The organism is Streptomyces sp. NPDC048514 (assembly GCF_043199955.1).
Taxonomy (GTDB): domain Bacteria; phylum Actinomycetota; class Actinomycetes; order Streptomycetales; family Streptomycetaceae; genus Streptomyces.
On sequence record NZ_JBICWT010000012.1, the window covers coordinates 171661 to 287003 of the forward strand.

The 115343-nt window shown below is 70.6% G+C and carries 92 protein-coding genes and 2 pseudogenes (1 of these 94 running past the window's edge); 56 read left to right on the plus strand and 38 right to left on the minus strand.

The annotated features are described in order from the left end of the window. The 5 genes in view from ACGFT2_RS26625 to ACGFT2_RS26645 are tightly spaced (at most 39 nt apart) and all read right to left on the minus strand, a layout consistent with a single transcriptional unit that may run on beyond the window. A protein-coding gene (locus tag ACGFT2_RS26625) for an FAD-dependent oxidoreductase (RefSeq protein ID WP_393282554.1) crosses the window boundary here: on the minus strand, positions 1-1138 show its 5' portion. 227 nt of this gene lie to the left of the window's left edge; the window shows 1138 of its 1365 coding nt (coding positions 1-1138); its start codon is at positions 1136-1138; the stop codon falls past the left edge of the window. Next, the gene (locus ACGFT2_RS26630) at positions 1135-2826 is read right to left on the minus strand and encodes a prenyltransferase/squalene oxidase repeat-containing protein (RefSeq protein WP_393282557.1); all 1692 of its coding nucleotides are present in this window, start codon (positions 2824-2826) and stop codon (positions 1135-1137) included. Before ACGFT2_RS26630 ends, ACGFT2_RS26625 begins: the two co-directional genes overlap by 4 nt. A gap of 39 nt (positions 2827-2865) precedes the next feature. Continuing rightward, the gene (locus ACGFT2_RS26635; protein ID WP_393282560.1) at positions 2866-3882 is read right to left on the minus strand and encodes a UbiA family prenyltransferase; all 1017 of its coding nucleotides are present in this window, start codon (positions 3880-3882) and stop codon (positions 2866-2868) included. 1 nt (position 3883) lies between these two features. Further along, entirely contained in the window at positions 3884-4768 is an 885-nt protein-coding gene (locus ACGFT2_RS26640; protein ID WP_393282563.1) for a fumarylacetoacetate hydrolase family protein, read from the minus strand. A 30-nt stretch (positions 4769-4798) separates the two neighbouring features. After that, positions 4799-5992 (minus strand): cytochrome P450, encoded by a 1194-nt coding sequence (locus ACGFT2_RS26645; RefSeq protein ID WP_393282566.1) that lies wholly within the window; start codon positions 5990-5992, stop codon positions 4799-4801. A gap of 305 nt (positions 5993-6297) precedes the next feature. Between ACGFT2_RS26645 and ACGFT2_RS26650 the strand changes: the two genes are divergently transcribed. The 11 genes from ACGFT2_RS26650 (at position 6298) to ACGFT2_RS26700 (ending at position 19337) form a co-directional block, all read left to right on the plus strand. Further along, positions 6298-7059: a class I SAM-dependent methyltransferase gene (locus ACGFT2_RS26650; protein WP_393282568.1), complete on the plus strand. Its 762-nt coding sequence runs from the start codon at positions 6298-6300 to the stop codon at positions 7057-7059. A 23-nt stretch (positions 7060-7082) separates the two neighbouring features. After that, positions 7083-8288, plus strand: coding sequence for a cytochrome P450 (locus tag ACGFT2_RS26655; protein ID WP_393282571.1), 1206 nt, complete (start codon positions 7083-7085; stop codon positions 8286-8288). A 145-nt stretch (positions 8289-8433) separates the two neighbouring features. Then, entirely contained in the window at positions 8434-8718 is a 285-nt protein-coding gene (locus ACGFT2_RS26660) for a phosphopantetheine-binding protein (protein WP_393282865.1), read from the plus strand. A gap of 29 nt (positions 8719-8747) precedes the next feature. Then, positions 8748-9815, plus strand: coding sequence for a ketoacyl-ACP synthase III family protein (locus tag ACGFT2_RS26665; RefSeq protein WP_393282574.1), 1068 nt, complete (start codon positions 8748-8750; stop codon positions 9813-9815). Further along, positions 9805-10938: an acyl-CoA dehydrogenase family protein gene (locus ACGFT2_RS26670; RefSeq protein ID WP_393282575.1), complete on the plus strand. Its 1134-nt coding sequence runs from the start codon at positions 9805-9807 to the stop codon at positions 10936-10938. The genes ACGFT2_RS26665 and ACGFT2_RS26670 overlap by 11 nt, the downstream gene beginning before the upstream one ends. Then, positions 10935-12719 (plus strand): amino acid adenylation domain-containing protein, encoded by a 1785-nt coding sequence (locus tag ACGFT2_RS26675; RefSeq protein ID WP_393282578.1) that lies wholly within the window; start codon positions 10935-10937, stop codon positions 12717-12719. The genes ACGFT2_RS26670 and ACGFT2_RS26675 overlap by 4 nt, the downstream gene beginning before the upstream one ends. After that, positions 12712-14439 (plus strand): cobalamin-dependent protein, encoded by a 1728-nt coding sequence (locus ACGFT2_RS26680; protein WP_393282581.1) that lies wholly within the window; start codon positions 12712-12714, stop codon positions 14437-14439. The genes ACGFT2_RS26675 and ACGFT2_RS26680 overlap by 8 nt, the downstream gene beginning before the upstream one ends. A gap of 159 nt (positions 14440-14598) precedes the next feature. Further along, entirely contained in the window at positions 14599-15579 is a 981-nt protein-coding gene (locus ACGFT2_RS26685) for a polyprenyl synthetase family protein (RefSeq protein ID WP_393282867.1), read from the plus strand. 40 nt (positions 15580-15619) lie between these two features. Next, entirely contained in the window at positions 15620-16768 is a 1149-nt protein-coding gene (gene ispG, locus ACGFT2_RS26690) for a flavodoxin-dependent (E)-4-hydroxy-3-methylbut-2-enyl-diphosphate synthase (RefSeq protein ID WP_393282584.1), read from the plus strand. Next, entirely contained in the window at positions 16765-18546 is a 1782-nt protein-coding gene (locus ACGFT2_RS26695; RefSeq protein WP_393282587.1) for a 1-deoxy-D-xylulose-5-phosphate synthase, read from the plus strand. Before ispG ends, ACGFT2_RS26695 begins: the two co-directional genes overlap by 4 nt. Beyond that, positions 18543-19337, plus strand: coding sequence for an SDR family NAD(P)-dependent oxidoreductase (locus ACGFT2_RS26700; RefSeq protein WP_393282590.1), 795 nt, complete (start codon positions 18543-18545; stop codon positions 19335-19337). Before ACGFT2_RS26695 ends, ACGFT2_RS26700 begins: the two co-directional genes overlap by 4 nt. Before the next feature lie 69 nt (positions 19338-19406). Here ACGFT2_RS26700 and ACGFT2_RS26705 read toward each other — a convergent pair whose 3' ends face one another. Together ACGFT2_RS26705 and ACGFT2_RS26710 are read right to left on the minus strand one after the other, a co-directional pair. Continuing rightward, a complete protein-coding gene (locus ACGFT2_RS26705) occupies positions 19407-20861 on the minus strand; it encodes a serine hydrolase domain-containing protein (RefSeq protein ID WP_393282593.1) in 1455 nt (484 codons plus the stop codon). A 47-nt stretch (positions 20862-20908) separates the two neighbouring features. Beyond that, the gene (locus tag ACGFT2_RS26710; RefSeq protein ID WP_393282596.1) at positions 20909-22084 is read right to left on the minus strand and encodes a cytochrome P450; all 1176 of its coding nucleotides are present in this window, start codon (positions 22082-22084) and stop codon (positions 20909-20911) included. Between the two features lie 117 nt (positions 22085-22201). Here ACGFT2_RS26710 and ACGFT2_RS26715 point away from each other — a divergent pair, with 117 nt between their 5' ends. Beyond that, a complete protein-coding gene (locus ACGFT2_RS26715) occupies positions 22202-23221 on the plus strand; it encodes a Gfo/Idh/MocA family protein (protein ID WP_393282599.1) in 1020 nt (339 codons plus the stop codon). Positions 23222-23297: 76 nt separating this feature from the next. Here ACGFT2_RS26715 and ACGFT2_RS26720 read toward each other — a convergent pair whose 3' ends face one another. Further along, the gene (locus tag ACGFT2_RS26720; RefSeq protein WP_393282601.1) at positions 23298-24299 is read right to left on the minus strand and encodes an alpha/beta hydrolase; all 1002 of its coding nucleotides are present in this window, start codon (positions 24297-24299) and stop codon (positions 23298-23300) included. A 354-nt stretch (positions 24300-24653) separates the two neighbouring features. On the opposite strand from ACGFT2_RS26720, the gene ACGFT2_RS26725 reads away from it, so the two are divergent. After that, a complete protein-coding gene (locus tag ACGFT2_RS26725) occupies positions 24654-25796 on the plus strand; it encodes a nucleotide disphospho-sugar-binding domain-containing protein (protein WP_393282604.1) in 1143 nt (380 codons plus the stop codon). Between the two features lie 38 nt (positions 25797-25834). Here the strand turns inward: ACGFT2_RS26725 and ACGFT2_RS26730 are convergent, their stop codons facing one another. Next, complete coding sequence (locus ACGFT2_RS26730) at positions 25835-26770, minus strand: NAD-dependent epimerase/dehydratase family protein (protein WP_393282607.1); 936 nt, start codon at positions 26768-26770, stop codon at positions 25835-25837. Between the two features lie 19 nt (positions 26771-26789). Next, a complete protein-coding gene (locus tag ACGFT2_RS26735) occupies positions 26790-27365 on the minus strand; it encodes a dTDP-4-dehydrorhamnose 3,5-epimerase family protein (RefSeq protein WP_393282610.1) in 576 nt (191 codons plus the stop codon). Positions 27366-27799: 434 nt separating this feature from the next. Between ACGFT2_RS26735 and ACGFT2_RS26740 the strand changes: the two genes are divergently transcribed. Further along, positions 27800-28894 carry a cytochrome P450 gene (locus tag ACGFT2_RS26740; RefSeq protein ID WP_393282613.1) on the plus strand — a complete coding sequence of 365 codons (1095 nt, stop codon included), beginning with the start codon at positions 27800-27802 and terminating at the stop codon, positions 28892-28894. Between the two features lie 77 nt (positions 28895-28971). Continuing rightward, positions 28972-29784, plus strand: a complete 813-nt coding sequence (locus tag ACGFT2_RS26745; RefSeq protein WP_393282616.1) for a class I SAM-dependent methyltransferase — start codon at positions 28972-28974, stop codon at positions 29782-29784. A 199-nt stretch (positions 29785-29983) separates the two neighbouring features. On the opposite strand, the gene ACGFT2_RS26750 is transcribed toward ACGFT2_RS26745, so the two are convergent. Next, positions 29984-30709, minus strand: coding sequence for a spermidine synthase (locus tag ACGFT2_RS26750; protein WP_393282619.1), 726 nt, complete (start codon positions 30707-30709; stop codon positions 29984-29986). Between the two features lie 198 nt (positions 30710-30907). Here ACGFT2_RS26750 and ACGFT2_RS26755 point away from each other — a divergent pair, with 198 nt between their 5' ends. From ACGFT2_RS26755 to ACGFT2_RS26770, 4 genes are all read left to right on the plus strand, one after another. Next, positions 30908-31375 carry a hypothetical protein gene (locus ACGFT2_RS26755; protein WP_393282621.1) on the plus strand — a complete coding sequence of 156 codons (468 nt, stop codon included), beginning with the start codon at positions 30908-30910 and terminating at the stop codon, positions 31373-31375. A gap of 83 nt (positions 31376-31458) precedes the next feature. Then, entirely contained in the window at positions 31459-31878 is a 420-nt protein-coding gene (locus tag ACGFT2_RS26760) for a hypothetical protein (RefSeq protein ID WP_393282624.1), read from the plus strand. A 114-nt stretch (positions 31879-31992) separates the two neighbouring features. Next, complete coding sequence (locus ACGFT2_RS26765; RefSeq protein ID WP_393282626.1) at positions 31993-32529, plus strand: YcxB family protein; 537 nt, start codon at positions 31993-31995, stop codon at positions 32527-32529. A gap of 87 nt (positions 32530-32616) precedes the next feature. Beyond that, complete coding sequence (locus ACGFT2_RS26770) at positions 32617-32976, plus strand: GNAT family N-acetyltransferase (protein WP_393282869.1); 360 nt, start codon at positions 32617-32619, stop codon at positions 32974-32976. Between the two features lie 274 nt (positions 32977-33250). On the opposite strand, the gene ACGFT2_RS26775 is transcribed toward ACGFT2_RS26770, so the two are convergent. From ACGFT2_RS26775 to ACGFT2_RS26795, 5 genes are read right to left on the minus strand one after another with little or no spacing between them, the layout of a single operon-like run. Then, entirely contained in the window at positions 33251-33604 is a 354-nt protein-coding gene (locus tag ACGFT2_RS26775; RefSeq protein WP_393282629.1) for a DoxX family protein, read from the minus strand. Further along, positions 33601-35634, minus strand: coding sequence for an acetoacetate--CoA ligase (locus tag ACGFT2_RS26780; RefSeq protein ID WP_393282632.1), 2034 nt, complete (start codon positions 35632-35634; stop codon positions 33601-33603). Before ACGFT2_RS26780 ends, ACGFT2_RS26775 begins: the two co-directional genes overlap by 4 nt. Next, entirely contained in the window at positions 35631-37271 is a 1641-nt protein-coding gene (locus tag ACGFT2_RS26785; RefSeq protein ID WP_393282634.1) for a bifunctional 3-(3-hydroxy-phenyl)propionate/3-hydroxycinnamic acid hydroxylase, read from the minus strand. Before ACGFT2_RS26785 ends, ACGFT2_RS26780 begins: the two co-directional genes overlap by 4 nt. Continuing rightward, positions 37268-38206, minus strand: a complete 939-nt coding sequence (locus tag ACGFT2_RS26790; RefSeq protein ID WP_393282637.1) for a fumarylacetoacetate hydrolase family protein — start codon at positions 38204-38206, stop codon at positions 37268-37270. Before ACGFT2_RS26790 ends, ACGFT2_RS26785 begins: the two co-directional genes overlap by 4 nt. Continuing rightward, a complete protein-coding gene (locus ACGFT2_RS26795) occupies positions 38203-39348 on the minus strand; it encodes a VOC family protein (protein ID WP_393282640.1) in 1146 nt (381 codons plus the stop codon). Before ACGFT2_RS26795 ends, ACGFT2_RS26790 begins: the two co-directional genes overlap by 4 nt. A gap of 138 nt (positions 39349-39486) precedes the next feature. Between ACGFT2_RS26795 and ACGFT2_RS26800 the strand changes: the two genes are divergently transcribed. Beyond that, positions 39487-40122 (plus strand): TetR/AcrR family transcriptional regulator, encoded by a 636-nt coding sequence (locus ACGFT2_RS26800; protein WP_393282643.1) that lies wholly within the window; start codon positions 39487-39489, stop codon positions 40120-40122. A gap of 357 nt (positions 40123-40479) precedes the next feature. Here ACGFT2_RS26800 and ACGFT2_RS26805 read toward each other — a convergent pair. Further along, positions 40480-41043 (minus strand): annotated as a pseudogene (locus ACGFT2_RS26805) (zinc-binding dehydrogenase); the annotation flags it as partial. A gap of 191 nt (positions 41044-41234) precedes the next feature. Here ACGFT2_RS26805 and ACGFT2_RS26810 point away from each other — a divergent pair. After that, positions 41235-41405, plus strand: a complete 171-nt coding sequence (locus tag ACGFT2_RS26810) for a hypothetical protein (RefSeq protein WP_393282645.1) — start codon at positions 41235-41237, stop codon at positions 41403-41405. A 144-nt stretch (positions 41406-41549) separates the two neighbouring features. Then, entirely contained in the window at positions 41550-43655 is a 2106-nt protein-coding gene (locus tag ACGFT2_RS26815) for an MMPL family transporter (protein ID WP_393282647.1), read from the plus strand. 609 nt (positions 43656-44264) lie between these two features. Here the strand turns inward: ACGFT2_RS26815 and ACGFT2_RS26820 are convergent. Together ACGFT2_RS26820 and ACGFT2_RS26825 are read right to left on the minus strand one after the other, a co-directional pair. Then, positions 44265-45422: a fatty acid desaturase family protein gene (locus ACGFT2_RS26820; RefSeq protein WP_393282650.1), complete on the minus strand. Its 1158-nt coding sequence runs from the start codon at positions 45420-45422 to the stop codon at positions 44265-44267. Further along, a complete protein-coding gene (locus ACGFT2_RS26825; protein WP_393282652.1) occupies positions 45419-46549 on the minus strand; it encodes a ferredoxin reductase in 1131 nt (376 codons plus the stop codon). The genes ACGFT2_RS26820 and ACGFT2_RS26825 overlap by 4 nt, the downstream gene beginning before the upstream one ends. Before the next feature lie 247 nt (positions 46550-46796). Here ACGFT2_RS26825 and ACGFT2_RS26830 point away from each other — a divergent pair, with 247 nt between their 5' ends. The 4 genes from ACGFT2_RS26830 (at position 46797) to ACGFT2_RS26845 (ending at position 57132) form a co-directional block, all read left to right on the plus strand. Beyond that, positions 46797-47936 carry an SDR family oxidoreductase gene (locus ACGFT2_RS26830; protein ID WP_393282654.1) on the plus strand — a complete coding sequence of 380 codons (1140 nt, stop codon included), beginning with the start codon at positions 46797-46799 and terminating at the stop codon, positions 47934-47936. Between the two features lie 60 nt (positions 47937-47996). After that, positions 47997-55427, plus strand: coding sequence for an SDR family NAD(P)-dependent oxidoreductase (locus ACGFT2_RS26835; RefSeq protein WP_393282657.1), 7431 nt, complete (start codon positions 47997-47999; stop codon positions 55425-55427). A gap of 128 nt (positions 55428-55555) precedes the next feature. After that, positions 55556-56383: a hypothetical protein gene (locus ACGFT2_RS26840; RefSeq protein ID WP_393282660.1), complete on the plus strand. Its 828-nt coding sequence runs from the start codon at positions 55556-55558 to the stop codon at positions 56381-56383. 149 nt (positions 56384-56532) lie between these two features. Continuing rightward, positions 56533-57132 (plus strand): DUF6058 family natural product biosynthesis protein, encoded by a 600-nt coding sequence (locus ACGFT2_RS26845; RefSeq protein ID WP_393282663.1) that lies wholly within the window; start codon positions 56533-56535, stop codon positions 57130-57132. A 108-nt stretch (positions 57133-57240) separates the two neighbouring features. Here the strand turns inward: ACGFT2_RS26845 and ACGFT2_RS26850 are convergent, their stop codons facing one another. Further along, on the minus strand, positions 57241-58272 hold the full coding sequence (locus ACGFT2_RS26850) for an aldehyde dehydrogenase family protein (RefSeq protein WP_393282666.1): 1032 nt from the start codon (positions 58270-58272) through the stop codon (positions 57241-57243). Positions 58273-58771: 499 nt separating this feature from the next. On the opposite strand from ACGFT2_RS26850, the gene ACGFT2_RS26855 reads away from it, so the two are divergent. Both ACGFT2_RS26855 and ACGFT2_RS26860 read left to right on the plus strand, forming a co-directional pair. Next, positions 58772-59644, plus strand: a complete 873-nt coding sequence (locus tag ACGFT2_RS26855) for an SDR family NAD(P)-dependent oxidoreductase (RefSeq protein WP_393282669.1) — start codon at positions 58772-58774, stop codon at positions 59642-59644. A 32-nt stretch (positions 59645-59676) separates the two neighbouring features. Beyond that, positions 59677-59805 (plus strand): annotated as a pseudogene (locus ACGFT2_RS26860) (DUF2236 domain-containing protein); the annotation flags it as partial. 7 nt (positions 59806-59812) lie between these two features. On the opposite strand, the gene ACGFT2_RS26865 reads toward ACGFT2_RS26860, so the two are convergent. After that, positions 59813-61423: a SpoIIE family protein phosphatase gene (locus ACGFT2_RS26865; RefSeq protein WP_393282672.1), complete on the minus strand. Its 1611-nt coding sequence runs from the start codon at positions 61421-61423 to the stop codon at positions 59813-59815. After that, entirely contained in the window at positions 61420-61950 is a 531-nt protein-coding gene (locus ACGFT2_RS26870; protein WP_393282674.1) for a methanogen output domain 1-containing protein, read from the minus strand. Before ACGFT2_RS26870 ends, ACGFT2_RS26865 begins: the two co-directional genes overlap by 4 nt. A 277-nt stretch (positions 61951-62227) precedes the next feature. Here ACGFT2_RS26870 and ACGFT2_RS26875 point away from each other — a divergent pair, with 277 nt between their 5' ends. Together ACGFT2_RS26875 and ACGFT2_RS26880 are read left to right on the plus strand one after the other, a co-directional pair. Further along, the gene (locus ACGFT2_RS26875; protein ID WP_393282677.1) at positions 62228-62584 is read left to right on the plus strand and encodes an STAS domain-containing protein; all 357 of its coding nucleotides are present in this window, start codon (positions 62228-62230) and stop codon (positions 62582-62584) included. Beyond that, a complete protein-coding gene (locus ACGFT2_RS26880) occupies positions 62584-63516 on the plus strand; it encodes an anti-sigma factor RsbA family regulatory protein (RefSeq protein WP_393282679.1) in 933 nt (310 codons plus the stop codon). The genes ACGFT2_RS26875 and ACGFT2_RS26880 overlap by 1 nt, the downstream gene beginning before the upstream one ends. 159 nt (positions 63517-63675) lie before the next feature. On the opposite strand, the gene ACGFT2_RS26885 is transcribed toward ACGFT2_RS26880, so the two are convergent. Then, entirely contained in the window at positions 63676-65412 is a 1737-nt protein-coding gene (locus ACGFT2_RS26885) for a SpoIIE family protein phosphatase (protein ID WP_393282682.1), read from the minus strand. Positions 65413-65861: 449 nt separating this feature from the next. Between ACGFT2_RS26885 and ACGFT2_RS26890 the strand changes: the two genes are divergently transcribed. Beyond that, positions 65862-67445, plus strand: a complete 1584-nt coding sequence (locus ACGFT2_RS26890) for an FMN-binding glutamate synthase family protein (protein WP_393282685.1) — start codon at positions 65862-65864, stop codon at positions 67443-67445. 14 nt (positions 67446-67459) lie between these two features. Continuing rightward, positions 67460-69223, plus strand: coding sequence for a thiamine pyrophosphate-dependent enzyme (locus ACGFT2_RS26895; RefSeq protein WP_393282688.1), 1764 nt, complete (start codon positions 67460-67462; stop codon positions 69221-69223). Between the two features lie 197 nt (positions 69224-69420). Here ACGFT2_RS26895 and ACGFT2_RS26900 read toward each other — a convergent pair whose 3' ends face one another. Next, positions 69421-70308, minus strand: coding sequence for a YihY/virulence factor BrkB family protein (locus tag ACGFT2_RS26900; protein ID WP_393282691.1), 888 nt, complete (start codon positions 70306-70308; stop codon positions 69421-69423). A 545-nt stretch (positions 70309-70853) separates the two neighbouring features. On the opposite strand from ACGFT2_RS26900, the gene ACGFT2_RS26905 reads away from it, so the two are divergent. Next, entirely contained in the window at positions 70854-71024 is a 171-nt protein-coding gene (locus ACGFT2_RS26905; protein WP_324942219.1) for a hydrophobic protein, read from the plus strand. Between the two features lie 164 nt (positions 71025-71188). Here ACGFT2_RS26905 and ACGFT2_RS26910 read toward each other — a convergent pair whose 3' ends face one another. Beyond that, positions 71189-72397 (minus strand): phosphatidylserine/phosphatidylglycerophosphate/cardiolipin synthase family protein, encoded by a 1209-nt coding sequence (locus tag ACGFT2_RS26910; RefSeq protein WP_393282694.1) that lies wholly within the window; start codon positions 72395-72397, stop codon positions 71189-71191. Between the two features lie 226 nt (positions 72398-72623). Between ACGFT2_RS26910 and ACGFT2_RS26915 the strand changes: the two genes are divergently transcribed. Both ACGFT2_RS26915 and ACGFT2_RS26920 read left to right on the plus strand, forming a co-directional pair. Then, positions 72624-73325 (plus strand): HEAT repeat domain-containing protein, encoded by a 702-nt coding sequence (locus ACGFT2_RS26915; RefSeq protein WP_393282697.1) that lies wholly within the window; start codon positions 72624-72626, stop codon positions 73323-73325. Further along, positions 73319-74338: a MerR family transcriptional regulator gene (locus tag ACGFT2_RS26920; protein WP_393282701.1), complete on the plus strand. Its 1020-nt coding sequence runs from the start codon at positions 73319-73321 to the stop codon at positions 74336-74338. The genes ACGFT2_RS26915 and ACGFT2_RS26920 overlap by 7 nt, the downstream gene beginning before the upstream one ends. Positions 74339-74469: 131 nt before the next feature. On the opposite strand, the gene ACGFT2_RS26925 is transcribed toward ACGFT2_RS26920, so the two are convergent. Together ACGFT2_RS26925 and ACGFT2_RS26930 are read right to left on the minus strand one after the other, a co-directional pair. Further along, positions 74470-75744 carry a glutamate synthase-related protein gene (locus tag ACGFT2_RS26925; protein ID WP_393282704.1) on the minus strand — a complete coding sequence of 425 codons (1275 nt, stop codon included), beginning with the start codon at positions 75742-75744 and terminating at the stop codon, positions 74470-74472. Further along, positions 75741-76736: an asparagine synthetase A gene (locus tag ACGFT2_RS26930; protein WP_393282707.1), complete on the minus strand. Its 996-nt coding sequence runs from the start codon at positions 76734-76736 to the stop codon at positions 75741-75743. The genes ACGFT2_RS26925 and ACGFT2_RS26930 overlap by 4 nt, the downstream gene beginning before the upstream one ends. 510 nt (positions 76737-77246) lie before the next feature. On the opposite strand from ACGFT2_RS26930, the gene ACGFT2_RS26935 reads away from it, so the two are divergent. The 8 genes from ACGFT2_RS26935 to ACGFT2_RS26970 all read left to right on the plus strand — a co-directional run bounded on the left by ACGFT2_RS26935 (position 77247) and on the right by ACGFT2_RS26970 (position 85972). Continuing rightward, positions 77247-78341 (plus strand): LLM class flavin-dependent oxidoreductase, encoded by a 1095-nt coding sequence (locus tag ACGFT2_RS26935; RefSeq protein ID WP_393282709.1) that lies wholly within the window; start codon positions 77247-77249, stop codon positions 78339-78341. 3 nt (positions 78342-78344) lie between these two features. Beyond that, a complete protein-coding gene (locus tag ACGFT2_RS26940; RefSeq protein WP_393282712.1) occupies positions 78345-79589 on the plus strand; it encodes an MFS transporter in 1245 nt (414 codons plus the stop codon). After that, complete coding sequence (locus tag ACGFT2_RS26945) at positions 79586-80074, plus strand: cobalamin B12-binding domain-containing protein (RefSeq protein WP_393282715.1); 489 nt, start codon at positions 79586-79588, stop codon at positions 80072-80074. Before ACGFT2_RS26940 ends, ACGFT2_RS26945 begins: the two co-directional genes overlap by 4 nt. Further along, entirely contained in the window at positions 80074-81312 is a 1239-nt protein-coding gene (locus ACGFT2_RS26950; RefSeq protein WP_393282718.1) for an acetyl-CoA carboxylase biotin carboxylase subunit family protein, read from the plus strand. Before ACGFT2_RS26945 ends, ACGFT2_RS26950 begins: the two co-directional genes overlap by 1 nt. Then, positions 81309-82811, plus strand: coding sequence for a PqqD family protein (locus tag ACGFT2_RS26955; RefSeq protein WP_393282721.1), 1503 nt, complete (start codon positions 81309-81311; stop codon positions 82809-82811). Before ACGFT2_RS26950 ends, ACGFT2_RS26955 begins: the two co-directional genes overlap by 4 nt. A gap of 1 nt (position 82812) precedes the next feature. Further along, positions 82813-84069, plus strand: a complete 1257-nt coding sequence (locus ACGFT2_RS26960) for a methylaspartate mutase (protein ID WP_393282724.1) — start codon at positions 82813-82815, stop codon at positions 84067-84069. 5 nt (positions 84070-84074) lie between these two features. Then, positions 84075-85328 (plus strand): ATP-grasp domain-containing protein, encoded by a 1254-nt coding sequence (locus ACGFT2_RS26965; RefSeq protein ID WP_393282727.1) that lies wholly within the window; start codon positions 84075-84077, stop codon positions 85326-85328. Between the two features lie 140 nt (positions 85329-85468). Beyond that, positions 85469-85972: a flavin reductase family protein gene (locus ACGFT2_RS26970; protein WP_393282730.1), complete on the plus strand. Its 504-nt coding sequence runs from the start codon at positions 85469-85471 to the stop codon at positions 85970-85972. 117 nt (positions 85973-86089) lie between these two features. On the opposite strand, the gene ACGFT2_RS26975 is transcribed toward ACGFT2_RS26970, so the two are convergent. From ACGFT2_RS26975 to ACGFT2_RS26990, 4 genes are read right to left on the minus strand one after another with little or no spacing between them, the layout of a single operon-like run. Continuing rightward, positions 86090-86683, minus strand: coding sequence for a 2OG-Fe(II) oxygenase (locus tag ACGFT2_RS26975; RefSeq protein ID WP_393282732.1), 594 nt, complete (start codon positions 86681-86683; stop codon positions 86090-86092). 1 nt (position 86684) lies between these two features. Next, the gene (locus tag ACGFT2_RS26980; RefSeq protein ID WP_393282735.1) at positions 86685-88175 is read right to left on the minus strand and encodes a class I adenylate-forming enzyme family protein; all 1491 of its coding nucleotides are present in this window, start codon (positions 88173-88175) and stop codon (positions 86685-86687) included. After that, positions 88172-89044 (minus strand): type III pantothenate kinase, encoded by an 873-nt coding sequence (locus ACGFT2_RS26985; RefSeq protein WP_393282737.1) that lies wholly within the window; start codon positions 89042-89044, stop codon positions 88172-88174. The genes ACGFT2_RS26980 and ACGFT2_RS26985 overlap by 4 nt, the downstream gene beginning before the upstream one ends. After that, positions 88981-89568, minus strand: coding sequence for a GNAT family N-acetyltransferase (locus ACGFT2_RS26990; RefSeq protein WP_393282872.1), 588 nt, complete (start codon positions 89566-89568; stop codon positions 88981-88983). Before ACGFT2_RS26990 ends, ACGFT2_RS26985 begins: the two co-directional genes overlap by 64 nt. A 249-nt stretch (positions 89569-89817) precedes the next feature. On the opposite strand from ACGFT2_RS26990, the gene ACGFT2_RS26995 reads away from it, so the two are divergent. Continuing rightward, the gene (locus ACGFT2_RS26995; RefSeq protein WP_393282740.1) at positions 89818-90624 is read left to right on the plus strand and encodes an enoyl-CoA hydratase/isomerase family protein; all 807 of its coding nucleotides are present in this window, start codon (positions 89818-89820) and stop codon (positions 90622-90624) included. Here the strand turns inward: ACGFT2_RS26995 and ACGFT2_RS27000 are convergent. The 3 genes from ACGFT2_RS27000 to ACGFT2_RS27010 form a co-directional block, all read right to left on the minus strand. After that, positions 90601-91794: an HPr kinase/phosphorylase gene (locus ACGFT2_RS27000; protein WP_393282743.1), complete on the minus strand. Its 1194-nt coding sequence runs from the start codon at positions 91792-91794 to the stop codon at positions 90601-90603. The two genes, ACGFT2_RS26995 and ACGFT2_RS27000, sit on opposite strands and share 24 nt — an antisense overlap. Beyond that, positions 91791-92360: a hypothetical protein gene (locus tag ACGFT2_RS27005; protein WP_393282746.1), complete on the minus strand. Its 570-nt coding sequence runs from the start codon at positions 92358-92360 to the stop codon at positions 91791-91793. Before ACGFT2_RS27005 ends, ACGFT2_RS27000 begins: the two co-directional genes overlap by 4 nt. A gap of 124 nt (positions 92361-92484) precedes the next feature. Next, positions 92485-93666, minus strand: coding sequence for a nucleotidyltransferase family protein (locus ACGFT2_RS27010; RefSeq protein WP_393282749.1), 1182 nt, complete (start codon positions 93664-93666; stop codon positions 92485-92487). A gap of 181 nt (positions 93667-93847) precedes the next feature. On the opposite strand from ACGFT2_RS27010, the gene ACGFT2_RS27015 reads away from it, so the two are divergent. From ACGFT2_RS27015 to ACGFT2_RS27040, 6 genes are all read left to right on the plus strand, one after another. Further along, positions 93848-95353 (plus strand): class I adenylate-forming enzyme family protein, encoded by a 1506-nt coding sequence (locus ACGFT2_RS27015; RefSeq protein WP_393282874.1) that lies wholly within the window; start codon positions 93848-93850, stop codon positions 95351-95353. Further along, positions 95350-96678 (plus strand): type III PLP-dependent enzyme, encoded by a 1329-nt coding sequence (locus tag ACGFT2_RS27020; RefSeq protein WP_393282752.1) that lies wholly within the window; start codon positions 95350-95352, stop codon positions 96676-96678. Before ACGFT2_RS27015 ends, ACGFT2_RS27020 begins: the two co-directional genes overlap by 4 nt. After that, entirely contained in the window at positions 96675-97850 is a 1176-nt protein-coding gene (locus tag ACGFT2_RS27025; protein WP_393282755.1) for an acyl-CoA dehydrogenase family protein, read from the plus strand. Before ACGFT2_RS27020 ends, ACGFT2_RS27025 begins: the two co-directional genes overlap by 4 nt. Before the next feature lie 72 nt (positions 97851-97922). Next, positions 97923-98186 (plus strand): phosphopantetheine-binding protein, encoded by a 264-nt coding sequence (locus ACGFT2_RS27030; RefSeq protein ID WP_393282757.1) that lies wholly within the window; start codon positions 97923-97925, stop codon positions 98184-98186. A gap of 49 nt (positions 98187-98235) precedes the next feature. Continuing rightward, entirely contained in the window at positions 98236-100122 is a 1887-nt protein-coding gene (locus ACGFT2_RS27035; protein WP_393282760.1) for an ABC transporter ATP-binding protein, read from the plus strand. 44 nt (positions 100123-100166) lie between these two features. Next, positions 100167-101948 (plus strand): ABC transporter ATP-binding protein, encoded by a 1782-nt coding sequence (locus tag ACGFT2_RS27040; RefSeq protein ID WP_393282763.1) that lies wholly within the window; start codon positions 100167-100169, stop codon positions 101946-101948. 49 nt (positions 101949-101997) lie between these two features. On the opposite strand, the gene ACGFT2_RS27045 is transcribed toward ACGFT2_RS27040, so the two are convergent. From ACGFT2_RS27045 to ACGFT2_RS27055, 3 genes are all read right to left on the minus strand, one after another. After that, on the minus strand, positions 101998-103344 hold the full coding sequence (locus ACGFT2_RS27045) for a condensation domain-containing protein (protein ID WP_393282766.1): 1347 nt from the start codon (positions 103342-103344) through the stop codon (positions 101998-102000). 179 nt (positions 103345-103523) lie between these two features. Next, complete coding sequence (locus tag ACGFT2_RS27050) at positions 103524-103748, minus strand: tautomerase family protein (protein ID WP_393282769.1); 225 nt, start codon at positions 103746-103748, stop codon at positions 103524-103526. Then, positions 103736-107686 (minus strand): amino acid adenylation domain-containing protein, encoded by a 3951-nt coding sequence (locus ACGFT2_RS27055; protein ID WP_393282772.1) that lies wholly within the window; start codon positions 107684-107686, stop codon positions 103736-103738. The genes ACGFT2_RS27050 and ACGFT2_RS27055 overlap by 13 nt, the downstream gene beginning before the upstream one ends. A 232-nt stretch (positions 107687-107918) precedes the next feature. Here ACGFT2_RS27055 and ACGFT2_RS27060 point away from each other — a divergent pair, with 232 nt between their 5' ends. The 6 genes from ACGFT2_RS27060 to ACGFT2_RS27085 are packed head-to-tail and all read left to right on the plus strand — an operon-like array spanning position 107919 to position 114136. Beyond that, entirely contained in the window at positions 107919-108905 is a 987-nt protein-coding gene (locus ACGFT2_RS27060; protein ID WP_393282775.1) for a PLP-dependent cysteine synthase family protein, read from the plus strand. Beyond that, the gene (locus ACGFT2_RS27065) at positions 108902-109549 is read left to right on the plus strand and encodes a serine O-acetyltransferase (RefSeq protein WP_393282778.1); all 648 of its coding nucleotides are present in this window, start codon (positions 108902-108904) and stop codon (positions 109547-109549) included. The genes ACGFT2_RS27060 and ACGFT2_RS27065 overlap by 4 nt, the downstream gene beginning before the upstream one ends. Then, entirely contained in the window at positions 109539-110840 is a 1302-nt protein-coding gene (locus ACGFT2_RS27070) for an ATP-grasp domain-containing protein (RefSeq protein ID WP_393282781.1), read from the plus strand. The genes ACGFT2_RS27065 and ACGFT2_RS27070 overlap by 11 nt, the downstream gene beginning before the upstream one ends. Then, entirely contained in the window at positions 110837-112192 is a 1356-nt protein-coding gene (locus ACGFT2_RS27075; RefSeq protein ID WP_393282784.1) for an acetyl-CoA carboxylase biotin carboxylase subunit family protein, read from the plus strand. Before ACGFT2_RS27070 ends, ACGFT2_RS27075 begins: the two co-directional genes overlap by 4 nt. Then, positions 112189-113454 (plus strand): MFS transporter, encoded by a 1266-nt coding sequence (locus ACGFT2_RS27080; protein WP_393282786.1) that lies wholly within the window; start codon positions 112189-112191, stop codon positions 113452-113454. The genes ACGFT2_RS27075 and ACGFT2_RS27080 overlap by 4 nt, the downstream gene beginning before the upstream one ends. 4 nt (positions 113455-113458) lie before the next feature. Beyond that, positions 113459-114136, plus strand: coding sequence for a TRM11 family SAM-dependent methyltransferase (locus tag ACGFT2_RS27085; RefSeq protein ID WP_393282789.1), 678 nt, complete (start codon positions 113459-113461; stop codon positions 114134-114136). Between the two features lie 124 nt (positions 114137-114260). Here ACGFT2_RS27085 and ACGFT2_RS27090 read toward each other — a convergent pair whose 3' ends face one another. After that, positions 114261-115208: a LuxR family transcriptional regulator gene (locus ACGFT2_RS27090; protein ID WP_393282792.1), complete on the minus strand. Its 948-nt coding sequence runs from the start codon at positions 115206-115208 to the stop codon at positions 114261-114263. Positions 115209-115343: the final 135 nt, after the last annotated feature.

A 115343-nucleotide genomic window follows, 5' to 3' on the forward strand; every position in this document is an offset into this window, starting at 1 on the left:
TGATCCGGCCGCCGCGGGAGGTGCTGGTCATCATGCGCGCCGCGTTGTGACTCATGGCGTGCACGGCCTCGATCCTGCTCATCCGGTCGTCCTCGTAGCCGCGCAGCGCCCGGTCGACGGCGGTTCCGTCGGCGAGGTCGACGTCCGCGAGCCGGGCCGCCAGCCCCTCCGCCTCGTCGATCGAGGTGTTCATCCCCTGAGCCGCCAGGGGATGGACGACGTGCGCCGCCTCCCCGAGCAGGACGATGCCGGGCCGGACGAGCGCCGGGGCCCGGTAGTGCCAGACCGGCATCAACTGGCGGTGTTCCAGGTGCTCTTCGAGCAGCCCCGCGATCGGGCGCAGCGCGGGCACCTGATCAACGAGCCCCGCACACCAGCGCCGCAGCTCGGCCGGTCCGGCCCCGCGGAGCTCGTCCGCCCCCACCTGGACGTAGACCCGGATCCGCGCGTCCGGCAGCGGATAGAGCATGACCAGGCCGCGGTCCGTGACGTGGGCCGACACCTCGTCGTCCACCGGCAGCGTGCCGGGCAGCTCGAAGGAGAGCAACCGGTGGTCGTACGCGACGGGTTCCGCGTCGATCCCCGCGAGCCCCCGCAGGCGCGAGGACATGCCGTCGGCCGCCACGACCAGGCGAGCCCGGATGTCGACGGCCGCGCCGTCCACCATGGCGCGCACCCCCGAGACACGGCCCCCGCCGTCCGTGGCGAGCTCCTTGACCAGGACACCGCGGCGCAGGCGTACGGTCGGGCCGAGCGAGGCGGCCATGCACTCCAGAATCGTCGAGTAGCCGTGGGCGAGCATCCAGGGCCGCTCGCCGCCGAGCGTCGCGAAGTCCATGGCCATCAGCTCCTCCCCGTCGGCCGTGCGGGCGACGAGGCGGCTCAGCCGGACCGCTCTCCTGGCTTCGAGGTGCCCGAGCGAGCCCCACGTGTGCAGGGAGTCCAGGGACCCGGGCTGGAGCACCTCGCCCTTCCAGAGCGAGGGCTGGGTCTGCCGCTTGTCCACCAGGGTGACCCGCAGACCCAGTTCACCGAGGGCGCAGGCCGCCGCCGTCCCGGCGACCCCGGAACCGCAGATCAGCACGTCGGTGTCGAAGGCGGTGCCCGGCGGGCGGCCGGTGCCGTGTCCGGTCGTCACGACGCCTCCCGCTGCGCCACCGGGCCGGCGGCGAGAGCGCTGCGGTAGGCGCCCAATGCCCGCAGTGCAAGCCCGTTCCCGATCAGGCCGTCCGCGTAGTAGGCCAGACGCCGGATGTGCAGACAGACCGGGTTCGCGTCCCAGAGGCCGTCGTCGCCCTGCGCCGAGACGATCCATTCCGCCGCCCGCCGCAGCCGGTCGTCCTGGGCGGGCAGACCGGCGGCGAGCAGGCCGCGCAGGGCCCAGGCGGTCTCCTCGACGGTGCCCCGCGACGGATCGTCGCCGGGCGTGCCGGTATCGCCCGGACCCCAGGAACCATCGGCCAACTGCGCCGCCAGGAGGGCCTCGCGGGCGCGCCGCGCCGCGGGGCGGCCGCCCACTCCGCCGCGGGCGAAGGCCACGAGCGCCGTGGCCGTCGCCGCGGTGAGGCCCCTGTACCACAGGCCCTCGTAGGTGCCGTCGGGCCGTTGGGCGGCGAGCAGCCAGTCCAGGGCCTTGGCGATCCTGGGGTCGCCGCGGGACAGACCGCCGTCGAGCAGGGACTCGACGCACTGGGCCGTCGTATAGGGGCAGGGGCCGTCGTTGGCGAGTGTCGTGTCCGGGACGAAGGTCCCCCACGAGCCCCGGCCGTCCTGCCGCGAGACGAGCCAGTCGAGACCGGTCCGCAGGTGTTCCGCGGGCTCCTCGCCGCCGGCGGGGGTGAGCGCGGCCAGCACATTGGCGCTGTCCAGGAAGTTCGGCCACCCGTGGGGGCCTTCCCAGCCCCAGCCGCCCGGCGGCGCGTCGTAGAGGGGGAACGCCTGCTGCTGCTGGCACCCGCGCAGCCACTGCCGGGCCCGGGCCAGCCGCGGATCGTCCCGGTAACCGGCGTCCGCCAGGCCGCGGGCGACGTAGGACCCGCCGATCAGGTCGAGCCCTTGCATGATGTGCCAGGAGCCGTCGGGCCGTACGTTCGACCGCAGGTAGTCGACGGTGGCGGCGATCATGTGCGCGGGGGCCCCGGTACGGCACAGGCCGATACAGACCACGGCGGCGAGCCAGTTGTCCCCGCCGTATCCTCCGCGGTCGTTCTCCCCGCGCTCCACCTCCTGCAGCAGGCGCAGCGCGGTCGGCCGGGCCAGCCGATGCAGCAGCCCCCCGACGCCCTTCGGGGCGGCGTCGTGTGCCTGGATGAACGCCATGGCCACGAAGGGCGCGGCCCGGAAGGAGAGCCGGGGCCGCCAGAGCCGCCGGGGCAGCAGCAGCAACTCCAGAGGGATGCGCCGCGATCCGCGCAGGCTCCGCAGCCCGGCCAGGGCGAGGAACGTCGTGGCCATGTGGACCATCCCGGGGTCGGCGAGCGACTCCACACCGCCGAGCGACCTGATCAGGTCCAGCGCACGCCGCGCAGGCTCCCCGGCCGTCCGCGGCGCCGTCAGCGTGAGGGCCGACGCCGTCACCACGGTGGGCACCGACTGCGAGGCCGCGCCGGGCACTCCGCCCCAGCCGCCGTCCGCGTTCTGGGCGGCCACCAGCCACTGTGCCCCCCGCTCGATCAGATCGCGTGAGCGCTCCGGGTCGGCGAGGTGCAGGGCGACCACGGCGCCGGCGGTCCCCAGGACCGCGGTGGGGCGGCGGTTCGGCCAGGAACCCTCGGGGCGCTGGATCGCGAACAGCGCCTGCGCGGCGCGCGCGACCGAGCTCTCCACCCGGCTGTCCACGTCTGAGCACAAAACGAACCGTCCTCCTCAGGAAAAGCGGGCCGGTGCCGCCGCCGCGTCCCCGTCGGGGCGGGCGGGAGCGCCGTTCGGGAACTCGTGCCGGGCACGCATGGCCTGCTGGGTGCTGAGCGTGACGGCGAGCATCGGAGCGAGAATCCCGATCGCGACGAGACCGCCGAGGCCCGGCACCAGGAACACGGCCGCCAGCACCATCCGTTCGACGACCAGGACCTCGTGCGACCGCAGGGCGAGATGGGCCGCGGGCTCGGGTCCGGACGCGTACAGCAAGCCGAAGGCACCGCCGCCGAGTCCCGCCGCGACCAGGAGCGTCACGAGGCCGCCCTCCCGGCCGCCCGCCATGGTGAGCAGGCCGGTCGCGGCCACGGAGACGGCCAGCGCGTAGAGCCCCGCCGCCGTGCGGACAGCCGTCCGGGGCCCGCGGCGGACCGGGAAGGTGGCGTATCCGCCCGCGCGGTCACCGGCGACGTCGCGCAGCGTGCCGACGAGATTGGACGCGGCGTCGTGTGCCCAGAACACCGGGACGAACAGGAGGATCCGCACCGGAGGGAGGTCCGAGGCCGTCATCGCCCCGAAGACGAGCGCCCCGCCGGTCAGCGATCCGCGCACCAGATTGCCCAGCAGCCCCCGGGCCTTGAAGAAGCCGCTGTAGGCCAGCGCCCCGCCGATACCGGCCGCGGTCACGATGAGGGTGCGGTAGTTGATGGCGGCCGCCGTGACGACGGCGGCCGCGGCCAGGACAGTGCCGCAGCAGACCGCCGTGCGGGGGCGGATCAGGCCCGAGGGAATGGGCCGTTGCGGTTTGCTGACCGCGTCGAGCTCGCGGTCGAGGTAGTCGCCGAGATAGTGCGCCGCGACCCAGATCAAGGTGGGTACGGCCCAGGCCGCCACCATCCGCGCGCCGTCGTGCCGGTCGCTGGTGATGGCGTGTCCGGCAAGGCCGACCAGGCCCACGTACCAGAGCGTGTACGGCCGCCAGGTGCGCACATGAGCCATGAGGGTGGCGCCGAGCCCGTGCCCGCCCACCTCAGGCGCTCCTCGTGGCAGGACGGTCCGTGACGCTGCCGGCCGGCACGCCGTCGTTCACTGTCGGTTCGGGCGCCCACGGCCGGTCGGACGCCGCGCCGACGGTGTGGCACAGGGTGCCGATCCCCGCCAGGGACACCTCGACCCGGTCGCCCACCGACAGGGGGCCCGAGCCGGTCGGGGTCCCGGTGAGGATCACGTCGCCGGGAAGCAGCGACATGTGCCGGCTGACCACCGCGACGATCTCGTGCACCGGGGTGAGCAGGCCGCGGGTGCCGCCGTCCTGGCGGACCTCGCCGTTGACCCGGCAGGTGATCGGTACGTCCGCCGGGTCGAGATCGGTGGCCAGCCAGGGCCCCAGCGGCGTGAAGGTGTCGAAGTGCTTCGCCCAGACCGGCGGGTGCCCGTTCGGCTCCTCCGGGGCCCTGCGCACGTACGCGGTGAGGTCGTCGGCGCAGGTGTATCCGGCCACGACCTCCGCCGCGCGCTCCGCGGGGACACCCTTGCAGGCCGTCCCGATCACCACCGCCAACTCGGCCTCGTGCCGCAGCTCCCAGGGCTCTCCGGGGTGGCCGACCACGGCTCCGTGCCCGGCCAGCGTCGACGGCGGCTTCAGTACGACGGCGCAGGACGCGGGGTCCGCAGGGCGTCCGGGGCCGGCCGGCGACCCCTGCGGCGCGTAGTTGAGCGCGACACAGGCGATCTTGCTCGGCTCGGCGGGCGGCAGCAGCGTGACCTCGCTGAGCGGACGTGCCGGACCGATGCCCTCGACCCAGCGCCGGGCCCGGCCGTCGTACCGTACGGGCGTGAGGAGATCACCGTTCTCCTCGTGTACGACGCGCCCGTACCCGCGCCGGCCGTGGTCGGCGTATCTGCAGATCAACACCTGTGGCTCCCTGTTCACCAGCGGTGGGTCTTACCAGGCGACCGGCAGCTCCTCGAGGCCCAGCGTCACGTGCCCGCCCCGCCAGCCGAGGCTCTCCAGCGGCACGGTCGGCCGCAGGTCCGGCAAACGCCGCAGAAGCGTCGAGAAGGCCGTCTTGAGTTCGAGCCGTGCCAGGGCCGCCCCCAGGCAGTGGTGCGCGCCGTAGCCGAACGCGAGATGCGGGTTCGGCCAGCGCGTGACGTCACAGCGTTCGCTGTCGGGGAAGACCGTCTCGTCGCGGTTGGCCGCGTTGACCGACACCTGGACCAGATCCCCCGCGCGGATCTCCTGCCCGCCCAGCCGCACCGTACGGGTGGCCACCTGGACGCGGTTGACGTCGATGACGGGCTGGTAGCGCAGGAGTTCCTCGACGGCGGGGACGACGAGGTCCGGGTCGGCGCGCACCTTGTCCAGCTGGTCCGGGTTGCGGAACAGCCCCACCATCCCGGCGCCGATCGCGGTCTGGGTCGTCTCCAGGCCGCCCGCGAGGACGACGACGGTCAGCGACAGCAGCTCCTCCATGGACAGCGCGTCCTCGCTGTCGTGGGCGTGGACCAGCCTGGTCAGGATGGACGCCTCCGGTGCGAGCCCGCCGCGCAGCGCCGCGCGTTCGACCGGCACCCGGCGAGCGATGTAGGCACTCAGTTCCTGCCACGCCCGCTGGTCGGGGCCGCCCTCGCCGAGCCTGGTGATGCGCTCGCACCAGCCGCTCAGCACCTGGCGGTCCTCGACGGGGAAACCGAGCAGCTCGCAGATGGCGAGGGCGGGCAGCGGAACGGCCAGACGCGCCACCAGGTCCGCCGGCGGCCCCGTCTCCTCCATGGCGTCGATCAGTTCGTCGGTCCACGCCTGGATGCGGGGCGTCATGGCCTCGACCCGCCGTACGGTGAAAGCCTTGGACACCAGGGCGCGCAGTTCGTTGTGGGGGCGGCCGTCCATGTTCACCGACCGTGCGCCGCCCGGTGTCTCGCCGGCCTGCCGGGCGCGCTCACCCATGACGTCCCGGGTGAAGCTCCGGTCGCTCAGCACGGTCCGGACGTCTTCGTTACGGGTCACCAGCCAGGCCTCTTGCCCATCTGCCAGCAGCACCCGCGGAAGCGTTTCCTGGCGGCGCAGTTCGACCAGGCGCGGATGCAGTTCGCCCGCGGAGTCTGCGGAACTGAGAAAATCAAGAACACGGTCCATCGTCGGAAATCCGATCTGGGTGATCCGCGTGAAAGGGAGCCCTCATGGCTTCGCGAGGGCGGCTCCGGCGGCCCTCGTAACGTGGCATCACCCTGGCAGCTGTCCTTGGTGCCGACAATCCCTGATTAGTGAGGGAGTTCGGCGGCGACGTAGCACGCGCGATCGCGGCGTGGCCATCCCCAACTTTTCCCCATTGCCGACGCCCGGGCCGTCCGACATCGTGACCAATCGATTATGGAAAGGCGGTACAGCCTGTGCCCGAGCGAGTCTCTTTCTCCGAGGATCAGCTTCCCCGACAGCGCCGGGTGGCAGAGGGTTTCGGCGCGGACCCCGCGCGTTATGACCGGACCCGGCCCAGCTATCCGGAAGCCCTGTTCCACCGCATCGTCGGAGCCCGCACCGGGCTCGACGTCCTCGACGTCGGCTGCGGTACGGGTATCGCGGCCCGGCAGTTCCAGGCGGCCGGCTGCACGGTGCTCGGAGTGGAACCGGACCCGCGGATGGCCGGGTTCGCCCGGGGGCGCGGGCTGGAGGTCGAGGAGTCGACGTTCGAGGACTGGAGACCGGCGGGCCGGTTCTTCGACGCGGTCGTCGCCGGGCAGACCTGGCACTGGCTGGACCCGGCGATCGGCGCGGTGAGAGCCGGTCAGGCACTGCGTCCCGGCGGGCAGTTGACGGTCTTCTGGAACGCGGAGGTGCCGCCGCCCGAGGTGCTGCGGTCCTTCGGTGAGATCTACCGGCGGGTGGTGCCCGACTCGCTCGTCGCACGCCAGTGGACGGCCAGCACCCTCGACGGATACACGATGCTGAGCGGCAAGGCGGCCGACGGGATGCAGCAGGCCGGTGTCTTCGACGCGGCGCAGGAGTGGCGCTTCCACTGGGAGAAGTCCTACACCCGGGACGAGTGGCTGGACCAGATGCCCACCCACGGGGACCTCGGCCAGCACTCCGCGGACCAAGTGGCGCAGGTGCAGGAGGGCATCAGCGCCGTCATCGACGCCATGGGCGGCGGCTTCACCATGGGCTACACCACGGTCGCGGTGAACGCGGCGCTGACCCCCGCGTGAGCGCGTACGAAGGGACGACCGAGATGACGGCGACCGAACAAGGGACCCGGCTGGCCGACCAGTCCGCCGACGCCGCGACGATGCTCGCCTGGTTCCGGCGGATGCGGGAGAGCGAACCCGTCAGCCATGACGAGGAAGCCGGTGTGTGGCACGTCTTCCGCCACGCCGACGTGGAGCGCGTCCTCGCCGACCCCGGCGCCTTCTCCTCCGACTTCAGCTCGTTCATGCCGGCGCAGGAAGACGTCGACCGCTTCATCAAGGGCAACCTCCTGCGCAAGGACCCGCCCCAGCACCGCAAGCTGCGCACCCTGGTGAGCAAGGCCTTCACCCCGGGAGTGGTCGCGCGACTCGCCCCGCGAATCGAGGTGATCGCCGACGAACTGCTGGACGCGAAGGCGGGCGCCGACCAGCTGGAACTGGTCGCGGATCTGGCGTCCCCCCTCCCCGTCACCGTGATCGCCGAACTCCTGGGCATCCCCGCCGAGGACCGCCCGATGTTCGGGCGCTGGGCCGACTCCCTGGTCGCCCCGGAGAGCCAGACGTCCTTCATACCGAACGAGGACCGCACGAAGGCCATGGCGGTCGTCATGCGGGAGATGAACGCCTACTGCCTGGAGCACATCCGCCGGCGGCGGGCCGCGCCGAGCCGGGACCTGGTCAGCAAGCTCGTGGCGGCGGAGGTGGACGGCCAGCGCCTGGACGACGACGAGATCATCGGATTCGTGGGGCTGCTGCTGCTCGCCGGACACATCACGACCACCGCGCTGCTGACCAACGTCATCCTGTGTCTGGACGAGTTCCCGGACGTCGCCGCGTCACTGCGCGCGGACCCGAGCGCCCTGCCCGGAGCCATCGAGGAGGTACTGCGCTTCCGTACCCCCTTGGCTCCGAGCATGCGCAGGACGACGCGAGAAGTCCGGGTCGGCGAACACACCGTACCGGCGGGCAGGATCGTGCTCGCCTGGCTGGCCTCGGCCAACCGGGACGAGCGACAGTTCACGGCGCCGGACACCTTCGACATCCATCGCACACCCAATCCGCACCTGAGTCTCGGCCACGGGATCCACTTCTGCCTGGGAGCACCGCTCGCCCGTCTCGAGGTGCGGATCGCCGTGGAGAAGATGCTCGGCCGCTGGAGCGGGATAGCGGTCGCGGACGGCGTCGAGTACCACGACGCGCGCGGCATCGTCGGAGCCAAGAAGCTTCCGCTGCACCTTCGTTGGACCTGACGGCCCCCAGAAGTGAGGGTACTGCCCGGCGAACAGGGGTGCGAGGATAAGGCGCATCCTCCGTGGAACAGCACGAAAAGGTCGTTTCCCCCGCCGCGTCGGGGAATGGCGCACCCTTCGTCAGGAGGACCGAGGTTCTGTGGACATGGTCACGAAGAATTCAGAGCCAGTCGATCCCGTACGCGTTCTCGCCCGACTCGACTCGCTCCTCAGGGAAGTCTGGGACGGCCTGCCCGCCGATGTACCGGTGGATCGCGACGCGTCGTTCCTCAGCCTCGGCGTCGATTCACTGACGCTGGTTCTGCTGCTCGACAAAGTAGGCGCGGAATTCGACATCGACTGGGAGACCGAGGTGTCACCGGGGGCCGCCAGTTCGCTGCGCTCGATCTCGGATCTGGTCGTGCGAAGGCGCTCCGGCGACGCCGCTTGAATGGCGACGCCGCTTGAATAGGGGGACTTGTGCGTATCCGGGACATCTACCTCGCCGGGATCGGCGTGTTCCTGCCCACGACGCAGAGCATCGGATCGGCGGTGGAACAGGGGCTCGTCCCGGCCGGCACGGCGGCGGAGTACGGATTGTCGGGGGTCGCGGTCGCGGGACGGACCGCGGCGCCGGAGATGGCCCTGGCCGCCGCGCAGGAAGCGCTCGAGAGCAGCGGGGCGAGCGCCGAGGACATCGGGCTGCTCCTGTACACGGGTGTCTGGCACCAGGGCCCCGACGGCTGGGGTCCCCAGGCGTATCTGCAACGGCACCTGCTCGGCGACGACCTGCTCGCGATCGAGGTCAGGAACGGCTGCAACGGAACCTTCGGCGCGCTGGAACTCGCGGCCGGGTACCTCAAGGCTTTCCCCCATGTTCCGGCGGCGCTGGTCACCGCGAGCGACAACTTCGGCACACCGCTGATCGACAGGTGGAACCCCGGCGACGGGGTGGCCTACCTGGGGGACGGCGCCAGCGCCGTCGTGGTGAGCACCACGCCGGGCCTGGCGGAGCTGCGTTCCCTGTGCTCGGCCACGTTCTCGGCGATGGAGGAGGCCCACCGGGGCGGTGAGCCGCTCTTCCCGCCCGGCGCCACCACCGCCACCGCCCTGGACTACGGGGTCAGAGGCGCCGCCTTCCAGCGCGCGGCCGAGGAGGACGGCTCGTGGGTGCGGCTGCTCCTCGGCCACCAGAGGCACAACGTCGTCTGCACCGAGCAGGCGCTGGAGGAGGCCGGCGTGACGGCGGACGACATCACGCACGTCCTCATCCACGGCATGCCGCGCCGGGCGGCCGCCTCCTACCTCAAGATCCTCGGTTTCCCCCTCGAACGGTCGACGTGGGACTTCAGCAGGACCGTCGGGCACCTCGGCGCGAGCGACCACATGGCGGCGCTGCACCACCTGCTGGCGACGGAGCGACTCCACGCCGGGGACCACGTGCTGCTGTGCGGCTTCTCCCCAGGAGTGACGTACAAGGCGGCGGTCGTCCGCGTCCTCGGCACCGACCCGACTCGGAAACGTGAGGCCCAGGCCAGTGGAGTTTGACCTCACCGAGGAACAGCAACAACGGATCCGGCGCATTCGCGACGCCGCCGGCCGCCTGCCCCGCCCCGAGCCGGGGGAGGCCGCCGGAAGAGACGTGTGGCAGGCCGCGGGGGAGTCCGGGATCACCGGCCTGTGCCTGCCCGAGGACCACGGGGGCGGCGGCCTCGGCGCGCTCGACACGGCTCTCGGCCTGGAGGCGTTCTGCGCGGGCGGCGCCGACACCGGGCTCGCCTTCGCGATCGCGGCGCACCTGCTGGCCTGCGGCACCGCCCTCGCGGAGCACGCCGGCGAGCTGGTCCGGGCCGAACTGCTGCGCGGCCTCGGCTCCGGCAGGACGATCGCCGCCAACGCGATGACCGAGGACGGGGCCGGTTCGGACGTGAGCAGGCTCGCGACGACCGCGGTGCGCGACGGCGACGCGTACGTGCTCGACGGGGTGAAGTCCTTCGTCAGCAACGGCCCCCTGGCCGACATCCTCGTCACCTACGCGGTCACCGCACCCGCGGCCGGGTTCCTCGGACTGTCCGCGTTCGCCGTCCCCACGGATCTGCCGGGACTGCGGATCGGCCCGCCCCTGGCCAAGGCGGGACTGGACGGCTGCGCCGCGGCCCGGGTGGAGTTCTCCGGGTGCCGCGTCCCCGGCGCGTACCTGATGGGTGCGGAAGGCCAGGGCAGCGCCATCTTCCAGACATCCATGACCTGGGAGCGGGCCTGTCTGCCCGCGATCTACCTGGGCACGATGGAGGCCCAGCTGCGGCGCTGCGTCACGCACGCCGGGCAACGGCGGCAGTTCGGCCGGCGCATCGCGGACTTCCAGGCGGTCTCCCACCGCCTGGCCACCATGAAACAGCGCCTGGAGAGCAGCCGCCTGTTGCTGTACCGGGCGTGCTGGCAGGTCGACAAGGGCAGTCAGGACGCCGGTCAGGCGGCGGCCCTCGCCAAGGTCGCCGTCGCGGAGAGCGCGGTCGCCAACGGCGTCGACGCCGCACAGGTGTTCGGGGCGAAGGGATATCTGACCGCGGAGGGCGTCGACGGCCGGCTGAGCGACCTCGTCCCCCTGCACATCTTCTCGGGGACGACGGACATCCAGCGGGAGATCATCGTCAAGGGGATGGGCCTGTGAGCAAGCCCGCCAACCTTCACGCGCTGCTCGCCGACGCCGCGGCGCGCACCCCCCGGGCCCCGGCCGTGGCGGGCCCCTGCGGCACGGTGACCTACGCGGAACTCGACGCCCGCGCCGACGCCGTGGCCCGCGTCCTGGCCGGCCAGGACGTCGGCCGCGGCGACCGCGTCCTCGTATGGGGTCCAAAATCGGCGGACGTGCTCGCCGCCATGCAGGCCGTCCTGCGGCTCGGCGCCGTCTACGTCCCGGTCGACCCCCAAAGCCCCGTGGAGCGGGTCGAGACCCTCGCCCACGAGTGCGCGGCACGCGCGCTGTGCGCCCCGGCCGAACTGTTCCCTCGCGTTCCCGACACCCTGCGCACCGCTCTGGCCTGCGTCGACATCGAGATGCCGAACGGCGCCGCCGGGACGGACGGGGACGCGCGCGAGGCGCCGCGTGTCGTCGTCGACGAGGACGAACCCGCCTACATCCTCTTCACCTCGGGTTCGACAGGCACCCCGAAAGGCGTCACCATCAGCCACCGCAACGCCCTTGCGTTCGTGGAATGGGCCGTCGAGGAACTGTCGGCCGGACCCGGGGACAGGTTCGCCAACCATGCCTCGTTCTCCTTCGACCTGTCGGTCCTCGACATCTACGCCGGGTTCGCGGTGGGCGCGGCGGTCTGCCCCGTCCCCACCGAATTCGCGTACGCCCCCGAACGCCTGGTCGAGTTCCTGTACCGGGAGCACATCACCGTCTGGTACTCCGTTCCTTCCGTGCTCACCCTCATGCGGCGCGACGGCGGCCTGCTCGACCGGCCGGCCCCTGAGGCGCTGCGTGCGGTGCTCTTCGCGGGCGAACCCTTCCCCGTCCACCAGGTCCGGGAGTTCGCCGAGTGGACCGACGCCCGCCTGCTCAACCTCTACGGCCCGACCGAGACCAACGTGTGCACGTACCACGAGGTCCGGCCCGAGGACCTGGAGCGCGACGTCCCGGTCCCGATCGGCGCGGCCTGCAGCGGCGACCGCGTCTGGGCGGCCGGTCCCGACGGCCGGGCGGCCGGACCCGGTGAGGAGGGCGAGCTGATGGTCGACGGCCCGACCGTCTTCCTCGGGTACTGGGGGCGGCCGGCCCGGCACGGCCCGTACGGCACGGGAGACCGGGTCAGAGTCCGGCCCGACGGCTCCTTCGACTATCTCGGGCGCGCCGACGGACAGGTCAAGGTCCGGGGCCACCGCATCGAGTTGAGCGAGGTGTCGGTGGCACTGCACACGCATCCGGAGGTCGCCGAGGCCGCGGTCGCCGCCGTGGGGGACGGGCTCGAACGGCGTCTTGCCGCGTTCGTGGCCAGGACCCCGGCGAGCACCCTGGGGAACATCGGGCTCAGACGCCATCTGGCACGGCGGCTGCCCCCGCAGATGATCCCCGACGACGTGCGTTTCGTCGACGCGCTGCCCCGCAACGACCGGGGGAAGCTCGACCTCACGGCCCTGGTCTCCGCACACAACATACGAGGGGTGTCAGTGACAGCCAGCCAGGAACGAGAAGAGATCGCAACGAAGCTGCTCGCGTTCATCCGGGAGAGCTTCCTGTCCGGAGACCCTCAAGGAGAGCTCACGGGTGACACACCACTCCTCGAACTGGGCATTCTCAACTCGCTGAACACCACGGTTCTGATCGCCCACATACTCGGCGAGTTCGACGTCAAGCTGCCCTGGAGCGATGTCACTCCGGAAAGCTTCAAGAACGTCGACAACCTCAGCGCGATGGTGTACGAGAGGCGGTCGTCCGCCCATGCATGAGCTGAAGTCCGACATGTTCCTCCTGCACGCGCCGAGTGTCTTCGACTTTCGCGAGCGTGACGATCTCCTCTTCGCTTATCTGAGCGACAGTGACAGCGTCAACGTGACCTCTGTCTACGAGATGTATCCGATCGGCTGGTTCTCGATCAAACAGCATCTGGCCGAGCACGATGTGCAGTGCGACATCGTCAATGTCGCCTCGCTGATGCTGATGCACCCCGAACTCGACGTCGAAGCGCTGATAGGCCGGCTCGAAGCACCCGTCTTCGGTTTCGACCTGCACTGGATGACGCAGTGCTACGGCGCGATCGAGCTGGCGAAGCTCGTCAAGCGGGTCCATCCGGACGCGCTGACCGTCTTCGGCGGCATCTCGGCGACCTACTACGCCGAGGAACTCGCCCGGTACGACGCGGTGGACGTCGTCGTGCGGGGCTACGACACCCTCGAACCCGTCCGCCTCCTCACCGAGAAGGTGCTGAGGGGAGACCGGGACTTCCGCTCGGTCCCGAACCTTCTCTACACCTCCGGCGATGAGGTCGAATCCACGGGGTTCGACCACAAGCCACAGACCAACTACAACAACGTCGCCAACAGTTGGTCGTACTACAAGAAGACACCGGTGACGCCGCTCTCCAGCAAACTCATCATGACGCTGCCGAACACCGGATGCGCCCACGACTGCGGCTGGTGCGGAGGCTCCCGCTTCGCCTACCGCAACATCATGGACGTCCGCAAAACCCTCGTGCAGAAGGACAACGACCTGATCATCGAGGAGCTCAGGACGATGGGGGAGGCGGCCAAACACACCTCCATCTACGCCCTGCAGTGCTACTCCGAGAACAAGACCCGTATGCACAGCTACCTCGACGCCGTGCACGACTTCGGTTATCGGAGCGTCTATTTCGAGCAGTTCAACCTGACGCCGGACGACACCCTGAAGAAAATGGGCGAATCCACCGACGCCTACGTCTTGCTCTCGCCCGAGTCCCACGATCCCAGGATCAGCAAGGCGGCGGGGCGCGGCACGTTCACCATGGAAGAGATGGAGCGGTGGGTCCCCCGCGCGATGGACGCCGGGATCAAGGGCGTCATGGTGTGGTTCTTCATCGGCATGCCGTACCAGGACCGCCAGTCGGTGATGGACACCGTCGCCTACTCCGAGCGCCTGATCCGCAAGTTCGGCGGCTGGCCCGCACTGCCGCTCATCTGCCCGATGGTGCCCTTCCTCGACCCCGGATGCCGCTTCTTCGAGGAACCCGACAAGCACGGCTACCGGATCTTCCACCGCACGCTCGAAGAACACCGGCAGGCCATGATCGAACCGATCTGGTACCGCCGCCTCAACTACGAGACGCAGTGGCTCAGCCGACGCGATCTTCAGGACGTCTCCTACGAGGCGATCGCACGGCTCGTCAGCATCAAGGGCGAATACGGCGTGCTGCGCAGTGAATTCTGCGAGGCCGTACTGGAGACCATCGACCAGACCCGGCGACTGCTCGGGGAGATGGAACGCGCCCTCACGCTGGACGGCGAGCTGCCCGCCTCCCTCCGGGACGAGATGCGCGCGTACAACCGCAAGATCCTCGCCTACTCCAGCGATCAGATCCTGCCCATGCCGCGACCCTTCGGCGGGCGCTGGTTCGACGATGTGACGGTGCCCGCCGAACTGATCAGCGAGGTGTCGGGCCCGAACGCCCGGACGGTGAGCCACCCCGTGTGAGACCCACCTGACCGGCCCGACGGATTTCCGTTCCTGCGCATGAGACTTCCGAGGTGAGCTGTGCATGCCGAGACGGCAACAACCCAAGACCTACGCAACCCCATCCCCCCGGACGCCGCGTCGAGGGCGATCCCGCCGGAGATCGAGCGCGTGAACCGGATGGTGACCCCGATCCTCCATCAGGCGGTCACCCGGTTCGACGACCGGCTCCGGCCCATGGTCGCCCACCACTTCGGGTGGCCGTCGAGTGATCTGCCGACGGCGACCACCAGCGGCAAGATGGTCCGCGCGACCCTCACCGTGCTGACCGGCGAGTGTTTCACCAGCGACGCCGAGGCGATCTCCCGCGTCGCGGCCGCGGGCGCCGCCGTGGAGATGATCCATAACTTCTCCCTCATCCACGACGACGTCATGGACGGTGACAAAGAACGCCGCGGCCGCCCGGCCGTCTGGCACGAGTACGGGATACCGGCCGCCATCCTCACGGGCGATCTGCTGCTTGCACAGGCTCCGTTGATGCTGGACGGGCCCTGGGCCGCCGACCCGCGCGCGGCGCGGCTCCTGGCCGAGGCCGTGACCCGGCTCGCCGCCGGACAGATGGCCGACCTCTCGCTGGAGGGCCGGGCCGAGGCCAGCCCGGACGAGGCGCTCGCGGTCGCCGCGGACAAGACCGGGGCGCTCCTGGCCTGCGCCTGTGAGCTGGGTGCCCTGCTGGCCGGCGCCTCCGAGGAGGCGACACGACGGTTCAGCCGGTTCGGTCTCCGGCTCGGTCTCGCCTTCCAGATCGCCGACGACATCCTGGGCATCTGGGGCGACCCCCGGCGCACCGGCAAGCCCGTCGGCTCGGACCTGCGCAGCAGAAAGGGCAGCTTCCCCGTGACGGCCGCCCTCGCCTCCGACACCCCGGAAGCCGCCGAACTGGCCCGCCTCTACGCCGACGAGGGACCGGTCGGGGAGGACGAGGCACGCCGCGCCACCGACCTGGTCACCCGGGCCGGCGGCTGGACGAGGGCGGTGCGGGAGATCGAGCGCTTCGAGATGCTGGCCCGCGAGGAGCTCAGCTCCGTTCCGGGACTGCCCGTGGACCGCGTGGCCGCCCTGCTCTCGCTCACCAACTACCTCTCCAACCGGACCCATTGATAGGCCGGCACCCCGCACGAGCCGGAATCGGAGGCCCCGCATGAGTACCGTCGCGCGCGTCCCGCTCGGACGGCCCACGCCCCGACGCCGTAAGACACGACAGATGATGGTCGGCTCGGTCGGCGTCGGCAGCGACCACCCCGTCTCCGTGCAGTCGATGACGACGACCGTGACCGCGCACGTAGACGAGACGCTCCAGCAGATCGCCGAACTGACGGCCGCGGGCTGCGACATCGTCCGGGTCGCGGTCCCCTCGCGCGACGACTGCGAGGCCTTGCCCGCCATCACCGCCAAGTCGTCGCTCCCCGTCGTGGCCGACATCCACTTCCAGCCCCGCTACGTCTTCGCGGCGATCGAGGCGGGCTGCGCGGCGGTGCGGGTCAACCCGGGCAACATCAAACGTTTCGACGACCAGATCAAGGACATCACCCGCGCCGCGAGCGACCACGGCGTGCCGCTGCGCATCGGCGTCAACGCCGGGTCGCTCGACCCCCGCGTCCTGGCACGGCACGGCTCGGCGACCGCGGAGGCACTGGTCGAATCGGCGATGCGGGAGGCCGAACTCTTCACCGAACACGATTTTCACGATTTCAAGATCTCCGTGAAGCACCACGACCCGATGGTGACGATCGAGGCGTACGAACTGCTGGCCCAGCAGTGCGAGCAGCCGCTCCACCTGGGCGTCACCGAGGCCGGCCCGATCCAGCAGGGCACGGTGAAGTCGGCGACCGCCTTCGGCTGCCTGCTCCGTCAGGGCATCGGGGACACCATCCGGGTCTCGCTCTCGGCGCCGCCGGTCGAGGAGGTGAAGGTCGGGGTCGAGATCCTGCGGTCGCTGGGGCTGCGCCCGCGGCAGTTGGAGATCGTCTCCTGTCCGTCCTGCGGACGGGCCCAGGTGGACGTGTACCGGCTGGCGGAGGAGGTCTCCGCCGGGCTCGAGGGGCTGCCCGTGCCGCTGCGGGTCGCCGTCATGGGATGCGTGGTCAACGGCCCCGGGGAAGCACGCGAGGCGGACCTCGGAGTCGCCTCCGGGAACGGCAAGGGCCAGATCTTCGTCCGCGGCGAGGTCGTGCGGACGGTACCGGAGAGCCGCATCGTCGAGACGCTGATCGAGGAGGCGCTGCGGATAGCGGAGGAACAGGGGCAGGAACCGGGGTACGAGGGCGGGGAGGGCGAGACGCGGCCATGACCTTGCTCGAGAACATCACCTCACCCGCCGACCTCAGAAGGCTCGACCGGTCCCGCGACGACGAACTGTGCGCGGAGATACGCGAGTTCCTCGTCCACGCCGTTTCCAGGACGGGCGGCCACCTCGGTCCGAACCTCGGCATGGTCGAACTGACCGTCGCGCTTCACCGCGTCTTCGAGTCCCCGCGTGACGTGCTCCTCTTCGACGTCGGCCATCAGACGTACGTGCACAAACTGCTGACCGGCCGGGCAGAGCGGTTCGGCGGCCTGCGCTCGGCCGGCGGGCTGTCGGGCTACCCCTCGCGGGCGGAGTCCGACCACGACGTCATCGAGAACTCCCACGCCTCCACCGCACTCTCGTACGCGGACGGTATGGCCAAGGCGTTCGCGCTGCGCGGGGACCATGACCGCAAAGTGGTCGCCGTCGTCGGCGACGGCGCGCTCACCGGCGGACCGGCCTGGGAGGCGCTCAACAACATCGGGGCCGCCCCCGAGCGGCCCCTGGTGATGGTCCTGAACGACAACGGGCGGTCCTACCGGCCCACGACCGGGGCGCTCGCACGGCATCTGGACGCGCTCGGCAGACAGCCCACGGATCGCTCGGACTTCTTCGAGAGTCTGGGGATGGCCTACCTGGGAGCCGTCGACGGCCACGACTGCGCCGCGGTGGAGGAAGCCCTGCGGACCGCGGTGCGGATGCGGCGCCCCGTGGTCGTCCACTGCCTGACCGACAAGGGGCGCGGCTACCCGCCGGCCGCCCGTGACGAGGTGGACTGCTGGCACGCGGTGGGGTGCTTCGACGCGGCCACCGGCGCCGTCGCGACGCCGGGCGCACCTTCATGGACCGACGTCTTCGCCGACGAGATGCTCACCCTGGCGGCCGAACGCCCGGAGGTGGTCGGGATCACCGCCGCCATGACCGTCCCGGTCGGCCTGCACAAGTTCGCCGCCAAGTTCCCCGACCGGGTGCACGACGTCGGCATCAGCGAACAGCACGCGGTCGCCTCCGCCGCCGGGCTCGCCACCGCCGGGCTGCGGCCGGTGGTGGCGATCTACTCGACTTTCCTGGCCCGGGCGTTCGACCAGGTGCTGATGGATGTGGCCCTGCACGGTCTGCCGGTCGTGTTCGTGCTGGACCGGGCCGGTGTGACCGGGCCCGACGGACCGAGCCACCACGGCATCTGGGACCTGTCCTGGCTGTCGCTCGTGCCCGGGCTGCGGGTGGCCGCTCCCCGCGACACGGCACAACTGGGCCTTCTGCTGCGCGACGCGCTCGACCGGGACGTCGGCCCGACGGTGCTGCGGTTCCCGAAAGGGCAGGCCGGGGCCGGCGTCGAGGCTGTCGAGCGGATCGACGGCCTGGACGTCCTGCGCGCGCCGCAGCATCCGGACGTGCTGCTGGCCGCCGTCGGCCCCCTGGCGAGCGCCTGCATGGAGGCGGCCGCGCTGCTGGCCGATCAGGGCGTGGAAGCGACCGTCGTCGACCCGCGCTGGGTGGCGCCCGTTCCCGACGCCCTGGTGGCGCTGGCGAGCACGTATCCGCTGACCGTGACCGTCGAGGACAACATCGGCCGCGGGGGGTTCGGCGAGCGCCTCGGCCGGTCCGTCGCCGAGACCGACGCCAGCACGCGCGTGGCCTGCCTCGCCCTGCCGACGGACTTCCTCGGGCCCGGCGGCCGGGACGCGTTGCTGCACGCTCACGGTCTGTCGGCACCGGGGATCGCGGAGCGGGTTCTCGCCTGGACGACCGCGACCACCGGCACGGAGGAGGGCGCATGACCGGCGCCACGCGCACACAGCCCGGCAGCGCCGGACAGCCGCCCGGCGCGCGGGACATGGCCGGCGTCAAGGCCCTGGTGACCGGAGGGACCAGCGGGATCGGCCTGGCGACCGCGATGGCGTTCGCCGGGCGCGGTGCGGAAGTCGCCGTCACCGGGCGCGACGAACAGCGTGGGCGGCAGGTCGCCAAGGCCATCGCCGAGACCGGCGGCGTGGCGGACTTCATCGCCGCCGAACTGCACGGAGAGTCCTCCGCGCGGCGCCTCGCGCAGGCCGCGGTGGCCCGGTTCGGACGGATCGACGTACTGGTCAACAACGCGGGCGTCTTTCCGTTCGGCCCGACCGAGCGGACGACGGAGGAGGACTTCGACGCGGTGTTCGGCCTCAACGTCAGGGCACCGTACTTCCTCGTCGCGGAGCTCGCGCCCGCGATGGCCCGGCGCGGGCACGGCGCGATCGTCAACGTCACCACCGCGGTGGCCGCCTACGGCGCCGCCGGCCTGGGCCTCTACGGCGCCAGCAAGGCGGCCCTGGTGCTGCTGACGAAGGCGTGGGCCGCCGAGTACGGTCCGCACGGGGTCCGGGTCAACGCGGTCGGCCCCGGCCCGACGCGCACGGAGGGAACCGCCCCCCGGGGCGCCGCCCTCGACCAGGCGGCGCTGGCCGGGCCCGCGCGGCGGCCGGGCACGGCGGAGGAGATCGCCGATGCCATCGTCTTCCTCGCATCGGATCAGTCCAGTTTCGTGCACGGGGCGATCCTGCCGGTCGACGGCGGCCGGACCGCCGTCTGACGACGACAGAGCCGGTGGCCGGGACAGGGCCGGTGCCCCGGACGGGGCCGTTGGCCGACCGGGGACAGGTCACGCCCGCCTGTCGGACCAGAAGCGCACCGGCGACGGCTCCTCGAACCCCTTGCTCCCCCACCCCCTGCGCGCGAGCTTGCGGAACAGGCCACCGACCGGGCAGTCCGTGTCCAGGTACGCGTCGATGCGCTGCCCGCGCACCGCGGCCTGCATGTCCAGGTAGCCCTCGACGAAGCGCGCCTCGTCGAACGCCGCGGTGGAGGACGCTCCGACCCCCCGCGACCCCTTGGCCATCCGGGAGATCTGCCCCTTGTCGAGTTCCGCGCCCAGCAGCCCGGCGAACCTGTCGGCGGCCACGAGCCCCATCGCGTAGGCGTTCCACTCGGCGCGGCTGGGCAGGCCGCGCGTGTCGGTCTCTCCGTCGCGGATCCAGCCCGCGATCTCCTGGGCGAGGATGCCGAAGGAGTACTGGTCGGGAGGGTTGAAGACATCACGCTGGTCCGCGAGGTTCGTGCTCACGGTGACGCAGAACGGCTTCGCCGCGTTCGGGTAGGCGAGCGAGACGGACCACCATCCGAACGCGTAGTGGCCCACCGAGCGGACGCAGTGGTCGGCCGCCTCCGGATCTCCGGAGAGATGGACACCGAACCCCACCTGGCTCCCGTCCCGCGCCGTCGTGCGGGGCCGCAGGATCTCCTTCGCGACATCGCCGCCGAACAGACCTTCGCGGCCGGTCAGCGCCAGCATCAGCCGCGTGTAGTCGGCGCAGGACATGACCGCTCCGACCGCGTGGTAGGTACCGCACTCGTGCCACGGCAGCGGGACGGCGCGGTCGCCGAACACCATGTGCCCCGTCGTGCAGCGGCTCCGTACCTCGTCCCAGTCGGGGCTGTCGAGCCAGGCGGTGGAGCGCATGTTGAGCGGGGCGAGGATCTCGGCCTTCACGTACTCGCCCAACGGCATCCCGGTCACCGCCTCGGCCGTCAACGCGGCCACCTGGTACATGAACGAGGACGACTGCCAGCCGCTCGCGTCCGCCGAACTCACGAAGCGGGGCGCGTCCGTGCCGTACTCGTGGACGACACCGCGCTTGACCACGCGCTCGACGTAACGCATCGCCGGCTCGGGCCGCTCGACCCAGTCGTATCCGTCCGTGGCGGCGCCGCTCAGCATGGACAGCGCCTTGGCCAGCGTGATCGTGCCACCGAGCGGATTGACGACCGGAAAGGGCAGATGTGCGTCGATGGGCGCGTCCAGGTCGAGCGCTCCGGAGTCGGCCAGGCGCGCGATCGCGGTGGCCACCAGGAGTTTGCCGAGGCTGCCGACGCGCATGGTGTGCGACTCGGTCACCGGAGCGCCGCTCTCCACGTCGGCGAGGCCGTACGCCATGGTCAGCGGGGTCTCATCCGCGAAGCCGACGCTGATGAGGGCGCCGGGGGTGCTGGTGACCTCCAGCACCGGGGGAGCGACCCGGTCGACGGCCGCTCGCAGCGCTTCCGGCGTCAGGCTCATACGGCTTCCTCTCGATCTTCATCCATTGGCCCGCCGGGGGGGCGGACCTACCAAGTGACAGGGAGGGACGTGGGAATGGCCGCGAAGGAACCCGGGCGGACCGTCAGGTCCTCGACCGGAACCGTCAGGCGCATCCGCGGAAAACGCGCGGTCAACTGCGTGAGGGCGGCCTGCAGTTCAAGGCGGGCCAGGGGAGCCCCGATGCAGTACCGCAGCCCGAAGCCGAAGCAGAGGTGCGGGTTGTCCTCGCGGGTGATGTCGAACCGGTCGGGGTCGGGAAAGATGTTCTCGTCATGGGTTGCGGCGTAGATGTCGAGCATCACGAGCTCGCCGCGCCGCACCTCGGCCCCGGCGATCTCCAGGTCCTCACGCGTGTACCGGATGACCGGGGGCAGCAGCCGGCTGACGACCCGCACGCTCTCCTCCGCCGCGGTGGGCGCGAGTCCGGGGTTCTCGCGCAGCGCCCGCCACTGGTCCGGGGAGTCCAGCAGGAGCGCCGTGCCGACGCAGAGCGCCGTCGCGGTGGTCTCGTAGCCGGCGAACAGCACCCCCATCGCGAGCTGGGCGACCTGGTCGTCGGAGAGGGTGCCGTCCTCGCACAGCCAGGAGACGACGTCCTGCGCCGGGTGCGCGCGCTTACGGGCGGCCAGTTCGTGGCCGTAGCGGTGCAGGGCGGCAAGACCCGCCGCCGAGCGCTCCCGGTCGCGGGCGTCGCTCACCGCCGTCGTCCACTCGTCCAGGAGCTCTCTCTCCTCCACCGGGACACCCAGGAGCTCGCCGATCACCTCTTGTGGCAGAAGCAGCGCGAGGGCCTCGGCCAGATCCGCCGGCGGACCCTGCTTCTCAAGACGATCCAGGAGTTCGCCGGTCAGCGCCTCGACCCGGGGGCGCATCGCCTTCACATGCCCCGCCGAGAAGAACGGCTGGAGCCGCGAGCGCATCGTCGCGATCCACTTCTGCTCGGTCTCGTAGTCGCCGCGCGGACCGTCGAGCAGCTCCGACGCGCCACTGCGCGCGGCGTTCTCGGGGTCGTGATGGCTGCGGCCGAGACGCGGATCGGCGAGCAGCTGTTTGATCTCCTGATACCCGGTCACGAGCCAGGCGGGGTCCCCCACGGCCGTGCTGACCCGGTGCACCGGAGCCTGTTTCTGCAGCGCCCGTAGGTTGCGCTGCGGTCGAGCCGGATGCGGTGGGTCGAGCGGAAGTTGAATCTGGGCGGCCATACCTGATTACCTCTTCCTGTAAGCACCGGACGTCACCTTTCCGAAGGCTGTCGGGGCCGAACAATCCCCGATTTTGCGGGGGTTCCCCCGTCCGCGGCCCCGGCGTTAACATCCACCATGTCTGTGGAACAGCGACCGGGGCCGGTGAGATTCGGCGTGCTCGGTTGCGCCGACATCGCGTGGCGGCGGACACTGCCGGCGATGCGGGCTGAGCCCTCCATCGAGATACGCGCTGTGGCGAGCCGCGACCTGGCGAAGGCCGAGCGGTTCACCGGCCGTTTCGGCGGAGCGGCCGTAAAAGGCTACGCGGAACTGCTGAAGCGGGATGACGTGGACGCCGTCTATATTCCGCTGCCTGCCGCATTGCACACCGAGTGGGTGGAGCGTGCGCTCTTGGCGGGCAAACACGTCCTCGCCGAAAAGCCGCTCACCACCCGGTCGCCGGAGACCGCACGCCTTTTTGACCTCGCGAGCGAACGCGGGTGCCTGCTGCTGGAGAACATGATGTTCCTGCATCATCCGCAGCATCGCCGCGTCGACGAACTCGTCGCCGGCGGAGCCATCGGTGAACTCCGCTCCTTCGAGAGCACGTTCACGATTCCACCGAGGCCACCGGAGGACCCCCGCTACCTGCCCGACGTCGGGGGCGGCTCCCTGGTGGACATCGGGATCTATCCCCTCCGTGCCGCACTGCGCTTTCTCGGGGGGCGCCTCCGTCTCGTGGGCGGGGCGCTCCGCGTCGAGCGGGCGCGGGGCGCCGTGGTGGGCGGCAGTGTGCTGCTGTCCGACCCGGCCGGTGTCACGGCGCAGCTCCACTTCGGCATGGAGCACTCCTATTGCAGTGCCTACGAGGTGCGGGGCTCGTCCGGGCGCCTCCGGCTCGACCGGGCCTTCACGCCGCCGCCGGACCATCGCCCCACCTTGTGGGTCGAGCGGCAGGACGGGGCCGAGGAGATCACCCTTCCCGCGGGGGACCAGTTCGCGAACATCGTCGCCGCCTTCGCCGCCGCCGTACTGTCCGGCGACGGCGATGGCGACGTCGCACGAGACCTGGCCGCCCAGAACGCCGACTCGCTCCGCCAGGCCGAGCTCGTCGATGCCATCCGCGACGGGTCCGAGTACGCGTACACGTCCTGAGCCGCGCCCGCCGGGCCGCATCGGACGTGTCCGGCCGACGCGTCGAACGCGTCGGCCGGACAGCGGGACAGGCTGCCTACGGAGCCGCGATCCCCTTGGCCCACTGCAACATGAGGGCGCTCGTGGCCGGCGCGGTCGTCGCCAGCGCCAGATCGTGACCCGTCTGCGGGATCATCGCCACCTTGAGCTTCGCCTCCGGCAGGTAGAACTGCGACTCGTGGGCGAGCACGCTGCTCGGGTCGTCGCAGTCGTACGCGGTCACCCCCTGGCACTCCAGCCAGTCCTGCGCGCCCGCGACGACGAGCACCGGCACCTTGATCCCGTAGGGCGGAGCCGCCGGCTGGGTCACCGCGACCGGCTGGACGTCCTTGGTCTCCTCGTCCTTCGCCACCACCGCCGGGTCGGTCGTGGCCGGGTAGTAGAACATGGAGCCGCGCGTGCCCGCCTTGGTGGTCAAGTACCCGTTGTCGTAGCCGCTGTCCGCGAACTTCGGGTCCTGCACCGCCGGATACGTGTTGGCGCTCACGATCGCGGCGTGATCCGGATTGTGGCTGTTCAGCGCACTGGTGAGGATCGCCCCGTCCACGTCGCCGTACCGCGGTATCTCGCGCCACGCGTAGAACGAGCCGAGCGCGTGTCCCACCCAGAGCACCTTCTTGAACGCCTGCCCGCCGACCGTTCCCTTGCGCAGGGCGGTGATGGCGTCGTGCAGCGCGACGGTCCCGGCGTCGCCGGTGACCACGCTGCTCTGCGGGTGGGAGCTCTTGCCCGAGCCGATCGGGTCCACGTTGAAGGTGGCGTACCCGGCCGCGACGGCATGGCGCACATAGGAGTAATAGCCCTTGCCGGCCGGGAAATCCCAATAGGCATGATTGTAGAACCCGCCGTGCACGAGGAACTGCACGGTGGTGGGGTGGCGATCGGCGGGCCGGCACAGCTCACCCCACATGGTTTCGGTCGCCTCGCCCGAATCGGTGAGACGGACCGGCAGCGAGTACGACGTGCAACTCACGGCCTGCGAGGCCTCGTCCGCCGCCGAGGCGGGCGTAGACGTGGCGACGAGGCCGGTGACCGTCATGAGCGCCGCTACGAGTAAGTACTTCCAGGATGCATGTCTGACTGACACAGGATCACTGCTCCGCAACCGAAGTGAACGAAGGGCACGGGGAGTTCCGGCGGCACCAGGGGCAGGACGGACCGGAGACCGGAGTGGGCACCAGCCCACTATGGGGCCTGTGTTCACCTTGTCAATAGCGCGCAACTTCCCGTACCAGATATGTCCGTGCGGCGGTACCCCGATCAGCAAGGCTTGTCGCGACGGCCACGGAGAGGCAACGCTAGGGGCCCACCGCCACATCTGCTGACGAGAATGGTCGGGTATCGGATGCGCATACTGTTCATTCCGGCTTCCGCGCCGTCGCACTATTTCCCGATGGTGCCGCTGATGTGGGCCTGTCGTACCGCCGGTCACGATGTCTGCGTCGCCGCGCAGCCCTGGGGCGAATCGGTCGTCGTGAGTTCCGGGATGTCGATGGTCACCATCGCCAAGTCCTTCGACATGACCGAGGAACTGGCGCGGCACCGGCGGAGGGGACCGGTCGAGACCGCGCCGGGCGCCCCGCCCGCGCTGTATCAGACGCTGGTCGACGCCCAGGTCCGCTTCGCCATGGAGGCCGCGGACGACGTCGTGTCCCTGGCCCGCGACTGGCGTCCCGACCTGGTCGTCGCCGACCCGCTCGTGCTCGCCGCGCCCCTGGCGGCAGCGGCGGCGGACGCACCGCTGGTCCACCACCTCTGGGGTCCGGACCTGCTGCGCGGCTCCGGGTACGGCTACCCGGGATGCGGGATGGCGCCGGACGGCTGGCCCGAACCCCTGCGCGAGCTGTACGCGCGCCATGGCTGCGAGCCGCGCACCGAGAACGCCGTCACGGCGGTCGATCCATGGCTGGAGAGCATGCAGATCTGCGAGATCCCGTCGCGGATCCCGCTGCGGTTCGTCCCCTACAACGGGACCAATGTGCTGCCGCCCTCGGTTCTTGCGCCCGCGAAGAAGCGGCGGGTGCTTCTCACTTGGGGCTCGATGCTGGTGATCAGGGACGGTATCGAGGCTTTCCCGGTCGCCGACGTCGTCAAGACGCTCCACGAGCACGACGTCGAGATCGTTCTCGCGGTCAAGGGAGCCGACCGCGGCCTGGTCCCCGACCTGCCCTCGGGGGCGACCGTGGTGGAGAACGTCCCCCTCAACGCGATCATGCCGTCCTGCGACGCGGTCGTGCACCACGGCGGAGCGGGCACGATCATGACGGCCGCGTACTACGGGGTCCCGCAGCTCGGCGTCGCGGCCACGCGTGACGTGCAGACCTGCTGCGCCCGGCTCGCCGCGACGGGCGCCGGTATCGCGGTCAACAGGGAGGACGCGACCGTGGACGCGCTCGCGAGCGCGGTCGCCTCGCTCCTGACCAGTGATCGGATCGGACCCGCCGCCACAGCGCTGCGTGGCGAGGTCCTCGCCCAGCCGAGCCCCGCCGAGGTGACCGACCGTCTCGCCGTCCTCGCCGCCGGCTCCTCCCAGTAGCCGAGGCCCCCCGGAGGGGCGTGAGCCCCTCCGAGCGGTCAAGAAGAGATCGCGTCCGCCACGTCGGCGAGGCCGTCGTGCAGCCGGACGCGTGGCTGCCAGCCCGTGGCCGCGGAGAAGGACGACGGATCGGTGTGCACGTTCCCGAAGTCGGTGGTGTCCGCCCAGTCCGGTGGCGCCACGGTGACGACGGGCACGGGCAGGCGTCCGGTCCGCGCGGCGACGAGTTCGGCGAGCGTGCCGAACACCTCCCCGAGCCGCGCGGACCGCCCGCTGCCCACCGGCCAGCTCGCGCCGCTGAGCGCCTCGGGCGCGCGCATCGCGGCGACGAAGGCGCGCGCCGCGTCCGTGACGTGCACCAGGTCCCGCTCGACGGTGCCGTCGTGCCACATGGTGATGGGCTCGTCGGCGAAGGCTTTGCGGGCCATCGCGGCGACCACGCCGCGGCCCGTCGCCCCGGTCAGCGGGGTACGCCCGTAGACGGTGGCAGGACGGAGCACGATCCCGCGTACCGTGCCGTTGCGGGTCGCCTCCCGGAGCACCTTCTCGGCCGCGATCTTCTCCCGCACGTAGTCGTTGAGCGGTGCTCCCTCGGGGGACGCCGCCTGGATGGTGCTGGCGAACACGACGATGGGCGGCTTGCCGCGCACGGAGCGGACGAGCGTGTCGAGCAGGCCCGTACCCAGCCGCTCGGAGTCGCTGCCCGGCGCACGCCACGAGCGCCCGTCGGGGAGGTGGGCCGCCAGATGGATGACGGCGTCCGCACCGTCGACGGCGTCCCGTACCGCACGTGGATCGGTGAGGTCCGCGAGGTACGTCTCGGCCGAGGAGGCCGGCAGCGGAAGTTTCCGTTCGCGGGAGACGAGTCGAAGGCGTACCGGGGCGTCGATGAGTTCGGCGGTGACCGCGGCGCCGAGAAAACCGGATGCGCCGAGTACGGCTACGAGCGGTCGGTTCCTGGTCGAGGGCAGCACGGTTACTCCTCTCTGCCCGTCAGGCGGGGCCGGTGTATCGGGGGAGTGTCCCGGACGCCGCCGCCTGTCGCAGACCCGGCGCGGCCCTGTCCTTGTCGGAGATGACCGGTTCCTCGGAAAGGTCCCAGGGCAGGGCGAGTTCGGGGTCCAGCGGGTTGACGTCGATCTGGGAACCCGGGACGAACTGCTCCGCGCACAGGTAGGTGATCCGGGTGTCGTCGGTGAGCGCCTGGTAGGCGTGGCCGAGACCGGGGACGAGGAAGACCAGTTCGCCGGAGTCCTCGGTGAGGGGAGCGGCCTCGAACATGCCGAAGGCCGGCGAGCCCACCCGCAGATCGACCACGACGTCGAGCACCGCGCCGCGCGCGCAGCTGATCAGCTTGGCCTCGCCGGAATCGCCTCCGGTGCCGTGGACGCCGCGGATCGTCGAGCGCCTGCTGACCGAGACGTTGCCCTGGCGGACCTGGAAGGGGAAGCCGGTCGCGCGCTGGAGCTCCTCGACCCGGAAGGCCTCGAAGAAACACCCTCGGCGGTCATGGTACTTGTCCGGGATGATGCGGAATGCGCCCGCAATGGCCATTTCCTTGATCTCCAACGGTCGACCACCTCCGGTCCGGAGACGCCTGCATGCGTCATTGTATGGAGAAAGTAAAATACTGGTCATGCGTTCTCCAATATTCTGTTGGAAGAGTGACCCGACGTCATCCCCCTATTTATTCGGGTTGCATTTCGAATGATTTTCGGACTGGCTTTTCGGGCTCATTCCTGACCAGCGAAAACGTGTACAGTGAAAGCTTCAACCGGCGTCCAGCCGCAACCACCCGCCACGGTCATCCGCCTTTACCTGGGTTGGTGTGTTGATCAGGCGGGCATACGCTTGTTAGCGTCAGGATCATGGCTGAAATCCTGGGAACGAATTCGCCCGACCTGATTCGGCGCGGGAATTGCGATAGCGGCGCCACCCCGGGTTATACGGTGCCGAAGCAGGTCAATGAGATGTGGCGGGAAAAGCCTGTACGCAGATTCACGATGCGGGACGGCCGCGAAGCCTGGCTGGTGACCGGAATGGCCCAGGTGCGCACCGTCCTCGCCGATCCGCGGTTCAGCCGCGTCGAGGCGCGGCGGCTCGGCGCCGTGATGAGCCCGGCCGTGATCTTCACCAAGCCCGGCATCCTCGACATGGACCCGCCGGAGCACACCCGGCTGCGCCGTCTGGTCGCCGGGGAGTTCAGCGCCCGCCGGATGCGCGGTCTTCGTCCCCGCATCCAGCGGATCGCAGACGAACTGATCGGGACGATGAAGGCGGCTGGGCCGCCCGCGGACCTGGCGGAGGGGCTCTCCTACCCCTTGCCGATTGCCGTGATCTGCGAGATCCTCGGCGTCCCCTACGCGGACCGGGAGCGCTTCCGCGTCTGGGCCGACCGCGTCAGCGCCCCCGGGACGCAGCCGCAGGAGGCGGTGGCGGCGCTGCGCTCCCTCTTCGACTACATGGGCGGGCTGGTCGACGACAAGCGCGCCCACCCGGACGGCAGTCTGCTCCACGGCCTCGTCACCGCCCGCGACGAGCAGGGGCGCCTCGACAACGAAGAGCTGGTCACCCTCGGCTGCGGTCTTCTGCTGGCCGGCTACGAGACGACCGCGACCATGCTCGGCAAGGGGCTGCTGGCGCTGCTGGACAACCCGGACCAGCTGGCCGTCGTGCGCCGCGACCCACGGGCCGTGCCCGCCGCGGTCTCCGAGGTGCTACGCCACGTCACCCCCGGTGTCGACCCGCACACCGGACTGATCCGCGCCACCACGGCAGACGTGGACCTGGGCGGCACCACCATCCCCGCCCACAGCGTGGTCGTCGCGTGCAATACGGCCGCCAACTTCGACCCGGCGACGTTCCGGGACCCGGACCGCTTCGACGTCACCCGTGAGGACGCCACGGCGCATCTGACGTTCGGGCACGGGATGCACCGCTGCGTGGGTGCGCAGCTCGCCCAGATCGAGCTGGAGGTCGCGTTCGCCGCCCTCTTCCCGGCGATCCCCGGACTGCGGCTCGCCGTCCCCGCCGATGAGATCACCTACACCCAAACCGCGCTCATCAGGGGTCTGCGCTCTCTTCCGGTCCTTTGGTGAGTGCGGGAAGTGCTGGTCAAGGCGGGGGGTGCAACCCTGGGTTGCCATAGTGGGCGCATGCCCACTATGGTCAATCCATGGCGACTTCGAAGCTCGGCGGAGAACTCCATCAGCAGCGTGGCACAGCCGAAAACTACGGCCTGGACGCAGAACGCTACGATCGAACTCGACCCCGTTATCCAGATGGCCTGGTGGACCGTATTGTGCGGTCGTGCCCGGGTCATGAGCTACTGAATGTAGGCGCGGGCACGGGCATCGAGGCGCGTCAATTCCAGGCGGCCGGATGTACGGTTACCGGTGTGGAACCGGATGCCCGGATGGCGGAGTTCGCGCGGGCCCACGGAACGGAAATCGAAATCGCGCGCTTCGAGGAATGGGACGCGGCGGATCGGCGCTTCGACGGCATCATCTCGGGCCAGGCATGGCACTGGGTCGACCCCGAGGTGGGTGCGGCCAAGGCGGCGTCGGTGCTGCGCCCATCGGGACGCTTCGCCGCGTTCTGGAACGTCGCGGAGCCCCCGGCGGAGGTCCGCGAGGCCTTCCGGAAAATCTACGTCGAGGTGGTGCCTGACGCGCTGGCCACGCGGGCCTACAGCATGCCGACACCGCCCCCGATCAGCAGCTCGCCGCTGCTCACCAAGACCATCGACGGCATCCGCAAGGTCGGCGGGTTCGGTGAGCCCGAGCAGTGGCAGTTCGAGTGGGAGTACGTCTACAGCAAGGACGAGTGGCTCGACCAGCTGCCCACCCAGGGGGACCACGGCCAGTTCGAGCCCGAGAAGCTGGAGAGGGTGCTGACGGAGGTCGGCGCCGCGATCGACGCCATGGGCGGCAGCTTCGACATGAAGTACACCGCTGTCGCGGTCACCGCGACGCGTCCCGCGTCCTAGTCGAGAATGTGCCGGAAGGGAGCCTGAGCATCCTCGGCCCAGCACTGCTGCCGCCCCCGACCGAGACAGTCCGGTTCGGGGGCGGCAACCTGTCGGGGGGCGATCAGCCGGATGCCGTGACCTTGCACCCGGCGGAGATCATCACGGCACAGGGCGGAACGGGTACGCCCCCGACCGCAACAGGTGGCCACGGCACCACTCACTGCGCTGAATCGAGGGTGCGGGCGAGGTAGACGGTGTTGGCCGACTCGCCTCCCTGCAGCGGATTGTCGAAGGTGACCACCTCGGCCCTGACCTCGGTGAAGGACTCGGTCAGTGCGGCGATGAACGCGTCGTCGGGTCGGTCGTTGGACCAGAGGGCGAACACCCCGCCGGGGTGGAGCCGGTCGCGGATCTTTCGCAGGCCGGCGGGCTGATAGAAGCCGGCATGGCCGGGGTGCAGCAGATGGCGCGGTGAGTGGTCGATGTCGACGATGATCGCGTGGAACCGTCGGCCGGGGGCGGACGGGTCGACACCGGTGGAGGACTGGATCATCGCAAAGAAGTCACCGTGCACCGGGCGGCATCGTGGATCGGCGAAGACTCCTCCTGGGAGTAGCCCGCGCTCGTGCCACTCGATCACCGCGTCGAGCGCATCGACGACGATCAGCGAGCGCACGTCCGGGCTTTGCAACACCGCCTGAGCGGTGCAGCCGAGACCCAGACCCCCAACGGCCACGTCCAGCGGTCGGCGCCCGGCGACTTCGGCCAGAGCCAGGTTCGCCAACTCGACCTCGGCAAGCGTGAACAGACTGGACATCAGGAACTCGTCATTGAGTTTGATCTCGTACACGTGCTGCCCGACGACCGGGTACCAGCGCCGTCGCAGGGCGAGCTCACCCAACGGCGTCCGCTGCCAGTCGAGCTCCTCGAATCGCTGGCCCATCGATGACTCCCAATTCTTGGCCCGGCGCTTGCCTGTGGAAGGGGCTGCAGGCTGCTCTGCCGCCTCTTCGGTTTGTGCGGGGGCGGATGTCGGCCGGCTCCGTCACGACCGGTGTGGTCGTTCGGCACGGCGGCCTCGCGGTTGCGGCTGCAGTGTATGCAGTCGGTCGGGTGCCCTCGGCCCTCTGGTGTGGGTGGCGTGGCGACCGTCGGCGGAGATCCGCGAGGGTGCGCCACCCGTGTCATCCGCGCCGGAGACGTCCGCTTCGAGCACGACGCCCTCGGCCGGGTCACCCTGCGGCAGCAGAGGCGCCTGTCGCCCAAGCCCGACACCTGGCGCTACGCGTGGGACACCGAGAACCGCCTCACCTCCGTCACCACCCCGGACGGCACCCGGTGGCGCTACCGCTACGATCCGCTGGGCCGCCGCACCGCGAAGCAGCGTCTCGCGGCCGACGGCGAGAGCGTGGTCGAGGAGGTCCGCTTCACCTGGGACGGACTCACCCCGTGCGAGCAGACCAGCCACCGCCCGGACCTCCCGCACACGGTCGCCCTCAGCTGGGACCACCGGGACGTCGTCCCCCTCGCCCAGACCGAGCGCATCCCGACGGCCGACAGCCGGCAGCAGGAGTTCGACCGGCGGTTCCTCACCATCGCCACCGTCTGATCGGCACGCCCACCCCGAGACCGGCCGCTACACCTCCCAGGACCCGCTGGGCCTCGCCCCCTGCGCCCAACCCCCTCGGCTACGTGGACAACCCGTACACCGGGTGCGACCCGCTGGGGCTGATGCCCAAGTACACGAAGGAGGAGCGCACCGGGAAGCGGCTCGACAAGATCGTGGACGAGGTCGCCGACAGGGCGCAGAACGGCCAGTTCAAGAAGCACCTCGATTACCACGGGGACACCAGGCACGGCTTCACCGACGAACGGGTCATGGAGATCCTGAGGGCAGAGTGGTTGGTCGGCACCTTCCGCCGGCGAGGAGCGTCGATCGCACCGGTTGGCCGGCTGGTCTGGTCCTGGGCGGCGATGAAGTGCACGACGCGCTGCCGCACGTTGCTCAAGTTGGCGCGAGGCTCCGGCGGTTCGGCGGGATTGTCCGGGAAAACCAACGTGAACGGCGTAAGCGCCGCGGAGTACCTGTCCGCCCCGTCCTTCGACGGCTGATGCACGAGCCGCTAGGGAACGACGTGTCAGGACGAGGAATTCGCGCGCGTCACCGGCCTGAATGCCGGATATTCTCCCCTGGTTCGATCACGAAGAGGTCCAAGGGGAGGGCCCATGGAAGACCGTGCGGAAACCACGGTGGGGGAGCACGTCGAGCTGGAGTACCAGCTGACGCGCGAGGACATGAGACAGGCGCTCAAGGCGCGGGCCAAGGCGTCGGGCCGTGCCCGGCGGATGCGCGGGTTCGCTTTGGTCGGCGTGGCCGCGTTCGTCGGAGCGTCGGCGGTGCCGCTGGCCAAGGGTGAGGCTCCCGACACGCAGTCGCTTGTGATCGCCGGCCTGGTCGTCGTGGTGCTGTTCGTGCTGCAGCCCTGGCTCATGGCCCGACAGTTCCACAAACTCGCGTCCCGGAACGGGGCCTACCGCACCAGGGTCGACGACTCCGGTGCCCTCGTCGGCAACACGGGCGGCTCCACCCAGCTGAACTGGACCGCCGCCCCGCATTACGCGGAGACCGCCGACACCTTCGTCCTGCTCAGCGGGGACGAGAACCTCTCGTGCCTGACCGTGCTGCCCAAGCGTGGCGTGCAGGGGCCGGGGGGCGTGGACGCGTTCCGGACTCTGCTGGACCGGCACATCCGCAGGCTCTGACTCAAGGGCCGTCGCCGCCGTCTTGAAGGTGTGGGAAGCGGTGAGCCGTAGCACGATGGTCGCCACCAGAAGGCTGGTTCAGCCGCAATCCACCCGCAGCACAGCCGACTCATCACCGCCAGATTCGATGACGGCCTTGCCGGGTGGGTCGTCCTCAACCGTGATCCCTACCGACTCGTCGAGCACTGGGGCACGGTCCACCACCTTCAGACCCACCCCGAATTCCGAGGCCGTGGTGTCGGGTCCGCTCTCATGCGCGAGCTGCGGAAGATCGCCCGCCACGAACTAGGACTCGAACAGCTCCATCTCGCGGCCCGGGGAGAAGAAGGGCTGGAGGACTTCTACCGCCGGCTCGGATGGCGTGAGGTCGGTCGCTGGCCCGGAGCCCTCCGCCTCACGCCCGACGACACCCGGGACGAGGTCCTGATGCTCCTCGATCCCCTCTGATCGCGGGGGTATTCCGGGAGTTCCCATACCCGACTCCACCATGAGAACGACGCGACGGTGAAGAGCAATGCGCAGACCGATACGACACCGGCGCCGGTGAGTGATGAGGGTGCGGCCTGACCGGTCGCGGTCATCAGCGGAGCCACGGATTCAGTCTGCCAGCCTCGGCATGGGCTCGCTCACAGGACTCGGGAGCTTGAGCCGCCGGCGCACAGCAGCCGGCAGGCGGGTCCGTCTGCGTGCCGCAGGCTGCCGGTGCGGTCCGCAGCCGACGTCACGAGCCGACGCCGGCGAGGAGCACGAGATACCAGCCGACCATTGCGGCGCACCCCATCGCGGGGGCGAGTCCGGCCAGCCCGTCTCCCTTGCGCACGTGCGTGGTCACGGCACCGGCGAGCAGCATCAGCAGGCCGAGCCCGGCCAGCTCTCCGATCAGCGACAGGACCGGGCCGAGGGCCACGCCGATGGCGCCTGCCAGCTCCAGCGCACCGATCACCCGGTACGAGGCGCTGGTGAAGCCCGCGTGGGCGGCCAGATCGGGCATCGGACCGAGCGCCATGGTCTTGGCTACGCCCAGCAAGGCGAAGATCAGCACGATCAGGCAGGTCAGGGCTGCGGAGAGGCTCATGAGGCGTCCTTGACGCCGTGCGGACGACGGATCCGACGGCGTTCGGCTCCCAGTCCGGCGAAGTAGGCGACGAGGTCCGGGTTGTCTACCGCCGAGGGGTTGAGGACCTGCTCGGCGGGCGCGCCCTGGAGGAGGCGCTTGACCGGGACCTCGAGTTTCTTGCCGGTCCTGGTGTGCGGGATGGCCGGCACGGCGAGGATCTCGTCGGGGACGTGGCGGGGTGAGGCACCGGTGCGGAGGGTGTCGCGGATCTTCTCCCGTAGCGTGTCGTCCAGCGTGACACCGGGCGCGGGGACGACGAACAGGGGCATCCAGTAGCCGCCGTCGGGTTCCTCCGCGCCGATGACGAGGGCCTCGGTGATCTCGGGGAGGCGTTCGACGAGGTCGTGGATGTCGGCGCTGCCCAGGCGTACGCCGTTGCGGTTGAGGGTGGCGTCGGAGCGGCCGTGGACGATCACCGAGCCGTGGGAGGTCAGGGTGATCCAGTCGCCGTGCCGCCACACGCCCGGGTAGGCGGTGAAGTAGGCGTCGCGGTAGCGGCTGCCGTCGGGGTCGTTCCAGAAGGACAGCGGCATCGAGGGCATGGGGCGGGTGACGACCAGTTCGCCGACCTGGTCGACGACCGGCCGTCCCGCCGCGTCGTACGCGGCGAGCGCGACGCCGAGGTTGGGGGCCGACACCTCGCCCGCCCAGACAGGGGTGGTGGGGGCGCTGCCGGCGAAGGCGGAGACGACGTCGGTGCCGCCGCTGGTGGAGGTCAGCTGGATGCCTGCGCCCACGTGGTCGCGGACCCAGGGGTAGGCGGAGGCGGGCAGGGCGGAGCCGGTGCTGCCGATGGCCCGGATGGCCGTCAGGTCGTGCACGCCGGGTTCGATGCCCAGCTTGGCCATGGCCAGCAGGTACTGGGGGCTGGTGCCGAAGACGGTGACCTGGTGGCGGGCCGCCAGCTCCCACAGGACGTCCGGGCGTGCCACCGGCGCGGGGCTGCCGTCGTAGGTGCAGGTGGTGGCGCCGGTCAGCAGGGTGGAGACGCCCAGGTTCCACATCATCCAGTGGGTGGTGGTGTACCACAGCAGACGGTCACCGACGCACAGGTCGCTGTGCAGGCCCAGGATCTTGAGGTGCTCCAGCAGGACGCCGCCGTGGCCGTGGACGATGCCCTTGGGCAGGCCGGTGGTGCCGGAGGAGAAGACGACCCACAGGGGGTGGTCGAACGGCACCGGCGTGGTGGTGAGGTGTTCGGTGCGGGTCGCGGCGTCGTCCCAGGGCACCGTCAGGCTGCTGTGCCGGGTCTCGGGCCAGGTGAGGCCCAGGTGATCCACGAGCACCGTGGCCTTCAGGGTGGGAAGGGCTCCGGCGAGGTCGAGCGAGGCTGCGCGACGGTCGTGCCGCGTGCCGTTGAAGAGATAGCCGTCCGCGGTGATGAGCACGGCCGGTTCCAGCTGGCCGAAGCGTTCGGCTGCGGCCTTGGGGGCGTAGTCCTGGCCACACACGGACCACACCGCGCCCAGGCCGGCGGTGGCGAGGAAGGCGATGACCGCGTGCGGGGTGTTGGGCAGGTAGCCCACTACCCGGTCGCCCTGTCCGACGCCCAGGTCGCGCAGGGTGGCTGCGACGGAGGCGACCTTGGCGCGCAGCTCTCGGCCCGTGATCTCGTAGGCGGCTCCCGTCTCGTCCAGCGCGGTGATCGCGGGTGCGTCCGGGTGCAGGTTCCGCAGCGCGTGGTGGGCGTAGTTGAGGGCGGCGCCGGGGAACCAGCGGGCGCCGGGCATGGTCTCCTCGGCCAGCACCCGCTCGTAGGGAGTGTCCGCGTCGATGTCGAAGTACTCCCACACCGCCGCCCAGAATCCCTCCAGGTCGGTGACGGACCAGCGGTGCAGGGCCGCGTAGTCGCCGGGGTTCTGGATCCCTTCGACACCCTGGTGCCGGGCGGCCCAGCGGGCGAAGTCCGCGATGCGGCTGCCGGCGACCTTCTCCGGGTCGGGCAGAAGGAATGGTTCCGGGTGCGGCGCGGGGTGCGGGGTCGTCACGGTGCGGTGCTCCTCGGCAGGGGGGCGGGGCGGGCATCGGCAGTAGGGCGGGCCGTGTGGAGCAGGGAGGCCCAGACGGTGGGGCCCGGGAAGTGGCCGGTGCCCGCGGGGACGGTGTCCATCACGACGCGGTCGGGGCGCAGCAGGGCGGCGTCGGCACGGCCGCGTGCCAGCCAGGCGGCCAGGGTGCCGTCGTCGTCCAGGTCGCCGACGTGGATCGTCGGGGCGCCCAGGGCCGTGGCCACCGCCGTCATCTGCGCCGTGGGCGGTACGGCGGTCAGGACGACGAAGGCGTCCCGGACGGCGTCATCGAGGCGCACTCGCCTGCCGTCGTGCCGTATCCAGGGCTGCGGGCAGAAGGTGCCGGCCAGCACGCGGCCGGCCGGCCTGGGCCGGCGCCGTACCAGTGGGCCGGCGGCCAGAGTGGGGCCGAGGTCACGGCTCACCGCCTCGGTCACGCCGGGGATGCGACAGATCGTGCGCACTAGGGCCCGGCGGAGCGCCGCATCGCGGTCCTGGCCGCCGGTCATGGCCCAGCCGACGGCGACCGCCACGCGGATCACATGGCGGGCGTGCGGTCTGCGCTCGCGTTCGTAGGTGTCCAGCAGTTCCTCGGGCGCGCCCTGCTGGAGGACCCGGGCGAGTTTCCAGGCGAGGTTGTTGGCGTCGCGCAGGCCGGAGCACAGACCCTGCCCGACGAAGGGCGGGGTCAGGTGGGCGGCGTCGCCCAGCAGGAAGACACGCCCCTTGCGCCACCTGTCGGCGAGACGGGCCTGGAAGGTGTACTGCGCCTGCCGTATCACCTCGAAGTCGTCGCTCGGAGAGGCCGGCAGGTCCACCCAGGGGGCGACCAGCTCGCGCAGGCGCTCCCATCCGTCCGGGCCCTCCAGGGTCCGGTCGCCGGCCAGCCGGAACTCCCAGCGGTAGCGGTCCTCGCTGATGCGCATGAAGGTGGCCGGCCGGGTGGGGCAGCAGATCTGCTCGGCGCCTTCCCAGGTCCGCACCGGGCGGCTGGTGCGCACGTCGACGACCCGCCAGCTCTCCTGGAAGTGCAGGTCCTCCCAGGCGGTGCCGATGGCGTCACGGGTGAGGCTGCCGGCGCCGTCGCAGCCGAGTACGGCATCGGCCCACAGGTGCTCCTCCTCGTCGCCGCCACCGCGTCGGAAGGTGACCCGTACGGGACCCGTGGGATCGTCGGGTGCGCCGGTGCCCGGCGTGCCGGACTGGGTGACGGACACGACCTCCACCCCGCTCCACAACTCGCACTCCGGGCGGCGCGCCAAGGCGTCCCGCAGCAGGCGTTCCAGATCGGGCTGGTTGAACATGCTCAGCTGCGGGAAGCCGTGGAGTCCGTGCATGGACCGCGGGAACTCGCTGATCACGCGGCGCCGGGCGTCCAGCAGCCGTAGCCCGGGGGCCGGCCGGGCGAGGGCGGCGAACTCCTCGTGGACGCCGACGCTCTGCAGGACCCTGCGGATTTCGTCGTCCACGACGACGGCGCGCGGCAGGGGGTAGACGTCCGGGTGGCGTTCGAGGAGCAGGCTGCGCACTCCGTAACGGGCCAGCAGGAGCGCGGCCGTGACTCCCACGGGCCCCGCGCCGATGATCACCACGGGCCTGTGGGCCGTGGCGCTCACGTCGCGTCCGCCACGGCGTTGCGCTGCTCGCCGAGGTCGATCCGCCCGTCCGGGGTGGCGATGGTGGCGGTGATGAGGTCACCGTCGCGCAGGTACAGCGGGTTCCTGGCCTGGCCGTTGAAGAACGCCTTCCACTTCAGCGCGGGCGGTAGCAGGGCGGCGATCTTCTCGACCGGCTTGGGCGGGGCCTTCAGCGCGGTGCCGCCGGGCGTGCCGGTGAGCAGCAGGTCGCCCGGGTCGAGGGTCTGGAAGCGGGCGAGGAGGGTGAGCGCCTGCGCGGGCCGCACGATCATGTCGGCGAGTGTGCGGTCCTGGCGCGGCACGCCGTTGACGTTCAGCCGCAGCCGCAGGTTCAGCAGATGGGCGAAGTCCTCGGGCTCCAGCAGGGCCAGGTAAGGCCCGGTGGGCGTGAAGGTCGGGTAGGACTTGCTCTCGTAGAACTGGGTCTTGGTGAGCTGGACGTCGCGGGCGCTGACGTCGTTGGTGAGGACGAGCCCGGCGACATACGACGGCAGGTCGTGCTCCTCCACCACGGTGCCCACGGGCAGGGTCGCGCCCATGACGAGCCCGAGTTCGACCTCGTAGTCGAGGAAGTTCACGTGCGCCGGGCGGACGATCGCGTCGTGCGGGCCGCTGACCGAGCCGGACGCCTTGCGGAAGAAGGCTGGCGGGATGTCACCGGTGAAACCCGAATCGCGGGCGTGGCTGCGGTAGTTGACCATCTGGGCCACCACCCGGCAGGGAGTGGTGACCGGAGGCAGCGCCACCAGGTCGGCGACCGGCGTGCCGCTCTCGCCGGAGGCGGCGGCCTCCTGCACGGCGTCCCGGTCGGCGAGCAGTTCGGCGGTGGTGACCGCCTTGGTCTCGATGCGGAGGGCCCGCTCGTTTCGGACGGCCCACCAGCCGTCGGGGGTGCGCAGCACGTTGGTGCTCATGAGCTCATCGCTTTCATCAGGCCCAGCAGGCGTGCGGGGTCGAGTTCGTTGTCGTCGCGCAGGGCCGTCACGACCTCGCGCAGCTTGGCGGGGGACGGGCTCGCGCCCAGGAAGTCGCGGGTGACCGGCGGGCCCCACTGGGCCAGGCCGCTCGCCGACATCGGCGCCCATCCCGGTTCGAGGTCGCAGGAGAACAGGTCGCCGTCGGCGAAGTGCTCCAGCATGAAGCGGTCGGGGTCGCGCCAGTAGTCGAACAGCTGGCTGCCCTGGATGTGCCGGCCGATGCCCCAGCTGCGCTGGTAGCCGCGTTCCGCCAGGTACTCACCGCCGGCGGCGATCGAGTCGAGGTCGGTGACCTGGTAGGCGGAGTGGACGTAGCCGGTGCCGGGCCCGAGGTGCAGGGCGAGGGTGTGGTGATCGACGGCCAGGCTTCCCTGGTCGCAGCGGATGAACGCCATGGTCGGCCCGCGCCGGCGCTGCCCGTCCAGGAACAGGAAGTCGGACACGATCATCCCGAGGGTGTCCAGGTACCAGTCCAGCGTACGGGCGAACGACCTCGTCTCCAGCACCACATGGCCCAGGCGCTGAATGCGCGACGGCTCGCGCGGGGGTCGCTGGGTGGTGTTCGTACGACGCTGGTCCGTGCCGAAGTTCAGGGTCAGCGGCTCCTGTTCGGGGAGCGCGGGCAGCGCTTCGGCGCAGTGCACGACCCGGACCGGAAGGCCCGAGGGGTCGAACAGGGCGACGGACCGGCCGCCGCCGGGGACGTCGACGTCCTGGACGGTGTGTCCGACGGCGGCGGCCAGCCGGTCCACATCGGCCCGCTCGGCGGCGCGGAACGCCGGCCCGAGGAAGCGGGAGGAGCTCCCGCGCCGGATGACCATGCAGGGGGAGCCCGCGAACGTGCCGCGCAGCCACAACTCGTGATCGGTGCGGGCGGCGATCGCGAAGCCGAAGTCACGGGCGAACACTTCGGCCCGGTCCAGGTCGGGCTTCTCGAACTCCAGCCAGGCCAGGTCCGCAACCTTGATCACGGGGTTCCGGGACCGGCCGGGATGTTCACCGAGCAGGGCGCCCTGCTCACTGTGGAGGTCTTGGTGGGGCGTCAGAGGACCGCCCTCGTCAACGGAGATGTGGGACATGGTGTCCTCCAAGCAACACTGCCGTAATGAGGAAATCATCAACTCTGCTGTTTCTCGTCGTCAATAGGTGCAGCCCAAATAATTGATGATCTCATCAGTAATGGCAGTGTCATCGTGGCGGCGGTTACACTGGCCCGTATGCCGACGTCAGCCCCGCCCAGGAACCGCTTCGAGCGACGCCGTGCCGAGACCCGCCAGGCGTTCGTCCGTGCGGCCCGGCAGATCCTCGCGGAGACCGGGGACACCAGCGCAAGCATCCAGGCCATCGCCGAGCGCGCCGATGTCGGCTTCGGGTCCTTCTACAACCACTTCGAGTCCAAGACGGAGCTGTTCGATGCGGCGGTGATGGACGCCCTGGAGGAGTTCGGGCAGGTCATCGACGCGCGCGTGGAAGGCGTCGACGACCCGGCCGAGCTGCTCTCGGCCGGTTTCCGGCTCACCGCCCGGATGGCCGACTCCCACCCGGAACTCATGCGGATCCTGCGTGACCGCGGCCTGGCCCACATCCACTCCGACAGGGGCCTCGCCCCACGCGCCCTGCGCGACCTGGAGACCGGCATCGCCTCAGGCCGCTTCACCTGCGGCAACGCGACCACCGCCCTGTCCGCCCTGGGCGGCACCCTGCTGTCCCTCGTGGCTCTCAGGCTGGACCGCCCGGACCTCGACGGCGACGAGGCCGCCTCCGACCTGGCCGAGATGGTCCTGCGCATGCTCGGTCTCGCCGCGGACGACGCCCACGAGGTCACCCGGCGTCCGCTGCCCGATCTCGCCTGACAACCTCCCGCACCGCGCCGACCGCGCCGTCGGGGCTGCCTCCCGTGCCAGGTCTGCGGTCAGCGCATGTCGGCCGGGGGAAGTGTCCCTAGAGCGTGCGCCGGGCGACGCCGGCCGCCTGGAGCTGCTGTCGAGACGTGCGTCCGGGTCCTCCCGCAGCTTCTGCCGGGCGGTCGCGAGGATGCGTCGGCGGTTGGAGTGAGCATCCTTGCGCTGCGGAGTACGGCCCGGGGTGTCGGCCGTCTGCATGGTTCCGTCTCTTCACGCTTGCCGGAAAACCGTGGGCGCCGGTGCTCCCTCACGCGCCGGCGCCCACTCACCCCTGCCCAGGGTGGCTTGTCGTCCTGCTGACGGGCGTCAGGGGACGAGGATGAGGCGGATCGGGTCGCCGATCTTGTTCTCCAGACGGCTGACCGCGTTGGCCGCGTCGATGAGCGGGATGTGGTCGGTGATGGAGGGGGCCAGGTCGAGGCGGCCGGCCGCGGTCAGCCGCACCAGCTCGGAGACGGACTCGAGGAAGCCTCCGTAGTGGCCGCGCACCTGCTTCTGCAGGTAGTTGAAGGTCAGGCCCTCGGTGATGGTGAGCGGCCTGGGCGTGATGCCCACCAGGATCAGGGAGCCGCCCAGGCCGAGCACGGAGGCGGCCTGGTCCCGGACGGCGGGGACGCCGGCGCAGTCGAAGGCGAAGTCCAGGCCGCGTCCGCCGGTGGCCGCGCGGACCTGGTCGGCGAAGTCGGGGGCCGCCGGGTCCAGGGCGTAGTCGGCGCCGAAGGCGAGGGCGCGCTCGCGGGCGCTGGGCAGCGGGTCGACGGCGATGATCGGGGCGGCGCCGACCAGGCGGGCGAGGCGTACGTTGTGCGCGCCGACTCCGCCCACGCCCCAGACGCCGACGGACTGGGAGGCACGGACGCCCGCGGTGGCGCCACATCAGCTGTCCGGAGGGCTGCCCCCCCATGTCCCTGAACGCCACCGCCGCTGCTCGCGGCGCCGAGACCGCACCTGAGAACGTGCCCGACCTGCCGCACCGGCGACGCTGGTGAACTCGACGCGCGGTCTCACGTCTCCTGCGCGAAGAACAGCTTTTCGGTCGCGCCGCCGAACCGCTGAGCCACTTGTCCACACGGCTGTCCGTGCTGCGCGCACTGCAGTCGCCCCTCGCCGACGAGGCGACGCTCCTCGCCACCGCCGTCGCGCCGACCCTCGCCGGGCTCCGTCAGCCTCTCGACGCTGCTCGAGTGACGCTCTCGCCGATGGAGTCTCAGTGCATCTGCGGCCTGAACTGAGAATCGTCTCGGTAGGTCACGGCGCCAAGTCGGCCCGGCGGATGCCTCCGACTGTGCACTTTCGTCTCGCCGCACAGCTACTTCGAGCGGTTTCAGCCGTTCTCTTGACGGGCGGGAAGAACGGATCTGTGAAGGAGTGGTGCGGTGGTGGCCCGGATGTCGGTGGCGCGGGCGCGGCTGGTAGCGCTGGGAGCCCTGCTCGTGGTGGCCTGCTCGGCCTGGTTGATTCCACTCTCGGTCGCCGCGTTCGGCAGGGACGGCAGAGTGATCGAGAGCTCGGAGGCGGTCAGAGCGCGGCACGCCGCGGAGCGTGTGGGAGTTGCGCCCGTTGATCTGGTCCTGACGGTCACCGGTGACGGGCGAACCGGGCGTACGGCGGTTGACGCTGCTCAGATCGTTTCGGCTGCCTTGCGTCGCGAGTCCGGTGCGCGCGCCGTATGGTCAGGTGCCACCGCGGATCAGCCGGCACTGCGTTCCCGCGACGGGGCTGCCGTGCTGGTCCTCGCGAGCCTGAACGGATCCGTACTCGAACGGGAGAAGAGTGCCGACCGACTGGTGGCGCGGGCGCGGGCCGTGGTGCCGGCCTCCACGGTCCAGGCAAGCGGGCCGTCGTGGACGCTGGAGCGTGTGGACAGCCGTATCGAGCACGACTTGCTGCGGGCGGAACTGCTAGCGGCGCCGGTCGTATTCGTCGTACTGCTGATCACATACGGCTCGTTCGTCAGCGCTCTGATGCCGGTGCTGGTCGCCGGGGTTGCCGTGCTGTGCACCATCCCGTTGCTCGGTGGCATGGCACGGTTGGTCCACGTCTCGGCGTTCGCGGTGAATGCTGCCCTGGCCATCGGATTCGGCCTTGCCGTCGACTACACGCTGTTTCTCCTCGCCCGGTACCGAGAGGAACTGGCCGAGGGGCTGGCACGTGGCGAGGCGTTGGTGGTGGCCGTGCGGACCAGTGGTCGCTCGGTGGCCTTCTCCGCCGCCGCGGTCACGGTGTGCCTGGCCGCTGTGACGGTCGTCCCGGTGCCCCTGGTCCGAGCGCTCGCCTTGGCCGGAGTGACCGTCACACTCCTGTCGGCCACCGTGGCGCTGCTTCTGACGCCTGCCTGCGTGGTGCTGCTGGGACCACTGTGCGAACGAGGTGACCCCTTCCACCGTTGGCGGCGTACCAAGCTCGGCCAGGGCAGCCCCTTCTGGCGCCGGACCGCACAGGTGGTGACCCGGCGGTGGGCTGTGGCGGGCGGTGTCGTCGTGGTCCTGCTCGGCACGATGGCGTGGCCCTTCGCTCACGCTCGGCTGGGCATCATGGATCACCGCGTCATGCCCGCCACCTCGCCCGTGGCATCGGCCGGCGAACGGGTCCGGGACGAGTTCGCCGGTGCGCCGGAGCAGGTGGTCACGGTGGTGCTGTCACACCCGGCCTCGGCGGCACGGCTGGCCGGGTACCGGCATGCGCTGGCCGCTGTGCCGGGTGTGACCGGCGTGCGGGTGGCGGCCGGTGCTCCCGGGGCGGGAACCGTTCTCGCTGCCACGACCACGGTGCGAGCAGGAACCGGCAGCGCCGCAGCTCTGGTCGAGGGAATCCGGGCGGTGCCCGCGCCTGGGCCGGTCCTGGTCGGCGGGAGAGCCGCCGAGGTCGAGGACACGCTCGTCGCCGCCAAACGGGCGCTCCCCTGGGCGGTAGCGTTGATCAGCGTCGGGCTCGCACTTCTTCTGGCTCTGTTCACCCGCAGCGTCGTCGCGCCCCTCAAGGCCCTGGTCGTGGCGGTTGTCAGCCTCGGGGCGAGTCTTGGAGCGGTGGTGGCCGTGTTTCAGGACGGCACGGCTCGCGGCGTGTTGGGGGGATTCACGGTTACCGGGACCCTCGACATCTCGCTGCTGTTGTTCACCTTGGCCATCGCCCTGGCCCTGTCGGTGGATTACGAGGTGTTCCTGCTGGGGCGGATCCGTGAGGAGTACCAGCGCGGTGCGGGCAATCGGGTCGCGGTGGTGGAGGGCATCGCCCGGACCGGGCGGCTGATGACGTCCGCCGCGCTGGCGGTGGCGGTCTCCACGTCGGCGATGGCCACCTCCTCCGTATCCGTGATCAAGATGATCGGGGCAGGAGTGGCCTTGGCCGCACTCGTCGACGCCGTGCTGGTGCGCGGAGTGCTGGTGCCGGCCGTCATGGCGGCGCTCGGTTCCGCCAACTGGTGGCTTCCCGCAGCCGCACGCCACCGCTCAGGCCTGTCCGCGCCGCCGGAGGCCGCCTGATCAACGCTCCTGGGAGCTGGTGCTCGTGCCGGATGACGCGCTCGGCGGCGCAAGCCCGACCAGGATGTGCCGCCACAACGCCGGACGCTGTCCGCCCGCCAGGAGGCTCGGTACGCCAGACCACACCGCACCACCCCCTGCGCTCGCGTGAAGGACAGATAAGGCCTCATGCCACCCGCGAGGTTGTACATCATCGACGCCCCGAGCAGACGCGCGCCGAGACATGAGCCGACGGCCGAGAGCGGCAGACGAAGTCGGTAAGCCACCAAGCGATTGCCGAGGAGCGTTCTGCTCCCTTCGTCACGGGTGGACATGGGGATGACGGCGGCGAAGTCCCGTTGGCCGTCGTCATTGCCGGCCGCTGTCGGCGAGGCGTTCAGCCGCAGCGCCCAGGCGAAAGCCGCCAAGCAGATGTCGTTGCCCGTACATCGAGCGGAACGGGCGATTTCTTGGACGACTCGCTCGGGTACCTCCTCCCACGCCCATCGCACGGGACCAAGTGCTCCCTGGTAGGAGGATCCACCTCCAGGTCGAGAAAGAAGCCCGCTACGGGTTGTGGCTCGGTGTCTCTACAGGTGAAGCTCCGGTCGACTGGACCGAGGCGAACGCTCATTTCATCCCCTGATCAAGAGGTTGTTTCACCTTGGGACCGGCTCGTCGCAGGCGTGCAGCGACGTGTTCTCTGCTCGGCAGGGCAAGTGTGAAGACTTTGAGCCAAGCACTGCCCAGTTGTCCGAGGAAGGGGCCGGTGTTGTAGGGGAGTCCGTATTTGAGGCAGAGGGCCTGTACCTGTGGTGCGATTTCTCTCAGGCGACTGGAGGGCAGGTCCGGGAACAAGTGATGCTCGATCTGGTGGCCGAAGTGCCCGGTAAGAACATGGAAGAGCTTGCCGCCTTCGAAGTTGGCGCTGCACATCAGCTGCCGGTGGTACCAGCCTGCGCGAGACTCGCCTTCGACCTGTTGCTCGGTGAAGGTCTGTGCGGGCTGTGGGGTATGGCCGGTGAAGGCGGCCGAGAAGGTCAAGATGTTACGGATCAAACCCGCTGCCAGGTTACCGAGCAGGGTGCTGAGGAAGAGGGGGCCGGTGAGGGCCGGGAAGAGGACGTACTCTTTGAGTGCGCAGGAGCCCGCCTTGCGTCGCAGTCGCTGGAGGGTGGTACGGCTCTCCGACCACTTTCGTTTTCCAGTGGCAAGTTGATCCACCTGTACATCATGAAGAGCGGCCGCCTGCTCGAAGAACACCATGATGATGAGCGTGTACAGCGGGTTCCCCAGATGGTACGGATGCCACGGCTGGCCGTCGCTCATGCGCAGGACGCTGTATCCGATGTCTCTGTCCTTGCCCAGAACATTGGTGTATGTGTGGTGCTCGTAGTTGTGTGACCGGCGCCATTCTTCGGCAGGGTACATCCATTCCCACTCGAAGGTTTTCGACTGAAGCTCGGGGTCGCCGATCCAATCGTATTGACCGTGTAGGACGTTGTGCCCGATTTCCATGTTGTCCAGCATTTTGGCGATCGCCAGACAGGCGACTCCTGCGATCCAGGCAGGCGGGAAGAAACCGAAGAAGAAGAGGCCCCGCCCCGCGATCTCCAAGCGGCGTTGGACACGCACCACCGAGCGGATGTAAGCGGCGTCGCGTTCTTGCAGATCCGCGAGCACATGTCTGCGGATCGCGTCCAGTTCCCGTCCGAGTTGTTCCAGCTGCTCCGGTGACAGGAGCGGCTCGCCGTGGTCTTGTGTCACGCGCTGCCTTTCGTTCTTCACAGGTCCAGCAGCACATCTCCGTGGGGCACGGAGATGCAGAGCCGGATGTTCTCGTCCTCGCCGTCGGACACGGCGCCGGTCAGCAGGTTGCGCACCGATCCCGAGATCTTCCTGGTGGTGCAGGTGTGGCAGATGCCCATCCGGCACCCGTACCGCGGCTCGGCGCCGGCAGCCTCGGCCTGCTCCAGGAGAGTGCCTTCGCCGGCCGCCACCGTCACCGCGCTGCGGCTGAGCCGCACCGCTGCCCGACCGCTTCCAGCCTGGCCACCGCTACGACTCGAAGGGCCGGTGGCGCAGGGGACGAACAGTTCCGTGTGCAGCAGATCCTCGATGCCCTGCTGCGCCCAGAGGTCGCTGATCGCCTGTCGCAGACGCGGTCCTGAGCAGAGGTAGGTCGGGGAGGTGGAGAAGTCGGGAACCACTTGGTTCAGGTGATCCACGCTGAAGGGGCCGTGCAGATCCCCACCGTCTTCCCGGGTCGGAAGGACTGTGCAGACCGTGACGTTCGGATATCGCCGGGAGAGCTCACGGAGCTCGTCTCGGTAGACGATCTCCCGGGCGGACTTCGCGTAGTGCAGAAAGGTGACACGCCCGGCATGGTTCTCGTCGCACAACGTACGGAGCATCGACATCACAGGCGTGATGCCGCTGCCCCCGCTGATCAGCAGCAGGTGTCGTGGTCGCGGGGCGGGCAGTGTGAAGACGCCTCCGGCTTGCGACATCGTCATGACCATCCCGGGCCGGGCGTTCTGACGGAGGTAGGAGGAGACCATCCCGGCCGGATTCGACGCCACGGTGATCTCCACCTGTGCGGTGTCGTGCGCCGAGGACGCCGGAGAGAACAAGCGCCGCATGAGCACACCGTTGACGTCGACCCCGAACCGCACGTACTGGCCGGCTTGAAAACCGTTCCAACTGCCGTTCGGCCGCAGCCGGATGGTCACGGTCTCCGCCGTGCGGTGCTGTACGTCCACGACACGTCCCCTGACCTCGTGCACCGTCCATGTGGGGTTCAGGTGCTCCAGATAGCGGTCGACGCCGTGAGGGGCGGCCAGGGCTGCGGCGACGCGCGATCGCAGACCCCGGCGAACTGCGCGTCCCACACGGCCGCGGAGGAAGGAATGCATGGTGCCTCTTCGATCATGAGGTCGTCTCACGGCACTCGGAGTGGGCGCCAGGGCGAGGGTCGCGCCGCTTCAGCAACCTTCCGATGGCGCCGGCCGGTCGGGGGGCGACGACGGTGCCGGGTGAACAGTGTGCGTCAGTCGGGACGCCTCGACCGCCAATCCGCCGCCATCAGGTTGTTACCGTTTGTGTTCGAGGGGTGACACTGTGCTTTGCCAAGCGTGGCGGTCCTGTGATCTTGTACGTGCCGTGACAGTTCTGCTCACCGGAGGCACCGGATTCCTCGGCTCGCGCATCGCGCACGCCCTGATCGCCACCCGCTCCGAGCCCGTCGTGGTGCTGGGGCGCGGGGATCCGTCCCGCCTGAGGAACCGGATGGTCGAGGCTCTGCAAGCGCTCGGTGGGGGCGTCTTCGACGGACGTCATGCCGGCCACCTGCGGTGTGTGAGCGGAGACGTCACCGAGCCGTGGCTGGGCCTGGCTCCCGCGCTCTATGCTCGCCTGGCCGACGAGGTGGACGCCATCTGGCACTGCGCCAGCGACATCGCGCTGACCGGGGAACGTGAGCGGTTGCACCGGGTCAACGTGCACGGCACGGCCGAACTGCTCTCCCTCGCAGCGGTGACGCCGCCTCATTGCAGGCTGGTGCACGTGAGTTCCATGGCGGTGGCCGGCGCGCGCCCGAGCGGCCGCGTCATGGAGAGCGATCTGAGTGACGCGCACGGCTTCGAGACTCACTACGACGCCTCGAAGTACACGGCTGAATGCCTGGTGCGGCAGTGGGCGGAGCGGCACGGCCGGCCGGTGGTGGTCCTCCGCCCCAGCATCGTCGCCGCCGACCGGACGCTGCCGGAAGGCGCAGCGGGTCACTCGCTGTCCGTCCTGGGAGGCATGCTGGAGGCGGTGTCCCAGGGAGGCGCCCCGGGTATTCCGGCGCAACGCCCGGACGCACGGCGGCTCGTTCTGCGGCTGAGGGTTTCCGCCGATGCCAGTTTCAACATCGTCGGCGATCGGTACGCGACCGAGGCAATGATTCGTATCGGGCACGACCGCCGGTACAAAGGCGCGCATGTGCACACGTTCCACGTGGTGCATCCCGAGCCCACGCCGATCCCTGACCTGCTTGCCGTGATCGAGAGACAGTATCCGGGCCTGCGCATCGAGTGCGCGGACGACGACGTGCCGAACCCGACACCCGCGGAACAGTTCGTGGCAGGAAGCCTCACCGGCTTCCTCCGCTACTGCCGGCACCAGCGGGTGTACGACCGCTCGAACGCCGCTGCGGCCACCCCCGGCCTGCCCGATCCGGCTCCGATCGATGCTGCGTTCCTGCGAAGAGCCCTCGGGTTCGCACGCCATGACGCCGACCATCCGAGTCGCACGCACTGAAAGCCGTGCTGTCGCACCCTTCCGCTCCCCTCCGCGTCGTTCCCTCTCCGGAGACCAGCCTTGTCTGCACAACTGCCGTTCCCGTCCGATGACTCCATCGCCGTCGTCGGGGCCGCCTGCCGGCTTCCCGGCGGGATCGACTCGCTCGCCGATCTCTGGGCCGTGCTCGTCACCGAGCGGGACATGGTCGGTGAGGTCCCCGCGGACCGCTTCCCGGCCGGAGACTTCGTCGACCAGAACCGACGGCGCCCGGGCCAGTCCTACACGGCCGCCGGCGGCTTCCTTCGTGACATCTACGGCTTCGACTCCTCCTACTTCACCGGGATCTCCCCCCGCGAGGCGTCTCGTATGGATCCGCAGCAGCGTCTGCTGCTTGAGATGGCGGTCGAGGCGCTGGACGACGCGGGCATGGATTCCACGGCTCTCGAGGGATCCGACACGTCGGTGTTCGTCGGTTGCTCCAGCCGGGACTACGGTGAGCTTCAGGCGCACTCTCCGGAGTCGGGTAACGCCTACACCGTGACCGGTATGGCGGGTGCCATCGTGGCCAACCGGCTCTCGCACTTCTTCGACTGGCGCGGCCAGTCGGTCATGGTCGACACGGCTTGCTCGTCGGCGCTGACGGCGGTGCACCAGGCGTGTGAACACCTCAAGAACGGACACTCCCGCGTCGCTGTCGCGGGCGGGGTCAACGTGCTGATCAATCCCCAGGGTTTCAGTGGCTTCTCGGCCGCCTCGATGCTCTCCCCGACCGGCCGCTGCCGCGCCTTCTCCGCACAGGCGGACGGGTTCGTGCGCGCCGAGGGCGGCGGCCTGGTGCTGCTGAAGCGACTGTCCGACGCGCGCGCCGACGGTGACCGCGTCCACGGCGTCATCCTGGGCAGCGGGACCAACAACGACGGCCGCACCCCCGGGCTGGCGCTGCCCAGCGCGTTCGCGCAGCAGGCTCTGCTCCGAGACGTGTACGACCGGGCCGGCGTGCTCCCCGACGACCTCGCCTATCTGGAGGCCCACGGCACGGGCACCCCGGTCGGTGACCCGTTGGAGTGCGAGGCCGTCGGCCGAGTGCTGGGCCGAGGCCGCAGCACCGGCGCACTCCCGATCGGGTCGGTCAAGACGAACGTCGGGCATCTGGAGGCCGCCTCGGGCATCGCCGGCCTCCTCAAGGCGCTTCTCGTCCTGAAACACCGGCGGATCCCGGCTTCCCTGCACTGTGAACAGCTCAATCCGTCCATCGACTTCACCGAACTGAACGTGCACCCGGTGACCCGGCCGCAGCCCCTCGCCCACGACGGTCTGCCGTTGGCGGGAGTGAACTCCTTCGGATTCGGCGGGGCCAACGCTCACGTGATCCTGGCGGCCCCCGCACCGAACACCCCTGGCGCCGACAAGACGGCCTCGGACTGTTCGACGTCGCACCGCGCCCTGCCGGTCGTGGTCTCGGCCCGTACCGACGAGGCCCTGCGGGTCGCCTGCCAGGACATGGCCCAGCACCTTCAGTTCACCACCGACACCCTCTACGACGTGGCGTACACGGCCACGGCACGGCGGCACCATCACGAACGCCGCTTCGGTGTGCTGGCCACCTCCGCCGCCGAGGCGGCCGACGCCCTGCTGTCCATGGCCGCGGCCGATGACACCGCCCCCTCGGCACCGGTGACCGGCCGGCCGGGGAAGGTGGCCTTCGTGTTCAGCGGCAACGGCTCGCAGTGGCCGGGCATGGGCACCGACCTGTTGCGCACGGAGCCCGTCTTCCGAACCGCCGTCGAGGCCGTCGACGTCGAACTCTCACCGCAGCTGGGCTGGTCGGTGCTGGACGAACTCACGGCGGACGCGCCACGTCTCGTCCGGACCGAGGTGGCGCAGCCCCTGCTCTTCGCCGTCCAGGTCGGCCTGCTGCGTCTGCTCGCCTCCTATGGCATCGAGCCCGACGCCGTGACCGGCCACAGCGTCGGTGAGATCGCCGCCGCCTACGCGAGCGGCTGCCTCGACCTGCGGCAAGCCTGCCAAGTGGTCGTCGCACGCAGCACCGCCCAGGCCGCCACCGCCGGGACCGGACGCATGGCCGCCTGCGGCCTGGGCCCGAAGGAGGCGGAGAAGGAGCTGGCCGCCTACCACGGCCGCATCGAGATGGCCGGAATCAACAGCGACCACGACGTCACCCTGGCGGGCCACGCCGATGCACTGGCAGAGCTGGGACGGCAGCTGACCACACGGGAGGTGTTCTTCCGCGAGCTCGACCTCGACTACGCCTTCCACAGCAGGGCCATGGACGCTGTCCGGCAGGAGCTGACCGGCAGCCTGCTGCCGCTCCGGCCCGGCCGTCACCAGCGCACGTTCGTCTCCACCGTGACGGGGGACCGCCTCGAAGGCGGCCGCCTCGACGCGGACTACTGGTGGCGCAACGTCCGTGAACCGGTGCGCTTCGCCGCAGCCGTTCGTGCGCTCGCCGACAGCGGCTGCACGCAGTTCGTGGAGATCGGACCCCACGCCGTGCTGGCCGGCTACCTGCGCCGCCTGGTCGGAGCGGAAGCCACCGTGGCGCTGTGCCGACGCGAGCAGGACGCACCCGCCTCCGTCCGTCGCGGGGCCGCTCGCGTGATCGCCGCCGGCGCACGTCCCCACCGCTGCTTCCCCCGGCCCGGCACGGTGGTCTCCCTGCCGTCGTACCCCTTCCAGCGCGAACACTGCCGCAACGGACAGCCCGACTGGTGGGTCTCCGTGCCGCAGGACAAGACCCTGACGCACCCGCTCCTAGGCCGGCGTGCCGCGGTCGCCGAACCGACCTGGCACCAACTGCTGGGCACCAACCGCCTCGGCTGGCTCACCGACCACCAGGTGGACGGCACTGTCGTCATGCCCGGCGCCTGCTACATCGAGGCGTTCCTCGCCGCGGGGCGGGCCGCGTTCTCGGCCACCTGCGAAGTGACCGACCTGGACATCGTCCGCCCCCTCACCCTCCCGGACGATGACGACCCGACGAGCGTCACCGTCCAGACGTCCCTCTCCCTGGAGGACGGGCTGGCTTGTTTCGCCTCCCGGACCACGCCTGCGGGCGACTGGACGCTGCACGCCCGCGGCCGTGTACGCCGACTCCTCGATCCTGCTCCCCGGGCCATCGATCCGGCGGTGGTGCGCGCCCAGCTGTCCGGGCCCGTGATCGCGGCCGCCACCCACTACGACCATGCCGAACGGGCCGGTCTGGCCTACGGGCCCGCCTTCCAGGTCCTGACCGCCCTGTACGTGGGCGACGGCGAGACATGGGCCGACTACCGACTGCCCCTGAATGACCAGGAGCCCCTCGAAGCGCACCCGGTAGTCCTGGACGGGGCGCTGCAGACGTCCGGCCCGCTACTGGCGGCGGTGGCGGACGGCAAGATGTTCCTCCCCACCGCTGTCGGGGCCACTCGCGTGTGGCGGTCGCTGCCCGGCCAGGGGCTGGTTCGCGTACGCCTGCGCGACCTGTCCGGCTCCGACGCGCTCGTCGACATCGTGATCGCGGGGGAGGACGGCACCGTCTGTGCGGAGCTGACCGGCTGCCGTATGAGAGGCGTGGAGGCCGCCGGGGGGAAGCCGGCACCGGTCCAGGAGCTGACCCACACCCTGCGAGCCGCCGACAGCACCTCCCTCCCGTTCGACGTGGCCTGCCTCTGGCCGGACCCGGAGGAGACGGTGACGGCCACAGCCGCACAGCGCTCGGAACTCGAGGCCCGGCACCCGGACGGCTATGCCGCTTTCGCTCCCCAGGTCAAGACCGCGGTCGGGCACTGGGCGGCCGCCGCCTTCACCGAACTGCTGCCCCAGGCCGACGAGTTCGGCATCGATGACCTGCTGGCTGCCGGTGTACGGCCACAGCACGGGCGTTACCTGCGTCTGCTGGCGCGTCTGGCGGAGCGGGCCGGTCTGCTCCGTGCGGTGACCGTCGACGGGGAGGACCGCTGGTGTCCGACCGGCGTCGCGCGGCCACACGAGCAGACACAGCAACTGGTCGACCGCTTCCCCGAATGGGTCACCGCCGTTGCCGTCTACGTCCGCTGCGGCAGGCATCTGACCGACATCCTCACCGGCCGAGCCGACCCGCGTGAACTGCTGTTCACCGAGGCGGATCGACACCTCGTCGAGGGCTTCTACTCCGACACGCCGCAGGTGCGGATGCAGGCCCGCCACGCAGGTGTCCTGCTGGCCCGCATGCTGCGCGACTGGCCGAAGGACCGGCCGCTGCGCGTCCTGGAGGTAGGCGCCGGAACCGGCGGCCTCACCGCTCACCTGCTGCCACTCCTGCCCGCGCCCCTGACGACCTACGTCTACAGCGACGTCTCAGCCGCCTTCTTCCCTCGTGCTCGAGCCCGCTTCGCGGACTTCGGCTTCGTCACCTACCGCACCCTCGACCTCAACAGCGATGCACGGGAACAGGGCTTCACGCCCGGAAGTTTCGATCTGGTCGTCGCCTCGAACGTGCTGCACGCCACCCGAGACCTGAGGGCGAGCTGCGGACGTATCGCCGAACTGCTCGCCCCGGGCGGTCAGCTGCTGGCCGTCGAGAGTCATGACACCGACATCCTGGGCCCCTGCTTCGGCCTGTTGGAGGAGTTCTGGGCGTTCACGGACACCGACGTGCGCAGCAGCCCGCTTCTGGACCGGGATTCCTGGCCCGCCGTGCTGCGCGCCGGCGGCTTCGACACGACCGCCCAGACCGGCAGTGCCCAGTCAGAGGCCGACCAGGACTACTCCGTGCTGCTCGCCCGGCGCGCCGAGGCAGGCACGGCCGCCGTGCCACCGGCACCCACACGGGCCACGGGCCACTGGGTCATCGTCACCGCAGACCGCGGCAACGCGCGAGCCCAGCATCTGGGGCGCGCGCTCACCGCAGCCGGTGCCACCAGCGTCCACATCACCGACGGTGCCGCACAGGAGCCCCTCACGTCGGCGCCACCTCCGGTCGCAGTGGTCGCGCTCCTGTGCGAGACGGCCGCCGTCGACGACGCCGTGGACACGGTCGCCGGGAACACCGAGCTGATCAGGGCGGCCGCGGCACTGTGCACCCCGGCCGGCGACGGCACGTCGGCTCTGTGGGTGGTCACGGGCCCCACCGGACTGTTCCCCAGTCCCGAACACACCGACGAGGCGTCTCCGGTGTACGCCGCCGCCTGGGGCGTGGGCCGTGTGCTGGGCAACGAACGCCCGTTGCTGAAGGTCCGGCGCGTCAGCCTGCAGACCAGCGGGGACGTCGATCAGGACACCCAGCGGCTCACCAGCGAACTGCTGCACCCCGATGACGAGGACGAGGTGGTCCTGACAGGCGGCGGACGGTTCACACCCCGGGTCGCCACCCTGCCGCCCGTCACACGGACCGTGCGGGCCGGCGATCATTACGCGCTGCATCTCGAACGTCCAGGTCATGATCCCGTCGTGACCTGGACGGCTACGGACGCTCCCGTACCCGCCCCTGGCGAAGTAGTCGTACAGGTGCGCGCCGCCGCACTCAACTACCGCGACGTCATGCTCGCCCAGGGAATGCTGCCGCCTGGTGCCGAACCGGCCACCGGTACCGCACCGCGCCTCGGGCTGGAATGCGCGGGTGACGTCGTGGCCGTCGGCCCGGACGTGGCCTCCTCACACGTCGGCGACCGGGTCTACGCCTTCGCGCACGGAGCACTGGCCTCCCACGTGACCGTGCGTCTCGAGCAGACCGGCGGCATCCCCGACCACCTCACCTACGCGGAAGCCGCCACCCTGCCCGCCGTCTACCTCACCGTCCAGCACAGTCTCGAACGCTGCGCCGGGCTGCGGGCCGGGGAGACCCTGCTCGTCCACGGTGGTGCGGGCGGCATCGGCCTGGCCGCCTTGAGCCACGCCCGGCACGTGGGGGCCCGGGTCGTCGCCACCGCCGGCAGTCCGGCCAAGCGTGATCTGCTGCGCGCTCTCGGTGTCGAGGACGTCCTGAACTCCCGCGACCTGTCCTTCGCCCACGACGTACGGAGGCTGACGGGAAGCGGCGTCGACGTCGTCCTCAACTCCCTGGCCGGTGAAGCGATCGGACGCAGCCTGGAATGCCTGCGTCCCGGGGGTCGGTTCGTGGAGCTCGGCAAGCGGGACATCTACGCCAACAGCCCGCTGCTGCTGCGCCCGTTCCGCGCCAACCTCTCCTACCACGCGGTGGACATCACCCGCCTGATCGTCGACACCCCCACCGAGGCCGCCGCCGCTTTCGCCACGGTCACTCGCCGGATCGCCGACGGCACCTACCGCCCGCTGCCGCACCGGGCCTACCCCGCAGGCCGTGTGGCGGAAGCCCTGAGCAGCCTGCGTCACTCCAGGCACCTGGGTAAAGTCGTGATCACCTTCTCCGGTACCGAGCCGGTGGAGGTGCACCAGCCCGTCGGCTCGGTGCGGGTGGATCCGGCGGCGACCTACCTGATCACCGGGGGGCTGAGTGGTCTGGGTGCTGCCACCGCCCGCCATCTCGCCGACCGCGGAGCCCGCCACCTGGCCCTCATCGGCCGTCGCGGAGCCACCTCGCCCGAAGCATCCGCTCTCCTGGAAGACCTCGGCCGGCGCGGTGCCCAGGCGACAGCCCTCGCGGCCGACGTCACCGACCGCCAGGCCATCACCCGCATCATCCGGGAGGCAGCCGAGCAGGGACGCCCGGTGCGGGGGGTCGTCCACGCCGCGATGCAGCTGGACGACGCGCCACTCGACGAGCTGACACCCGATCGCGTCCGCCGAGTCCTCGCGGCCAAGGTCCGGGGCGCGCAGATCCTCGACGAGGCCGACAAGGACTGCGTACTCGACTTCTTCGTCACCTACTCGTCCGTCGCCGCGCTCGTCGGCAACCTCCACCAGGCTCCGTACGCCGCCGCCAACCTCTACCTGGAGAGCCTGATGCGCAGGCGGCGAGCGCAGGGGCGTCCCGGCCTGGCACTGGCCTGGGGCGGCATCAGCGACACCGGCTACGTCGCCCGCACACTGCTGGCCGACACGATCGCCCGCTCCGGAATCGGCCTGATCAGTCCGCGGGCGGCCATGGACGCCCTTGACCGGCACCTCGCGCGGGGCAAGGAGCCGGCCGTCACCGTCGGCGTCATGGACTGGGAACGACTCACGCACATCCTGCCGGCTCTGACCGGACCGCGCTTCGGCGCACAACTCCGTGACGTGACGGGAACGACGAACCCGCAGGCCGCTGACGGCCTCAGGCAGCGTCTCAAGAAGGCCACGGACGACACCGAACGCATCACCCTCATCACAGATGCTCTCACGGCACTCGCAGCGGACATCCTGCAGACCAGCGCGGACCGCGTCAGCACCACCGCCAACCTCACGGACCTCGGCCTCGACTCACTCATGGGTGCCGAACTCAAGGTGCAGCTGCAACGGGCGTTCGGGTGCGAGTTCCCCCTGATGGAACTCATGGGTGCGGCCACGTTGGCCGGCGTCGCCCAACGCCTCGGCGTTCTGGTCCAACGGCACGAACAGGAACCGACCGGCTGACGAAGCACTGCGGTCCGCGGCCTCTGGTGGCGGCCGCACGCCCTGGCCGTCACCGGAAGAAGCCCTGCCGCGGGACGGCGACCTGCCGTCCCGCCCCCCGGGAACGGATGCCACCGAAGGGTTCCCTCATGATGCAAGTCGACGTCTTCGTCGCTTATGGCACCGGCGCCATGTTCGCGGCTTCCGCCGCGCGCCATACGTACGGCGGACGACGTGCTCCGGCGAGCGGGCGCCTCCGGCTGCTCAGCGCTCCCCTCTTCCCCTGTGCACTGTTCCACGTCCTCTTGCTGGCACCGGCCTGCGTATGGCTGCTGGCACGGTTTCCCGCATGGGAGACCATGCAGGTGATGCAGAGCGCATCGGTATGGGCGAGGGCGCTCTTCGGCGCGGGTACCGTCGCCTTCGGCATCGCCGGATGTGCCGCCGGGCGCCGGTTCTCGGCCAAGGGCGATCTGCCGGCGGCCTACGCGAACCTGACCGCTCCCTGGGCCCTGGTGTTCATCGTCCTGACGTACGGCTGGGACGGCCAGGGCTACTGCCGGTTTCTGTCGCCCACGACCTTCGACCCCGCCTCCTGCGCGAACCGTCCCTTGCGGACGATGGCCGGAGCCTGGGCACGCTCCGACGTCGCGGTCGCTACGGCCGCTGTCGTCGTCGTGGGTGTATCCGCAGCCGTGGCGGTGATGACGTGTCTGCACGCGACCGGGGCCCGGCAGGCGGGACTCGCAGCGACCCGGAGCGTCCCCGCTCTCCTGGGTTTCGTGGTGGGCGGTGTGCTCCTGCCCAGCGTGGTTGTCGCGGTGCTCGCGGCCGCGACGGCTTGGACGGTCGGACCGGTAGCAGGGGCAGGCGTGCTGGTCTCGCTTCTTCTGCTGTGCAGCACACTCGGCTGTGCCCACGGGCGGACGCCCTTGAGTGCCGTGCTGATGCACGGTGCCGCCCCGGCGTCCGAGTAATCGTCAAGAGCGGTGGATCGGTGGGGACACGAGCGCGAGGGTGCCGTCGTGATGACATCGATGGTTCGGTGAGTGCCGAACCGTCCGGCCGGTAGCGTGCCGAGTCCTGTGCGGGAGGTACCCGCGCTGGTGACGCCGGAGGCGACCCGATGCCGGAGAAAGACCTGAAGCAGCAGCTCGCCGAGCGGTTCCGCGAAGTCAACGGCGACCATCCGATGACAGATGCCGATGACGTGTACGTCAGCGGGCAGTTCGCCGTCCTGGAGGAACTGTGCGCAGTCCACGGCCGTGATGCCGATGCGGTCCGCCGGCTGATGCTGGGGCAACGTCTGCCACTTCCGGGATATCTGCGCTCCGACGGTGCGGAGATGGTGCCGGCCGACCTGTTCGCTCTCGCCGACGAAGCCGGCGGGGTGGAGCTGCTCGAAGCGTGGTTCACCGCTCACTGGGCCGACCCGGTCACCGGGAAGGCGGAGTGGAACGCGTATCTCAGCGGGCGGTACGTGTGTCTGCACTCGGTGACACCGGCCGCCATTCAGCGCAAGGATCACCTGACGACCGCGATCGGTGCCGCAGTGAACGAGCCGGATGCGAGGTCAGCGCGGTGGTTGGAGCGGCTGCACGCTCTGGTCGACGAACTCGACACGCTGGAACCGATGTTCACGGCCTACGACCGTCTTCGGTTCGGCGGACCCACGTCCCGGGACACCTGCATCGACGCCGTACGCGTCCGCTTCCCGCTCCTTTGACCCGGAGCCATGAGAGGAGCCGTCGGCGAGGGAAGGACCTTCGCGTGTGCCCTCCCGAGCCGATCCACAGGTGATGAGCACTGCTCCCCGCGTCCCGCCAGGGCGTTGTCACCGACGCAGGGTGAACGCGGGGCGCACCAGGCGAAGGTCGTCCACACCGAGAGCGGCGAACTGCGGTGCGAGCTGGCTCAACGGGCTCGCGGTGTGCACGGTGACATGGCGCCCTGTTCCGCGTGCCGCCCACAGCACCTCCGACCAGGCGGTGAACGGCGCGACAACCGCGACCGGACCCGGAGGGACGGCCACGTCGATCAGGTCGAGATGCCGTTGCCGCAACACCACCGGACCGTGCGTATGACGGCCGAACGGGGACACGGCTCCGCCGACCACCACATGAGCGTGTTCCCCGACCGTTCGGTGCAGGTACGCCTGCACCGCGTGTACCTGATGTTCAGAGGTCAGTCGGCTCAGCACGGTCTCTGGCGACCTGCGGGCCCGTTCTCCCAGCTCGCGGACCTCAGCGGCGAACAGTTCGAGGAACCGGTCGTAGTGGTGCGCGTGGACCGCCAGGACGGGTGTGGCCCGGCAGTGCCTGCCGGCCGTGCGAAAGGTGGTCTGCACCGCATCCTGTACGGCCGGACGAAGACGAGCGTCCTTGCGTACGACGAACAGGCCGGGGCGTGTGGTGCTCCCTGGCGCGGACCGAGGCGTGCAACAGGCGGTGACCGAGGCGTCAGTGTGCTCGGCCAGCACCCACGACAACCGGCGTTCCTGCCCTTCCAGTTGCTGCCAGGCGTCGCCTGGCAGTCCAGCCGTCCGAGCAAGCGCACGCAGGTGAGCGACCATCGGCACGGCATGCGGCTGGACGGCGGTGATCACACAGTCTCCGTTGAGCAGTGCCGGCAGCACGCCCTGGAAGACGTGTGCCAGGGGCGCGGCATCGTCGCTGAGAGACAGCATGACCTGCACAGCGGGCGGCTTGTCGGCCCGGGCTTGCGGTGGTCGTCTCCACCCCCTTCGGTACGGCCGAAAGGCGACGCCTTGGTCGGCTGCAACGTCACGACGGCACAGGCCGCCCGTCTGCATCGCCAGGCGAGCCAGCGCAGACGCGTCCCTTCGTGCCAGGTGGACGAACCGCACGGCCCACTGTTGACGTCGTGCCCGAGACCCGCCGCCCCAGGCCAGGCCGGCGAGGCGTGCTCGGGAGGCGGCGGCCACGGCGTCATCAGGAGTCGTCGGGCCCCTGGGTGGGACGCCGGAGGGGCCGGCGGGGGAGGCTCCCGGAGGCCCGGCTTCTCCCGTCACTGAGGATCCCATCCCGGTGGCAGACAGCAGCACGGCCTCGCGGCGAGCGGCTGCACAGCCGGAGAACCGCCAATGATCACGTCCTGGGAACGAGCAATTCCCCGAAGTGGTCACGCCTGCGACGCGATGATGGGCAGCGGTAACCGGCCCGCACCATCACCGCGCCGACATCTGTCACGACAGAGCTGCCCGTTCGAGTGACGGGCAGCGTGGGAAGCCCTGATCCAGCGGTAGTCTCCCGGATCGATCGGTGCCCCTGTACTGCGTGCCGTGTCCCCGGACAACATCCTCCGGCGCCAACGCCCTCGTCCCACATCCCGCATCGGAGGCGCGCATGCCCCCTACCCTCGCCCACCCGTCTTCCAGCAGGGAGGCGACGCCTGGGCCTACAGCCGTCATCACCGGAGCAACATCCGGGCTTGGTCTCGCCTTCGCCGGACGACTTGCCGCGGCCGGATACCGACTCACTCTGGTCGCCCGTCGCACGGAGGCGCTGAAGGAGGTCGCCGCGCGGCTCGGCCACAGGGGTGACGGGCCGCGCATCATGACGGCGGACCTGGCCACCGAAGAGGGCATCACCCGCCTCGTCGATGGCCTGACGGCCTCTGTCCCCGACCTGCTGATCAACAACGCTGGTTACGGGCTGGCCGATCCCTTCCCCTTCAGCGATCCTGCCGACGAACAGGCGCTCCTCCGACTCAACGTCGCCTGCGTGCTGCGCGCCACGCACGCCGTACTACCGGCGATGATCAGCCGGAGGACGGGCGCCGTCGTCAACGTCGCCTCCGTCGCGGCTCACGGGCCCGTATGGCTCGCCAGTACCTATCCCGCGAGTAAGTCGTGGGTGTTGTCCTTCACCGAGTCCATCGCTCGTTCCGCTCAGCTCAAGAGCAGCGGCGTACACATGATGGCTCTGCTTCCGGGCTACACGAAGACGGCCTTCCCGCAACGGGCGGGTATGACCGGTACCCACATGCCGCAGTGGATGTGGCTGAGCAGCGAGCAGGTGGTTTCCGCAGCCCTGAAGGACATGGAGCGCGGTCGCACGATCAGTATCCCGAGTCTGCGCTACCGGCTCCTGTCCCAGGCACTGCGTCACCTGCCCCGCGCAGTGACCACACGCTTCAGCCTCGACCGCGGCCTGCCTCTGCGAGGACGCGATGACGACTTCCTTCGTGGCACCGTCGACCCGAGGGGCCGCAAGTGACGCCTCGCCGGCCGGCACCAGGTGCCTCAGGCCGGTTGCCGCATGCGTCGGTCCGCCACCATCTCGAGCGGGAGGGCCGGCGGGAAGCCGGAAGGCTCGGGGTGCCGATCTGTCAGGAGGACATGATCGGCGGCCAGCTGTTCTTCTCCCTGCTCGTCCTCGGCGCCCCTACGCCCCGCTGTCGCTGAGCGGAGGGCGGCCCGGCCGGAGGGGGAAGCGGACGGCGAGCAGGGCCCGGTCGTCGGGGAACGCCGCCTCGGGCTGGTGGTGCAGGAACCGGTCGCACAGCTCGGCGATGCCCAGGCCGCCGATGGTGCGGGCGAACTCGGTCAGCCGTCGCATTCCTATGGCGAGGTCCTCGCGGCGGCGCTCGATCAGCCCGTCGGTGTACAGCAGCACCGTGTCGGTCTCGGTCACCGTGGTTTCGGCCTTCCGATAGCAGACGTTCCGGACTGGGCCGAGAGGTGGTGAGGTGGCGCCGTCGAGGTAGGCGCTGGTGCCGTCGGCGTGGATGAGCAGCGGCGGCGGATGGCCGGCGCTCGCGTACGTCAGGGTGCGTGTCGGGCGCTCGAAGACCAGGTAGCAGGCGGTGGCCATGCGGTTCGGATGGTAGCGACCCAGGAAGGTGTTGAGTTCGTCCAGGACGGCGGCGGGGTCGGTGCCGCAGCGCGGCACGATGTTGCGCAGGGCGGCGGTGATCTGTGCCATGACGGTTGCCTCGTGCAGTCCGTGGCCGGCGACGTCGCCGATGCTCAGGCCGATGTGATCGGCGTCCACGTCGTAGACGTCGTACCAGTCGCCGCCGACCGAGAGGAGGTCGCTTCCCGGGGCGTAGCAGGTGGCCGACTCCAGTCCGGGCAGGTGTGGCAGCTGGGGCAGCAGGCTGAGCTGCAGGCGCTCGGCGACCCGGTGCTCGTGCTCGTGCAGTCCGGCTCGGCGCAGGGCCTGGGCGATCTGCTGGGCCACCGCTGTCACATGCTCGGGAGCGGTGGCGCTGTTAGAGCCGTACACGATCAGCATGCCCAGATGGACACCGTCCGCCTCCAGGGACAGCGCCACGGGAACCGCGTCCGCGGCTTCACGAGAAAGCGGGCCGTCCGAGGAAGAGGGCCGGTCCAGGTCGGTCCAGCCGCCCGCGCCGGCCGGAAGGCTGCTGTCCTCCGGCTGTAGGGGCGGTACCAGCCGTGCCGAGTGCAGATACAGCTCCGCCGCGGTGGCCCCCAGGGCGGCCGGCGCCACCTCGCTGACAGCGCGGGAAACCTCCGCGAGGGTGATCGCACCGGCCAGGGCGGCGGTCAGGTCGTACAGATGCTGCAACCGGGCACGGGCGGCCTGTTCAGCGGCCAGCAACCGCGCCCGGTCCACTTCGGTGGCCCGGCGGAAGGCCACCTCCCGGTTCAGCGCCTCCACCTGCTGGCTTAGCACGACGAACTGGTCCGACGCCCCGGCCTCGACGAGATGCAGCTGCAGGGCCGGCTGCGGGCCGTCCCACCACGTGGCCCGTGCCCCGTGACAGCGGAACCGCCGCCTGCGGCCGTCGGCGTCCTTGATGACCAGCGCGCCGGGCACGGGACTGCCGCTGCGCAGCCACACAGCCAACTGCTGACGCAGCTGCGGGGTGTCGTCCGGCCGTAGATCGAACACGCTGGCGCCCGGGCGCAGCCGGTCGTCACAGCGGACGGCCGCCGGGTTGGCGGCCAGGAAGCGGCCGTCGGCCCCGCACAACAGCACCGGATGGGGCAGGGGTCTGGTGATGGCCCGGAAGAGGCCAAGGGTCATGGAGCCACAGCCCTGTCGCCGAAGTACTCACGGCCACTCATCGTCTCGACATCCACGTCGGGCACCAGGTGCACCACCACCCGGCAGCCCGCGTCGCCGCGCGCGATGGTCTCCTCCAACTCCACCCGCGCATAGCCCAGATTGCGGGCGGCGACGGTGCCGAAGACATTGGACGTCATCATGCACATCGACTCCCGCCCCACCACCTTCTCCGCGAACGGGCAGACCCGGTTGCCCAGCACGATCTTCGTCTCGTCGTGCTCGATGACGTAGAAGTCACCCTTGATACGGCGCTTCAGGTCCACGAGCGCCTCGGCGACCTGCTCACCTGTGAGCCGGTCGGTCCCCAGCGCCTTGAGGTACATCTCATCGATCTGCGTGCCGACGGCCTGACCCACCAGGCTGACGTAGCCGGACGCCTCCTCCAGACCGATCACCGACTCCAGCGACGTCGCCAACTCACGCACCAGAGTGCGCAGGAACACATCACGGTCCAGCGGAATCACCGCGTCTGAAATCTGTTCCATGTCGGCTCCCTCGCCATCGGGCCCCGGCAACCGCGCGACCGGCATGGCCTCATGTCGTGTGACGGGATGATTCTGCCAGTGCCCTCCAGCCCGCCACCACAAGTCCCGTCGATAACGGCTGACGCCGCTCCAGGAAGGCCTCGACCCGTGCAGGCCGGGCCCGCCCGATCTCCCTGGTCCGGCCGGACTGGGCGTCCGCGGCGCCCGACCCGGTATTGTGCAAGGCGATCGATTTGAGCCGCGGTGCGGCCGAGCCCGGGGAACTGGGGGCAGAAGCGTGGATGTCGCACCTGGCGTGGGCGGGCCGTTCGTCGGGCCGCCACGTGAGGCGGTACTGCAGATCGATCCGTTGCCCGACAGGTCGGGGCTGGGGGCGATCGGGGAGATCAGCATGAACACGCGGACGGTGTGGCAGCAGGCGCTGAAGCAACTGGCCGAGCGTCGCACGAACGTGCTGCACATGGATCTCTCCCGGGTGCGATTCGTGGATGTGGCCGGCGTGACGGACCTGGCGGTCACCGCCCAGCGTCTCCCCGAGGGACAGCGGATCGTACTTCACCGACCTCCGGCGCAGCTGCCACGCATCCTCGAAATCTTCTGGCCCGGGCTTGCCGTGATCGAGGTGGCTGCGTGATGACCACAGTCACCTCGCACGAGCCGTTCGTGCATCCGGCGTTCTTCTACGAGGGGACCGACCAGTACGTCGCGGGAACGGTTCCCTTCCTGCGGGAAGGGCTGGACGCCGGTGAGCCCGCAGCCGTCGCGGCTCCGCCGGACCGTCTGGAGCTGATCCGTGAGGGGCTCGGTGAGCGAGCGGAACAGGTCCGCTTCATCGACATGACCCGGGCCGGCCGCAACCCAGGCCGCATCATCCCCAACGTGCTGCGCAAGTTCGCCGACGCCCAACCCGGCGCCCGCCGGGTCCGCATCATCGGCGAGCCGATCTGGCAGGGCCGTTCCGCCGACGAGTACCCGGCGTGCGTCCAGCACGAGGCGCTGATCAATGCCGCTTTCACCGGGCGCGCGGTGACCATCCTCTGTCCCTACGACGCCGGGCAGCTAGGGCAGCAGGCTCTCCGTGACGCCCTGGCGACCCACCCGGTCGTCATCGACGCCGATGGCGAGAGGCGATCCACCGCCTACAGCCCCGAAGAGATCATTGCTCGCTACAACGAGCCCCTGCTCGCTCCACTCGATTTCGCGGCCTGCGCCTTCGCCGCCCCGACACTGCCCGAGGCCCGCGACTTCGCCGTGGCCCGGGCGCGGTCCCTGGGCGTGTCCGGCGTGAGCCTGGGAGACCTGGAACTCGCGGTGGCGGAACTCACCACCAACAGCGTGGTCCACGGCGCGGGCTCGGGGACACTGCGGATCTGGGCCGAGAGCGACCGGATCGTCTGCGAGGTCCACGACGGCGGACAGCTGACCGATCCGCTGGCCGGCCGCCGCCCGCCCGATCCCACGCAGCCCGGCGGCCGTGGACTTCTGCTGGTCCACCACCTCGCCGACCTCGTCCGTGTCCACACCGGCCCCGACGGCACCACCATTCGCTGCTACCTCAGGCGGTAGCGGGGCTCGAACTCCGGGAGGGCACGGCACGGCGTTCCTGAGCGTTCCGGCGGCAGTGGACGCACGAACGCGCGAGCTGCCGGAGGTCGCCGCCCCCTCCCGGGTTGCGCCCAAGACGCGGCCTCACCTCCAACCCACTCGATCTGCCTCCCGCGCGGGTCAGGCGGGTCCAGCGGGGGGAGGTGTACGCAGCGCGATCATGGCGACGTCGTCGTCGTTGTCGCTGGGGCGGACCTGGTCCAGCAGCAAGTCGCAGAACGAGTCGAGGGGGCGGTGGGCGAGGGAGGCCGCGTGCCGGCGCAGCCGGTCCAGTCCATGATCGATGGAGTGGTGCGGGGATTCCACCAGCCCGTCGGTGTAGAGGAGGAGCGTGGCCTGGGGTGGCAGGACGGTGACGGCGTCGGGGCGAGGTCTGGTGACTCCGGTGCCGAGGAGTATGCCGTGAGCCTCGTCGAGGTAGCGGGTCTGACCGTCGTGGGTGATGAGCAGGGGCGGCGGGTGGCCGGCGTTCGTCCAGCGAAGGCTCCACAGCTTGTCGTCGCCGAGTGTGAGCCTGGCGAGGATCATGGTGGCCATGGGTACCTCGGCTATGTGCATCACCGCCTCGTCGAGCCGAGTGACGACGGCGCTGGGTGCGGCCTCGGGGTGGGACCAGGCGAAGGCGCGCAGCATGTTGCGGACCTGCGCCATGCCGGCTGCGGCGTCGAGATCGTGTCCGACGACGTCGCCGATGGCCAGTGCGTGGGCGTGGGCGGCCAGCGCGAAGGCGTCGTACCAGTCACCGCCCACGGACGAGGCGTCCGGAGCGGGTACGTAGCGCGCGGTCATCTCCAGCCCGGGCAGGACCGGCAGCTGGGGCAGCAGGTGGCGTTGCATGGTCTCGGCGACTTTGCGCTGGCGCTGGTACAGGCGCGCGTTGTCCAGCGCCAGGCCCGCCCGGCGTGTGAGGTCCTCCAGCAGCGGCAGGTCGGCAGGGGTGAAGGCGTCATGACGCTGGGCGCGGCCCAGGGTCAGGGCGCCGAGTACGTCGCGCAGTCCGCGAATGGGTGCGATGGCGGCGGAGTGCATCCCGGTCGCGGTGAACAGGCGCAGCTGCTCGACCGCTATGCCGGAGTCGGGCGGGCCCTGGTAGGTGGCGGGGCCGGCGAGTGAGGAGGCGGCGCCGCGCAGGGCCCGTGACAGGGGCATCGGTGACTCTGCCGGCACGGGAGGCATCGGGCCTTCCAGGTCGTCCCGCTCGACCAAAATGCCGTCCTTGTGCTCCATCACGAGAACGCGTCGTACTTCGTCACGTTCGGTGATCAGGTCGAACACGGCCCAGTCCGCGAGCCGGGGCACGGTGAGGGCCGCGAGCCGGTGCAGGGCCTCGTCCGCGTCCAGGGTGGACGTGAGCCGCGTGGTCGTCTCCGCCAGCAGGGCCAGGCGGTCCAGTTCCGTCAGCGGCGCGGAGTGCCCGGCGTCGCCGTGGCGCACGTCCCCCGCCGACTCGTAGAGCACCGTGAGCGCACCCGTCCCGCCCGGAGCGGATGCGTAGGGCGTGACCAGCCAGGACAACTGGATGAGAGCGCCGTCCCCGCGGACGAACCACTCGGCGTCGCCGTGCCTGGTGTCCCCCGTGAGAAGCGCCTGCCTCATCCGGCAGCGCGTGCGCGGCACCGAGTGGCCGTATCTGTCCCGGTGCAGCAGGTCGTGGAGGTCCTTACCGACGAGTTCTGAGGCCTCCCTGCCCAGCAGGCTCTGGGCTGCGCTGTTGACCGCGACGATCAGGCCGTCGTCATCGACCACGATGGCGGACTCCCGCAGGTCTTCCAGCGTTCCGCCGAGCAGGGCACCAGAACGTGCCCGACCCCAGGGCAGGGGATCACTTTCCCTGCCGGGGGCGATGACGTCGTCCATGGCCCTCCTCCGCTCAAGCCCGAATTACGTCGAGTAACCCGATCGGAGCCCGGCATGCGTCGACGACTCGCTTTTTTTCCGACTCGCTTTTTTCCTGCTGCGACTGTCAAGGGAGCCATCGACGGCGCCCTCACGTTCCACATCACCCGCGGGGGCTGGGAGATCCGGTCGGCACCACGGCCACTCGAAGACCAGCGGAGGAAGCACACGCCCGACCTGCATCCGGAAGAAGCACACGCCCGACCTGCATCACAGCACACCCGGAACGGCGTAGATCACAAACCCCCATGACCCTCCTGCCCGGTTCCCCCGGATCGGTGCCGGTGCGCAGCGGGCGGCGGGCACGGCGAGGGACGAGCGGGCATGTGCCGGGTGCCGCGTGCCGGGCGGGAGGCGGGCGCAGGCCGGTCGGTGTGCATGGCGATCGAGAACCGGGCAATGCGCCAGGTGTGACACGCGTGGGAATCGTCGTCCTGACCCTGCTGACCGCCCTCGGGGCACTGGCCGCTGCGGCCGGGGTCTCGGCCTGGTGGTGGTTCGTGGCCCTGCCGCTCATGTTCGTGGGCGTGCTCGGTGCCTGGGACCTGGTGCAGCGCCGGCATTCGGTGCTGCGCAACTATCCCGTGCTCGGCCACGCCCGCTTCCTCATGGAGCGCATACGCCCGGAGTTGCAGCAGTACTTCATCGAGCGGAACTACGACGGGCGCCCCTTCGACCGGGACGTGCGCGACATCGTGTACGAGCGCGCCAAGGGCACCGACGCGGAGGAGCCGTACGGCACCGAACGGGACGTCTACCAGCCCGGTCACGAGTTCCTGGTCCCGTCGATGGCGCCCTGCCCGGTGCCGAGGAACGCGCCGCGTGTGCGCGTCGGCGGCCCCGACTGCAGCCGGCCGTACGACATGGCACTGCTGAACGTCTCGGCGATGAGTTTCGGCTCGCTGTCGGTCAACGCGGTCCTCGCGCTCAACGGGGGCGCCGCGGCCGGGGGTTTCGCCCAGGACACCGGTGAAGGCGGTCTCTCCGACCATCACCTGCGTCCGGGAGGCGACCTCGTCTGGGAGATCGGCACCGGGTACTTCGGCTGCCGCACCCGGGATGGCGATTTCGACGCGGCCGAGTTCGCCGACAAGGCCGCACACGATCACGTCAAGTGCGTGTCCCTGAAGTTGTCGCAGGGTGCGAAGCCCGGCATCGGCGGTGTTCTGCCGGGAGCCAAGGTGAACGCCGAGATCGCCCGGGTCCGGGGTGTGCCCGAGGGGCGGACGGTCGTCTCCCCGCCGTACCACCGGGTGTTCTCCACCCCGCGGGAACTCGTCCGCTTCATCGCCCGCATGCGCGAGTTGTCCGGTGGCAAGCCAGCCGGGTTCAAGCTGTGCGTGGGCTCGCGCCGGCAGTTCCTGGCCGTGTGCAAGGCCATGCTGGAGGAGGGCACGGCTCCCGATTTCATCGTGGTGGACGGCGCCGAGGGCGGGACCGGTGCGGCACCGCTGGAGTTCGCCGACCATGTGGGCACCCCGCTCACCGAGGGTCTGCTCACCGTGCACAACGCCCTCGTGGGCACGGGCCTGCGCGACCGGATCAAGGTCGGCGCGAGCGGCAAGATCGCCACTGGTACCGATCTGGTCAAACGCATGGTGCAGGGCGCCGACTACGGCAACGCCGCGCGGGCGATGATGTTCGCCGTCGGCTGCATCCAGGCCCAGCGGTGTCATACGAACATCTGCCCCACCGGCGTCACGACCCAGGACCCCCGCCGGGCCCGCGCTCTCGACGTCCGTGACAAGACGGCGCGCGTCCAGCGCTTCCAGGAGGCGACCGTGGCGAGCGCGCTGCAGATCATGGCGTCCATGGGCGTCACCGACTCCGCGGACCTGCGCCCGCACATGCTTCGCCGGCGCGTGGACCCCTGCACCGAACGCTCCTACGAGGAGCTGTACGAGTGGCTCGAGCCAGGACGGTTGCTCGCCGAGCCGCCGGCCTCGTGGGCGGCCGACTGGAAGGCCGCCGACCCCGACCGTTTCACCGTGTGACCTGGAGGACTCACGTGGCCCGTACTGTTGCCCGCGTCATCGTGGATGCGCTGAGCGAACTCGGCGTACGCCAGGTGTTCGGCGTCGTGGGAGACGCTCTCAACCCCCTGACCGACGCCATCCGCACGACCGAGGGCCTGGAGTGGGTGGGCTGCCGGCACGAGGAGGCGGCGGCGTTCGCCGCGAGCGCCCAGTCGCAGCTCACCGGAACCCTCGGCGTGTGCATGGGCACGGTCGGCCCCGGTTCCGTCCACCTCCTCAACGGGCTGTACGACGCGGCGAAGAGCCATGCCCCGGTCCTGGCGATCGCCGGTCAGGTGCCGCTCGCCGAACTCGGCAGCGACTACTTCCAGGAGGTGGACAACGACGCCCTCTTCAGCGACGTGGCCGCCTTCCGCGCGACGATCACCTCTCCCGACCAGCTTCCGCAGATGCTGGAGACGGCGGTGCGTCACGCCGTGGGCCGCAAGGGCGTCGCCGTTCTCACTGTGCCGGGCGACCTGGGCGAGCGGGAACTGACCGCCGACCGGCCGGCCCGCTTCTCCCTGAACGCTCCGGTGAGCCGGCCCGACGGGCAGGCCGTCCGCCGAGCCGCGGAACTCCTCGACCGCTCGGAACGGGTCACCCTGCTCGTCGGGGAGGGCGCCCGAGCCGCCCGCGAGGACGTCCTCACCCTCGCCGACCGCCTGGCCGCACCGATGGTGCTCACGCTGAAGGCCAAGGCGGGCTTCGAGGGCGACCACAACCCCTACCAGGTCGGCCAGACAGGGCTGATCGGCAACCCCGCCGCCGCCGCGGCCCTCCAGGACGCCGACACCCTCCTGCTGCTGGGCACGGACTTCCCCTACCGGGACTGGTATCCCGAGGGCCGGACCGTGATCCAGGTGGACACCGAGGCCGCCCACATCGGACGCCGGGTACCCGTCGACGTCGGGCTCGTGGGGGACTCCGGCGCCACCGTGCGCGACCTCCTGGACCACCTCACCGCCGCACCCGCCGGAACCGAAGGCGCACGCGACCGCTCGCACCTGGAGAAGGCGCGGGAGCGCTTCGACCACTGGCGCACGGGTCAGGTCCGGCTCGCCGACCCGTCGCACGACAAGGGCGTCGTGGGCCGCATCCGCTCCGCGCTGGACAACCGTGCCCACGACATCCGCCCCGAAGCTCTGGCCGCCGCCGTCGACCGGATCGCGGCCGACGACGCCGTCTTCACCTCCGACACCGGCATGGCCACGGTGTGGCTGTCCCGCTTCGTCGAGATGCGCGGCGAGCGGCGTCTCATCGGCTCCTACAACCTGGGCTCGATGGCCAACGCCATGCCCCAGGCTCTCGGCGCCCAGAGCCTGGACCGCGAGCGTCAGGTCGTCGCCTTCTGCGGTGACGGCGGTCTGAGCATGCTTCTCGGCGACCTCATGACCCTGAAGACGTACCGCCTTCCGGTCAAGCTCGTCGTCTTCGACAACCGCCGGCTGGGCATGGTGAAACTCGAACAGGAGCAGGCCGGCCTGCCCGAGTTCGGCACCGTTCTCGACAACCCCGACTTCGCCGCCGTGGCCGAGGCGATGGGCATCACCGGCATCCGGGTGACCGACCCGGCCGACGTGGAGAGTGCCGTGCGGCGTGCCTTCCACACTTCCGGCCCGGTCCTGCTCGACGTCCTCACCAACCCCGACGAGATCGCCGTACCGGCCAAGCCGACCGTCGAACAGGGCTGGGGGTTCGCGGTGGCCAAGGTGAAGGAGATCGTACGCAGCCACGGAGAGCCGAGCGGGGACTGACCGAGATCCGGTGGATTCCGGTCGCCGGGGCCTGGGGGAGCCCCGGCGCCGAAGCCCGGAGATACGGGCCCGATGCACCGACTCCAGGCACGGGCCGCCGAGGAGCGGCAACGCGCGCGAGGGGCCCTGACGACCTACGGATCGTCAGGGCCCCACGCTGTTCCCGGAGGTGCCGGCTGCAGGTGACCGGCCTCGGTCTACGAGCGGTCCGTCGCGGGTTCTGGAAGGCCGGTCCGTTCCCTCTGCGCCGACTTGGCCAGCTCCGCGTTGAACTGAGCGCCCACCAGGAGAGCCAGGTTGGACAGCCACAGCCACACCAGGAAGACCACGACGCCTGCCAGTGAACCGTACAGCCGCTGATAGGCGCTGACATGGGAGGTGTAGAGCGCGAATCCGAGTGAGACGGCCAGCAGGAGCACGACCGCCAACGCCCCGCCGGGCGCCATCTTCCCGGCAGGGCGGGAAGGCGCGGGGCCCGAACGGTACAGGACGAGCACCAGGGCGACGGCGACCACGGCCGCGACCGGCCACCGCAGCGTGTCCCACGCGGCCTGCGGGCCGGTGCCCAGGTTCAGCACCCGGCCCAGGCGCCTGGCCAGACCGCCGGTGAGAAACAGCGCGACGGTCGAGGTGAGGAGCAGGGAGATCAGGACGAGGGCCGTGGCGACGATACGCGGAGCGGTGCGCCACACCGGCCGGTGCGCACTCGTCCGGTACATGGAGTGCAACGCCCGACGGAAGACGCCCAGATAGCTGGACCCCGACCACAGGGCTCCCGACCCTCCCAGGAAGACCAGGGTCCATGCCGTCGACGACTGTCCGGCCAACTGCCGCAGGGTGCTGCGCAGCAGGGCGCGGGAGGTGGCCGGGGCGACCTGTGACACGCGGTCGATGACCTCCGGCTTGGCCGTGGGCACGGTCAGTCCCAGGATCGAGAGGATCATCAGCAGCAAGGGGAACAGGGCGAGGACCGCGTAGTAGGTCAGCGCGGCGGCCCAGTCCGTGACGTCGTCGTTCCAGACGGCCACCGGCGTCCGGCGCAGCGCCGCCCACCATCGAGCCGTGTGACCGTCTGTGTCGTTCATGGCGCGGATGCTCTCACCCCCGGTCCTCGGGCCGCCTCGTCCAGCACCGCGGTGCGGGACCACCCGGCCGCGCGTGCCGGGAAACCGCTCCAAGCGCCTGCTGACCGAGACACTTTCGCACTCACCTTACGCATGCCCCGTGCGCCTTCCGAACCGCCGCTCTGACCGGCGGACGATCACAAAGACCACGGGGACCGCGGGATGCGGCTGCTTGTCCGTTCTTCGGTGACGCCGTCGAGAAGAGCTTTTCTCGTATCACGCCGGGCAGGCCCCCTTCCGAACTCTCGTGGAGAAGTCATCGGCAGTGCGTGAACACGCCCTTCGCTATGTCTGCCTCTCGGGGGCGGTACGGTCTGCTCGGTCCTTGCCCGGTCTTCTCGGTCCGGTCTTCTCGTCGGCGGTCATCGACGAGCAGCTTCTGACAGTTCGTGCTGCCGCTGTCGCGGTTCCCCGCACGTGCCCCGGAATTCCCTGCACAAACTGAAGCAACGGCGGTGAATGAGCGCGGAATTGCAGGGCAGTCGAGCTGCAGGAGGTTGATAGACATGGTTCCCCTGCTGCTTGTTCTGCTTCTTGCACTGCTCCTTTTCGGCGCCGGCTTCGCCGTCAAGATTCTCTGGTGGGTCGCCGTCGTCGTCCTGGTGCTGTGGCTTCTCGGCTTCGTCATGCGCTCCACCACGGCCGGTGGCGGCCGAGGCCGCTGGTACCGATGGTGATCTGACCCGCACGCGCGCCTTCGTCACAGGGCCCGGCCGACATGTCGGCCGGGCCCCGCGCGCATGCCGGACGCGTAGCCGATCGGGCGCGCGTGGCGCCGGACGGCGTCAGAAATGCCGGTCGGCGTCAGGAATGCCGGCCTGCGCCGGGGATGCCGGTCGGCTCACAGGAAACGCCGGATCGGGGTGACCGCGGCTTCCTTGGCGCGCTGCAGCACCGCCCGTCGTCTCCAACGGGTGGGGTCGATGTCCACACTGCGCTCCAGGTCGGCGTCGTAGTCGCGGTCGAGGGAGGCGGTGAACTCGGCGTCCAGGACGGCGAGCATCACCTCTTCGTCGTGGTCCATGGACCGCCGGTTGAAGTTGGTGGACCCGATGAGGGAGGCGACGGAGTCCACGGTGATGATCTTGGCGTGCATCATGGTCGGCTGGTACTGGCAGATGCGTACGCCGGCCTCCAGCAGGCGTGCGTAATGGTGCTGGCCGGCGAGCTGGCAGGCCCGCTGGTCCGTGTGGGGCCCGGGAAGCAGGATCTCGACGCGCACACCACGGCGAGCGGTCTCGCACAGCAGGTCGACGAAGTAGGTGTCGGGGGCGAAGTAGGCGGTGGCCAGCCGGAATCGTTGCTCGGCGGAGGTGAGCATGACCCGGACGAGGGTCTGCATGTCCTGCCAGCCGATGCTGGCCGAGCCGCGCACGACCTGAACGACCGAGGAGCCGGCCTGAGGGTGCTCGGTGAAGCGGTCGCGGTCGTCGAACAGCTCGTCGTGGCACTCGGCCCAGTTCTGCGCGAACGCGGCGGCGATGCCGTCCACGGCCGGTCCGCGCACCTGGACGTGGGTGTCGCGCCACTCGTCGGGGGTGCGGGCGTCGCCGCACCACTCCTCAGCGATGCCGACGCCGCCGGTGAAGGCGGTGTGCTCGTCGACGATGAGGGCCTTGCGGTGGCAGCGGTGATTCTGCTTGAACGGTGACAGCCACACGGGCCTGCGGAACCAGGCCACCTGTACGCCGGCGGCGCTCATGAGATCCAGCAGCCGCCGCTCGATCCCCTTGGCGCCGAAGCCGTCGAGCAGCAGCCGTACGCGCACCCCGGCGCGGGCCCGATCGGCCAGCGTGACGGCGAAGTCGTGGGCGATCTGGCCCTGCCAGTACACGAACGTCATCATGTCGATCGTGTGCCGGGCCGAACGGATCGCGCCCAGCATCGCGGGGAAGATCTCATCACCGTTGCGCAGGGGAACCAGGGCATTGCCCTCGGTGGCGGCCACACCGATCAGCCGCTCCAGGCGACGGCGCAGGCGCTGCTCGCGCGCCGCCGCGTCGGGCGCGGTCTCGCGAGCGGGGGGTGCGGTAGTGCCATCGAGTATCACGCCTAATCTCCCACTGAACCATGAAGGCAGAACGTCATGGGCTGCCGGACGAGCCCGAACAACCGACTGCCCGGCCTGTACGGTGTCACTCCAGCCGTCCGCTCGGACGGCGCCCATCGCCCACCCGGCGGAGCGTCCTGATGCTCGCCGGGCCCGCAAGGCCTCCGCGTCGCGGGTCACCGGCTTGACCTTGACATGGTGACAAGGTGTCCCCTGGGCGCAGGAGGTGGTTCCGATCAACCCGACCAACGGCACCCCGCAGAACACCCGTCCGGCCGACGCCCTGAGCGCCGAGGACTCGTCGGTCCGGCTCCAGGCGGCCCTGGCGGTCGGCTCGGCCCCCGACCCCGGCTTCCTGGAGACGCTCGTCGAGCGGTGCGCGGTCGAGCCGGACTTCTTCGTACGGGACATGCTGTCCTGGGCGCTGGCCCGCCTCTCGCCGGAGATCACTCTGCCCCGTATCCGCCAGGAACTCGACTCCGGGCGGACTCAGGCCCGCAGCCAGGCGCTGCACACGCTCTCCAAGATCGGCGACAGGAGCGCGTGGGGCTGGATCACCCGCTCCATGCTGTGCGACGCCGACGACGAGGTCGCGCGGACCGCGTGGCGGGTCGCGGTCGTCCTCGTGCCCGAGGAGGAGAAGGAGGACCTGGCCGGCGAACTGGTCCTGCAGCTCGGCCGCGGAGACCGCGATGTGCAGCTGAGCCTGAGCCGGGCCCTCGTCGACCTCGGTGACGTGACCGAGCGGGCCTTGGCGAGGGCCGCGGCCGACCCGGACCCCGCGGTGGCCACGCACGCCGGTGCCACGGAGCTGCTGCGGCAGGACCCGGAGACCGGTTTCGACGCGGCGGTCGAGGAGGCGAAGCGAGTCGTCGCGCTCGGCCGGGAACGAGCCGCCGGTACCGCCGCGGAGACCGCGGAATGCTGATCGGCGACGTGGCCCGCCGCTCGGGGGTGAGCACCCGGGTGCTCCGGCACTACGACGCCCTCGGGCTGGTACGGCCGACGGGTCGCACCGTCGGCGGCTACCGCGAGTACTCCGCCGAGGACGTCCGCAGGATCTTCCATGTGCAGAGCCTGCGGTCCCTCGGCCTCTCGCTCAAGCAGATCGGGCGTGCGCTGGAGGACCCCGCCTTCACGCCGTCCGCCCTCGTCAGCGACCTCATCCGGTGGACGGAGGACCGTTTGGCGCGAGAACGAGAGCTGCTGGAGCGGCTCCGCGCCGTCGACGCGTCGGCGCCCACCGGCTGGCAGGACGTCCTGCGCATCATCGAGCTCATGCAGGGGCTCGACTCGCCCAGCGCCGCGCGCAGGCAGCAGGCCGTCCTCGCCCAGCCGGAGGGCGGGTCGGTGCCCGCCGAGCTGCTGGCCGAGGCGGCCCTCGCCGAGTCCGACCCCAACGTGGCCGGCGCCCTGCGCTGGGCGCTCGCCCGATCGGGCGGCGACGGCGTGGCGGCACTGGCTGCCGGCGTGCACGCGGAGGATGCCGGCATCCGGCGACGCGCCGTGCGGATGATCGCCGAGACGGCCGAGGCCTCAGGTGTGTCCGCGCTGCTCGCGGACGCGCTCGGGGACCCGGACCCGACGGTGTGCAGGTATGCCGCTCTGGGATTGGGCAGGCGTGGCGTGCGCGAGGCCGTGCCGGCGCTGGTCGGCATGGTGGTCGAGGGTGCCAGCGACGTCGAGGCGGCCGAGGTCCTGGGAACACTGTCCCGGGACCCCACGCGCGCGGACGAGATCACGAGCGCGCTGGCCCGCGAACTCGCCGCGCCCACCGCGGACTCCGCGACGCGGATCCGTCTGGCCCAGGCGCTGGTCGAGCTGTCGGGGGCCACCGGGCAGGACGTCCTGCGTCAACTGGCCCGCGACGACGACCCGGCTGTCGCCCTCGTCGCCTCGGCCTTCGTCACGGTTGTCGCCGAGCGGTCCCCCGAAGGCTGAGGAGACGGCTCGCACGCGACAAGCCCGCAGGAAGCCCGCGTGGCGGAGGCCCGCACGCCACAAGCCCGCGCGCGAGGTGCTCGCGCGCGGGCTTGTGTGCAGGTCCAGGCAGGCCCCGGCAGGTCCAGGCGTCAGTCCGCGTGTGCGGGGTGCCGTGGGGGAGCGTGGCCGTCGAGCCAGATGTCCTCCTGGCTCAGCTGGGCCACCTCGTACTTACCGAGTGCGCTGATCAGCATGCGCAGTTCGAGCGCGAGGCACTCGACGAAGGACACTAGGCCGTTCTCGGGGTCCTCGTCGGCCGCCGTGAGGGCGGCCCGGCCGAGGCCGACGGCGGAGGCGCCCAGTGTGAGGCACTTCACCGCCCGGGCGCCCTCCCAGATCCGGCCCGTCACGAGCAGGCAGCGGTCCTGGGCGTCGACCAGTGCGAGGCAGTCGGCCAGCGGCACGCCCACGTGGTCCAGGAAGGAACGAGGCGCCCATCCCGTGCCGCCCTCGGCCCCGTCGACGGTGACCGCGTCCGCGCCCGCCTCCCAGGCGACCGCCGTCGCCCGGCCCACGTCACGGGTGGGCGGCAGCTTGACCCACACCCGGCACCGCGGATAGTTGTTCCGCATGAGCCGGATCTGCTGGCGCAGCACCTCTTCGGTGAACGTCCCCGGGCTGCTGCAACGCAGCACCGCGTCGCCGTCCGGCCCGTAGACGTCCAACACGTCGTACTGCGCCGCCAGTTCGGTGCCCCGTTCGCGGGGCACCAGCGTCATGCCACCGACGCCGGGCTTCGCGCCCTGACCGACCTTCAGCTCGAAGGCCAGCCGGCCCGATTCCAGCAGCGGCTGGGCCGCCGGGTCGGTGTAGACGAGGTTCCAGACCTCGGCGTCGGCGTCCTCCGTGCTCTGCTGCACGACCACGCCGCCGAACCCGTCCGGCACCGCCCGGGTGTACTCGGTGATCCGGCCCAGCAGGGAACTCTCGCTCTCGTCGGCCATCCGCCCATAGCCGGACACCGGAACGATGTTCTCGCCGATCACCATCGGTATGCCGAGCCGCCCGGCCTGGCGGGCCACCGCGAGGCCGAGGTCACCGCTGGCCACCCGGGTGGAGCCGAACGCCGAGACGTACACCGGCAGGGCCGAGCGGAGGCCGCCGATGGCCGTCTCGAGGTCGACGTCCCCGACCACGGGCTCGCGGCCGAGGTCGAAGAGCTTCTCCAGGCGCAGCGGCACGAACACCGGTGGCACCAGGCGTGCCCGGTCGATCGTGTCCGCCGGCGCGGGGGCGGGCTCGCTGTACTGCCCGAACAGCGTCGTACCGTACTGCCGGGCCTCGGGAAAGGCGTCCGCCGCCCCGGCCCGGGCCCGCTCCCGTATGCGTTCCTCGGGAAAACCGGGTGCTCTGAGGTCGCTCACGGGCGCGGGTCTCCCGGCAGCTTCGGATAGGCGGTGGCCTGCCAGGCCGCGTCGAGCCCGCACAGGAAGCGGGTGAAGCGCTCGACGCCGAGGCCGAAGCCGGCGCTGGAGGGGATGCCCTCGCGCGCGAGGGTGAGGTACCACTCGTACTTCGCCGGGTTCTCGCCCGTCTCGCGGATGCGCATCATGAGGTTGCGGTAGTCCGCCTCGCGCTCGCTGCCGCTCATCATCTCGCCGTAACCGCCGGGGAAGATGAGGTCGAAGTTGCACAGGACGCCGGGATCGGCGGGGTTCTCCTTGTCGTAGAAACCGCGGGAGCCCTTGGGGTAGTCCGTGATGAAGAAGGGGTGCTCGGCGGCGGCGGAGATGATCTCCTCACCCTGCCAGTCGATCTCCGAGTTGGGCTCCTGGTCGTGGCCGCGCCCCTGCAGGTCCGCCACGGCCGAGGCGTGCGGAGTCCGGCCGTACGGGGCGTCGAGCACGCGCTTGAGCTCGTTCACGTCGCGGCCGAGGACCTCCAACTGCTCCTGCGCGTGCAGCAGGACGTATTCCACGCAGTACTTGGTCAGGCGCTCGGCGACGTCCATCGCGTCCTCGCGCGAGCCTTCGGCGATCTCGACGTCGAGCTGGTGGAACTCGACCAGGTGCCGGTGCGTGACGGCCGTCTCCATCGGTTCGAGCCGTACGTTCGGCGCGACGTGGAAGATCTTGTCGAAGCTGAGGAGCGAGGCCTGCTTGTAGAGGATGCCGCTGGTCATCAGCTTGTAGCGGTGGCCGTAGAAGTCGATGTCGACCTGCTTGGCACCGCGTGCCCCCGGGTCCGTCACCGGACCGATGATGGGCGGCAGCAGTTCGGTGAAGCTCTCCTGGCCGAGGAACTCACGTGCTCCCGCCAGGAACGTGTTCTTCACGACCATAGTCGCGCGGGTTCGGGCGGAGGTGAGGTGGGCCCGCGGCGTGGGGAGGACTTCCCCGGCGGTGTTCGTGGACAAGTTGCGAACCTTTCCAATCCCGACACGACTGCCAGGCATCTATCTGAAGAGAATTCTGTTGCGGTGACCGAGCATGCATATCGGGCGGAACGGGCGCAACTGGCTTATGGCCGAGTGAGGTTGAACACAGTCGCCATCGTTGGAAGTGAAGTCTGCCGCGAGCGGGTCAAAGTCATGACGGGTGTCATGCGACGGCTACGTGCAAGGGTGGTGGTTGAACCTGCCCTTCCGGTACTTCGACTACTTCGACTCGGTCTGAGACATCGTCTTGATCTTGACGCCGTCGTGTTGGTCATGTCAAGATCACGTCGAATGCGGGCCGGGGAGTCAGGGGCTGCCCGCTTCGGGTCCCCGGAATCTCGACGGGGCCATTGTCAAGGGGGACACGGGGTGTGTTGAGTCCTTTTCGCGTGTTACCCGTCTGGTGTCGCCATCACCCCGCCACGCAGTGAGCTGCTGGTTCCCTGTTTCCTCGAATCGAGTAGAAACCGCTCACGGCAAGGGTGTTACATGACTTCACAGGACCAGCTCCACCGCGCGGTGGCAGTCAAAGAAGAGCTGAAGGTCCACTGGTGCTCGCCGCTGGACAGTGGGCAGCAGAAGGCGAGTGACAAATACCTCACGGGTCAGCTCGACTTCGACGGAATCGTTGACTTCGCGCGAGAAGCAGATGAACTCGGGGTGGATTCCCTTCTGATGGGAATCAGTTACCACATGCCCGATCCGCTTCCGATGATCGGCGCTCTGGTACGCGAGACCAAGAATGTCAAATTCATTCTCGCCTACCGTCCCGGCCTGCTGTCCCCCACTCTTTTCGCGCAAGTCGTCAACACCGTGTCCTGGATGTCCGACGGCAGGATCTCGCTGAATCTCGTAGCGGGCATCTCGCCGGTCGAGCAGGGCTATTACGGCGACTTCCTCGCGCACGACGACCGTTACGCGCGTACCAACGAATTCCTCGACATCCTGCACCGCTTCTGGCGGGGCGAGAAGTCGATCACTCACACCGGCCGGCACTATCGCATCGAGGACGCGCAGATCGGCCTCGGTTACAAGGGCGGCGGCCGGCCCACGATCTACATCAGCGGCGCCTCCGGGGTCGCCCAGAAGACGGCGATCGAGTACGCCGACTGCTGGCTGCGCTACGGCGACACCCCCGAGGGGATCGCCGCGGTCGCCGAGCCCCTCCTGGCCCAGGACTGCCGCGTCGGCATCCGCATGCACGTGCTGTCCCGCGACACCCGCGAGGAGGCGCTGGCCGAGCTGGCGGAGATGATGCGCGACCCCGACGAGGACCACAAGGCGTGGGTCAAGGACTTCGTGGCGAAGTCCGACTCGGCCGCCGTGCAGACCTCGTTCGACCTGGCCGACAAGGCCGAGGGCGACTGGCTCTCGCCGATGCTGTGGTCCGGCGCCGTCGCCTACCGGGGCGGACCGGCCCTGTGCGTGGTCGGCAGCCACCAGGAGGTCGCCGACTACCTCTACCGGTACAAGGCCGCAGGCGTGAGCGAGTTCATCTTCTCCGGCTGGCCGACCCGGGACGAGATGCGGACCTTCTACACCCGCGTCCTGCCCCTCATCCGTGAGCACGAGCGCAACGCGTAGCCGATGACGACGCCCATACCCCGATCGCATCGTGGACTGTTCGCGGGCGGCGTGCTGCTCGGCCTCATGGCCGAGCAGGTCGTCCTCTTCGCCGTCCCCCTGCTGATCTTCCAGGACAGCAAGGAGCTGTCGACGCTCGGCTTCGCCTTCGCGCTCGAATGGCTGCCGGGTCTGATCGCCTATCCGTTCGCCGGGCTCCTGGCCGACCGGGACGGCGGTGCGCGGCTCTTCTCCCGTGTGGCGGGCGCACGTGCCGCCGTCCTCGGCTGTGTCGTCGTGGTCCTGCTCCTTCGGCCGTCGGTGACCACCGCCGCGCTGATGACCAGTGGCGCCCTGCTGTCGGTCCTGGTGGCACCGGTACGGATGTCCGTGGAGAAGATGGTTCCCCAGGTCGCCCAGGGGGACCGGCTGGCGAGCACCCAGGCTCTGGTGCAGAACATGGAGTTGCTGGCCATGGCCCTGGGCCCGGCCCTCGCCATGCTGGCGGCGATCGCGTTGGGCAAGGTGTGGCTGCTCGGTGTCGCGGCAGCGGTCTTCGCGCTGGCCGGGGCCTGCTGGCTGCCCCTGCCGCGCTCACGGACGCCGCAGGCCAGGCAGAGCACCCGGGCCAACCTCGTCGAACTCAGGCTCGGGTGGACCCTGATGGTCGGCAACAGGCCCGTGCTCCTGCTGGGCATCCTCAACTTCGCCATCAATTTCGCCCTAGCGGCACTGCTGAGCATGAACGCGGCACTGGTCACCGGTGTGTTCAAGGCGCCGGATTCCGCTTTCGCTCTGCTGAACACCTGCGTCGGGGTGATCGGCCTGATCAATCTCCTGCTGATCCCCTTCCTGCTGAAGAAGTTCAGCGTCCAGTTCCTCGGAGTCTTCGGCTTCGGCCTGCTCGCGGGCGGACTGCTGCTGATCGGCGTGACCCCGTCCTTCCCGATGTACGCGGTGCTGTACGTCGCGGTGATGACCGGCGACGCGCTCTACAACATCTTCAACCGGACGCAACGCATACGGGTCATTCCCCGTGAACACCTGGGGAAGGTGATGGGGCCCTTCTACCTGCTCAATCTGCTCTCCTTTCCTCTCGCCGGCCTCCTCGTCGGAGGCGGCGCCACCGCGGTCGGCCCGCAGAAACTGGTCGCCGGACTCGCGGTCGCCCTCTGCCTGTTCGGTGCTGTGTTGCTGCCCCTGACGATACGCAGCTTCCGGCGGGCACTCGCCGTTCGTGAAAGCATCCCCGTAGGAGCCCAAGCGTGAGCGCGTCCTTCCGGTGCCTGCTGAGTACCGTCGAGTCCGATTCACACATCTGGAACCTGGTCTACCTCCAGAAACTTCTGGAGGAGAACGGCGCGGCGGTACGGAATCTCGGGAGCTGTACGCCGGTCGATTCGGTGACGCAGGGCGTCGCCGAATGGCAGCCGGATCTCCTGGTGGTGTCGAGCGTCAACGGGCACGGCCATCACGGCGCCCGTGTCCTGCTCTCCGCGCTGCACGAACAAGGCCTCGCAATCCCCTGCGTCGTCGGGGGCAAGCTGACCACCGCCGAATCGGACAATGCGCGCGTCCGGCGTGACCTGCTGGCGCACGGCTATACCGAGGTATTCACCGGTGACGACTCCATCGACCGCTTCAGGGAGTTCCTGAGGCTCGGCCTCTCGGAGGGTTTCTCCAGGTGGCAGCCAGATGCGGTGGTTGTCCCGCCGTGGGACGCAACGGAAACCGTGGGAGCTGAGGTTCGCTAATGCATATCGTCATCGTCAACCGCTGGCCGAGGTTCTCGGACGGGGTTCGCTGGGACAATGAACTCACCCGCTACGAGGAGTTCATCGACCACGATCTCCACCGTGTGAGCTACGTGGTGGACAAGCTCGGCGCCGACGGCGTTCTCGTCGACCCGTCCAAGATCCGCTCCTTCAAGCAGGTCGAGGACGTCAACGACTTCGTGGCACTGCGTGCCGCGGTGGCCGCGATCGCCGAAGAGTCCGGTCCGGTCGACCAGTTGATCGCCCTGTCCGAGTTCACCCTGGAGATCGCGGCGCGGGTCCGGCAGGACCTGGGCATCCCGGGGCCGACCCCGGACGAGGTCGCGGTGTACCGCGACAAGGTGCGGATGAAGCAGGTGCTCGCCGAGGCGGGACTGCGTGTGCCGCGGTTCGCGGCGTGCGAGGACCACGACCAGGTGCTCTCGTTCGCCGAAGCGTGCGGTTACCCCGTCATCCTGAAGCCCGTCGACGGCGCGGCGAGCATCGGCGTCCACCGCGTGGACGACGAGACCAGGCTGGCCGAGCTGCTGCCGACGGTGGACCTCTCCCGGTACGAACTCGAGGAGTTCGTCGAGGGGGAGATCTACCACGTCGACGGTTACATCGGAGCCGGCTCGGCGATCCGCTTCCAGGTCGCCTCCCGCTACGTGAGCGACTGCCTCGCCTTCGGCGCCGGCGCACCGCTGGGATCCGTGGTGCTCCAGCGGTCGCGACTGCGCGAGCGCGTCGAGGCGTTCGCGCAGGAATGCGTGTCTGCGCTCGGCATGTACGACACCCCCTTCCACCTGGAACTGTTCCTGACCCCCACGGACGAGCTGGTCTTCCTGGAGATCGGCGGCAGGATCGGCGGCGGCGAGGTCCCCCATCTGCTGAACAAGCTGTTCGACGTCAACCTCTACGAGGTCTGGCTGCGCGAGCTGGCCGGGGAATCGGTCACCCCACCGGCCAAGACCGGTGATCCGGCCGGTGGCTGGCTGATCCTGCCCAAGCCCGCAGAACTCCCCGCGCGTGTCGTCAAGGCCGAGCCGATGAGCGAGCGCGTGCCGACCATCTGGCGCGAACTGCTGCCGCCGGTCGGCGAGGTACTGCAGCCGGGCGGCGCATACGACGCCCTGCACAGCGGGCGATTCATCCTGCTCCACGAACAGCAGGAAAAGGTGGAGGCCGACATCCACCACATCATCGAGAACTTTGAATTCGAGGCAATCTCCCTATGAGTCACGAGCCGGGCACGGATGTCCGCGAGCACGACAACGCCCTCTACTCGCGTCTTCTCGGCTACCTGAGCGAGGTCGAGACCGCCGGCGTCAAGGCCGTCGGCGAGCAGATCGTCGACGCCGCCGGCGGTGTCGACGGGCTCCCGGAATACAAGCTCATGGTCGCCTACGGCGGCGGAAAGGACAGCACGTACGTCGTCGCCTTCGTGCGTGCCGTCCAGCTGTACCTGCAGCAGAGCTTCGACCGCACCTTCGTCATGCGGGTCGCGAACATGCGGCATGCCGGCGTACCGCAGGCCGTGATGGACAACATCGACCGCGTCTACCGGGCTCTGGCGCTGCTGGAGGACGAGCGCGTCGAACTGATCACCGTCGACCACACGCTGATCCGGCCCTTCGAGCGGACGCTTCCGCTGCCCGAGCGCATGATCGCCATCAACCGGGTCGACGTGCTGATGAACGGGCACCGTTCGGCCGGTGACGGCCGGCCGACCTTCTGCAACAGCTGCAACCTCTCCGTGGCCGACTTCTACGGGCGCGCGGCCTGGTGGCAGGGCGGCGTCGACGCGGTCGTCACCGGCGACTCGCGCCGCGAGCAACTGCTCTACTCGGCCTGGATCCTGCGCCTGGCCAAGGCCAGCGGCATCGACGTCGCACAGTGCCGGAGCATGGGCTTCCAGGGGCTGCTGATCGCCCTGCGCGGCATCGGCGACGCCTACTTCCGCGAGCTGTTCGGCGACGAGGCCGAGGCGGAACTGGCCGAGCGCGAGGTGTCCGCCGGCGGCCGCTCGGCGCAGCCCGAGTTCATCTCGATCTACGACCACGTCAGCTACCGGGTGCACGACCACTGGGACCTGATCGTCGACTTCCTGGGCTTCCGGTTCGACGATCTCGCCTTCAGCTTCAGCGAGTCCGACTGCGCCAACCCGAACCTGATGGCGCACCTGCGCGGCCTGCGGACCCAGTACGTCCAGAACCGTACCTACGAGGACGGCATCACCGAGTACCTGCACCTGGGGAAGGAGCTGATGAAGAAGAAGGAGATGCCGGAACACCTCGCCCAGCTCGTTCTCGGCCGCTACGACTCTGCCGAGAAGATGGAGCAGCGCCGCCGGCTCTCCGCGGACTTCGCCCGCGACTCCTTCGGCCTGGAGGAGCAGGCGCTCGTCGCCATGGTCTTCTCGCCGTTCACCGACGAGGGCGAGCGGCTCCAGACCTTCGTCGACCGCTGCCACCCGGAGATGTCCGACAGGACCGCCCGGCTGCACGCGGTCCTCGGCGGTGAGTCGGACGAGGCGGAGGCGGTCGCCTGGCTGGAGAACGTCTCGGCCCTGACGCTGGCACAGCTGCGCACCCTGTACCGCAGTGCTCTGACGGACTTCGCGGCACAGGACTCGATGATCTCCCGGGTGCGGGCGGGCGACCCGCACAAGACCGGCGTGGAGACGGTCGATCCGCGTACGGGCCGCCGCACTCTCGAATTGATATCCGGCCGGTAACATGTCCGGATATTTCGACCGGTTTGTCGCCGAGTCCCGCCGGCGGCAGACCCTGGTCGTCCAGCCGCGCATGGGGATGGGGAACCTTCACACGATGCAGGCCGGGCTGCGCGCCGTAGCGGCGCTCGGCCTCCCGGCCGTGGGAACCATCACCATCGACAGCTACACCCGGGTCGGCGACTACACCACCTCTCTGGAGCGCCTGGCCGCGGGCGAGGAGCTGAACGGCTACCCCCTGGTGTCGCACCCGGCCGGTGCGACCCGGGCCATGCTGGAGGGCCTGCACGGCCCGGGCTTTCCCGTCCAGGTGCGGCACGGCACCGCACGTCCGCTGCGCGTCTTCGAGAAGCTGGTCGAGGTCGGCCTGGACGCCACGGAGGGCGGGCCGGTCTCGTACTGCCTTCCCTACAGCCGCCTTCCGCTCGCCGACGCCGTGGACGCGTGGGCCGAGAGCTGCCGGTTCCTGGCCGGCGCGACCGAGCACGGGCACATCGAGAGCTTCGGCGGGTGTCTGCTGGGGCAGCTGTGCCCACCCTCTCTGCTGGTGGCGATGGCCGTCCTGGAGGGCTGCTTCTTCCGCCGTCACGGGGTGCGTCACCTGTCACTGAGCTACGCGCAGGGAACGCTGGCCGTCCAGGACCGTGGTGCGCTGCGCGCGCTGCGGGCCCTGGCCGCGGAACACCTGGCGGACACCACCTGGCACGTCGTGCTCTACACGTACATGGGCCTGTTCCCGCGCACCCCGAACGGGGCGACCGCGCTCATCCGGGACAGCGCCCAGCTGGCCCGCGACGCGGGGTGTGAGCGGATGATCGTGAAGACGGTCTCGGAGGCCTGGCAGATCCCGAGCGTCTCGGAGAACCTCTCGGCGCTGCGCCTGTCCGCGGCCGACAGCGGGATCCGCACGGCGCCGAGCGCACTGGAGGACTCCTTCTTCGAGGAGACGCTGGAAGAGGCGCGGCTGCTCGTGGAGGCGGTCCTCGACCTCGACGACGACGTGGGCACCGCGCTGATCGAAGCGTTCCGCAAGGGGCTGCTCGACATCCCCTACTGCCTGCACCCGGACAACCGGGCCGCGGCGACCTGTGTCATCGACGACCGGGGAGCGCTGGCCTGGGGCGAGCGGGGCGGCCTTCCGCTGCCGCGGGCGGCCGAGAGGGCGGGAGGCGACCGGCTCGGTTCCGACGAGCTGTACGAGATGCTCAATCACGTCGCCGACCGCTACGACACCAACAAGTACGAGTCGGGATTGGTTTGACCGTCATGAGTGCCCAGACAGACAGGCAGCAGCGGCCCACGATGGTGCTGGTGGACGCGTTCTCGACGGGAGCGATGCTGGCGCGGGAGGCGGCCGGCCGCTACCGCGTGGTGCACGTCCGCTCCCGCGCCCTCGTCCCCGACACCTTCGCCGCGAGCCTGCCCACGGAGGTCTTCGAGGAAGACCTCACCTACCCGGGCCACACCGAGGAAGTGCTGCGCCGGCTGGCCGAGTTGCGGCCGGTGGGCGTCATCCCCGCCAGCGAGTTCGGGGTGGAGGCCGCCGACGAGATCGCCGGCCGGCTCGGGCTGCGCGGCAACGACCCCGCACGCTCCGCCGCGCGGCGCGACAAGTTCCGGATGATGGAGGCGCTGTCGGCGGCCGGGGTGCGTACCTCGCGGCAGTGCCAGGGAGCCGACCTGGAGCGGTTGCTGAACTGGCGGCGCACGGCGGGCCTGGAGCGCGTGGTGGTCAAGCCGCTCGACAGCGCCGGGTCCGACGACGTCTACACCTGCGACACCGACGAGGAGGTGACCGAGGCCTTCGAGGCGATCATCGGCAAGACGAACCTCATGCTCAGGGCCAACGAGACCGTGCTCGTGCAGGAGTACCTCGACGGTGACGAGTACATCATCAACACCGTCAGCCGGGACGCGAAGCACTGGTTCACCGACGCATGGATCAGCCGCAAGACGGTCGGCGAGGGCAAGCGGAAGATCTACGATCTCGAAGACCTGCTGGCCCCCGGGGACCCGGCCATCGCGCGGATCTTCCCGTACGTCGCCGACTGCCTCGACGCGCTCGGCATCACCGACGGCCCGGCACACAGCGAGCTGATCCTGACCGCCGACGGCCCGGTCCTGCTGGAGACCGGGGCCCGGGTGTCGGGCCTGGCCAATCCGGCGGCGCTGGACCGGTGCACGGGCGCCAACCAGGTCAGTCTGACCCTCGACTGCTACACGCCGGGGGCCGACACCCTGACGAGCCGTCCCGTGCACTACCCCCAGCTGGAACAGGCGCGGTGCGTCAACCTGATCGCGCGGCGCGAGGTTCCGCTGGACACCCGGGCGATCCGGGAGGCGCTCCGGAAGCTTCCGGCGTTCGAGAGCGTCCGGTTCCGGGTCGCCGAGAGCGCGCACACCAGGCGCACCGTCGACCTGAACTCCTCGCCGGGCGCGGTCTTCCTCGTCCACGTCCATCAGGCCGAGATCGATCGCGCCTACAAGGAGTTGCGCGAACTGGAGCACGAACTGCTCTGAGCCACACCAAGACGAGGTGACAGGCCTGGCGGGCACCTTCCGGGGAGCCCATCGGGCCGGTCCATCAACAGCCTGACGGCCGGTGCGGGGCGGATCCCGCCCGGGTACCGGACGTCACATCAGATCCATGGTGAAGTCACATGCCCGTAAGTTCCGAGCAGTTCCGTGAGATATTCGGCTCTTTCCCCACCGCTGTCGCCGTCATCACCACAGTCGACGACCAGGGCGAACCCCGCGGGTTCACCTGCAACGCCGTCTGCTCCGTCTCGGCCGCGCCGCCCTTGCTGCTGATCGGGGTCGACAAGCAGTCCCAGACCCTGCCGGCACTGCTGTCCACGCAGGCGTTCGTGGTCAACTTCCTGGCCGCGTCCGGTCAGGAGGCGTCACAGGTCTTCGCGAGCAAGAGCCAGGACAAGTTCGCCACCGTCCGGTGGCGGCCGTCGGACCTGGCGGCAGGCGCCCCGATCCTGACGGACGTGGCGCTGGCGTATGCGGAGTGCCGCACCGTCCAGACCGTCGAGGCCGGAGACCACTGGCTCTTCGTCGCCCAGGTGGAGGGTGGCCGGACCGACGCGCGCGAGCCCCTTCTCTACTGCAGGGGCGAATACAGCATCTGGTCGGGGCTCGTGCCCGCAGGACGCTGACCGATCGGATGCCGCACCGCGGCACCGCGGCCGTCGGGGCCCGCGGGATCATACGGCGCACACGGAACGGCACGCGTGGTCCTGCCGGCCCGACGGACCCCGGGCACCTCGCGTTCCTCAGTCCGCCAGCCGGAAGTTGGCCACCAGCGCGTACTTGTCTCCGGCCGCGACGGTCTCGCCGCGGTGCCGCAGGTCCGACCGGAAGAGCATGACCCGGCCCTCCCGGGCGGCGACCTCGAAGTCGGGCCGGCCGGTCTCGGCCAGCTGGAACTGTGTCGCTCCGCCCGCGAGTCCGCCGTACGGCAGGTAGAGCACCATGGTGAAACACCGGGCGCGCTCGGGGCTGGAGTCCCGGTGCCAGGGAAAGCTGTCGCCGCTGCGCGTGTGCTGGTACTCCAGTACGCACAGCTCACTGGGTCGTCCGGCCGTCAGCAGCCGCTCGCCGGCTCGCTGCACCTCGTTCGTCACCGGCTCCGCGAGCGCCAGCATCTCGTCGGACATCCGGGTGTGCGGGATGTGCTGCTGCACGCGCCGGCCGGTGTCCACGCTCTGCCGCGCCTTCAGACCGAAGGGCGCGGGACTCCACAGGGAGGACTCCCGGATCGTGTCGAGCATCCGTCTCGTCAGCGATGCCGGCACCGAGTCGGACGTGAAGACGCCCTCGGCCTGCTGGTGCCAGTCCGGTCGGATCGCCGCGGTACTGCTGGGCATGTCAGCTCCATCGCTCTATGGAATGGATCGGCAGGCCGGACGCCTGGCCGACCACGGCCTCGGCCAGGCCGGCCGTGGCCCGGCGGATGCGGGCCAGGTCGTGCTTGTCGTTGGCCGTACGGGGCAGCGGGCTGCCGGACACCACCAGGAACCCGGGGCGCGTGCCGTGCGGAAGCCGGGCCAGGAAGTCCTGCCCGCGCCGCCGGCACTCCTCCGCGGTCGGCCCGTACACGATCAGCGCGATGTCCTCGCCGAGCCGTGCGGACGGCAGCGCCTGGACCACGGCCTCCTTCGCGAGCAGTGTCCTGCGGGCGGCCTCCACCAGCATCGTTCCCGAGATGTTGACGCCACCCCTGATCACCACGTCACGGCTGCGTCCCACGATGACGTAGCCGTCCGGGGTCTGCCGCGCCAGGTCTCCCGTCTCGTACCACCCGTCGGCGTCCGTCGGCAGCGGCCGTACCACGCCGTCCTGGACGACCGCCGCGGCCCGCGGGTAACCCCGCACCAGGAGCCGGCCGTCGGGCCCGTCGACACGGCACCGCACCCCGGGGAACGGCCGTCCCACGAACCCGGTCGGCGGAAGGGAACCGGCCGGCACGTCGGCGGACATGACGGCGTTGGTGAACTCCGTCATGCCGTACAGGATCGTGACCCGGCTGCCGAGCGCGTGCAGGGAGCCGATGAGGGAGCGCTCCACGGCCATTCCGCCGGTGATCAGGTGCTGCGGCCAGCCGGTCCCGGCGGATCCGTGGTCGAGGAGGTCGAACAGCACGGTGGGCACCCCGGCGAGGTGGGTCGGCCGGCAGTCCCGCAGCCATGACGCCAGCACGCCGGACTTGGCCTCGGGCGGGAGGATCAGCACGGCGCCGCACGAGAGGGCGGCCCGCATGCCCACGACGCTGCCTCCGACATGCCAGAGCGGTGCGGTCACCAGGTAGCGGCTGCCGGGGCCGAGGCGGGTACGCGCGCCGAAGTCACGTGCGTTGCGTGCGAGGGCGGCGCGGTCGAGGAGGACGGTCTTGGCGGATCCGGTCGAGCCGGAGGTGTTGATGGCCAGGCCCCAGGCCGCGGACCGGGCGGGGGCCTGCTGCGAGCCGTCGGTGTCCGCGGTGAGCGCCGAGGCCCGCGGTCTTTCGACCTCCTCGATGGCGAGGCTCGGGGCGGGACCCGGCGTCAGGTGGGCCAGCACCGAGGCGCCGGCCGCCCCCACCGCGTCCCGCAGCGCACCGAGGTCACCGCGTGGCGCGGTGGGAAAGGGCACCAGACCCAGTTCCTCGGCCGCCAGTTGCAGAACGACGGCTTGCACGCTGTTGCGCACCGCGATGGCCAGGAGGGAACCCGGGCGCATACCGGGTGCGCGGTCGCGGAGGCGGGCGACCGTGGCACGGACCAGCTCACGCAGCGTGTTGGCGTCCAGCTGCCGCCGCTCACCGGTCTCGGCGTCGGCGGCGATCAGCACGTGCCGGTTCGGGTCCGGGAGCACCGTCATGGAGTCACTCCGTCGGTCAGCAGCACGTACTCGGCCATACCGCGCAGGTTCAGCAGCGGATCGTAGGGGAGGTCGGCGGGGAGCAGATCGAGGAAGGGCACGCATCCACCGCCGGTGAGGACGGCGGGAACGCCGGAGCCGACGAGACCCCGCACGTGTGCCGTCAGCGCGGCTACCAGCGCCGGCACGGCGACTCGGCCCCCGCGACGCAGCGCCTCCTCGGTGCTGGTCGGCATGGTGTCCTCGGAGCCGACGGCGGCGAAGGCGGGCAGGGGCAGTCCGGTGCGGTCGTGCAGCGCCCGGTAGGCGAGGTCGATCCCCGGATAGAGAATGCCTCCGGCGTACGCCCCTTCGGCGGACACCAGGTCCACACACAAGGCCGTGCCCATGTCGATGACCAGGGCGCCGGTGCGGAACCGGCGGAACGCGCCGAGCGCGGCGGCGAGCCTGTCCGTACCGAGCCGTTCGGGATTGCGGGTGAGCACCCGCCCCGGCAGCCGGGCCGCGGTCATGTGCTCGGCCCGGCAGGAGTGCCGCTCGGCGAAGCGGCGGACGGTCGCCACCAGCCGGCCCGCCGGGTCGGAGACGACGAGCCGCAGACCACCGGCCGCGACGGCTTCCGGTACCGCGGGCAGGGACGTGACGAATGTGTCGAACCGGCTGTCGTGCTCGGCCTGCGACGGGTCCAGCGGGAAGGCCGAGGCATTCTCCACGGTGCCGTCGGGCAGCATCGGCGCCGCCTTCACGCGAGAGTTGCCCACATCGATGAGCAAAAGCAAATCGCGTGACCTGGAGGTGGCGCCGTTCAGCACTTTTCGTCGCCGTCGACGATGACCACGCGGGGTGACGCGGAATGCCCTTCGCTCCACTCGGTGCGAAGGATGGAGAACACGTCGAGGTCGATGTGACCGTGGGCACGCTTCACATGGGCGCGCAGCGTTCCCTCGTGGGTGAGACCCAGTTTCCGCATTACCTGGGCGGCGCCCTGATTGGTACGCATGGAACGCCCGACGACCTTGAAGACTTCGGGCCTTCGACGGAAGATGTTCGTCAGCGCGGCACCATGCAGCAAGGTGCCCCATCCCTGCCGGGTGGGAAGTTCCGGAGAGAGCATGATTTCCGACTCGTAGACATGCTCGAAGGGCCATTCGATATGGCCGGCGGAGAAGGCCACGATATCACCGGTCGCGGACTCGAGAATGTATGCCCCGATAAGGGGATCATTCTTCGCTCGCTGAACGAGCCCGAGCAGATCGCCTTCCGTCGCTGCCTCGCCACGGGCGGAGAACTGCTCCAGTGCGGTCCTTGTCTGCAGCCAGGATGCGACTGTTTCAGCGTCTTGAGCAGCAAACGGACGGACGTACACTGTCGTATCGACGGGCATTTTCATCATGGCCTTCACGCATCGACGCTCGTCAGGCGGTCTTGACCGAGGTGACGACCGGCTTCGGGTGAATGGTGGTTCCGATGCGCATGAGTGGAGTTTCCTTTCTGCGTTGGATTATGGCGCTAGCGCCACTTGGTGAAAGATTTATATCACACGGGGTCAGATGACCCATCGTGACGAACGTCCTATCTCGAGAAGGACGCACTTTGTCCTTTTTGATCACGGCGGTACCGATCTAAGTGCAAGGAGCTGCGGATGACCGTCCGCCTGAACATCGAGCAGCAGCGTGCGACGCTGCTCGTGGACAACCCCGAGAAGCGGAACGCGCTTTACGTCGAGGATTTGTCCGAAATGTTGAGCCTGGCCCGACGGGCGGTCGAATGTGGGGTCACGTCCTTGGCTCTTCGCGGCGCCGGCGGGAACTTCTGCACGGGGACAGTGGTCGAGGGGGCGGTCGATCCTCGGTCCATCATGCTTCGCACTCGGAAATTCCAGGAATTCGCAACCGCCTTCGCCGAGCTTCCGGTACCCACGCTCGCCGTGGTCGAGGGATATGCCGTCGGTGGCGGTTTCGAACTCTCCCTGTGCTGTGACTTCGTCCTGGCCGCACATGACGCGCAGTGGGGTATGCCCGAGGCCGACCTGGCGCTCACCCCTTCGTGGGGGGTGAGTCGCCTGGTGTCGCGGGCGGGGCCGCAGTTCGCGCGCAGGGTCCTGCTGCTCGGCGCGATCCACCCGGCACGGACCGCGGTCCGGCACGGTGTGTGGGATCGCCTCGGCGCGGCGGAGCAGCTGGACGAGGCCGTCGCCGAGTGGCACCGGCTCATCGGGCTGAAGAACGCCCAGACCCTCCGCCAGACGAAGGCGCTGCTCAACTCCCTGTCCGAACCCGGCCCGCAGGCCTGGGGCCTGGAGATGTTCAGTGCGTGCCTGTCATGGGCCTCCGAAGGGCACTGGCGGGCACCCGACGGGGACGAGGGCCGGGGGGTGAGCAGCTTCTCCGAGGGGGCAGACCCCTGGGCCGCCCGGCGGGCGGCGTCACGCGACTTCTGGGTCGACTGAACCCCGGTGGCCGGCCGTCCCGGCAGCCAGGAAGCGGGCCAGTGTGTCGACCGCCGCATGGACATCCCGGCCTCCGCGCAGTTCCATCGCGTCGATTCCCGCACAGTCCGCCACCAGTCCCGCTGCCGCCGGCGGCAGCGACAGCGGGGCCGGGTAACCGAACCCCGTCCAGACGGGCCACGCCGGGTCGAAGACGGGAACTTCGGCATACAGCTTCCCGGGAACCTCCCGGCGCGGCACCGGTGCCGAGGTGGCGTCGGCCCCGTCCGCGAGCCTCGGCCACACCAGACAGGCCAGCTCGGCGGAGGGCAGCGGAGCCGTACCGAACCACGACGCCACGCGCCCGGAGCCCACCTCGATCTTCCGTTCGCGTTCCCGCCAGTCAGGGGCTTCCACGAACGGGAGGACCTCCTGGTAGGGATCGAGGTTCCCGAGCAGCCCCAGGCCCTGCAGGGTTCCCGTGGCCATCCGCACCGGCAGTGGCATGCCGAAGGCGCGCACGCGCACGCCGTGGCGGCTCTCCGGCGGATCGTCGGCGGCGCGCAGCATCACCAGGTCGTTGGTGATGAACCGGGCCCCCAGCCGCTGCATGGCCGCGAGGGCGAGCGTGGTCTTCCCCGAACCGGACGAGCCCGTGAAGACCACCGCCCGCCCGTCCAGGGCGACGCAGGACGCGTGCACCGGCACGTGGTTCCGCTCCTCCACCAGCAGCGAGACCACCACCGTCCGCACCAGTCGTGCGCTTTCGAGCAGCAGCAGCGCCACGTCGGACGCCCACAGGTCCACCTCACGGCTGCGCGGGTCCGACCGGTAGACGAAGCGCCCGTTCGGGTCCAGGGCGTCCCGCGGGCGTCCGGGGCCGGGCTGGGTGAGGAGCAGGGAACGATGGATCTCGACCGGGACGGGCCGCAGCGGTGCGGCACGCTCCACCGCGGCGCGAAGGTCGTCCAGCTCGGCCTCCGGCACCAGATGCAGTCGCACCACGGCGCTGTCCACGTCCGCGACGGCGGACACGGCACCGTGCTCGGCGCCCTCGCTCCGCTCAGCCTCGGTGACGTCGAAGTACGGCGTGTACACGACGGAGGCGTACGCGGGGAACGACGTCCAGCCGTAGGACTCGACGCGCACGCGCACCCCGTCGCAGTGCACAAGGACACTGGAGTCGCTCATCGATCCGCTCCCTCGGCGCGAACACATGTGTACTGGAGCAGCAGACCGGCTCCCGAGCCGTCGGTGCCGACCGTCCAGGAGCCGTCCACCGCCAGGGCGGTACCGGCCGGCGGCGTCAGGAGCAGGGGCGTTCCGTCCGCCGGGGTGAGGCGCACTCCGCCGCCCGGAGGCGTGCCGTGCGACGGGTTTCCGGTGAGCGGGAGCAGCAGGGTGAGGCCGCTGCCGGCGGCGCAGTCCGCTCCCGCCGTCCGGCCCGTGGCGTGGGCACCCTTGCGGAACTCCTGGTGCACGACGACCGGCCGGCCCGAACTGCCGGACCCGTCGCGGCCGTCCGTGCCGGGGATGCGCTCGCCGACCAGATGATGCACCGCCTCGACGAAGATCAGCATCTCCGGCGTCATCCCGTCGGCCGGCAGCCGTGCGGAGCCCGAGTCGCCGGAGGCCGTCCATGCCTCCGAGCGGTCCAGCAGCCGCAGCAGGCTGCGGCACTCGGGTTCGCCCAGGACCGGCAGGCGCCACGCCCCGGGAGCGAGCCGTGTCCACGCCGGCGGGTCCGGCCGGCGCACGAGTGACGGACATTCCCCGAGCACCCGGGCCGTCTCGGCCCTTCCCTCCGGCAGGGGCCGTCGCTCCGTCAGGGACCGGCCGCCCGTGCCGTCGTGCGGTCCACCGTGTCGCGGACCCGCTGTCTCAGTGCACCGGGACACTGCTGCCGCCTTCCATCCGGTTCGCCCGCCGGGTGTCGAACGCGCGCTCCAGGAAGCCCTGGTGCCAGCTGCGCACGTTCCCTTCGAGGTGACCGTATTCGTCGAGGTAGGCCGCGTCGCCGCCCGGGGTGAGTCGGTCCAGCAGCCAGTCGGGGACGACGCCCGGGTAGAGCTGCGCCGCGTGGAAGAGGGCGAAGTAGGCGTTGCGGCCCACGCCGTAGTGCACCGCGCGGTCCGCGAACACGGAGAGGACGTCGTCGCCGGCCGCGCGGACCGCGCTGACCACGTCGATGAACTTGGACAGGGCGATGTCCCGACCCAGTTCGATGTAGTAACCGGTGTCCGCCTCCTTGTAGAGGTGCTGGCACAGGTCGAGCAGTTCATCGGCGGGTTCGAGGACGCGGGCCGCCACGCCCGCGACCACGGCCGGGACGCTGCGTTCCAGGAACTCGACCGAGCCCGTGACGCGTCTGTCCCGCCCGGGGAGGACCGACAGGCACAGATCGATGAAGAAGGCCTCGACGCCGGGGGCGTCCGTCGGCCTGATGTAGGGCAGCGAGTTGTTCACGTGCAGCCGCCAGAAGGCCTGGGTGGCGCGGTCGTACGGCCGCAGCGTCCCGTCGGCCTGCAACAGTGCCTGGGAGTAACCGAGTTCGGCCAGCACCTCGCCGGCCGCCTGGACCGTCGAGGGGGCGACGAGCAGATCGAAGTCGCTCGTGCGGCGCATTCCGGGGTCCGGGAAGAACCGCTCGCACAAGGGGAGTCCCTTGCGTACGGCATAGGGCACACCCGACGCGTTCAGCGCGGCCAGAACTCGCGCGAGCTCGCCGGAGAGCCCCGCATTGCGAACCCGGTTTCCTTCGAACACCGAGGTGTACACCCAGTGATCCGGGATGATCTCGGTCTCGCCGGTCTCGGACCAATAGAGGCGGAATTTCCGGAGGTTGAACCCGATCAGCGGGAGAACGCGATGCTTGGCCCCCTGATGGAATATCCAGGACCAGTCGACCTCCGCCGTCAACTCCGCTATCGACCGGTGCAGTCGGCCGGCGCCGGCTGCGTCGAGCCATGGGTCGGCGAGGGCCAGGAGGAGGGAGATCTCCGACTGGTGAGGCAGGTCTGGAAGGCCCGGATCGGGCGGAAAAGACTTGTCTACGGTGCTCACACTCTACCCCGGCCTTCGTGATCCACTTGCACCTGACCAGGTCCGATACCGGCCACGCGGCAGGTATCATAGCCGCGCCGATCACTCCGGGCGTCCCTCCATGTCTCCTCCGGGGAACTCTCCGCCCGTCTTTCCCAATTCGCTTCGGAGTCGTATCCGCAGAAGGACCATGGGGGACCCGATGACAGAGTGCCGAACAACGGATCGTGCTGTCCTGCACACCTTTCTGGACGAAACCGCCCGTTCCCGTCCGCACGCTCCCGCAGTTCGTGACCGCACCGGACGGTGGAGTTACTCGGAGTTCACCCGGGCCTCTGACGCGGCCGCAGATTGGCTACGCGGCGCGGGTGTTGGCGTGGGTGATCGCGTGGTGGTGCGTGCGTCCCCCACCAGGTCCACTCTCGCGCTCATGTACGGCTGTTTCCGACTCGGCGCCGTTTTCGTCCCGTTGGGCACGACCGCCACGCGTCATCAACTCGGACACGTGCTGGCGGACGCCCGTCCGGCGCTGTTCGTCACCGACGAGGACGCCCACCTCGGCTGGTCCTCCGTGCCGAGCCGGTCGCTTCCCGAGGACGCGGCGACGTGGCCGGCGACCTCACCGTCCCCGTCGCACACGGCGGGGGCATCCGGCCCGGAGGCGGCACGGACCGCGCTGATGCTGTACACCTCGGGCAGTACGGGGCTGCCCAAGGCGGTGGTGTGCCCGCATGCCGCGGTGTCCTTCGCGGTCTCCGCCATCGCGCGATGCCTGCGCTACCGAGCGGACGACGTGGTCCATTCGTGCCTTCCGCTCTCTTTCGACTACGGCCTCTACCAGGTCTTCCTCAGCGTGTCGGCCGGGTCCGAGCTGGTCCTCGGGGACGCCTCCCGCGGCGCGGCGCTCCTCGCCGACCTGCGCCGGTCGGCGGCGACCGTCGTACCGCTCGTCCCCTCGCTGGCCTCGATGCTGCTGATGCTCGCTCGCCGCAGCCCGACGCCCACCTCGGTGCGACTCTTCACGAACACGGGCGAGCACCTCTCGTCCGGCCTGGCCGCCGAGCTGCGCGAGCGGTTCCCCGGCGCGGGCGTCCAGATGATGTTCGGCATCACGGAGTGCAAGCGGGTGGCCATCCTGGAGGTGGACGGTGACCTGCAGCGCCCCGGCTGCGTGGGACGGGCCCTGCCCGGAACGCGCGTCGTCGTCGTGGACGAGGCGGGCAGGCCGCTGCCCGCGGGCGAGACCGGCGAGATCACCGTGCGGGGACCTCATCTGATGGCCGGCTACTGGGACGCGCCGGAACTGACCGGTCACACCTACCGGACGGATCCCGGCAGCGGCGAACGCGTGCTCCACACCGGAGACTTCGGCCGGCTCGACGGCGAGGGCTATCTGTACTTCGAGGGACGGCGCGACGAGCTGTTCAAGCGGCACGGTGTCCGCACGTCCGTGACCGAGATCGAGACGGCCGCCAAGGCCGTGGATCGGGTACGGGCCGCGGCGGTGGTGCCGCCCACCGGCCACCGGGACGCGGTGCTGTACGTGACCGGGGACGTCGAGCCCGAAGCGGTGCTGCACGGTGTCCGCGACCTCCTCGGCCCGGCCAGGACCCCCTCGGTCTGCCGTGTCCTGGAGTCCATGCCCCTCGGTGCCAACGGCAAAGTGGCGCGCGGCGCGCTGCGCGGCTGGGAGGACCCGCACCAGTGACCAGTGCCCCGATATCGTCCCTGACGGACCGCTTCGGCAGTCCCTTGTACGTGTACGAGCTGAGCGAGCCGGAAGCGGCGGCGGCCGGCCTGCGGCAGGCGCTGCCGCAGCCGTCGACGCTGTACTACTCGCTGAAGGCCAACCCGCATCCGCTGATCGCCCGTGCACTGCACAAGACGGGGTGCCATGCCGAGATCAGTTCCGAGGGTGAGCTGACGGCGGCCCTGGCCGCGGGCTTCGCCGCGACCGACTGCCTCTACACGGGCCCGGGAAAGACCCGTACGGAGATATCCCGCGCGATCGCCGAAGGGGTCGTGCGCTTCTCCGTGGAGTCCGCGGGCGACTACCGGCGGGTGGCCGCGGCAGCCGCCGCGCACGAGGTCACGGTGGACTGCCTGCTCCGGCTCAACACCTCGCACGCCCGCGGCGCCGGCGGTCTGCGGATGACCGGGACGTCCTCGCAGTTCGGGACCGACTCGGCGGCCTACGCCGCGGACCCGGCCGCCTTCGCACCCCTGCCCGGAGCCCGGCTCGCCGGTGCGCACTTCTTCGCGATGAGCAACGCCCGTGACACCGACGACCTCCTGGGCTCCCTCTCCGCGAGCGTCGTCGAGGCCGCCCGGCTGCGCTCCGAAGCCGGGCTCCCGCTCGAACTCCTGGACCTGGGGGGCGGTTTCGCCGCACCGTACGCGGGCCCGGGCGAGCGGCCCGACTACCGGGCCCTGCGCGAACCCCTGGAAGCCGTACTCGACCGGTACCTGCCGGACTGGCGGCACGGGCGGCCGCGGATCGCCTTCGAATCGGGACGGTACCTCGTCGGCGGTGCGGGACGGCTCGTGTGCACGGTCGGCGACATCAAGACCTCCCACGGACGCGACTACATCGTGCTGGACACCGGCATCCACCATCTCGGCGGACTCTCGGGCCTGGGACGTCTGCTGCCCATGAAGGCCCACCCGGTCGCCGCCGGGCACGGTGCGGCCGACGGGGCCGCCGGGCACGGCGCGACCGGCAAGCCCGCCGGGCCCGGGAAGGCCTCGCTCGTCGGCCCCCTGTGCACACCCGCGGATGTCCTGGCGCGCGAGGCCCAGGTGGACGGAGTCGCGGTGGGGGACCTCGTGGAGATCCCGAACGTCGGGGCCTACGGCCTCACCGCCAGCCTGCTCGGCTTCCTCGGCCGCCCCGTGGCCGGAGAAGTGGTCCTCCGCCGGGGAACCGTGATCGACGCGTCCCGGCTGGAGCTCCGCCGTACTCCGCTGGCTCCGCCCAGAGCCGCGGCGGCCCCCGGACGGTCCGCCGGCAGCGCAGAGGGGGCCGGGAGATGACCGACGGCACCATCGACATCCGGGACGCCGTGCGAGCCGTGCTGCCCGTGCTGCGCGAGCACGCGGCACAGGTCGACGCCGACGCCGTGTTTCCCGTCACCCCCGTCCAGGCGCTGCGGGACAGCGGCCTGCTGGGGTTGCTCGTGCCCGTCCGGTACGGCGGGCTCGGCGGCGGCCTGGGGGATCTGGTCGAGGTGGCCCAGGACCTGGCCGGCGCCTGCCTGTCCACCGCCATGATCTGGGCGATGCACTGCCAGCAGTCCGACGCCCTCGTCCGGCACGCCGCACCCGAACTCGCCGAGCGGCTGCTGCCCCGTGTGGCACGCGGCGAGGTCTACCTGGCCTCCGTCACCACCGAGCCGGGCAAGGGCGGGCACCTGCTCCGTGCGCAGGCCCCCCTGACCCACTCCGGCCTGGAGGTGTCCTTCGCGCGCACCGCTCCGGTGGTCACCGGAGGACGGCACGCGGACGGCTTCCTGATCACGATGCGGGAGTCGGCGGACGCCCCGGAGAGCCGGGTCTCCCTGGTCTACGCCGACCGGCAGCAGCTCGACATCGTCCCGGGCGCCCCCTGGGACACGCTCGGCATGCGCGGCACGGACAGCGCGGGCCTGCGGCTCCACGGCAAGGTCCCGGCGTGGCAACTGGTGGGCGAGCCCGGCGGGTTCCGCCGTATCGCGATCGAGAGCACGGCGCCGGTGGGCCACTTGGCCTGGGCCGCCTGCTGGCTCGGCAGCGCACGATCCGCGCTCCGGCAGCTGGTTGCCCTGTGCCGTTCGCCCGACCGGCCGCGCGGCCTCGACATCTCCTCCGATCTCGTCGCGGAACGCCTCGCCCGGGCCCGCATGGACCTGGAGGTGGTCGCCGCCTACCTGAGCCGCGTACGGGACGAAGTGACCGCCGCGCGTGCGCGGGGAGAGTCGCTGGACCGGCCGGACGTGCAGATCCACCTCAACACCCTCAAGGTCACCGCCGCCGAGTCGACCTTCCGTGCCGTCGACCGGATGGTGCAGCTCGCCGGGCTCGGCACCGGCTACAGCCGGCGGTCGGCGCTCCCCTTGGAGCGTCACTTCCGCGACCTGCGCTCGGCCAGCCTCAACTACTCCGACGACCGCCTGCTCACCGTGACCGGCGCCCTGACGCTGATGGACCGCTCCGTCCGGCTCGCCTGACACGTCCGCAGCACTCGCCGAGCCCCCGCGGCGCGCCGGCGCGCCCGCGCAACCCCACTGGAGAAGAAGACCATGACCGCCCCCTGGGCCGAGTTCGAACAGTTCGAGACCCTGCTCCGCGCACACCTGCCGCTGGCCGCCCCGGACTCCGCGCTCTCGCCGGACGCCTCCCTGACGGACCTCGGGCTCGATTCCCTGGGCACGGTCGGGCTGCTCGTGGATCTGGAGCAGGAGTTCGGCATCACCGTTCCCGACGACGCGCTGTCGGGCGAGACGTTCGCCACCGCGGGCGCCCTGTGGGGCGTCGTCGAGCGACTGCTGCCGACGGCTCCGTAGCACCGCAACCCTCACCGACCGGGTGGGGACGCCGAGAAGAGAGATGGGGATGGAGAAATCCCTCCGAAGCCGCGCGACGGCCGAACGGGACCGGATCGCCTCGCTGATCCAGGACCGTCTGAGTCTGCTGCGGCTGCTGAACAGGGAGGGCGGCCGTGCCGCCTTCCTCGTCGTGGGCCAGCTGGTCACCGCCGTATGGCCTTCGGCCATCGCTCTGGGGACCGGCTGGTTCGTCGGCCGCCTGGGCCCGGTGGCCGAGGGCGGGCGGGCCTGGCCGACGGTGGCGGTCCCGCTCACCGTGCTGGCCCTGCTGCTTCTGCTCGAAGAGGCGACCGTCTCCCTCCAGGGCGTTCTCCAGAGCCAGATCGCCGGGCGCGTGGACGGTCGCGTACGCAGCGCCGTGCGCACCTTCGTGCTGACCGCGCGAGGCTCGAGCCTCCTGGCGGATCCGCAGGTCGCGGACGACGTGAGTCGCGCGGGCAACATCACCGGCGGACATCACCGTTCGCCCGGCACGGCGGCCACCGGCCAGCTGATGCTGATGTTCCGGATCCTGTCCGCCGTCGTGGCCACCGTGCTGCTGGCCCGCTTCTCGGTGATCCTCGCGGTGTCCCTGCTCCTGGCCTCGCTGCTCATGCGGGTCGTCATCCGCCGGCAGTGGATGTACCTCTCCGCCGTCAAGGACGGCCGGGAGCATCTGGCCCGGCGTACGCGCTACTGGACCGAGCTGGCCGGGGGCCGGGCGGCGGCCAAGGAGATCAGGCTGTTCGGCCTCGCGAACTGGGCCGTGGCACGCCGGAGCAGGGAAGCCGTCGAATGGGCCGGAGAGCTCTGGCGCATCCGCTATCGCATCCTCAGACACCAGTGGCCGGCCGTCGTCATCGCGCTCGGCACGAGCGCCGCCGCCTTCTACTTCCCCGGCCGCGCCGCCTACCGCGGCGAGATGACAGCCGGCGATCTCGTGACGTATCTGGTGGCGAGCACGGCCGTGCTCCAGATCAGCCGCATGGGCATGGAGGCGTTCGACATCGAGTACGGGCTGGAGTCGGTCCGGGCCCTGCGGCGCCTCGAAGGCCGCCGGAGCGTGCCGGCCGACGCCTCTCCACGGCTGTCGCCCACGGCGCCCGAGCGGGCCGCGGGACCTCCGGAGATCCGCCTGGACAACCTCTCGTTCCGGTACCCGGGTGCGGAACGCCCCCTCCTCGACGGGCTGGACCTGCACATCAGGGCCGGCGAGACCGTCGCGATCGTCGGCAACAGCGGAGTCGGCAAGACCACACTCATCAAGATCCTCGCCGGCCTCCTCGAACCGACCGGCGGAACGCTCACCGTCGACGGAGCACGGCCGGCCCGGGCCGGCGCCGACGACTGGCGGCGCCGGCTCGGCATCGTCTTCCAGGACTTCGTGCGGTACCCGCTCACGGCCGCCGAGAACGTCTCCCTGGGTGCCCCGGAAGCCGGGGCCGAGCCCGACGCGGTGGCCTCGGCGCTCGCCCGGGCCGACGCCCTGGCCATGGTGGAAGGGCTGCCTTCCGGGCAGGACACGATCCTGTCGGCCCAGTGGCCGGGCGGCGTCGACCTGTCCGGCGGGCAATGGCAGCGCGTGGCCATCGCGCGGTCCCTGTTCGCCGCCGCGCACGGCCGGGACATCCTCATCTTCGACGAGCCCACCGCTCACCTCGACGTCGCCGCCGAGGCCGAGTTCTACCAGCGGGTCGCGGCGCACACCTCCGACCAGACGGTCGTACTGATCTCCCACCGCATGTCGACGATCCGCCATGCCGACCGGATCTTCCTGATGGCGGACGGCGTGATCGCCGAACAGGGCGGCCACGACGAACTCATGGCCGCCGACGGCGAGTACGCGCGGTTGTTCCGCCTTCAGGCGAACCGGTTCACGATGACGGGCGCACAGCAGGAAGTGGTGCTGTCATGACAGCAGCAGGACCCTCCGCAGCGGGGGACGGGAAGGGACATCGAATGAGACGGCAGCTGGCCGTGCTCCGGCACATGCTGGCGCTCAGCTGGCGGGCCGACAGCCGCTCGGTGCTGGTGATCTTCCTTCTGGTCCTGTTCAACTCGGCGGCGATCGCGGTCACCGGCCTCAGCCAGAAGTGGCTGGTCGACTCCGCCTTCCACGAGGCGTCGGTGGGCATCGCGGCCGCCACCGCCGTGGGCGCTCTCGCCTACTGCGCCATGGCCGCCGGCAGCCGCATCGAACTCAACCTGCAGGTCGTTCTGTGCGACCGGGTCGACGTCCGGGTCAGCGAGGAGGTCCTGACCACCGTCACCGCACTGGACACCATCGCGCACCTGGAGCACCCGGACTACCTGAACCGGCTCTCGATGCTGCGCAGCGGCACCAAGGCGCTGAGCGTCGCCTGGTGGAGCGTGGGCCAGGCCGCCAGCGCCGTCGTCAGCCTGGTGCTGTCCCTGTGGCTGCTGATGCGGGTACACCCCGCTCTCGGGCTGCTGATCCTGGTGACCGTCCCGTCCTTGTGGACAGCACGCCAGGGGTGGAAGCTGATCAGGCGGGCACGAAGGACGCGCTCCGAGTTCGAGCGCGCCGAGAAGGGGCTGCACGACCTGTGTGTGACACCGGAGAGCCTCAAGGAACTCGAGGTCTGCGGGTCCGGTCACGTCGTCGACGCGCGTGCCGCATCGGTCTGGGACCGGGCGCTGCGGGTCAGTGGCCGGGCCGAATACCAGGCGGTCCTCTGGCAGCTGGCCGGCTGGCTCTTCTTCGTCTGCGGATTCGTCGCGGCCATCTCCCTGGTGACCTGGCAGATCCAGCACGGGCGGGCCACCGTCGGCGAACTCGTCATGGTGATCTCGCTGGGCAGCAGCATGCGTCTCCAGCTCCGCTACGCCGTACAGACCTTCGGATGGGTCTCGGAGGCCGAGCAGTTCACCCGGCAGTACCTGTGGCTCGCCGACTACGCGCGGACCGACGCACCCGTCGCGACCAGCACCGCGCCCGACCGCCTCGCCCAGGGCATCACACTGGAGAACGTCTCCTTCGCCTACCCGGGGAGCGAGTCTCCCGCGCTCCAGGACGTGAACCTGACCCTGGCCGGCGGGACCACCGTCGCGCTCGTGGGCAGCAACGGGGCCGGCAAGTCGACCCTGGTGAACCTGCTGACCGGCACGTACCGGCCCACGGCCGGCACGGTCGCCGTCGACGGCACCGACCTGCGGGACATCGACCTGGCCGAGTGGCGCTCCCGCTCCACCGGCGCCTTCCAGGACTTCGTCAAGTTCGAGTTGCCCGTACGCGAGGCCATCGGCATCGGCCGTCTCGACCTCGACGCCGCGGAACGCGACGAGGAGGTGCGAGCCGCCGCGACGCGGGCCGAAGCGGCGGACTTCGTCGGCAGGCTGCCGCAGGGCTACGACACACAGCTCGGCCACGCGCATGCGGGCGTCGACCTCTCGCACGGCCAGTGGCAACGCCTCGCACTGGCCCGTGCGTTCCTGCGCGACGACGCCGTCCTCACCGTGCTGGACGAGCCCACCGCCGCACTGGACCCGCAGGCCGAGAACGATTTGTACGAGCAGTTCACCCGGCGGACCCGGAGCCGTGAGGGGTGCGTCAACGTCCTGGTGTCGCACCGCTTCTCCACCGTGCGGCTGGCGGACCAGATCGTCGTGGTCGCCGACGGGCGGGTCGTCGAGAGCGGCAGCCACGACGACCTCATGACACGGGGCGGCCGCTACGCCGAGCTCTACACCCTGCAGGCCAGCGGATTCGACGGCGCGTGAGAGGTGCAGAACGTGCCCGCCGCCCCTCCCGGGGTGGCGGGCACCCCTCTCATTCGCCCGCGGGCAGGCGGGTCAGCCCCGCCAGGATCCTCCGGTAGGCCTCGGCAGCCCCCGCGATCGTCCCCTCCTCGTAGAGATCGGTGCGATATTCGAAGTGGCAGACGATCTCCCGATCGACCTCGTAGGTGATCAGGGCCAGGTCGTTCTTCGTCCGGCCGGTCCGGAACCCCGGCTCGAACGAGACCTCGGCGCCGTCGAGTTCCAGCGCGACGCGCTGCTGTCCGAGGGAGACGAACATGGTCTGGAAGGCCAGGGCGATCTGGTCCCCGGCGGAAGTCTTCAGGAGTTCCTCCTCCACCACCATGGGCGGGACCTCCTGGTGCCGGAAGGCGTCGGCCAGTTGCCGGCCGGTCTCGGCCATCAGACCGGCCGCGCCGGGGTTTTCGGCGGCCCGGATCCTGATGGCGTGCGTGTTGACGAAGTAGCCGACGGTGTCGTCCATGCCGTAGCCGATCCGGTTCGCCAAGGGCAGCGCGAGCACCACCTCGTCGTGCCCGTACTCCTCCTGCATCAGCCGGGCGAAGGCGGCGAGCAGCACCGTCGGCGCCGTGACCCCGTGGTGCACCGCGGCGCGGCGCACCGCATCGCTCGACTTCTCGCCGAGACGCACCACGTGACTGTCGCCGAGGAAGTTCGGCGGGTCCATCTCCTTGTCCTCGGGGATGCTCGACGCCGGAGGAATGTCCCGCAGGTAGTCGACCCAGAACCCGAGCGACCTCCGGAACTCCGCGTCCTGGCGCCGGCCCCGCTGCTGTGTCACGAAGGCGGAGTACGGTCGCACCAGCCGTGCCGCCCGTGCGTCCGCCCGGCCGGACACCGCGGCGCCGTAGGCCGCGGACAGCTCGCGGTGGATGATCGCCCAGGACCAGCCGTCGCAGACGATGTGATGCACCACCAGGACGAACAGCCACCGCGAGTCCGCCATGCGCACCAGCAGCGCTCGCATGAGAGGTGCGTGCTCCAGCTCGAATTCCCGGGCCACCGCGTTCCGGCACAGCAGCCGCGCACTCTCGTACCGCTGATCGTCGGGCAGGTGCCGTACGTCCTCCACGCACAGTTCGGCCCTTGCTCCGGATATGACCCGCCGCAGGCCGTCCCCGGTCTCCCGAACGGCCGTCCGCAGGCTCTCGTGCCGGTCGACCAGCTCATCGATCGCGAACTGCAACGCCTGCGCGTCGACCTCCCCGTCCAGGCGGTAGACGCGGGACATGTTGTAGGAGGAGCTGGAGTCGGGGAAGTACCGGAACAGAGCCCAGAGCTGCTCCTGGCCGTAGGAGAGGAGGGCGGGGCCGTCGGCGGGAACAGCGGTTCCGTCCAGTCGCCGCGCCCTCTTCATCACCTCCCTCAGGTTCTCCCAACGTGCGTCGCCGGATGTTCTCGGCGACTCGGAAGCCACTTGCCGGGAGCTGCCTTCGGCCAACGGACTGCCTTTCCTCAGGGCGTCATTGCGTGCGCACACATCATCCTCGAACGCCTGGCCGTTGACGAATTCGAGCCCCCGGGCCGGGAAGCCGGTCAGTAGCCCGGTGCCTTCGCCAGCTCCTCCCGGTGTGCGGCTATCCCGGGCTGGTAGACCTGTGTGTCCCAGTCCTCGGGGGCGACCGGTGCCAGGGCGATGGAGACCGCGGGCTCCTCGACCTCGAACGCCTCCTGGACGGCTGCCGTCACCTGCTCCACCAGCCGGGACAACTGCCCGGCGGTCAGGGACTTCGGGAAGTGCTGAATGGTCACGTGAGGCATGAGAGCTTCCTTGTCTGTCGTGTCGCCGAGCCCGCCGGCCGTGGTGTGGCCCGCCGCAGCGCCTTGGCCAGCTCGTCGACGCCCGGATCGCGCAGCGCCCCGTAGTGGTCGGTCTCCAGCTGGACGATGCTGGGCGGAGCCGCCGTGTGGCCGGGGGCGCGTTCGATGAAGGAGGGTTCGTCGCCCCGGGCGCGGAACACCGTGACGGGCGCCGAGACCCGGCGTGCGGCCGGGTCGACGTGCTCGTAGGTGAACCCGTAGGTGCGGCGGACCACGGTCACCACCCGGCGGATCAGCGCCGGATCGAGCTGCGGGTACCGGCGGTCGACGAACCGGGCGAAGCCCTCCGCGTCGGTCGCCTCGTGCAGGCACTCGGCGAGGCCCGGGCCGCTCGTCGTGCCGGCGAAGACGGAGAAGAGGATGGTGGTGAAGACGGGATCGGTGAAGTCGGCAACCGCCGCGCCCGGCGCCGTCCGCGGGGCGCCGGCCACCCGCGGCGACCCCGGTGCCAGCAGGAACAGCTGCTCCACCCGCTCGCCCGACCGCTCCAGCTGCCACGCCGTCTCGAAGGCCACCCGCGCGCCGAAGGAGTAACCCCACAGGGTGTAGGGACCCGTCGGCTGGACCCGCCGCAGCGCCACGACATCGGCGGCGGCCATCTCCTCGATGGAGGAGAACGGCGTCTCGCCCTCGTTGATGCCGTGCGACTGGACGCCGTAGACCGGCCGTTCCCCGGGAGCGCGGGCGGCGAGCAGCCGCAGGTTCATCGTGAAGCCGCCGAGCCCAGGCCAGCAGAACACCGGCGGCTTGCCGCCCTCGGCGCGCAGCGGCGCGAGCCGGGAGGCCACGACGGCGGCCCGGGCGCTCACCGCCTCCGCCAGTTTCGCCACCGTCGGCGCCTCGAACAGCAGCTGCAGCGGCATGCTGCAGCCGAACGCCTCGTTGATCCGCTTGACCAGCGCGACCGCGATCAGCGAGTTGCCGCCGAGCCGGAAGAAGTCGTCGTGCACGGAGACGGACTCCCGCTTCAGCGCCGCCTTCCACAGCTCGCACAGCCGGACCTCGACCCGGTTGCGCGGCCCCACCACCGGCGGGGCGTGTTCGGCCGCCTCGTCGACATGCCGCTCCAGGGCTCGCACGTCCACCTTGCCGTTGGGGGTGTGCGGCAGCTCGGGCAGGATCAGGATCTGACCGGGCAGCATGTACTCGGGCAGGGACGCGAGGAGATCCTCCCGGATCAGCTCCTCCGGGCCCTTCATGTGGACCTGGTCCTCGTGCATGCCCTCGTGCCGCATCTGCTCCCAGCTCACCGTGCCGCCGACACAGAAGTACGAAGGCCCGGCGGGCCGCCCCGTCTCCCGCAGGATCGCCGCCATGCGCCGCGCCGCCGGCAGATCGTCCCCGGTGCGGGAGCTGTAGCCCGCCGACATGAAGCCGAGGTTGGAGAGGTTCATCATCAGGTGCTGCAGCCCGCGGCCCAGATCCAGGTAGCTCCGCCGCTCCCTGCCCTGCTCGGCGGCGCGGCTGACGAGTGTGACGCCGAAGCCGGAACGCTCGTACACGGCCTGGTTGATGGCGACCACATGGCGCTTGAGGATCAGCTCGTCGCTGATCCGCCGCAGCCTCCCCGCCCGGTACCGGTACTGGCCGCTGGGCAGACCGGCCTCGCTGCCCGGATGGAACTGCACGTAGACGTCGAGGGAGTCGTGCGCGGGTGCCGTGGCGCGGGCCGGGGTCCAGGGCACCAGCACATAGGAGCCGAGGTGCAGGTCGTCCGCGGCACAGCCCGGCAGTCGCGCCGGGCCGGCGTCGTACGGCGCCTCGTCCAGGGCCAGGCCGTGGGCCGGCAGCACCTCGTCGAACAGCCCGGCCATATGCCCGGCCTCGATCTCCATGACCTCCTGGAGGTTCTTCTTGTACACCGGCTCGATCGCCGACCTGCGGCCGATGAAGTGCACCCGCACCCCGGGGGCCGCGCCCGTCTCACCGGGGCGCACCAGCACCAGTTCGTGGTCGACCGGGTGGTAGTAGTAGGTGCCCGCGGCCAGCCCCTCGATCCCGGCCAGCTCCAGGTACAGCTGGGTCGGGTACAGGGAGCCGGGGGAGGCGTAGGCGTACTTGGGCAGCAGGCGTTCCTCGCTCAGGAACTGCCCGAAGTTGCGCAGGATGTCGCCCAGTTCGGTCAGTCTCAGCTCTTCGGGGCGGCGGGAACCGGTGCCCCGGGTGCGCCTCCCGAGCGCCGCCAGCACGTCCGCCGCCTCCAGCCGGTCGCCCTCGAAGAAGCGGTACGTCTTGCGGGCGAAGGCCCGGCGCCGGTGCCCGGGACCGGCGACCGCGCCGGGCAGCCGCACGGCCGGCCGCCCGGCCAGATCGGCCGCGTCGCGCACGCCCGGGTTCGACAGCTGGGCCCGGACCTGGAGCTTGGACGACTTCGACACATGGTGTTCGCCGTGCACCCCCTGGTCCATCAAGGCCGCCTCACGCGGGCTCAGTTCGATGCAGGCGACCAGGTTCGGGGTGCCGCTGCGCCGGTCGGTGCGCAGCAGCACCGCGGCGTTCTTCACCCAGTCGTGGGTCTCGATGGCCAGGCGTATCTCGTCCAGCTCGATCCGGAAGCCGCGCAGCTTGACCTGGTTGTCGACCCGGCCCACGAACTGGGCGGTGCCGTCGGTGTTCCAGTGCGCCAGGTCACCGGTGCGGTACCGCCGTTCGTGACCGGCCCCCGCGGTCGCACCGCCCGTGTCCGCGCCCGGTGCGGCCCCGGGCGCCGGCAGCGATGCCGGCATCGGCGCGAAGCGGTCCGCGGTCAGCTCCGGCCGGCCCAGGTAACCGCGGGCCAGCTGGATGCCGCTGATGTGCAGTTCACCGGTCTCGCCGGGCCCCACGGGCCGTCCCCCGGCATCCAGGATGTGGTAGCGCAGGCCCGGCACGGGGGTGCCGATCGGCACGGCGTCGGGCCCCTCGTCGAGGGTGGCGGGATCGACCGTGTGCGCCGAGGTGTTGATGGTGCACTCGGTGGGCCCGTAGATGTTGACCAGCGTGGCCTCGGGCAGGGTCCGGGTCAGTTCCCTGGCGAGCGCCCGGGACAGCGCCTCGCCGCCGCTGAAGAGGTGGGTGAGCGACGTGCAGCGCCCGAACTCCTCGGTCTCGACGAGGGCCTGCAGAAGGGTGGGCACGCACTGCAGCGTCGTGACGGCATGCCGGGTGACGGTCTCGATGAGACGCGTGGGATTGCGGTGGATGCCGCCGGAGCCGACCACGACCCGGCTGCCGCACGCCGGCGCCAGGATCTCCCACTGCGCGGCGTCGAAACTCACGGGCGTCTTCTGCAGGACGGTCCTGCCCGCGTCGAGCCCGAACTCGGCGGCGAGCCAGTGCATCTGGTGCGCGATGGCGCGATGCTCGATCATCACCCCCTTGGGCCGGCCGGTACTGCCCGAGGTGTAGATGATGTACGCCAGATCCGCCGCCCGCGGACCCGCGGGCAGCTCGGCCGGATCCGTCTCGGGCCGGCCCTTGGCGAACTCCACCACGTCGTCGAGGGTGATGACGACCGTGCCCCCGGGAAGGAACCCCGCCAGCCGGTGCCGCAGGGCCTCCTGGGTGAGGACCACACCGAGACGGGCGTCCTGAGCGATGTAGCGGATGCGCTCCTCCGGGTAGTCCGGGGACAGCGGCAGGTAGGCCCCGCCGGCGCGCAGGATCCCCCAGGCGCCGATCATCAGGTCCAGCGAGGGCTCGACGAAGAGCCCCACGCCGACGTCCGCGCCGACCCCCAGGTGGTGCAGACAACGTGCCACGTCCTCGGCCCGGTCGGCCAGTTCACGGAAGGTGAGCGATTCCCCCTCGTGGATCACGGCGATGTCGTTGGGGCGGGCGAGAGCCTGCGCGCCCAGCAGATCGGGCAGGCATGTCTCGGTGGCGTCCCGGGTCTTCATCTACGTACCCCCGTATGCGAATCGGTCTTCGACCTTGCGCTCGAACGTACGGATTTGAGCCAGGCCAGGCGCGACGAGGGATCCCCGCAATCAGTGCAGTGCGGCAACCCGAACCATGGACGGCGTGGCCATGGAGCACGGGGAGCGGCAGATTTTGGCAGAGCACATGCCAAGTGCGGGAGCACACGGACACCCATGGCCGGTGTCGAGCGGAACAGATCCGGAGGGGCCCGTGACCCGAACAACCACCGCCGGTGTCGTCGGCTCGCTCGAGGAACTCGTGGGCGACACCCCGATGCTCCGGCTGGCTCTGCCCGGACTGCCCGCCGACGCGCACGTGCTGGCCAAGCTGGAGGCGGCCAACCCGCTGTCCAGCATCAAGGACCGGGCCGCCCTGTTCATGCTGCGCGCCGCCGAGGAGTCCGGGGCGCTGCGGCCCGGTGGGACGGTCGTCGAGTCCACCTCGGGCAACACCGGGATCGCCCTGGCCGCCCTGGCCGCCGCCCGTGGCTACGCCTGCCGGATCGTGCTCCCCGACAACGCCTCCCGGGAGCGCCTGCTGACCCTGCGGATGCTGGGTGCCGAGGTCGAGTTCACCGACCACACCCTCGGCTTCGCCGGCTGTGTGGAGCGCGCCGAGGAACTGCACGCCGAGACCCCCGGGTCCTGGTACGCGGCCCAGCACCTGAACGCCGACAACGTACGGGCCCACTACGAGACGACCGGCCCGGAGATCTGGCGCGACACCGGCGGCCGCGTCGACCATCTGGTGTGCGGCGTCGGCACCGGCGGCACCCTGACCGGAATCGCCCACTACCTGCGCGAGCGCAACCCGCGGCTGCGGGTCGTGGCGGTCGAGCCCGCCGGCTCGCCCCTGCTCTCCGGCGGCGAGCCGGGACCGCACCGGATCCCCGGCCTCAACGGCGGATTCACCAGCCCGGTCACCGATGTCGACGTCATCGACGAGGTGATCGTCGTGGCGGACGAGGACGCCGCCGCCACCACCCGCGCCATCGCCGCCAGCACCGGGCTGCTGGTCGGCGTGTCCTCCGGCGCCGCCGCCCACGGCTGCGTGGAACTGGCACGCCGGCACGACCTGGCGGGCGCCACCGTCGTCACCGTGTTCCCCGACACCGGGGAGCGCTACCTCAGCTGGTGGCCCGAGGCGGACCGGACGCCGGGGCCTGGGGCCGGCCCCGCCTCGCAGCCGGTCCGGTGAGCACCGTGCGCGCCGGGCGCTCGCTGCTCCAGCGGATCCGGGAGACCCTCGACGTCGTCGTCACCCGTGATCCCTCGGTCCGCTCCCGCTCCGAGGCGCTGCTGCACCCCACCGTGCTGACCCTGCTGGGCCACCGAACGGGCAACTATCTCTACCGGCAGGGCCGTTACACCTCCGCCCGGCTGGTCTCCACCGCCACCAAGGTGCTCACCGGAGGCATCGACATTCATCCGGGCGCCCAGATCGGCCGGCGGTTCTTCGTCGACCACGGCAGCGGGGTCGTGGTCGGTGAGACCGCCGTCATCGGTGACGACGTCTCGCTCTTCCACCAGGTCACGCTCGGCTCCTTCGGCTGGTGGCACGAGCAGGAGCACGCCCGGCCGGGCGCCCGGCGTCATCCGCGGCTCGGCAACGGCGTGACGGTCGGCGCCGGAGCCACCCTGCTCGGGCCCATCACCATCAGCGACGACGCCCTGATCGGCGCGATGTCCCTGGTGCTCGGCGACGTACCCAAGGGCGGCCACGTACGCGCCCCGCAGGCCGTCGCCAGCCACGTGCCCGGACGCCCCGCCGCCGCGGCCGGCCCGCGCGCGGACGAGCAGCCCCCACACCGGAACGGATCGGAACGGACCCATGAATCCTGAGCGTTCACTGCTCCTCGTCGGCGCCACCGACGAAACGGTGGCCAAGGCGAAGCAGCTGGGACTGCACGTACTGCTGCTGCAGCACCCCACCAAGATCAACGCCGAGCAGGAGCGCCTCGCCGACCTGGTGGAGGTCGTCGACTACACCCGCTGGGACCTGGTCCGGCCGATCGCCGAACGGCTGTGGCAGACCCCGGGCTTCGCCGCCGCCACCTCGATCACCGAGCCGGGACTGGAGAACGCCGCCCGCGTCAACGACCTGTTCGGCCTCGGCGGCACCGGCTACGAGGTGACCCGGCGCTTCCGTGACAAGGTGGTCATGCGCGAGCACCTGGCAGGGCTCGACCCGGACGCGGTCCGGGCGCGGCCGCTGCGCGCTCGCGAGGACCTGGACCGGTTCGGGGAGCGGCACGGCTACCCCTTCATCGTGAAGCCGACCGACGCCACCGCCAGCATCGGCGTGCACCGCCTCGACGGGCCCGCCGACGCCGACCGGGTCTGGGCCGAGGTGCGGCGGCTCACGGGCACGAGGACGGACCGGGTCTCGACGCTGATGCTGCTGCAGGACTTCCTGATGGAGGAGTACCTCGACGGCCCCGAGTACAGCGTGGAGTCCTTCAGCTCCGCCGGACGCCACGTCGTCATCGCCGTCACCGAGAAGTTCACCGACCCCGCCCACTTCGCCGAACTGGGCCACGCGGTCCCCGCCCGGCTCGGCACCGCGGTCGAGGAGCGGGTACGCGGCGCCGTCGGCGGGTTCCTGGACCGGCTCGGCGTCAAGGACGGCGTGTGCCACACCGAGATCCGGATCGGCGGCCGCGGCCCGCGTGTCATCGAGAGCCACAACCGGATCGCCGGCGACGCCATCCCCGACCTGGTGCACAGCGTCTACGGCATCGACACCGTCAAGCTCGCCCTCGCCGCGCCCTTCGGCCTGGCCGGGGAACTCCCCGACCGGCCCGAGCCGCACGGCGGCGCCGCCGTGCGGTCCCTGGTGGGACGGCCGGGCGACATCGTGGAGTCGGTGGAGGGTGTCACCGAGGCGCAGGCCCTGGCCGACGTGCTCGCGGTGCGCATCAGCGCCAAACCCGGGGAGACGGTCCGGCCCCTGCGGGACAACTGGGACCGCCTCGGCCTGGTCGCCGTCACCGGCGAGGACACCACGGCGGCGATCCGGCGCGGCGCCGAACTCGTCGGCGACGTGGTGAAGGTCCGGGTGAAGGACCCCGACGGCCGGCCGGGCCTGGCCGAAGCGGCCGCGGTGAGCGACCGGACGGTGATCCCGGCATGAGCGTCCTCATCCTGCACCGCAACCCCTTCGCCGCGTTCCCCTACCGCCGCTGGCTCGACGGCGACGCTCCCGGCATCGGCGACCGGGCGCCGTACGGCGGCGACGTCGTCGTACTCGCCGCCCGCGACAAGATCGAGCTGGCCGGCGAGGACGTGCCGGGCGACGCCGACCACGACTTCACCCACCTGGAGCTGTTCGGCACCCTCGACGACGAAGCGGTGCCGGCCCGCGCGTTCGCCCTCGCCGAGAAGTACCGGATCACCCACGTCATCGCCCACCACGAGGCGGACATCGCGCTCGCCGCCCGGCTGCGCGAACGCCTCGGTCTCGACGGCGCGTGGAGCGCGGACATCGCACCGTTCCGCGACAAGGCCCTGATGAAGGAGCTGGCCCGGCGGGCCGGCATCGAGGTCGCCCCGCACATCGTGCCCGGCACCGCCGGACAGGCCCGCGACTTCGCCGAACGGCACGGCTTCCCCGTGGTGCTCAAGCACCGCTCGGGGTACAACTCCATCGGCCTGAGCGTCATCGCCGACCGGGACGGGCTGGAGTCGCGGCTCGCGTCGGCCTACCGGGACGGTGCCCGGGACGACCTGCTCGTCGAGGCCTACGTGCCCGGGCGGATGTGCCATGTCGACGGCCTGGTGGTGGACGGCCGCACCGTGGCGGCCTGGCCCTCCCAGTACCAGTACGAGCTGGCCTCCTTCGGGGCCGACCCGGGGCCCCGGGTCGACCTGACCCTGGACGTGGACGACCCGCTCACCCCGCGGCTGCTCGCGCTCGTCGAGCAGACCCTGGCGGCCCTGAAACCCGAGGGTGGCCGGCTGCGCACCCATGCCTTCCACGCGGAGGTCTTCCACACGCCCGACGACCGCCTGGTGCTCTGCGAGATCGCGGCCCGTTCGGGCGGCGCGAAGATCCGGGAGGTCTTCGAGACCCTCTTCGGGGTCCAGCTGGCCGTGCAGGTGACCCGCGCGGAGGCCGGCCTCTCCCTGCCCGTGGTCGAGGGCGCGACCGGCGACGGGGGGCCACCGCGGCCACGCTGCATGTCGGGGCAGGTACTCACGATGAAGCGGCCCGGCCTGGTACGTTCCCTGCCCGCCCGCCCCGCGGAGGACTGGGTGAAGGGCTTCTGGCTGTTCGCCGAGGAGGGGCAGGTGATCGCCCCCGCCTCGGGTTCGGCGGACTTCCTCACGGCCGCGGTGGGCTCGGCCCCGACCCGCGCCGAGTGCGAGCGCAGACTGCGCGCCCTCGGCGACCGGATCATCGCCGCGACGGAGATCGTGCCGCCCCCCGAGGACCTCACACCGGCCGGGCGCGAGCCGGGCACCGAGCAGGCGGAGGCGTCATGACGCGGAAACCGTCGTCCGTCCGCGTCAAGTACATGCTGGGCATGGTCGTGGACGCTACCGGCAGCGGCATGTACCTGCCGCTGTCACTCCTGTACTTCCACCACGTCACCGGTCTGTCGCTCACCCGGGTCGGCGCCATCGTGACGGCCGCCTCGGTGATCGGCCTGGTGAGCAACCCGGTCGCCGGGGTCCTCATCGACCGCTTCAGCGCCCGGGCCGTCCTGGTGGGCGGATACGTGCTGCGGGCCGCGGCGTTCTGCACCTACCCCCTGGTCGACAACGGCGTGACCATGTTCGCGGTGTTGCTGCCCGTCGCCCTCGGCGACACCTCCTACCCGCCGGCCATCCAGTCCTTCGTGGCGGAGATCGTGCGCGGCACCGAGCGGGACAAGCTGCTCGCCCTGCAACGCAGCCTGCGCAACGCCGGGCTGGGCCTGGGCGGCCTGCTCGCGGGCGCCGCCCTCGCCCTCGACGACTCCGGCTTCTACTACGTCGTGCTCGGCGCGGCCGCGGGCTATCTGCTCTCCGGCGCGCTGCTCAGCACGATCCGCACCGACGCCCCGGCACAGCCGGCGGGCGCCCGGGTCTCCCGCAAGGGCGGCTACCGGATGGTGGCACGCAACCGCCCGTTCCTGGGCCTGACGCTGCTGAACATCCCGACGGCCTTCGCGTACATGGTGCTGTCCGTGGCCCTCCCGGTGTACATCACCCGTGAACTCGACGCTCCCGTCTCGCTGGTGGGCATCCTGTACGCGGTCAACACGGTCGGTATCGCGCTGCTGCAGATCCCGGTCACCCGGGTCCTCGTCGGATACCGCAGAACGCGTGCGGTGGCGCTCGGCGCGAGTGTCTTCGCGCTGTCCTTCGTCACCTTCGCGGTGCTCGGCAGTCTGTCGACCGGGGCGGCTCTGATCGCCGGTGTGTTCGCCGCGACCGCCGCGTTCACCGCGGGTGAGCTGCTGCACGGCGCCACGGCCTCCGCCCTGGTGGCCCAGGCAGCGCCGGAGGAGACCCGCGGCCGTCACCTCGCCGTGTACCAGCTGTCGTGGGCGGTGCCCATCGCGCTCGCCCCGACGGTGCTCACGGCCCTGCTGTCGCTGTCGCCCACCGGCATGTGGCTGCTCCTCGCGGCGGCCACCACGGGCTCCGCGCTGGGCGTGCTGCGCCTGGAGCACCGGCTGCCGCAGGCCGCGGTGCATCCGGTACCGCCCGAGACCGTACCGGCCGTCTCCCGGACCGGCTCCACCAGAAAGGTTGCGTGACCCCATGGGGATTTCCAGTTGGCGCGTGCTCGGCGCGGAAGACCCGGAGTTCGCCGAGGAGGCGACCGCCGGACAGAGCGGCCTCGTCAGCCAGCTGCGGCCGCTGATCACCGAATTGACCGAGCCCGGCGACCTGGTCTTCGATCCGTTCGCCGGATGGGGCACCACCCTGGTGGCCTGCGCGGCCGAGGGGCGGCTGGGGGTCGGCGTCGAGATCAACCCGTCCCGCGCGCGGGAGGCCCAGCGGCGCGTCGCACGCTACCCGGAGCAGCGCATGCTGTGCGGCGACGCCCGCAAGCCGCCGCTCGAGCCCGGCACCGTGGACCTGGTCCTGTGCGACCTGCCGTACTTCGGCACCGCCCTGGACGTGGACGCCCCCGACCCGGGCCAGATGTACGCGCTGCGCGACTACGACGTCTATCTCGGGGCGCTCGACGAGGCGTTCGCGGCCGTCGCACGGGTGATGCGCCCGGGCGCCCACGCGGTCATCGCCGTGCAGAACCGGCGGATCGCGGACCGGTTCGTCCCGCTGGCCTGGGACGCCGCACGCGTGCTCGGCCGCCATCTGACGCTGGGGGACGAGCGCGTCCACCTCTACGACTGGCCGGTCAAGGACGACGACGACCCGATGCGCACGAACCGGTCGCACGAGTATCTGCTGATGGCCCGGAAGGATGACTGAGACGCCGGGCCCGGACCGCCACCGCCGCGTCCGGCCACCCGGCCGGTCGCCGAAGGCGGCTTCCGCCCGGTACCGCGTGGCCGGGCCGTCGGCGGCGGCGCTGCCCGGTGCCGCGTGCCCGTCGTCAGGAGACCTCCTCGTAGGCCGGGGCCGGGACCGGGGCCGGGACGTGCGTCGCCGGCCCCGGTTCCGGGGCGGACTCGGCCGGTGCGACGGGCGCGGTGGCGTACTCGGCCGGCGGGATGTGCGGGCCGGCGTACTCCTCGCGGGCCATCCGGTAGCCGAGCTGGAAGCGGTGCTGGGCGCCGTACTGCTCGCGCAGGGCCGCGATGTGCCCCTGCACCGACCGCAGACTCATGCCGAGGCGGCGGGCGATCGCCTTGTCGGAACGGCCTTCGATCAGCAGCGACTTGATGGCCCGGCGCAGGTCGGGCACGACCTCGCCGGCGGCGTCCGCCGCCCGCACCGGACGGAACGGGAACCGTCCGGCCCGTACCCAGGCCTTCTCGAAGACGTCGGCGAGGAAGGCGACGACGGCGCGGTCCCGGATCAGCACCGCGCCGGGGCGGTGCTCGCCGCCGGCGATGAACGCGGTCTCGCCGTCCACGATGATCAGCCGGTCGAAGAACTCGGGGAGCGTACGCACCTCCACGCCGTACTCCATGACCCGCTGTACGTACCTCTTCGTCGGCTCGGAGAACCGTGAGCTGTGCTGGAAGAGAGTGCGCATGGCGACGCCGCGGGTCAGCGGGTCGCGGATCACCGCATGGGCTCCGTCCGGGCCGGTCCCGGGACCCGGGACGTCCGGCTGGGCCATCAGGATCTCGTGCCGGGCCCGCCACAGCGCCTCGTCGACCGCGTCCTGGACGGCCGCCGGATCGTCGATGTACCGGATGGTCCCCGGTGCCTCGGCGCCCCTGTCGCCGGAGCCCTCGGACAGGACCAGCCGGCCGGCGGTCTCGGTGGCGTACCGCTCGAGGATGCTGAGCTGGTCGGCGATCCGCAGCAGTGACTCCACCGGTGGGTCGGCGGGGGAGAGGGTCGGTCGTGCCGGCCTGCTGTGTGGGCTCATGCCGTCATCCTTTCCGTGGACGAGGAGGAGACCGTTCACGGCCGCGAGGGTGTGACCGGAAGGCGGTGAGCCCCGCCCTGACGCGTGGCCGGGCGAGATCGGCAGGAGTACCGGGCAGCCGTCGAAAGGCTGCAG

What these genes read in the sequence shown, in the direction of transcription:
- ACGFT2_RS27000 (WP_393282743.1), bottom strand. Translation starts at nt 91,794, where the DNA reads ATGAGCGACTCCAGTGTCCTTGTGCACTGCGACGGGGTGCGCGTGCGC.
- ACGFT2_RS26970 (WP_393282730.1), top strand. Translation starts at nt 85,469, where the DNA reads ATGCCCGTAAGTTCCGAGCAGTTCCGTGAGATATTCGGCTCTTTCCCC.
- ACGFT2_RS26845 (WP_393282663.1), top strand. Translation starts at nt 56,533, where the DNA reads ATGCCGGAGAAAGACCTGAAGCAGCAGCTCGCCGAGCGGTTCCGCGAA.
- ACGFT2_RS26790 (WP_393282637.1), bottom strand. Translation starts at nt 38,206, where the DNA reads ATGAGCACCAACGTGCTGCGCACCCCCGACGGCTGGTGGGCCGTCCGA.
- ACGFT2_RS27050 (WP_393282769.1), bottom strand. Translation starts at nt 103,748, where the DNA reads ATGCCTCACGTGACCATTCAGCACTTCCCGAAGTCCCTGACCGCCGGG.
- ACGFT2_RS26975 (WP_393282732.1), bottom strand. Translation starts at nt 86,683, where the DNA reads ATGCCCAGCAGTACCGCGGCGATCCGACCGGACTGGCACCAGCAGGCC.
- ACGFT2_RS26705 (WP_393282593.1), bottom strand. Translation starts at nt 20,861, where the DNA reads ATGAGCCTGACGCCGGAAGCGCTGCGAGCGGCCGTCGACCGGGTCGCT.
- ACGFT2_RS26745 (WP_393282616.1), top strand. Translation starts at nt 28,972, where the DNA reads ATGGCGACTTCGAAGCTCGGCGGAGAACTCCATCAGCAGCGTGGCACA.
- ACGFT2_RS26685 (WP_393282867.1), top strand. Translation starts at nt 14,599, where the DNA reads ATGGTGACCCCGATCCTCCATCAGGCGGTCACCCGGTTCGACGACCGG.
- ACGFT2_RS27090 (WP_393282792.1), bottom strand. Translation starts at nt 115,208, where the DNA reads ATGAGCCCACACAGCAGGCCGGCACGACCGACCCTCTCCCCCGCCGAC.
- ACGFT2_RS26655 (WP_393282571.1), top strand. Translation starts at nt 7,083, where the DNA reads ATGACGGCGACCGAACAAGGGACCCGGCTGGCCGACCAGTCCGCCGAC.
- ACGFT2_RS26965 (WP_393282727.1), top strand. Translation starts at nt 84,075, where the DNA reads ATGAGTGCCCAGACAGACAGGCAGCAGCGGCCCACGATGGTGCTGGTG.
- ispG (WP_393282584.1), top strand. Translation starts at nt 15,620, where the DNA reads ATGAGTACCGTCGCGCGCGTCCCGCTCGGACGGCCCACGCCCCGACGC.
- ACGFT2_RS26700 (WP_393282590.1), top strand. Translation starts at nt 18,543, where the DNA reads ATGACCGGCGCCACGCGCACACAGCCCGGCAGCGCCGGACAGCCGCCC.
- ACGFT2_RS27040 (WP_393282763.1), top strand. Translation starts at nt 100,167, where the DNA reads ATGAGACGGCAGCTGGCCGTGCTCCGGCACATGCTGGCGCTCAGCTGG.
- ACGFT2_RS26795 (WP_393282640.1), bottom strand. Translation starts at nt 39,348, where the DNA reads ATGTCCCACATCTCCGTTGACGAGGGCGGTCCTCTGACGCCCCACCAA.
- ACGFT2_RS26870 (WP_393282674.1), bottom strand. Translation starts at nt 61,950, where the DNA reads ATGGAACAGATTTCAGACGCGGTGATTCCGCTGGACCGTGATGTGTTC.
- ACGFT2_RS26865 (WP_393282672.1), bottom strand. Translation starts at nt 61,423, where the DNA reads ATGACCCTTGGCCTCTTCCGGGCCATCACCAGACCCCTGCCCCATCCG.
- ACGFT2_RS26995 (WP_393282740.1), top strand. Translation starts at nt 89,818, where the DNA reads ATGACCGTCCGCCTGAACATCGAGCAGCAGCGTGCGACGCTGCTCGTG.
- ACGFT2_RS27085 (WP_393282789.1), top strand. Translation starts at nt 113,459, where the DNA reads ATGGGGATTTCCAGTTGGCGCGTGCTCGGCGCGGAAGACCCGGAGTTC.
- ACGFT2_RS26855 (WP_393282669.1), top strand. Translation starts at nt 58,772, where the DNA reads ATGCCCCCTACCCTCGCCCACCCGTCTTCCAGCAGGGAGGCGACGCCT.
- ACGFT2_RS26920 (WP_393282701.1), top strand. Translation starts at nt 73,319, where the DNA reads ATGCTGATCGGCGACGTGGCCCGCCGCTCGGGGGTGAGCACCCGGGTG.
- ACGFT2_RS27030 (WP_393282757.1), top strand. Translation starts at nt 97,923, where the DNA reads ATGACCGCCCCCTGGGCCGAGTTCGAACAGTTCGAGACCCTGCTCCGC.
- ACGFT2_RS26940 (WP_393282712.1), top strand. Translation starts at nt 78,345, where the DNA reads ATGACGACGCCCATACCCCGATCGCATCGTGGACTGTTCGCGGGCGGC.
- ACGFT2_RS26645 (WP_393282566.1), bottom strand. Translation starts at nt 5,992, where the DNA reads ATGGACCGTGTTCTTGATTTTCTCAGTTCCGCAGACTCCGCGGGCGAA.
- ACGFT2_RS27070 (WP_393282781.1), top strand. Translation starts at nt 109,539, where the DNA reads ATGAATCCTGAGCGTTCACTGCTCCTCGTCGGCGCCACCGACGAAACG.
- ACGFT2_RS26825 (WP_393282652.1), bottom strand. Translation starts at nt 46,549, where the DNA reads ATGCATTCCTTCCTCCGCGGCCGTGTGGGACGCGCAGTTCGCCGGGGT.
- ACGFT2_RS26765 (WP_393282626.1), top strand. Translation starts at nt 31,993, where the DNA reads ATGGAAGACCGTGCGGAAACCACGGTGGGGGAGCACGTCGAGCTGGAG.
- ACGFT2_RS26935 (WP_393282709.1), top strand. Translation starts at nt 77,247, where the DNA reads ATGACTTCACAGGACCAGCTCCACCGCGCGGTGGCAGTCAAAGAAGAG.
- ACGFT2_RS26710 (WP_393282596.1), bottom strand. Translation starts at nt 22,084, where the DNA reads ATGGCCGCCCAGATTCAACTTCCGCTCGACCCACCGCATCCGGCTCGA.
- ACGFT2_RS26840 (WP_393282660.1), top strand. Translation starts at nt 55,556, where the DNA reads ATGATGCAAGTCGACGTCTTCGTCGCTTATGGCACCGGCGCCATGTTC.
- ACGFT2_RS26800 (WP_393282643.1), top strand. Translation starts at nt 39,487, where the DNA reads ATGCCGACGTCAGCCCCGCCCAGGAACCGCTTCGAGCGACGCCGTGCC.
- ACGFT2_RS26960 (WP_393282724.1), top strand. Translation starts at nt 82,813, where the DNA reads ATGTCCGGATATTTCGACCGGTTTGTCGCCGAGTCCCGCCGGCGGCAG.
- ACGFT2_RS26695 (WP_393282587.1), top strand. Translation starts at nt 16,765, where the DNA reads ATGACCTTGCTCGAGAACATCACCTCACCCGCCGACCTCAGAAGGCTC.
- ACGFT2_RS27025 (WP_393282755.1), top strand. Translation starts at nt 96,675, where the DNA reads ATGACCGACGGCACCATCGACATCCGGGACGCCGTGCGAGCCGTGCTG.
- ACGFT2_RS27075 (WP_393282784.1), top strand. Translation starts at nt 110,837, where the DNA reads ATGAGCGTCCTCATCCTGCACCGCAACCCCTTCGCCGCGTTCCCCTAC.
- ACGFT2_RS27035 (WP_393282760.1), top strand. Translation starts at nt 98,236, where the DNA reads ATGGAGAAATCCCTCCGAAGCCGCGCGACGGCCGAACGGGACCGGATC.
- ACGFT2_RS27045 (WP_393282766.1), bottom strand. Translation starts at nt 103,344, where the DNA reads ATGAAGAGGGCGCGGCGACTGGACGGAACCGCTGTTCCCGCCGACGGC.
- ACGFT2_RS26950 (WP_393282718.1), top strand. Translation starts at nt 80,074, where the DNA reads ATGCATATCGTCATCGTCAACCGCTGGCCGAGGTTCTCGGACGGGGTT.
- ACGFT2_RS26725 (WP_393282604.1), top strand. Translation starts at nt 24,654, where the DNA reads ATGGTGCCGCTGATGTGGGCCTGTCGTACCGCCGGTCACGATGTCTGC.
- ACGFT2_RS27080 (WP_393282786.1), top strand. Translation starts at nt 112,189, where the DNA reads ATGACGCGGAAACCGTCGTCCGTCCGCGTCAAGTACATGCTGGGCATG.
- ACGFT2_RS26900 (WP_393282691.1), bottom strand. Translation starts at nt 70,308, where the DNA reads ATGAACGACACAGACGGTCACACGGCTCGATGGTGGGCGGCGCTGCGC.
- ACGFT2_RS26660 (WP_393282865.1), top strand. Translation starts at nt 8,434, where the DNA reads ATGGTCACGAAGAATTCAGAGCCAGTCGATCCCGTACGCGTTCTCGCC.
- ACGFT2_RS26990 (WP_393282872.1), bottom strand. Translation starts at nt 89,568, where the DNA reads ATGATGAAAATGCCCGTCGATACGACAGTGTACGTCCGTCCGTTTGCT.
- ACGFT2_RS26880 (WP_393282679.1), top strand. Translation starts at nt 62,584, where the DNA reads ATGACCACAGTCACCTCGCACGAGCCGTTCGTGCATCCGGCGTTCTTC.
- ACGFT2_RS26775 (WP_393282629.1), bottom strand. Translation starts at nt 33,604, where the DNA reads ATGAGCCTCTCCGCAGCCCTGACCTGCCTGATCGTGCTGATCTTCGCC.
- ACGFT2_RS26720 (WP_393282601.1), bottom strand. Translation starts at nt 24,299, where the DNA reads ATGACGGTCACCGGCCTCGTCGCCACGTCTACGCCCGCCTCGGCGGCG.
- ACGFT2_RS26885 (WP_393282682.1), bottom strand. Translation starts at nt 65,412, where the DNA reads ATGGACGACGTCATCGCCCCCGGCAGGGAAAGTGATCCCCTGCCCTGG.
- ACGFT2_RS27055 (WP_393282772.1), bottom strand. Translation starts at nt 107,686, where the DNA reads ATGAAGACCCGGGACGCCACCGAGACATGCCTGCCCGATCTGCTGGGC.
- ACGFT2_RS26680 (WP_393282581.1), top strand. Translation starts at nt 12,712, where the DNA reads ATGCATGAGCTGAAGTCCGACATGTTCCTCCTGCACGCGCCGAGTGTC.
- ACGFT2_RS26955 (WP_393282721.1), top strand. Translation starts at nt 81,309, where the DNA reads ATGAGTCACGAGCCGGGCACGGATGTCCGCGAGCACGACAACGCCCTC.
- ACGFT2_RS26905 (WP_324942219.1), top strand. Translation starts at nt 70,854, where the DNA reads ATGGTTCCCCTGCTGCTTGTTCTGCTTCTTGCACTGCTCCTTTTCGGC.
- ACGFT2_RS26980 (WP_393282735.1), bottom strand. Translation starts at nt 88,175, where the DNA reads ATGACGGTGCTCCCGGACCCGAACCGGCACGTGCTGATCGCCGCCGAC.
- ACGFT2_RS27015 (WP_393282874.1), top strand. Translation starts at nt 93,848, where the DNA reads ATGACAGAGTGCCGAACAACGGATCGTGCTGTCCTGCACACCTTTCTG.
- ACGFT2_RS26740 (WP_393282613.1), top strand. Translation starts at nt 27,800, where the DNA reads ATGCGGGACGGCCGCGAAGCCTGGCTGGTGACCGGAATGGCCCAGGTG.
- ACGFT2_RS26750 (WP_393282619.1), bottom strand. Translation starts at nt 30,709, where the DNA reads ATGGGCCAGCGATTCGAGGAGCTCGACTGGCAGCGGACGCCGTTGGGT.
- ACGFT2_RS26715 (WP_393282599.1), top strand. Translation starts at nt 22,202, where the DNA reads ATGTCTGTGGAACAGCGACCGGGGCCGGTGAGATTCGGCGTGCTCGGT.